Raw genomic sequence first — 112,289 nt, 5'->3', positions numbered from 1 at the left:
TGGCTGAGGGCAAGCAGGTCTATGCCTGTCGTGCCAATACTTTGCGCCGGGTGCTGCAAAACCTTATCGGCAACGCCATCAAATACGCGGGGGGTGCCGAGGTGTCACTGGTGCGCACCGAATCCGAGCTGCTGATCCTGGTCTGCGATCGGGGGCCCGGCATAGCCCCGGGCCAGCTGGAGGAGGTGTTCAAGCCCTTCGTGCGCCTCGATGAGGCCCGCAACACCGAATCTGGCAGCGTGGGGCTGGGGCTCGCCATCGCCCGCACCCTGGTGCACCAGCACGGCGGGGAGCTCAGCCTCCACAATCGCCCCGAGGGGGGCCTGGAGGCGAGGATCAGCCTGCCGTTGTGAGGACGCTCGCATTCATCCATCAGTAACGAGGGCGCCATGTTGGCGCCCTCGTTGTATCCGGTGGTGTTTACAGGGTGCTTGCGGCTGTGGGACGACGGTGAGGTGGGATCTGGGAGGGGATTGAGAGAGGCGAAAGGTAGAGAGGTAAAAAGCAGGCAACAAAAAACCCGCCTAGGCGGGTTTTTTCAATTCTTGCAGAAGGACTTTCCGGTTGACGAAAAGGCTTCCTGGCTTGAATTACAGACCAACTACGTTGGCAGCAGCCGGGCCTTTCTGGCCTTGCTCGATGGTGAACTCAACGCGCTGACCTTCGTCCAGGGTTTTGAAGCTGGTGGACTGGATAGCGGAGAAGTGTACGAACACGTCTTTGCCACCGTCAGCCGGGGAGATGAAGCCAAAACCTTTCTCAGCGTTGAAGAACTTTACGGTACCAGTCATTTTGTTAGACATAATAATTTCCTTGAATAGTGATGTTGAAACGCTACGTTTGTAGCAATCCATGATTTTTCGTCAGCAATACGTATGGGGAGCACTAAAGAAGGAGAATTATTTGGCGAGAATCATCTGGGACAACTCTATGCACAAATCACTGCTTTAAAATGACTGCCTAACATAATCAGGTCTGAACTACCGAACCATCGAAATCGATTAGAACACGCTCACTCCGTCATGGCAATCTTTATCTTGGTATTAATTCCGGCCCGACGAGGAGGCGTTAGCGTTTTATTTTGATAAAATCGTTTTATACCAGAAGGTTATCTATCAATTTCCGGTATGGGAAAGGGCAGTATGCAGGCTCATGTCCGGGTGACAGCACAAGCATCCGGACATGGGAGACGGAAATTATCGCTTGCTGCGGTACTTGTTGCTGACGGAATCCGCCCAGTTGAAGGTTTCAGGCAGCACCTGATTCTTGGCTCGTTCCTTGGCCTTCTCCCGTGCCAGTGCGGAGGCCGCCTTGGCTGCCTTGGCGCGATCCTCTGCGATTTTCAGGCGTCCCTCTTCACGGATCTTGTTGCGTTCCCCGTTGGTCAGGGTGTGATCGGCATTGGCCTGGGCCTTCTGCAGCAACAGGGTGATCTCGGCTTTTTCGGCCTCGGTAAGATCTTTCATTTCCAGCTTTTTCATGGCGCACTCCTGCGGCAGGTGATGGTTCACCCTAACACACTCCGGAAGCCGACTCTTATGTAATCGTCCTCTTGACCCCAAAAGGGCAACTTGAGTGCGTTTTCTTGCCGGTTGTTGCTCAGATACGAGCCGGTTATTGCGGTTTGTCGGAACGTGGATGACGAGGTCCACGCCCTGCGCGACACTGCCGTCCAGTGAGGCTGGATCCCGATGGAGGGTGGGGGTATGCTGGTGCCAGTGCGATCCTCGATCGTCACTGCTAGCGTACTGTGATCTATGATTCGGATGACATGCTGGAATCTCATTCCAACTGTCCTGGTAACATTTTTGGAGTCTGATGATGAGCAACAAAGAACAGCATCACGGCAAAGATGCCAAGAAAAAACCGCAGATGTCACTGAAAGAGAAGCGCGAGGCCAAACGGCAGAAAGCCGACCTGAAAAATGGCGGCGCGATGAAGTAACGCTCCACTACACTGTTGTTCCTCTGGGGCCAGTATCAAGCCAGTCCGTCATGGGCTGGCTTTTATGTTTCTATACGATGACGACGCGCCATAGGCGGCAAAGATCCGTTCATAGCGCCCATCTTCCTTCATCCTGCTCAACTGGCGATCGAACCACCGCTGCGTCGTCGCCTGGCGAAAGGCGAAGTGGTACTGGGTAGGGGGAAAGAGATCATGTTGTCTGACCCGATCGGAGGAGTAGCGTACGCTGCCCTCTGTCTGCCCGAGCAGTTGTGTCATGTAGTAGTAGAATACCCGCTGCTCCAGGATCACGGCATCCGTACGTCCCAGCAGCAGCTTCTGTACCTGTCCCTCCTGCCGTGCCACTTCCTCGTAGTGGGGGTTCTGATCGACCAGCTCGGCAAACTCTTTTCCCAGGATCTGCCGTGCCCGCTGGAAGGCGCTGACGCGCAGCGTCTGCAGATCCCTCATGGTGTGAAATGCCGTCTTGTCGAGGGTAAAGACCCGATTGTGAAAGGTGATCACCGCCTGTGACAGGTGGGCATTGTTAAGCATGCCTGGCTTGACGTTGATGATGGCATCCAGCTTGCCTTCCTCCAGCATCCGGAAGGTCCGCTCGAGAGGCAGATAGGTGAACTCGGGCACATGATCGCTGCCGGCGAATGCCTCGCGCAGGAGATCGAGCTCGATGCCGCGATCTTCGTGAGTGATCACGTAGGGAGGGATGGCGAAGCTCACTCCCACTCGTAGCGGCTCGGCGACCAGAGGGGCAGCAAACACCAGCAAGATGAGGCGCAGCAGGCGACCAGGATAACTCATGCTTATTCTCGGAGGAGTGTTACGTCCCGATGATAGCGACAAGTCGGGGCGAGGAAGAGAGGAGGGGCCGGATCGTCGCAACAACATGATGAGGGTGGGGGGGAATGCGTCAGAAACAGACAAAAAGGCCCTGAGTGATCAGGGCCTTTTTGTAGATCAAAAGGGTAATACATGTAAAAAATCGCTGCTGAGTGAGTGACTGAGTGAGTGGCAATGAATTTTTTACTATATATTTCAATGCATAACACCTTTTCTTACACTTCTGGTTGCTCACCTTAAAATGACACTTTTTAAAGATATGTAAGAAAAGGTATGAAAATGCGTGTTCATACCTGTTTATTCTTACACTTTTTGGTTGTCCTCACCAGAACCCTCACCACATGAGCCTTACCAGCTCAAAAGAGAGAACCACGCACCGAGTTGCTGAGTGACCTTCTCGCAAAGCTGTTCGCACCCGTCCCGGTAAACAGACGAAGCTTTTGCTGAGCTGAGTGAGAGTTGGGCGGGTGACCTAGTGGCATATGGACGCCAGATCCGGGAGCGGGTACAGCAGTGGACAGGGCTGACGGTCGGTGTTGGTATCGGCCCCACTAAAACCCTAGCCAAACTCGCCAACTATGCCGCAAAAAAATGGCCCGCCACCGGAGGGGTGGTCGATCTGCGCGATGAAACACGCCGCGCCAAACTGATGGCGATCACCCCGGTAGACGAGGTCTGGGGAATTGGTCGCAAACTCACCACCAAGCTGTCAGCTCAGGGCATCAACACCGTGGCTGATCTGGTAGCGGCTGATGCTAAGAGTCTTCGGCACCGTTACGGGGTCGTTGTCGAGCGCACGGTGCAGGAGCTGTGCGGGATCCCCTGCGCCGAGCTGGAGCAACTGGCACAGGCCAAGCAACAGATAATTTGCAGCCGATCCTTTGGGGAGCGCATCACCGCCTTCGGCCCCATGCGGGAGGCTCTCGCTGGCTACATGGAGCGGGCAGCTGAGAAACTCAGGACAGAGGGCATGTGCTGCCGCCATGTCACAGTATTCATTCGTTCGAGCCCGTTTGCGGAGCGGGAAACACATTATGCCAACCAGATCTCCATGCTGTTGCCGATACCCACAGCCGACACCCGTGAGTTGCTAGCCCAGATCGAGCCGCTGCTGAGCAGGATCTGGTTGGATGATGTTCGCTATATGAAGGGCGGCGTCATGCTGGCGGACTTCTCCCCGAAAGGCATGCAGCAAGGGGGTCTATTCGGCAGCGAACAGCAGGATCCCCGTAGCGATGCACTCATGCAGGTGATCGATAGGATTAACCAGGGGCGGTTGGGAAAGGTCTACTTTGCATCCCGAGGCCGAGATACCAGCGAATGGATGATGAAACGCGAACAACTCAGCCCCCGCTATACCACCAGTATCAAAGGGATCCCGGTGGTGAAGGCATGAGCACAACCATGAAAGTTAACCTCCTCTCCTAGCTACAAACCACTATCAATGCGTTGCAAACTTCTGGTGGTCAATCCGCAACATGAGCAGGTATCTTACTTAGCGGTATCACCGTTTATTTTCACGTAGCTTAAAGAGAAGATCTAACTTTTCATCCTCATCAAGTTGCTCAAATAGACAAACCAATTCCGCACTAAGATCATCTTCGCAAAAAAAATAACTCAGCGGCTTTCCCAGTACATTGGCAAGTTTTCGCATTGTATCAATGTCTGGAACGTGGCGACCTCTCTCATAGTGATTCATGCGACCACTAGCAGAACTATCATCCATACCGGCCCTTACCCCAAGCTCCTTTTGGGATATACCTGCTTTTTTACGCGCCTGCTTGAGTCTCTCTGGGAATGGGTTTTTGTACAATGTTTGTTCATCACAAAGTTCTCATATGTATAGATTGTCTAAGTTTCACCTGTCTCTGTATACTTAGCAATCCTAAGTGTTGTGGTTGTGGAAATTTTATGCAGAATAAAAATGTTTACAAAATCAGTAACAAGTTTTATCAAGTTTTACTCAAAATGACTGGTCTAAAAATAAGCAGGAAAGAGCTGATACGATTGGCTATGGAGGTCAATGACTTGGCTGTGTATCAGGCATCAGGCTTGGTTGACCGCCATGTATATAGCTTGAAAAAACAGGATGCAGTGAAAGCTAATGGGCCAAAAAATAATCGGCATTATATTTTTTCAGATGATCTTCTGGGCAGTTTACAAGCATCAATCAAAGGCGATAATTATGATCTAGCAAGTGAGTTGAGGTCTCTGGAAGAAGAGCTTCTGTTGACTCGTTATGAGTTACAAGCCTACCGCGAGATACTTGAAAAACTACCTCAAGAGAAGCAAAAAATTACTTGTTTGCATAAAAATGCATCAGAAAAAATCTACCGGTTGAATGGGAAAATTAGAGCGGTAAGTCAATTGGTGATGATGTAATTAAAAGGTATAAATGAAAGAGGCGTTTTATCGAAAAGAAGCATACCTGAGTCGGCCATAGCGCAAGAAGCGATGCCGCCAACGGAAGGCGGTGGCCAATAGATACTGTGTTCCTAGGCGGCTTATTGATTTGAACAAATTATGTGCATTTTGTGCTGAGCTACTAATGAAAATACCTGCTGTTACGGCTCAACGATAAGGATGACCCGATGCAGAATCTTGTATTGAGGAAAGCAACGCATGAAGATATGGACGACATACTGCGTTTGCAAATTCCCGTGTTCAAGGGAGAGCAGGGGATCCCTGACGAATTGATCCCTATTCCAGCTGAAAAATCGCCACAATGGTGGTGTGCAATTATGAACTCCACAATTGTTGGTGCCGTTGCAGCCTGGAAATAATGCGATGAAACTCATTGGGGGCGATTTGCAACAATGCAAAATTTCAGAGGGTATCAAATAGGTTCTAGCTTGGCTCGGTTTTCACTGCACGAACTTTTCGCACAATCTGTAGATGAAATCCATATGGATGCAAGAGATATCATCGTTAAGACCTTAAACCGAATGGGTGGCTTAGTTGTGGGAGACTCAATGCCATTTTATCGAGGGACGGTGACACCCATGATATTAACCAGAAGTGGTTTAATATTTAATAGATAAAATACTGACGATACATGTATATATTTGAAAACACTATCCATAACTATAAATTAGAGTTGACACATAGATAGCATCATTTATTACCATCCTCAATGGGTGTATGCTTTTTTTCATCTAACTGTGCAGAAAATCCAAATATTAATGATTTCAGCCCGAAATGGAAGGCCATTTCAGCAGAGGTTCTCGCCTGAATATTAAATGCCTCTTGTAATAATGGTGGTGCAGCGTCTATCACATGATTATTTTCTATCTGGTTTGTTGCTTGCTCCTCTAATACTGCACCCAACGTAAAATGGCTGATAGATTGCAGAATGAAAAGAGCCTCCTCGACCGAAAACCCTGCATCGCATAGACAGCGTAGTTGCGCCTCTGCTTGTTCAAACTGGGGGGGCGTAGGAGAGGTCCCTATATGCAATCGGGCTCCATCACGATGGACCAGTAATGCTTTACGGAAACTCAGAGCATTTTCCTGGAGAAACTGCTGCCAACTCTCAGTCGGTAACGGTGCTGAACGGGTGTGATGCTTCGCCAGTATTGCCTCTGAAAGCATGTTCATAAGAGTCTGCTTGTTGCGCACGTGCCAATACAGAGTCGGTTGCTCAATTTTTAGGGACTGCGCCAGCTTACGCGTAGTCAAGCCCTCTAGCCCTTCGCTGTCCAGCAGGGTGAGCGCCATTGAAATTACGTCGTCCAAGCTTAGTCGTGCCATCACTATCTCCTTTTGCTGTTGACAATCTATCACTGATAGAGTTATTTTTCAAACCCTATCATCGATAGAGAACGTTAACTATGAACCGCACTGTGATGATGGCACTGGTCATCATTTTTTTAGATGCTATGGGGATTGGCATAATTATGCCTGTCTTGCCGGCGTTATTACGGGAGTTTGTTGGAAAGGCTAATGTTGCAGAGAACTACGGTGTTTTATTGGCGCTGTATGCAATGATGCAAGTGATTTTTGCCCCTCTTCTCGGCCGCTGGTCAGATCGCATAGGTCGTCGCCCTGTATTGTTACTTTCACTTTTAGGTGCAACACTGGACTACGCATTAATGGCAACAGCCAGCGTAGTGTGGGTGTTGTATTTGGGACGCTTAATTGCTGGTATTACCGGTGCGACTGGAGCTGTTGCAGCCTCAACAATTGCCGATGTCACACCTGAGGAATCCAGGACACATTGGTTTGGTATGATGGGTGCCTGTTTTGGTGGCGGTATGATTGCTGGACCAGTCATTGGTGGTTTTGCCGGTCAACTTTCGGTACAGGCACCGTTTATGTTCGCTGCTGCTATTAACGGGCTGGCATTTCTGGTCTCCCTATTCATTTTACATGAGACCCATAATGCTAATCAGGTTAGTGACGAGTTAAAGAATGAAACAATCAATGAAACCACATCCTCCATACGCGAGATGATCTCCCCATTATCGGGATTGTTAGTTGTCTTTTTCATCATTCAATTGATTGGCCAAATCCCCGCAACATTATGGGTTTTATTCGGAGAAGAGCGCTTCGCATGGGATGGCGTAATGGTCGGTGTTTCATTGGCTGTGTTCGGGCTGACACACGCACTGTTTCAAGGACTTGCTGCTGGTTTTATCGCTAAACATTTGGGAGAACGGAAAGCTATAGCGGTTGGCATTTTGGCTGACGGTTGTGGCCTATTTTTATTGGCGGTCATTACACAAAGCTGGATGGTTTGGCCGGTTTTGCTGTTACTAGCTTGTGGTGGCATCACACTTCCCGCCTTGCAGGGAATTATATCTGTTCGTGTCGGTCAGGTAGCACAGGGACAATTACAAGGGGTGCTGACCAGTTTGACCCACCTGACAGGTGTAATCGGTCCACTTGTTTTTGCATTTTTGTATAGTGCAACCCGCGAAACGTGGAATGGATGGGTATGGATAATTGGCTGCGGATTATATGTAGTTGCATTGATTATACTGAGGTTTTTCCATCCAGGTAGGGTAATCCACCCGATAAATAAGAGCGATGTACAGCAGAGAATTTGAGCAACAATGCTGTACAGCACCGTAAATTCTGGCGCCCTACTCGGTGGATAGAGGTGAGCTGGTAGGTGGGTCTGGGATTGCGATCCATTAATCATCCTTTGGCAGCAACCGAGATAGGCCCACTTGAGCCGGTAGTTCCCCGATGACCTCAATCTTCCAACCCGTCATATTGGCCCGACACATGTGATAATGGTGCGCGATGTTGGCCTGCGCTTGCAAGGCGTGACGGGCTTTATCTAGTGCCTCAGTTGCATTGATGCCAATGCGGTTTAGCAGGAGTTCAACGCGGGTCTCCAGTTGCCTGCGTTCATGGGGGGAGAGTACCCCGGCCATTACCTTTGGCGCTACGTAAAGGCGGGCGTCGTCTTGCGAAATAGTCTTCAAGACACCGCGAGCGTACTCATTGGCGAGAGTGACCTCCTGGGCCATGTATTTGTGCATGAGGTGACCCTCTTCGAGGCGCATGATCACCTCGTTGACGTTGTAGTGACTGTGTTCCTCCAGATAGTCACGGACAAGGAGCTTATGGGCCAGCGCGATGACATCAGCCCGCTCGATATCGTTAGTGAGCCGAAGGCGTAATTCGGTTGCGCTGGCTAATTTGCCCATCGCGGCAGAAAGCAGACGACCACGTTGCGCCTGACCGGGGGACTCATCGCGACCGATAACTCCGGTTGGCAGGAATTTATCGGCTATCTCGCGGCTGACGGTGACGCGAATGCGGCTATTTTCCACGGTGAGGGTTTGATGCTTCATGTTACTGCTCCTGAGTCTGTCCGATGCCCGCGCCCACGGGGCCATGCCTATCATAATTGCGAGAGGCCTTTCGTGGGTAATTACACTGACTTGACCACTTACTTTGCACCCAGCCTTTTTAGAGAAGGTTCTTATGGCTGGATTTGCATCAGTGGTTAGGGGTGACGGCCATTGCCGACCTTGGGATAGATGGGCGTAATGATGACCAGCATCCAGGGCCAGGGAAGCAGTTACTCTATTCAAGAGAGGAAAACTTCTTTACGGGTCTGGCGGCGTTTGCTGTTGAACTCGTAATCAGCGAAGGTCAATTGATGACTCACGTTGGAGTTCGTTCTTGGTACAAAAGAGACTCTGGTGGTACTATGTCAAGGCCTTGTAAGGTATTGATTTTTAAGGTTCTAGCCCTTCCGATCGCTCAGCTACGGGCACATCTTGCTACGCAAGAGCACGGAATAAGCCGTGGACAACGCTGCGCGTTGACGCACCGCTTATCTCCGCTTGTACCCGTAGTCGCTCCCCAAGGGAATCAATCTCCTCTCATTTCTTCAACAGATCACGCAGATAGCTGTTCCGGTTATGGGCATTGCTGGGCGCTTTGGTGATGGCTGCAAACTCAGCTGTGCTGCCCACGATATGGACCTCATGCTCGGCCCTGGTTATTGCGGTATAGAGCCAGGCCCTGTCAACGATCCTCCCCTTTTGCAGCGCGATGATGATGCGTGGGAACTGCGAACCCTGAGCTTTATGGAGTGTGATGCAGTAGCCCAGCCTCATACAGTCCAGCAGGGATTGGGTGACATACACGCTCTCGCCTGTGTCCAGTTCAACCACTCCGTAGTCATCTCCAGCCCCGACAGCGCGAGTTAGCGTTCCGAGCGAGCCATTTTGAATGCCTTTCTCGTAATTGTTCTGAGTGAAGAGGATCACATCTCCTTGGCGCAAATCGTTGCGGCGGTAGGTTTCGCCATACATCTCAAATATCATCCGAGCACCATCAGGGTTGACGGCCTCCTGAATAAGATTATTGATCTCCGCCACCATAGCGGTGGTCGCACCTACCACTCGGCTGTTCTCGGGGGATTGCTGATATAACTCGGCACAGACTTGGGCGATCCTCTCTTTGGATGTTTCGTGGAAATAGACGTTACCCATGCTCAAGTGCTCCGGTATGAGACCTTGATTGACCTGCATAGAGTATTCAGGAATGCCTGTGGCTCCCTTCTGGCGTTTAACGATGTCCAGGGTCACGTTCGCAATGGCCTGTGATGCAACGATATCGGCTAGCACCTTGCCACATCCTATCGGAGGTAGCTGGTTTGGGTCACCCGTGAATATGATCCGCACGGTGGGGTGCAGATGGTTGGTGAGCCGATACATGGTGGGCAGGTCGATCATGGATGCTTCATCGATTACCAGCAGATGGCTGGGAAACCCATCAGATGGTTCTATGGGCTCTTGCCGCAACAAGGCGGAAATGGTCATCGTCCTAAAGCCTATCGACTCGTATAGGCGCATTGCTGCGCGTCCAGAAAGGGCGACAGCATGCACCTCAAAGCCCATTTTGCCATAGGCCCGCAGTGCCGTTCTGAGCACTGTGGTTTTGCCAGTTCCTGCGCCCCCCGTGATGCAACTCACCGCATTGTTTAGCGCGGTGAGCACCGCTTCATTTTGCATCGCGGTCAATTCATAGGGCAGCTCATTAACCGCTGCGAGAAACGCAGCATTGGTGGACTCATCGTAACGATTTTGCTGTTTAGCAAGTTTCAACAGCCGCTTGGCAACAACAGTCTCCATCAGCAATTGTGCGGTAGGGTGATAGGTGCCTGCTTCATGGTTCAGCACATACTGGGCTTGGTGGTAACCAGCCTTGAATGCTTGTGCTGCCAACTCGCCGTCACCAAGCAATTTGGTCAGCAGGGGGCGAAGCCTGGCCTGCGTGGTGTAGGTGTGGCCTTTTTCCACTTCCGCGTGGATGGTGAACTCCAGGGCGGCACTCAGCCTCGTCGGATCTTTTAGTTCTACCTCAAACTTCGTTTGAGAAAGCGCATCCACGTCTTCAAACCCCATCCCGAAGCCGACCAGTAGGTAGGGATTCGCTTTGATTGCATCAACGGAGCTTTCGCCATGAAATTTCAAGATCCGCTGCTGAATGGGTGAGGGAATCCGACACTCTGCCATCCAATTGCAGTGGTTCAGATTTTTGTATTTTGCGTAGCCGTTGAACAGGGCATCAATAGATACATCACTCAGAATACCCTTGAGGCGCTCTCTGGACTCTGGTGTGTCGGTGCGCAGGGTGGCGTGAAATTGCTCACCGAGTAGTTGCCATAACGCCCTGGCTTTACCGAGGCCAATTCCCTTGAAATCAGGCTCCTTGGCAATGAACTGGATCAGCTGCTCACCTGTCTCCGGCAGGGTGCATATCACGTGCTCAGGTGATTCATAGGTATGTTGCTGCATCACAACATCACCAATCTCGACCCTCTCAATGAGAGGTTTGCCATGGACTGTCCATTGCTGGCCCTGTGACGGTTGTGCCGGAAGAGTGTCAGGCCGCGCTTTAATGGTCACATAGTATTTGCCATCCTTGATCTGGCTGGTCTCGTCATTAAGTGGTATTCCAGAGAAAATCACGTAGCTGGATGAGCTATATGGGATACTGGTAACACGAAATAGTTCGGAATGGAGAGATTGGTTCATCGTGGCAAGATCCCCATTTCGGCCAATGTCTCAGATAGCTCACCGAAGCGCTCCAGTCTGGCTTTTAGTTCCCTTAGCTGCGCTTTCAGTTCAATATTCTCCTGCTCCAATATTGATACACGTTTGGTATCAAGTAGGCGTCGATGAGTCGTAGGGTCGTATACCTTTGGATGAGCTACACTCGCTATGGCCTGAGCGGTGAGTGGCGGAAGCACCCCGTGTTCCCTAAGCTGGTCTTCCAATTTCTGCAATTGCCTACGAAGCTCAGGGTTCTGCACTAAGGCAGAGCGGCCACAGCCAATAGCTTTCGTGATTTCACTGCGGCTGAGGCTGCCCCTGTAACTTAATTGTCGATACGTCTCATCAGTCTGGGTTGCCATCCATAGTTCAAACGCCTGGACGGTTGCTTTGGCTTTTTCTGTACCACTCGCCATTATTGACCTCCTGTGCGGCGTTTAACTTCTATAAGCGGCTTTCCAAGCATATCCTGTAATTTTTTTAGCTCGGCACTATCTGTTGGAAAATTATCAATTGATGTCATTCTGACACCATGCATGTAAGCATTATATTGCCATACTATGAAACGCTGTTTGTATGCATCATTCAAACTATTTAATCTGGCTAATTCATTCTCTAAAAGAGCAACCTTTTTTATAAGATACTCAAGCGTTACATCACGCTCTTTGGTAGGCTCAGGTTGAGAAAAACGTTCTTTTAAAAATGTCTTTCTTCGCGAGTATGCATCTTGAATATCTTTGTAAGAGGATAATGATTGACGTTGGACGCCACCTTTAACATCAATCATTATGGCAACTTTTTGACAGAGCAAGTCCCAAGTTAACTTTCCTTCCCAAGTATTAATTAGACCTAGTATATTAGGCAGGTTTTTTTCTGTGATAACTATTTTAGGCATAACAAATCACCCATAATATTAAACGCTTTAGAATCGATAGAGTCAGGCGATTGAACTTCAATATTAAGCCCCTTCTCTAAAAGAACAACCTTGGCTGGCGAGGGATCATATACATCAGGAATACGAATGGGGGTGCCATCAAGAACATTTTCATCCTCTAATAGCCGGATCTTTGTTCTAATATGAGCAAGTCGCCAACCGTGTGAGCTAACCCAGCGGTCAGCACCAAAGGCCCCCATTTTATGGCTTTGCTGTGCTTTTTCGAGTTGAGCTGCCACTTGAACTTCTCGTACTTTCAACAGCTCCAATGAGCTACTGAAGCCTTTGATACAGACCAATTCTTTGCAGGTTTCACAGTCACCGTTTCGCTGACATGGAATCATGGCAAAATCATGTTCACACACGCCTAGCTCTGTTACTATCGCTGCACCAGTAAGGTTCTTTCCGATTTCCTCGAAACTAATTGGAAGGTTACATTTTATTTTTTCCAACGTGTTTGCATTTTCAGGGATAGTAATAACTGCAATTGCATTGGACTTTTCTTCTTCTGTGCGATGATCATAGCTGGCATTATCAGCAACTCTTGCTCTCCCTGCCCAGTTTGCAAGCGTCAACTCATCCATCCCACCCCGTTCAGCTTTGGTACTGAGCCAATGCCTAGCTTGATGGGATGTTATATCGGGTTGTGAGCCATCCTCTCGTAATATGTTATGTTTCTTCCAAAGGTGGACTCCTTTTCTGGCCTCAGACCTAGAAATCCTTGCATTAATTATGTTCACCGTAGGTAAAACAAACGAGTGTTGAATAACATCATGTTCCGCATGTAACTCACGGTCTCTATATAGTAACAAAGCCTCTGAGGCCTTAACTTTTTTTGCGTTATCAACAAAAGGCCAGTTAACCAATTTACTGATATACACCATACTCCCATTGTTATCTGGATGCGTTTCTGCATACATCGCAGCCTCCCGTGCAGGCATGCTAATTTTTTTCAATCGTTCGATAGCTTCCAAAGCTACATCTTGCATGACAGTAGGAACCCATTTAATCCCTTCGTTGCCATTTTTGGCAGGCACCCAACGTATTCCAAGTTTAAGTTCTCCGCTGCGATTCTCCTCCCATACAGTACAATCTATAGGCAATGAGAATAACTCAGAGCATCGGGATGGTGCTTGCATGAGCAATGCTATTGCAGAAGTAAAATATTCTGCTTCAATACCTAATGAAGGTGCGTCATGAAATAACTTAGCAAATAACATCATATCCTCTTCTGAGGGCAATTTATTTTTACGATGTTCTTTTCCATTCTCGTCAAGTTGAATAGTTAAATCTTTTACTTTTTGATATGGATTTGACCACCCAGGAAGACTCGGTGTTATAAAGTTGTCACGGCAGAAATTAAGAAGAAGCTCCATTTGATAGCCCGCTTTATTTCGACCTGCCAGATTTGATATGCGTCTATTAAAAATATCGCCTAGCCTTTCTAAAACTAGGCCATCGAGCATCAGAATATCTGCTTTATGTTTTGATAGAATCAATGCTTCTTCAAGTATTCGAATAGCTTCGAAATGTCTGTGAAGAGTTGTTATGGGTTTTAATGCGTAAATGTAGCGAATGTATGCTTTTGCAAAATCAATAAATGGTGCACCTAGGGGAGAGAAACTATAGGAAGTTGATGGCTCTAAATTTGTGGAGAAACGGGCAACAACACGGCGAGTATTGTGAAAAGTGTGCCATAAATTATGATCCCAGCAATCTTCACCGAAAACAGTTAATTTGTTTTTGCTACTTTGAATGAATTTTTCTAGATTTGCTTCTGAATTCAGTTCTATCGCAGGCTTAAAATGGAAAATGTTACTGTCCACTGACTATCCTCATGCTCGTTGTTGTTTCAGTTCAAAGCATTTCTGCACAACCCATTCAACTGCTAAAATTAGCCTATCTTTTGTTGCCGCGTACTCTTCACTTTTTGTCGTTTTCAACCTTACCTCTTTCTCTGCATATAGATGGGATAAGAATTTCTCGTGAGGAGCATCTAATAATGGTCTAAATTTTTCACAAGTGTAACAACTTTCATACCCCTTAACGCAAAAGTCATTGGTGCCGCATGCTCCTACGATATCGTTATCCTTGTTTGGTATGCGAGCAGCAAGGTCATGTCCTCGCTCACCCTGCTCTAAGTCAACGATAATGCGACCTAGGAATGCATTAGCAAAGGGGGCCAGTTGTTTGCCAATGGCCTTGTCAATATAGGTCACGGTATCTGCGGTATTTTCCGTATAGACCTTAACGTTTTGTGTATCGTTGTGATCCAATGCCTCCGCTATGATCAACGGCCCCAAACCTTTTCGACCAAGGTTTGTTCCTCTTGTATGACGAAACCGCCTAGCCGTTATATGAATATAGTCCCCAGTTCTTTCAGAAATAGCTTTTTGTTTTCTTTGGAAATTTTTTAGCAGGTGTTCTCTTAGATCTGTTGATGACATATTTAAAATGTCAGTATCTAATAAATCATCAGTCAAAGATGTTTTTTTAACCGCTAACTCAAAAACCATTGCCCAATCAATAAATAATGGGATTTTTGTTGCTTGAGAAGCAGTCAGTTTTATTGAGAGTTTTGATTCAAACTTCTCTGTTTCATCTCTAATTAAATTACGCAACGTTAGATAGAGCTCTTCCGTAATGGGGAATTTTTTAAAAGAGAAACGAAACCCACCACCACGCTGCTTTGCTCTAGGTATATTGAGGTAAAAATTTGTCACATTCTTACTATGATCATGTTCTTTAAATAAATCAGCAGCCTTTATTTGTCGTAACTGTGTGGGGCGTCTAGCAGTAGCCTGCAATAAACTCACATATGCATAGCATTGAAATGAGATATAGTTATTCCTGAATAAGCGAATAAGTTCATGATTTAATGCAAGTACCTCATTGCTAGTAAAGGCACCTGTTTCAGGGCAACGATTAGCGACAGACACTCCTTTCTTGTTTCCTGATAGAGTTAGTATTTCGAGTGTTTTCACCATCTCTGTTGTTACACCATAATATCCATATTCATTCCAGCTAATAAGAAAACCACGGAGTGCACCTAAGTACCATTCATTGTTTTTATCAAGCATCGCTCGCCAATTGAGCAATACATCCTCATCTAGATTTTTGAATTTAGTGTCTCGCAATAGTCGTTGAAAGCGTAGATACATATTTGATGTATGGTGTGCTGATTGTTCTTCAGCATAGGTTGCTAGTGTTTTTTTAAATCCATCCAGCAGTTTTGGTTCCATAGATAAAACATCCGGCATGAATGCAATGCTGACATCTTTATTCAACATCCAGTATTCTGAGTGAAAGTCAAAGCTGTATCCATCTTTTGATACTAATTTTTTTGAGCTGAATGTTGATGGGAGATCGTCATTTTCTTCCTCAATGTAATCATATTTATTCATTCATATCCTCTATTTTTTTGAGATTCAATAATTAGTCTCTGTAATTCTTCTTGCTCTTCAAGCACTAGCTTGTTTGTCTTATTGCGAATATGGCGTTCAACATATGGTTTGGCAGAGCTCTCTGATGTGTGCCCCATTTGATACATTCGGCTTTTTGCTTCTTCACTAGATGAAATAAAATTACGGTTACTGTTTGGGTCTTTAGATAGATCATTGTTTTTGTCAATTATTTCGGAGAACCACTGGTTCCAGTTATGCCTAAAATAATGTGGGTGGATCGATTTGAACCGCTCATCCACAGATTTCATTGTTGGCACGATGATACTGTCAAATGTGCTGGTCGATATTGGCTGTCCTTGAGTTTTCCCCTTCCTATGTGTAACAAACAAGTATGGATGCTTGTTCGCGTTCGGAGTCTTTGCCCGTATGTTTATGATGTAGTCATCAATGAGTGCCGCAGTTTCATCTCTAATTCGCAACATTCTTTCTTTCGTCTTTGCTACAGGCTGATTTTTGCGAGGATCATATATGTCATCATGGTGGCGTTTTACCCATATGAATTTTTGGGGGCCGTGAAGCATTAGAAAGTTCGATTCAATAGATAGTGAGAGTAACTCACCTCTTCGTATGCCTAGTTCTTTTAAAAGTAAAAACATAAGATGATTTCGCTTTTTTGTCGAAGCGTGTTTGAACGGATTTTTTGGGTGGTCAAATTGTGCCACAGCCATAAATTCCTCAATTAATCCATCTGGCAAGTCTTTACCATCTAGTTTATCTAAAACATTCTTACCTTTGCCTTTAGGGCGAACAGCAAGTATGCGCTTATTCATACTGTTAATTTCTGTGAGCAGTTTAGTGCTATTACAGTTCTGTACAGCTACTCTAGCAATGAAATCTAAATAACTTGCAATAGCTGTCACACGATTGTAAATGTTATTACGTCCCACTGTGGGGGTGACACTGATTAGTCTTGGGGTGTTAAATAAATCAATGACCTTATCTCTGGTTTTTTTGCTTTTAGCTAAGCCTTTGAAATGAGAAATATCATGACTGAGATGTTCTCTGATGTTGTCAATGTCAGTGTCGCTAAGAAACTTACCTTTCTGAAACTCAGAGAACAGGTCTCTGTGTTTATTTTCTTCCCATTGAAGAAACCACTTTAATGCACCTAGGCGATTTGAAATGGTATTCACCGACAAGCTGCTACGAAGTTTTGTTGTCACCCAGAGGGTTGCAAGAAAATGAGGCATACCATCATTGCCCATTAAGACTGGATAACGTTCACCATTTGCAAAAATCAATCTATCTAGCTTGTACACTGTGCATCCTAATCTTACATTTTCCTCATACATAAAGTTATAGTGCTGAAAATCGCGATGGCAAGTGAAATGCAAAAATAAAAAAACCCAGCATTTCTGCTGGGTTGCTTTGCACTCAAGATGGTGAAAGTGATTTATTCTTACACTTTCATCTTTTACAAGATCTAGAATGGGATATCGTCATCGAAATCCATCGGCGGCTCGTTGTAGACCGGCGGTGCAGACTGAGGCTGCTGGGCAGGACGACCATAACCACCCTGCGGCTGCATATTCTGCTGCGGGGCGGCGGCCGGGCGTTGCATCGCTTGCTGGGGGGCGGCCTGTTGTGGCTGACCCCAGTTGCCCTGGGACTGTTGACCACCCATGCCCTGGCCTGCGCCGCCTTGCGGACGGCCGCCCAGCATTTGCATTACGCCGGTGAAGCTGTCAACCAGCACCTCTGTGGTGTAACGCTCCTGGCCACTCTGATCCTGCCACTTGCGGGTCTGCAGCTTGCCTTCGACATAGACCTGGGAACCCTTCTTCAGGTACTCGCCGGCCACTTCGGCCAGCTTGCCCATGAACACCACGCGGTGCCACTCGGTTCGCTCTTTCTGCTCACCGGTCTGCTTGTCGCGCCAGGTGTCGGAGGTGGCCAGGGTGATGTTAGTCACGGCACCGCCGCTCGGCATGTAGCGCACTTCCGGGTCTTGCCCCAGGTTACCGATCAGAATGACTTTGTTGATGCCTCGACTGGCCATAATCTCTCTTCCACCCTTATGTATACCGGCCAGGCCAAATGCCTGGGCCCATTCAATATGTCGTTTGTTTGCAATGAGATGTGCGCCACGGATGGGCCTCATCTTCACGCATGTCACGGCTGTGCCAGATTCAACCGACGCGTTTATCGGCCACCGCCGCAGCGTTTGCCTGCAATAATACCAGTTGGCGAAGATGAGCGCACACCTTCCTGTCCCGGCGAGCACCAAACCCCGCCGCTGGCGTCCGAGTAACTTACCCGAGGTAGGGGCCCACCAGCAAGGGGACGGCGGGGCAGAGTGCTGCAACGACGGCCAAGGCCTGTTATGGTGGTGGTCGGCACTACCTGACCCCCCAAATGGGGGGGGCGTGCTAGTCATTTGTATTGGCTGGAAAATTGCTGAGCTTCAAAGGAATCACAACGGCGTCTAATACTTTTTTAATGCTGCAGCCAGGAGGGGGATTGGTACTCTTCCTTGCCGAAAACCCCGACTCGAATGTGCAAGGAAGTTCTCTTGATGACGCCCGAATATCCCCTAGTGCTGATCACCGAAAATAATGCACAAGCCACCAGTTTCCAGCGTCACCTCAGCGAACAGCTTGGCTTGTCCATCTTGCTGGTCGGGGAGCTGGATGCCTTGCCTGAGCCCTCCGAAACCGGAGCTCAGACGCTGCTGCTGATCGATCTGGACTATCTCAAGTCGGCTCAGCAGGCAGACTGGAGCAAGGCCATCTGCAGCCGTTTCGGCGAGGCCAGTGCCGTGCTGCTCAATGCCCCGACCAGCACGGATCGGGAGCTGCTGCTGATGTGGCCTCATACCAGTGGGCTCTTCTTCCGTCAGGACAACCTGGACAGGCTGGTGATCGGCATCCGCAAGGTGTTGCAGGGGGAGTACTGGATCCCGCGCCATCTGCTGTGCGATCTGGTGGATTACTACCGCAAGGGAAGCGGCCAGCCCCTGCGCAACCAGACGCTGCTGACGGCCCGTGAGCAGGAGATAGTCCGCCATCTGATGACGGGGGCCTCCAACACCGAGATTGCCGACAGCCTGTTCGTGAGCGAACACACCATCAAGTCCCACCTATATAACGTGTTCAAGAAGTTGAACGTCAAGAACCGCCTGCAGGCGGTGAGCTGGGCCAAGGAGTATCTCTGAGCACCGGGATGGGATGATAAAAGGCTGTCTATTCATCCAGTAGTCTCTATGCCATACTGGCCCGCTCTGGTTCCCGTATCGAGCGCGCAACAAGATGGAAAAAATCGTGATCCGGGGTGCCCGCACCCACAACCTCAAAAACATCAATCTGATTCTGCCCCGCGACAAGTTGATCGTGGTCACCGGCCTGTCCGGTTCCGGCAAGTCTTCCCTGGCGTTCGATACCCTCTATGCCGAAGGCCAGCGCCGCTATGTGGAGTCGCTCTCCGCCTATGCCCGCCAGTTCCTCTCCCTGATGGAGAAACCGGACGTGGATCATATCGAGGGGCTCTCGCCGGCCATCTCCATCGAGCAGAAGTCCACCTCCCACAACCCGCGCTCGACCGTCGGCACCATCACCGAGATCTACGACTACCTGCGTCTGCTGTTTGCCCGGGTCGGCGAGCCGCGCTGTCCGACCCACGCCATCCCGCTCGCCGCCCAGACCATCAGCCAGATGGTGGATCAGGTGCTGGCCCAGCCCGAAGGCACCAAGCTGATGTTGCTGGCACCTGTGGTGCGCAATCGCAAGGGGGAGCACACCAAGCTGCTGGAGAACCTGGCGGCCCAGGGCTACATTCGTGCTCGCATCGATGGGGAGGTGTGCGATCTCTCCGATCCTCCCCCGCTGGAGCTGCACAAGAAGCACACCATCGAAGTGGTGGTGGATCGCTTCAAGGTGCGTGATGACCTGGCGCTGCGCCTCGCGGAGTCTTTCGAGACGGCACTGACCCTCTCCGGCGGCATCGTGCTGGTGGCGCCCATGGACGGGGAGGAGGGGATTGCCCCCCTGATCTTCTCCGCCAACTTCGCTTGCCCCGAGTGCGGTTACTCCATGTCGGAGCTGGAGCCACGCATCTTCTCCTTCAACAACCCGGCCGGCGCCTGCCCCACCTGCGACGGCCTCGGGGTGCAGCAGTACTTCGATCCCGCCAAGCTGATCCACGATCCGGGCCAGAGCCTGGCCGGTGGCGCCATCCGCAGTTGGGACAAACGCAGCTTCTATTACTTCCAGATGCTGAAATCCCTCGCCGAGCACTACAAGTTCGATCTGGAGGCACCCTGGGAGGATCTGCCAGCCAAGACCCAGGAGGTGATCCTGCGCGGCTCCGGCCGCACCGAGATCGAGTTCCGCTACATGAACGATCGCGGCGATGTGGTGGTACGCAAGCACCCGTTCGAGGGGATATTGCACAACATGGAGCGCCGCTACCGGGAGACTGAATCCAACTCGGTGCGGGAAGAGCTGGCCAAGTACATCGCCAACAAGTCCTGCACCAGCTGCGGTGGCAGCCGGTTGCGGGAAGAGGCGCGCCATGTCTTCGTGGACAACCGTAATCTGCCGGCCATCGCCGAGCAGTCCATCGGCGATGCGCTCGCCTTCTTCGAGGGGTTGAACCTGAGCGGCCAGCGCGCCCAGATTGCCGAGAAGATCCTCAAGGAGATAGTCGAGCGGCTCGGCTTCCTGGTCAACGTGGGCCTCAATTACCTGAGCCTCTCTCGCAGCGCCGAAACTCTCTCCGGCGGCGAGGCGCAGCGGATCCGGCTGGCGAGCCAGATCGGTGCCGGTCTGGTAGGGGTGATGTACGTACTGGATGAGCCCTCCATCGGCCTGCACCAGCGAGACAACGAGCGGCTGCTCAAGACCCTCACCCATCTGCGCGATCTGGGCAATACCGTCATCGTGGTGGAACACGACGAGGATGCCATCCGCCTCGCCGACCATGTGCTCGATATCGGCCCCGGGGCCGGCGTGCACGGTGGTGCCATCGTCGCCCAGGGGACACCGGAAGAGATCATCGCCAACCCCGAATCGCTGACCGGTGACTACCTCTCCGGTCGCAAGCAGATCGCCATTCCGGATGAGCGCACCCCGCTCACCGGCAAGTGGTTGAAGCTCAAGGGGGCGAGCGGCAACAACCTGCGCAACGTCAACCTGGATCTGCCCATCGGGGTGATGACCTGCGTCACCGGGGTCTCCGGCTCCGGCAAGTCGACCCTGATCAACGACACCTTGTTCCGCATCGCCCACCGGGAGCTCAACAAGGCCACCGAGTCCACGCCGGCCCCCTATCGCGAAGTGGAAGGGCTGGAGCATCTTGACAAGGTGGTGGACATCGATCAGAGCCCGATCGGCCGCACCCCGCGCTCCAATCCGGCCACCTATACCGGTCTGTTCACTCCGATCCGCGAGCTGCTCTCCGGTACTCAGGAGGCGCGCTCCCGCGGCTACCTGCCGGGTCGCTTCTCCTTCAACGTCAAGGGGGGCCGCTGCGAGGCCTGTCAGGGGGATGGCGTCATCAAGGTGGAGATGCACTTCCTGCCGGATGTCTATGTGCCGTGCGACGTCTGCAAGGGCAAGCGCTACAACCGCGAGACCCTGGAGGTGAAGTACAAAGGCAAGAACATCCACGAGATCCTCGAGATGACGGTGGAAGATGCCCGCGTATTCTTCGATCCCGTCCCTGCGGTGGCGCGCAAGCTGCAAACCCTGATGGACGTGGGCCTCTCCTACATCCGCCTCGGCCAGTCCGCCACCACCCTGTCGGGCGGCGAGGCGCAGCGGGTCAAGCTGGCGCGGGAGCTCTCCAAGCGCGACACCGGCCAGACTCTCTACATCCTGGACGAGCCGACCACGGGTCTGCACTTCCACGACATCCAGCAACTGCTCAAGGTGCTGCACCAACTGCGGGATCGGGGCAATACGATCGTCATCATCGAGCACAATCTGGACGTCATCAAAACCGCCGACTGGATCGTCGATCTGGGGCCGGAAGGGGGCGCCGGTGGTGGCCGCATCCTGGTGACCGGCACGCCGGAGGAGATGAGCCGTTGCAAGGAGTCGCACACCGCGCGCTTCCTGGCCCCCTTGCTGAACAAGTAAGGGCACATCAGACAGACAAGGGGCCTTGGCCCCTTTTTTGTGGGCGATCGAGAGGGACGCGAGGGATCTTTCCTCGGGCCGGCGTCAGCGACGGGCGCAGACACTGAGCCTGGGAGTGGCTGAATGTGGCATTGGATCGGGCACGGCAGGACAGTCACCGGGAGTATGAGCGGTGACGGCGGAGTGTCAGTGAGCCAGCATCAGGAAGGCGAGGGCAAACAGAAAGCCGAGCAGGATAAACAGGAAGGAGCCGATGCCCCAGATGGCTGCCAGGATGCCGATGATTTTGTCTTTGCGTGTTTGTGGTTTCATAAAGATTAAATTACAGCATGGCTACATTGCTTTAATAAAATACGCTGACCGGCATAATTAAACAACAGTTAAAAGGCAATGTGAGCGCGTTTAAGGTGTATTTATTTGATATTTTAAGCCTGTTCTCATGGTGTGCTTATATTTCAACATGCTGTATTTAAATGGTTTTTTAGTATTTTGAGTTGATTTCATGATTGTTAGAAGCTGCTGTGTACATCCATCTATTTCTTGATAACTATTGAGCCAAATCAATAACCAGTCATTCACATCCTTTTATAGTTTTCGGGCTTACAACATAGAAAGAAAACAAAAAGGAAATATGTGATGAAAAAAGTCCTTCCTCTCCTGATCGCAGCCGCTTTTGCTTCCCCCGCCGTCCTGGCCCACCAGGCCGGCGACATTCTGGTGCGTGGCGGTCTTGCCTTCGTTTCCCCCCAGACCAGCAGTGACGACGTCCTCGGCACCGGCGAGCTGGATATCGACAGCAACATGCAGCTGGGGCTGACTCTCTCCTACATGCTGACGGACAACTGGGGCGTCGAGCTGCTGGCGGCGACCCCCTTCTCCCACTCGGTGTCGACCCCGGGGCTGGGTGAGGTCGCCAAGGTCAAGCACCTGCCACCGACCCTGATGGCGCAGTACTATTTCGGTGATGCCAACAGCAAGGTGCGTCCTTATGTCGGTGCCGGTATCAACTACACCACCTTCTTCGATGAAGAGGGCCGCGGGGCCCTGGCGGGCACGGATGTGAGCGTCGACTCCTCCTGGGGGTTGGCGGGTCAGGTGGGGCTGGACATGGCGATCAATGACCGCTGGTTCGTCAACGCCTCCGCCTGGCTCATCGACATCGACACCGACGTGCACACCGCAGTGGGCACCATCAACACCTCCATCGATCCGGTTGCCTTCATGTTTGGCGTCGGCTATCGCTTCTGATGATAGGGTTGGCCGCCTCAAGGCCATGACAACCAAGCATGTCTCTTTGGCCCGGCTCTGTTCGGGCCCTTTTCTGTCTGGCTCGGGGCAATAACTGTGATCCGGCCCCTCATAGTGTCACTTATTGCTCTTCCATTGCCTCGGCGTGCCGATAGCCTCTGCGTTAACCCCTTTATTTCCCAACGAGTGAGGATGTCTCCATGGGTTTATCTATCGTGCAGCGGATCATCGCCGGATTTGTGCTGATGTTGCTGCTGCTGGTTCTGCTGGGCTTCATCAGTATTCTGAAGATCCGGGGGATCAATGAGGGACTGTCCCAGGTATCGGATCGTGCCACTCCCCTGGTGATCGCCGTCGCCGGGCTCAAGGGAGCACTGCAGGACAGCAACCGCTGGGTGCTGACCTACAGGACCAGCGAGGATGCCACCCAGTTGCCGCAGCTGGCCAGCCAGTTCAAGGCGCAGCAGGCGCGCTTCGTTGCCCAGAGCAAGGAGATGGTCCGCTTCAACGATGTGGCCGAGGCGGGCGAGCGCTTTCGTCAGGTCGATGGGGCCACCCGGGAGTTCTACGGTCTGGCGGATCAGGTGCTGAGCCAGCATGGTCAGTGGATAGCCGCCCTCGATCGCCGTCATGAGCTGGAGCTGGCCTTTATCAGGCTCGAAGACACCTATCAGTGGGCCGCCGATCTGCTGCTGCAGCAGACCGCCAGCAAGCGTTCCATGCGCAACAAGGCCGAACTCATCACCTCCGGCATCGCCCGGGATCTGAAGAACATCCGTCGGGCCGACGCCAAGACAGATCTGAACGAACTGGAAAAGGTGCTCGCCAAGGATATCGAGATGGCGCGCAAGCGGCTCGAGCGGGTGCTGGTGCCCGATGACGTGAGGCAGCGCTTCGTCGTCAATCTGGACAGGATGCAGGAGCTGGCGCTCGGCCCGCAGGGACTGCTGGCCACCATGCGCAATGGCCAGCAGCTTGCCGCCTCGTTGCAGAGCCTGAATCAGCAGCTCGACACCAGTCTGGTCAACAGCCTGGCGTTGCTGGACGAGATGGGCAAATCGGCGGGCAGCATCGCCAGCCAGAGCCGGATCGGGGCCGATGACGCCGTCAGCAGTGCCAGCTTCTGGATCCTGATCGTTTCCGCCATCTCCGCCGCCGCCGCGCTCATCATCGGTTACACCACGGCCCGCAGCATACAGCGTCCGCTGCAGCTGATCGATCGGGCACTGGATCGCATGGCCACCGGTGACATGACCCGGCGCATCGACTACCAGAGCCGCTGTGAATTCGGCAGCCTGACCCGTTCCATCAACACCCTGGCGGACAAGACGGGGGAGTTGCTCTCCCAGATCAACGCCGGTTCCCGCCATCTGGTGGAGGAGGCGAGCCGCGCCGCCGAGATAAGCGAAAGGGCTATGTCCAGGGTGCAGGATCAGAAGAGCCAGACCGACCAGGTGGCCGCCGCCATCACCGAACTGGAGGTGAGCGCCACCGAGGTGGCCCGCTCCACCGACGGCACCAAGCGCGAGGTGGATCTGGCCGATGAGGAGGCGCGTGCCGGTCGCAAACAGGTGGCGACCACGCGCCGGATCACCGAACAGCTGGCTGGCGCCATGGAGGAGGCGGTCGGCATCACCCACAAGCTGGGGGAATTCAGCAACAACATCGGCAGTATTCTGGACGTGATCCGCAGCATTGCCGAGCAGACCAACCTGCTGGCACTGAATGCGGCCATCGAGGCGGCACGGGCCGGTGATGCCGGCCGCGGCTTTGCGGTGGTGGCGGACGAGGTCAGGGCGCTGGCGAACCGGACCCAGACCTCGACCGAAGAGATCCAGGCCATGATCGAAAACCTGCAGAGCTCCAGCAAGCAGGTGATGGAGGTGATGGGGCGCAGCCAGGAGCAGACCCAGGGTTGCGTGTCACAGACCCGGGCCATGGATCAGGCGTTGCAATCCATCGCCGAGCGGATGAGTGCCATCAAGTCGATGGCGGATCAGGTCGCCCATGCGGCCCAGGAACAGATCTCGGTCAGTCAGGGGGTGGCCCGTCATATCGCCGGCATTGCGGACGTGGCCTACGAGACCGAACGGGAGGCCCGTGAATCGGCAGGCAGCAGTGAAGTGCTGGCGGATCTGGTCGCCAAACAGCAGCAATTGATCGCTCATTTCAAGGTGTAGGAGGACTTATGGCTAACAAGTGGATCGGGGCCCTGAGTCTCCTGTTGTGTGGCCAGCTGATGGCCAGCGAGCTGGTGATCGAAAGCTGGCGGATCGATGACAAGGCCCTGTGGGAGGAGAAGATCATCCCCGCCTTCGAGGCCGCTCATCCGGGCATCCAGGTGAGCTTCAACGGGGTGCAGAACGTCGACTACATGCCGACGCTCTGGGCCAGTTTGAAGGAGGGCAAGGCCGGGGATCTCATCACCTGCCGCCCGTTCGATGACTCCCTGGCCCTGTTCAAGGCGGGTCATCTGGCGGAGCTGAGCGAGATGGCCGGGATGGAGAATTTCCCGAGCTTCGCCCAGTCCCCCTGGCAGACCGACAGCGGGGCCCAGACCTTCTGCGTGCCCATGGCTTCCGTCATTCACGGCTTCTTCTACAACAAGCAGATCTTCAGCGAGCTGGGGCTGGCCGTGCCCCAGACCCGGGACGAGTTTTTCGCCGTGCTCGACAAGGTGAAGGCGGATGGTCGCTATGTGCCGCTGGCCATGAGTGGCTCCGAGAGCTGGGTCGCCTCCGAGCTGGGCTTCCAGAACATTGGCCCCAACTACTGGAAGGGGGAGGATGGCAGGCTGGCGCTGATTGGCGGCCAGGAGCGGCTCGACAACCCGCAATACGTCAAGGTGTTCGAGGAGCTGGCCCGCTGGCGTGCCTATCTCGGCGAGGGGGGGGAGGGTCGTGACTACGCCACTACCAACGAGCTATTCACCTCCGGCAAGGCTGCCTTCTATGCGGCCGGCTCCTGGGAGATAGCCCCCTTCACCGGCAAGGTGGACTTCGGTGTCATGCGCCCCCCTGTGGCAAAGCAGGGTGACGGTTGCTTCTTCACCGATCACACCGACATCGGCATGGGGATGAACCCGGCCAGCAAGAACAAGGAGGCCGCCATGACCTTCCTGCAGTGGCTGACCACCTCCCAGTTTGCCGAGCTCTATACCAATTCGCTGCCGGGGTTCTTCTCCCTCTCCAACCACTTCTTCGAGGCCACCAACCCGGCGGCCAAAGAGATGATGGAGTGGCGAGATCAGTGTGACTCTACCATCCGGGTCGCCACCCAGATCCTCTCTCGCGGCACCCCCAAGCTGGGGGATGAGCTGGCCGAGGTGAGTCAGAGTGTGCTGCTCGGCACCATGGCGCCGCAAGCCGCCGCCGACCGGCTGGAGCAGGGGCTGAAGGGTTGGTATGCCCCGCATCAAGGCCAGCAGGCCAAGGCCGTGGACTGCCAATGCACGGCTCCCGCCGCCGTCTCTGCCGCGCCCGCCACGGTTGAGGCTTCCGTTGCTACGTCATCCGCGGCCATCTCGACCGCGCTGAGCGCGTCCCCCGTGTCTGCGGCTGTGGCTCCCTCGGCGGCTGCCTCGACCGACGTCGAGCAGGCGCTGGCCAGCGAGCTGGAAGCGCCGCAGCCCTGAAGGGCGGCACCATGAAAAAAAACGGGAGGCATCAGCCTCCCGTTTTCATTTGCGCCAGACGGCTATGGCTGGTGAGTCCAGCGGCACAGGCTGCCGATACGTGCCACCGGGACGAAACCCAGGGCGCGGTAGACCCGCTGGGCGTGGTAGTGCTCGTCGGCCACTATGATGAGCTGCCTGGCTCGCTCGAACCCCTGACGGGCGACCTGGCTCAGCAGTTGACGGCAGAGGCCCCGGTTTCGCCAATCCTGATGGGTACGAACCAGCTGGAAGCGCCCCATGGTGCCGGTGAAGAAGAGGCCGCAACTGGCGACCAGGCGACCCTGATGCCAGATCCCCCACCACTGTCCCAGTCCATCGGCGATCATGGCCTGATAGAGGTCGCGCCGTGACTGCAGGTAGGCGAGGTAGCTCTCCTCCTCATGACCTGGGTCCCTGTCATCGAGCTCCAGGGTCAGCCAGTCATCCCAGTCGGCAGGGGTGAAGGGGCGGGCCGGGGCGAGGTCCTGGTCGCTCGGTGTCTGCCAGCTGGCGGCTTCCAGTGCCAGCACCACGCACTCCATGTATTGGTATCCCGCCGCCACGAAGCCGGCGACCCGGCTGTTCTGTCCCTCGGCCAGCGGCCACTGGAAGGTGCGATGGCGGATCCTGGGATCCTGGCCGATCAGCTTGTCGAAGCTGGCTTCGAGCCAACCCTTGTCACGGTCGCTGGGGGGCGTGGGGAGCAGCAGATAGTTGCCGAAGTAGTAATCCGGGGCGGTCGGGGTGCGCACTGTCCAGAACCCTTCATGGTCCGTCACCTCGCCCTGATAGCGATCGAACAGCAAATCGGTGGCAAAACCGGGGTGATCTTCCATGACAAGGCTCCTGCAAATGCTTGAATTGATTATCGGCAGGGAGGGGGAGAAGTTAAAAAAAGGCCGGGAAACCCGGCCAAACAATCACACGCAGATTCAGAACGTCCAGGACGATCCGCCCGCATCATAGCGTGCCTGAGGACATTTTGGGATGGGGCCGCTCGCGACTTGGGTTGAATTGCAAAATAAAAAAATCGCTTATCCCGCCTTCGTGGGTAAATCGAGGTTGACTTTGAGCCGTTTTCTCATAAAGATAGAAAGACGTTTAGACGTCCAAACATCCGTTTTGACGTACAGGAATCGGTTGTAGGACAGGGAGAGAGCAGATGGGATTTCACAGCGCGCGTCAGGTCGAGGCACTCAACCAGAGTCTGGCTGACTTGGGTAACAACATTTCGGTCAGTTTCGAGTTTTTTCCACCCAACAGCGAAGGGATGGAGAACACCCTCTGGCAATCCATCGAACGACTGCAGGTGCTGGAACCCAAGTTTGTCTCCGTGACCTATGGCGCCAACTCGGGCACCCGGGATCGCACCCACAAGGTGATCAAGGACATCAAGGAGCGCACCGGCCTCATCGCCGCGCCGCACCTGACCTGTATCGATGCCAGCCGCGACGAGCTGAGAACCATTGCCCGTGACTACTGGAACAGCGGCATTCGCCACATAGTGGCACTGCGTGGTGACTTGCCCCCCGGACTCGACAAGCCGGACATGTATGCCACCGATCTGGTCGCCCTGCTCAAGTCCGAGGCCGACTTCGACATCTCGGTTGCCGCCTATCCGGAAGGCCACCCCGAAGCCAGGAGCGCGCAGTCCGACCTGCTCAACCTCAAGCGCAAGATAGATGCCGGTGCCAACCGCGCCATTACCCAGTTCTTCTTCGATGTGGAGACCTACCTGCGTTTTCGTGATCGCTGCGCCGCCATCGGCATCGATGCCGAAATCGTGCCCGGGATACTGCCGGTCTCCAATTTCCAGACCCTCAACAAGTTTGCCGGCTTTACCAACGTGAAGATCCCGCGCTGGATGCACCAGCGGTTCGAGGGGCTGGATAACGATCAGATGACCCGCAACATGGTAGGCGCCAGCATCGCCATCGATCAGGTGCGCGTGCTGAGCCAGGAAGGGGTGAAGGATTTCCACTTCTACACCCTGAACCGATCCGAGCTGACCTACGCCATCTGCCATACCCTGGGAGTGAGGCCGAAAGGCCAGGCCTGATCCCCATCAGCCCATATCCGCTTCGGCAGTGGATAGACCTTATTTCAGCCAACCTTGAGCCCCCGATGCACCGCACCGGGGGATCCTATTTCAGAGAGGAAAGGTGGGGCCATATTCAGGATGAGGCAGCAAAAACGAAAAAACCGCCAGCTGGCGGTTTTTTCGTTTCTTCATCCCTTCAGTTGAGGGCGAGCCTGTCGTCTGGCGCCGTCTGGTAGAGTCCCTGCTGGTAGGCCAGGTTGCCCCAGAGCACCAGGCCCAGTGCGGCATCCTTCATGGCATCCGCTTGCGGGGCCGGGGTGAGGGTCTCGCTGGCATCGTCATAGATGAAGCCTTCCGGCGTCCGCTCCGGCTGCAGTATCACCACATCCTTGCCCCGCATCAGGGCGAAGTTCTTGTCGTACTGCATGATGGCGCGCCCCGGCCAGTCTGCTGGCATGCGGGTCAAATCCTTGCCCAGCATGGGGTAGTCGGCACTTATGCCCATCAGGGAGAGCAGGGTGGGCGCCATGTCTATCTGGCTGACGATGCGCGGATCCTGTTTCGGCGCTATGCCCTCTCCCACTATGACCCCCGGGATATGGAAGCGGGGGATGGGTACCAGGCTGGCGCCGCCGACCCGGCTGTCGTGATCGGCGATGACCAGGAACAGGGTGTCCTTCCAGTAGTCCGATGCCTTGGCCTTCCTGAAGAACTCGCCGACGGCGTAATCCGCGTACTTGGCGGCGTTGTTGCGGGTCGCCTTTGGTTGTTCATAGAGGGAGATGCGGTCGTCCGGGAACTCGAAGGGATCGTGGTTGCTGGAGCTGAACACCAGGCTGAAGAAGGGTTTGCCCTGCTTGTGCAGTGCCTCGAAGGTGTCGTTGGCCTTGGCCATGAGATCTTCATCAGAGGCACCCCATGAGCCCTCGAACTCCGGGTTTTTGAAGTCCTTCTGCTCGACTATGGTTGTGAAGCCATTGCCGAGGAAGAAGCTGCGCATGTTGTCGAAATGGCTCTCGCCGCCGTAGATGAAGCTGGTGTCATAGCCCCGCTGCCTGAGCAGATCCGCGATGGTGAAGAAGTTGGTTTGGCTCTTGCCGAGCTTGACCACTGCCTGGGCCGGAGTCGGCGTGAAGCCGGTCAGCACCGCCTCTATGCCGCGCACCGAGCGAGTGCCAGTGGCGTAGAGCTGCTCGAACGCCCAGCCCTCCCGGGACAGCGCATCTATGTTGGGGGTCAGCGGCAGGCCGCCGAGGGAGCCGACAAACTGGGCGCCCAGGCTTTCTTGCAGCAGGATCACTAGGTTCTTCGGCTTGCCGCTATGGCTGGCTGAGTTGAAGGTCTGGCTGGGCAGGGTCTCGGAGCTGAAGTCCTGGTCGGGGCGGCCGCTCTCCTCGCGCACCAGCGCCAGGATCCGCTCCTTGGGCAGTTCCCCGTAGAATTCGCCGGCACTCTCCTCGTTGCTCATCTGCTTGATGGCGAAGAAGAGGGAGTAGGCGGAGTTGACCGTCAGGGCATTGACCAGGGGATCGCTTGCGAATGCCACCATGGCCGGGTTCAGGGCCCGGTGCCCCAGGCTGGAGCGTGCACCGAGGAAGCCGATGGCCAGGATCAGCAGGGCGAAGGCCGGGCGCAGAGTCCAGCGTGGGAAGCTCAGGTGCCGCATCAGGCGCCCGCTCAACCACCAGCCGCCCCCCAGAGTCAGCAGGCTGAACACCAGGGCCAGCAGCAGTTCGCCCTTGCGGCCCGCCCACAGCATGGCGAGCACCTCCTTCGGGTAGATGAGGTATTCGATATAGAGGCGATTGGGGCGTACCCCGTATTCGGTGACGAAGGCGGGGGTGGAGATCTCGAGGAAGAGCATCAGCCAGAGCCCCAGGGTCAGCCAAACCCGGATGAGTTGCATCCAGGCGCGGCCCAGGGCGTGGGGGCCGGCCAGCAGCATAGTGAAGACGGCGGGGACACCCCACAACCAGCAGAGGGTGGCAAGGTCGACCCGGATACCTTGCAGCAGCAGTTGCGACCAACCGGCGACGGCGTCGACCCGCTCTTGTTGCCAGAGCCCCAGGCCTGCCCGGCTGGCGGAGAGGGTGATGAGCGCGATCACTGAAAAAATGGCGATGGGCCAAAATGGACCCAGCCAATGTCTTATTTTTGTCATTGTTTTTCCTGATAAAGCCTGTTCTTTGATGCCCATCCGAGGACAACTTTTTTATATTGCAGGGTTATGACAATGGGGGCGGAGAAAGGTTGCGGCGCAGGGCCCTACTGGACTCTATTGATAACATTGATTTTTAAATGAGGGCTCCTGGGTCGCCAAAAGACAGCATAAATGACTGGGCATTGTGTGATCCTCATTGCAAAGCGGGACGGGAGGCTTGCCTATAATGGCGCCGGATTTTCTCAATCGGAGCCGAAGGGATGCCGGTCTTCATCGATGTGGAGTATGTGCATGACTGGTGCCTGTTCGTGGTGCTCTCGGATGGCACTACCGGGGTGCTGGACCTGACCCCCTGGCGTAGCCAGCCCCTGTTTGCCGCCATTGACACCGAGCGTCGCTTCGCCCGGGTCTTCATCAATCGCCGCCACCAGCTGGAGTGGCCTGGAGGCTTCACCCTGTCGGCCCAGGAGGTCTATCACCTGATCAAGCCCATCGACGAGCGCGACGCCTTCCACGATCGCAACACGCATTGAGCCTTGCCTGCTAACGCGTTGAGTCAGGTAACGTTTTCAGTCACAGATCCGCTTTGGCGAGGCCGCTATCATGGCTCCAGGGTGGCGTATTTTGCGCCAGCACCATCACAGCGGGAAGATAACAATGAAACAAGGAAGGTTGCGCCATGGCGGCCTGATCGGGGCCGCCTTGTTACTGACAGCGTGCGGCAGCGGCGGCGGGGGCTCCAGCAGCGAACCCCAGCCCCCCGTGGTCAATCCGCCCCCCACCTCGGACAGCCGCGCCTGCTACGGCGATGATCAGCCCGCCTGCAACCTGCGCACCTATCAGGTGATGGTGGAGTCCTTCGTCGATGGCGACGGCAGTGCCAACTACGGTGTCGGCTACGGTCCTTCCCGGCACAACGGCGATCTGCAGGGGATCATCGACAGCCTGGACCACATCAAGAGCCTCAACGTCAACGCCATCTGGCTGACCCCTGTGTTCGACTCCTGTGCCGGTCAGGCCGGGGACGATCGGCTGGATGCCACCGGCTACTTCGCCTGCGACTTCTTCAACGTGGACCCGAACTTCGGCAGCAATGCCCAGTTGAAAAAACTGGTCGAGGCGGCCCATCAGCGTGGGCTGCATGTCTTCCTGGACGGCGTGTTCGGCCACGTCAACCGGGTCGGGGTGAGCAAGCCTTCGCCGGAGGGGCGTCTGCCCGCCCTCAAGAGTGGCGGCGCCGGCTACCCTGGCCAGCTGGTGGATTACGATCAGCCCGAGAGCCTTGCCTACTTCAAGGAAGTGGCCCGCTACTGGGTCGAGCAGTACGGCATCGATGGCTGGCGCCTCGATCAGGCCTATCAGCTAGGGCTGGACGAGTGGCGCGCCATTCGCAGCGAGGTGGAGCAGGCCAGTGCGGCGCGCAAGGCTGCCGGCCAGCAGTGGGGCACCCTGGGCTACATGGTGGGGGAGGTGTGGAAGGGGGCCGACGACATCCGTAACGAGGCCTACGGCAGCAGCGACAACCCGGCGCTCTCCTCTGCGTTCGACTTCCCGCTGCGCTACGGCTTGGTGCAGGCGCTGGCGGTGGAGGAGTCCGGCAAGGGTGGCCAGGGGGCCAGCGTGCTTGATGCCAGCTGGAACAAGGTGGAGAACTACCCGGATCACGCCATGCCTAACCTGATGCTGGGCAACCACGATCTGGTGCGCTTCGGGGATCTGCTGGAGCGCGGCAACTTCAATCCGGCGGACTACTGGCAGCGTCACAAGGCGGCCTTCAGCTTCCTGGCGGCACGCTCCGGCCCTATCACCCTCTATTACGGCGAGGAGTTTGGCGACGAGGTGCCGGGCTTTGCGGCCCAGGTGGGTGGCGACTGTGCGGCCCAGGGGCTGTGTGACGATCACGTGGCTCGCAGCGACGGCAAGGTGCCCGGTGTCACCGGCTTTGCACCGAGCAGCGAGCAGGCCGAGCTCAAGCAGTGGCTTGGCCAGCTGTTGGCCCTGCGTGCCGCCCACCCCGCCCTCTATCAGGGGGAAAGGATCAAGCTGGTGGCCGAGGGCAGCGTCTACGGCGACATCAAGCAGACGGCGGCGGAGCAGATAGTCTACCTGCTCAATGTCTCCACCACGCCCCAGAGCTATGCCGTGCCGGTTGGCAAGCTGCGCAGCGGCAGCGCCCTGGTGGATCTGCAGAGCGGCGAGCGCCTGGCCATGGGGGGCAGCAGCCTGACGGTGGACTTGCCCCCCCTCAGTGGTCGCTTCCTGCAGTTGCAATAACGCCTGTCCCATCACAAAGAGGGCCCCAGCACGGGGCCCTCTTTGTTTATGGTCGATCAGGGGCGCTCTGCCCCCGGTTCTCCAGCCGTTGCCGGAAGGCCCTGGCCAGGCGTTCATAGAGATCCCTGGCCTCTCTGTCTTCGATGTCGCCACGGATCCAGGGGTTGTCGATGATTTCCAGCAGCACGCAGCCCTGGCCTTGCTGGCGCAGATCCACCCCGAACAGGCCGTTGCCGAGCTGGTGCACGGCACGGCGGGCGGTCTGCAACACCCGTTCCGGCACCTCGGTGAGCGGCAGCGCCTCGATCCGGCTCATGTCGAGGGGGTGCTTGCGGCGGCGGATACGGTTGCCCGGCTCCGGCCGGTAACGGCGGCAGGCGAACAGCGGCGAGCCGTCGAGAAAGCCGATGCGCCAGTCGAACTCGGCGGGGATCCGGCTTTGCACCAGCAGCAGGGCGGAGCGGCCCAGCCCCTCGTCCAGCAGGCGGGCGAGCTGGGTCTCGTCGCTGGCCATGGCGAGATCACGGCCCTGGGCACCGTCGGGCACCTTCACCATCAGCGGCAGGCCGAGGCGCTGCACCAGCTCGTCCACCTGGTGGCGGCCACGGCGGGTCACCACCATGGTGGGCGGCATGGGCACGCCGCTGCGCACCATCAGCTCGTAGAGGTAGAGCTTGTTGCTGCAGGCGAGGATGGCGCGGGAACTGTCGATCACCGGCATCTTGAGCTGCTCGGCACGGCGGGCGAACTCGAAGGTGTAGTGGCCCACCGCGGTCTCGGCCCGCAGCCAGAGGGTGTCGAACTCCGGCAGCCGCTCGATGGCGGAGGGCGCCAGTATCTCGGCCTGGATCCCCTGGGCGGCGGCGGCCTGGATAAAGCGCTCGATCGCCAGGGCATCGCTGCTGGCCCGGCCATCGTTCTGATCCATCAGGATGGCGAGCTGATAGAGCGGCGCCGTCTGCTCCTCATCCCCGGTACCGACCAGGGCCTGGGCGTGCTGCAGCATCAGCTCCCGCTCTCGCGGGCTCAGCACCAGGGGGGAGAGGCTCTGCTGCTGGCGCACCGACCAGCCGTGACGGCCTCGTTTCAGCGTCAGCTCCTGCAGCGGTAGCTGGTTCAGGCCGTAGTAGTAGCGGGACAGCCCCGCCAGCTCGCTCTGTTCGCACTGACCGAAGATGGCGCGTACCCGGATCCTGTCCTCGCTTTGGCGGGCCAGCCAGCCCTGCAGCTTGCGCCACAGCTTGGCCGGTGGCTGCTGGGGTTGCTGCCGGCTGATGGCCTGCAGTCCCGGCAGGCAGTGGTGGCTGCGGGCCTGGGCCAGCAGGGAACAGTAATAGCCCGCACTCAGGTGCTCCAGGCTGCGGCAGAGATTGATGATGCGGGGACGGCCGCCGGTGGTGGGCACGCCGTGTTGCAGATAGGTGCGGGCGGTCAGCAGATAATCGGCACGGCAGGGCCAGTCGCCCGGCTCGTCGACGATGACATAGGTACTCATATTTTCGGCTCCACAGAAAGGACTGCCTGAAAAGGCAGGATCCCCAGTGGGCTTCGATGCACCGACAAGCACGACAATGGCGCGAGGGGAAACAAGAGGTTACAGTGCCTAATATTCTGCCTTGGTAACTTGTGATACAAGTCGCATTTCTGGTGCTGAGGATAAATAACCGAACAAGGACTCCCCGTGTTGACCGTGCGCGCGGCCCGAACCGATGATTTGGGCGCCATCGTGAAGCTGGAACGCTACTGTTTTCCCCCCGAGGTCGCCTTCGGCCGCAGCCGCTGGCACTACCTGCTCAGCCATGCCAGGGGTCGCACCCTGCTGCTGCTGGATGAGAAGGCGCAACTGATGGGCTACCTCAGCGTGCTGGAGCACAGGGGCTGGAACAGGCTCATCATCCAGACCCTCGCCATTCGCTGGACGGTGCGCCGCCAGGGTTGGGCCCGGCGCCTGCTGGAGCAGGTGATCCGGGAGGGCCGGGAAGCGGGCTGGGGGGCTATCCGGCTCGAGGTCGCCGATGCCAACCCGGAGGCCCAGACCCTCTACCATGGGCTGGGGTTTCGCCCCAGGCTCAGGCTGCCGGACTACTACGGCCCGGGCCAGCATGCGCACCGGCTGGTGCTGGCGCTGCGCCCAGCCGGGCGGGACGCATCGTGAATCGCCCTCTGGCATTGAGGGGCAGTCATGAGCTGGGATGACTGTCTCGCCACCGCGTTCGGGGTCAGCATGAGCCGCGCTGCCTCGACATCGAGGGGCCGCCATGAGCTGCGACAACTGCCTCGCCACCGCCTTCGGGGTCAGCATGAGCCGCGCTGCCGCGACATCGAGGGGGAGCCATGAGCTGTGACGACTGTCTTGCCACCGCCATCAGGGCCAGGCTGGGGCGCTGCCCGATCTGCGCCATCCAGACCTTCGTCATCGGGGCCGTGGGCTGGCTGGTCTGGTGGTGGTGTGGTGCAGACACCTCGGTCAACGCCCTCACCGGCCTGCTGTTTGCCCTGGGGGGCAGCGGCCTGCTGCTGCTGCACCTGTCGGTCTTCCTCTGGCGCAAGGTGACGGGGCGCGAGCTGGATAATGAGTGAATTTTTTTTGTTTCAACCAGATAAATCACAATGGAGGTTCAGATGATCGCAATGGTAACGGGCGCCTCGTCCGGGTTTGGTGAAGCCATCAGCCGTCTGCTGGTGAACGCGGGTTACAGGGTGATCGGCACCGGTCGCCGCGCCGAACGGCTGGCCGCCCTGGCCGACGAGCTGGGCGAGCAGTTCCTGCCGCTGGCGTTCGACGTGCAGGACAAGGCCGCCACCCGCGCCGCCATCGAGGGGCTGCCGGCCGAGTGGTGCGAGGTGGACCTGCTGGTGAACAACGCCGGACTGGCGCTCGGGCTTGAGCCCGCCCACAAGGCGGATCTCGAAGACTGGGAGCAGATGATAGCCACCAACATCAGTGGCCTGACCCTGCTCACCCGCCTGCTGCTGCCAGGCATGGTGGCGCGCAATCGCGGCCACGTGGTCAACATCGGCTCCATCGCTGGCACTTACCCCTACCCGGGCGGCAACGTCTATGGCGCCACCAAGGCGTTCGTGAAGCAGTTCAGCCTGAACCTGCGTGCCGATCTGGCGGGCAGCGCGGTGCGCGTCACCAATGTGGAGCCTGGTCTGTGCGGCGGTACCGAGTTCTCCAACGTGCGCTTCCACGGTGACGACGCCAAGGCGGCCACCGTCTATCAGGGGGTGCAGGCCATCCAGCCGGAGGACATCGCCAATACCGTGCTCTGGGTCAGTCAGCAGCCCGCTCACGTCAACATCAACAGCATAGAGATCATGCCGGTGGCCCAGACCTTCGGCCCGCTGCAGATCAGCCGTCGCTGAACCCCGTCTCGGCGGGATGAGAAGAGGCACCCCTGGGTGCCTCTTCTCGCTCTGTTTTCTATCCCGCCCGCCGCCCCCGTCTGGCGTCATCCACCCTCTATCCCAGATCGCTGCCAGCGAGTGGTCAAGTTGGCCTGCAACTTGCTGAGTCATGGTGATTGGCGGGGAGTGTCTCCCCGGACGCCGGTTTGGCCGGCAGCAGCGTGGAGCCTTCATGGATATCAAACCTTATGGTCAGCAACTCGCCCAGAGTGCGTCCCACAGCCGTGCCCTGGCCACCCTCAGTGGCGATGACAGCCAGCAGGGGAGCTGGGATCAGCAGGTCAGCCTCTCCAGCCAGGTGCTGACCGGCAAGGCGCAGCAGGTACTGACTTACGAGCATCTGGCCAGAAGCGGCAAGAGCGCCTCCCTGGCCGGGAGCGCCAGCAATACGGTGGTGCAGCAGCTGGTGGACAAGGCACTCGGCTTCGATCGCAAAAAATTTGACGATCTCGAGAGCCAGATCAAGGGGGTGGCCGACGACAAGACGCTCGCGGCCGAAGAGCGGGAGACCCAGACCCGGGCCCTGACCGAGCAGTGTGATGCCATGCTCAAGGCGGCCATGGACAGGCTCACCGGCAAGTCGTCGAGCGGACAGAGCGCCCAGGCCTGAGACCAATGACTCGAACGGCAATCTTTGGTGCCAGCCGGGCAAGATGTTGCCCCGGATGCCGGGGAAGGATGAAGCAGGGAGCGCCAGTGCCCTCCCTGCCGTAGAGGGCGTGCCTCAGGGCTTTGGCACTATCCCTATGGCGATTGCCGTGGTCTGGACCGCCTTGATCTGATCCCCCTTGGCGATCAGGGCGAACTGGGCCGGATCCTTCACCTTGAGGGTGAGGGTATTGTCCACACCCTTGACCCTGATGGTCTGCTGCGCCTTGTCGACGTCGATGACGTCGGCATAGATGGTCACCTGCATGCCGGCCCCGGCGCCCGGTTGCTCACCGGCGGCCGCCTTGCTCCCGTCTACTTCCACCACCCGTTTTCTCACCCCGGCGGTGCCCTTGAGCAGCTCGAGATCCAGCAGTTGCAGGTAGCGCAGCGCCACCACATCCCCCACCTTGAGATTCTGGAGGTTGGTCACCTCTTCCCCGGCAACCAGATCGAAGGTCTTGCCTTCGGCGTTTTTCAGGCTGACCTTGCGGGTCGCGAGATCGATGGCGGTAACGGTCGCCTCGGCCTTCACCTCTTCGGCCAGGCTGGCCTGGCCCGGGGTGACGGCCACATTGGTGGTGACCTCGGCGGCCTGTATCAGGGGATTGACACAGAGAGTGAGCACTCCTGCGATCCATGCGTGCTTCAGTTTCATGATTAGACCCTATGACTGGGAAACAGAACCCCGTGAGAGGTGCCATGATGGAGCAGGGGAGTGACCCCTTCTCCAGTGACACCATAGCAAAGTCACACCTGAGTACCATCATGCCAAAGGAGGCGGATCACCATTTTGATGGCTTGCTCCCGTTTTTTGACCCGATGGGTCGGCTGGCGCACAATCCCCCTGCATGCATTCAACCGAGGGCTCTGCCGTGTACAACTTCCAATATGCCAATCCCACTCGCATCTGTTTCGGGGAGGGCCAGATCGCCACATTGCCGGAGCTTGTCCCTGCAGGCAGCCGCCTGCTGGTACTCTACGGCGGCGGCAGCATCAAGCAGAACGGTGTCTATGAGCAGCTGACCCAGGCGCTGGCGGGCAGGGAGTGGCTGGAGTTTCCCGGCATAGGTGCCAACCCTCAGTACGATCAGTTGATGGAGGCGGTGGCTCTGGTCAAGCGCGAGCGCATCGACTTCCTGCTGGCGGTGGGCGGCGGATCCGTGGTGGATGGCACCAAGTTCGTGGCGGCGGCGGCCTGCTTCGAGGGCGAGGATCCCTGGGAGATCCTGCTGGACAAGGCACCGGTCAAGGCGGCCTTGCCGCTCGGCTGCGTGCTGACCCTGCCAGCCACTGGATCCGAGAGCAATCCGGCCGCCGTGGTGAGCCGGGGGGAGGCCAAGCTCTCCTTCTACAACCCGTTGGTGCTGCCCCGGTTTGCGGTGCTGGATCCCACCACCACCTACAGCCTGCCACCGCGCCAGGTGGGCAACGGCGTGGTGGATGCCTTCGTCCACATCCTGGAGCAGTACCTCACCTTCCCGGTGGGGGGCGAGGTGCAGGACAGGTTGGCGGAGGGCTTGCTGCAGGTGCTGGTGGACAACGGCCCACGGGCGCTGACGGAGCCCACCAACTACCAGGTGCGCGCCAACCTGATGTGGGCCGCCAGCTTGGCCCTTAACGGCCTCATCGGGCGCGGTGTGCCCCAGGACTGGTCCACCCATGCCATAGGTCATCAGCTCACCGCCCTGCACGGGCTGGATCATGCCCAGAGCCTGGCGGTGGTGCTGCCTTCATTACTGCGGGAGCAATCGGTCCAGAAGCAGGAGAAGTTGGCCCAGTTCGCCGAACGGGTGTGGCACTCCGGCCGCGAGGACAGGGCGCTGCGCATCGAGGAGGCCATCATTCGCACCGAGCAGTTCTTCCAGCAGATGGGGGTGGGCACTCGCCTCGCCGACTACGGTCTGACAGAGAGCTGCATCCCGGCTATCTGCTCCAACCTCAAACGCTTCGGCCTGACCGCCCTCGGGGAGCAGCAGGATATCGATCCCGACAAGGTAGCCAGGATCCTGTCCCACGCGCTCTAAGCCCGGGCTGTTGGCAGCCAGGGGAGCTCCGGGCAATATGTGGCCAGGATCCTCTCTCACGCCTGCTAGACCAGGGATCTGGCGCCAAGAAGCGATCCTGACAGTTATGCGGCGCGGATCCTTTCCTGCGCGCCCTAAGCCTCGGCACCCGCTCCGCAAAGAAAACGCCCCGATTGTCGGGGCGTTTTGCATTCCGGGGTGGGGCACTGAGGGGAGAGGATCAGGCTCCCAGATCCAGCTCGCGCTCCAGGGCTGCCGCCTTCTGGCGGGCCGGGTGGCTGTTGAGCCGCTCCCAGTAGGCCTCAAGGTGCGGGAACCGGGCCAGCTGGCCGCCCTGGGCCAGCAGATCCACCAGGAAGGAGTTCATGATGTCGGCGCCGGAGAGGCGATCCCCCACCAGATAGCGGCGGTTTGCCAGCACCTCGTTGAGATAGCCCAGCACCTTGGCGCACTCCGCCTTGGCGTAGTCCGGCAGGAAGCGCATCGGGCTGCCATCTTTTCGCACGAACATGTCCAGCAGCAGCGGCAGGATGCCGGAGCTCTCGGCAAAGTGGAGCCACTGCAGGTATTCGGGATAGTCGGGGCTGTCCGTGGCCGGCGCCAGCCGCTCGGCCGCATGGCGGGCGATCAGGTATTCGGTGATGGCACCGGATTCGGCCAGCACGCGGCCGTCGAACTCGATGACGGGTGACTTGCCGAGGGGGTGAATGGCCTTGAGCTCGGGGGGCGCGAGGAAGGTGGTGGCGTCGCGCTGGTAGGCCTTGATCTCGTAGGGCAGGCCCAGCTCCTCGAGCAGCCAGATGATGCGTTGGGAGCGGGATTTGTTCAGGTGGTGCAGGACTATCATGGGAACCTCGATTCGGTGGCGGGATTGTGTGTACGAACGGGCGAGGCAAGTGGTTCACCGGCAGACAAAAAAGAGCGGGCAGATGCCCGCTCTGTGCTGACTCAGGCTTCCAGCGCCTGATCCAGATCCGCCAGTATGTCTTCGATGGCCTCGATCCCCACCGACAGCCGGATCATCTCCGGTTTGACCCCGGCCTTGGCCTGCTCGGCTTCGCTCAACTGGCGATGGGTGGTGGAGGCGGGGTGGCAGGCCAGCGACTTGGCATCGCCGATGTTGACCAGCCGCTTGAAGATCTTCAGCGCATCGTAGAAGCGTACCCCCGCCTCATACCCTTCCTTCAGACCGAAGGAGAGGATGGCCGAGGGACGGCCGCCCATGTACTTCTCCGCCAGCGGATAGTGGGGGTGACCCGGCAGACCGGCATAGCTGACCCAGGCCACCTTGGGGTGATGCTTGAGGTGGTGGGCGACCCGCAGGGCGTTGTCCACGTGGCGCTCCATGCGCAGGCTCAGGGTCTCCAGCCCCTGCAGCAGCAGGAAGGCGTTCATGGGGGCCAGCGCCGCGCCGGTGTTGCGCAGGGGCACGGTGCGCACCCGGCCGATGAAGGCGGCCGGGCCAAAGGCGTCCGTATAGACCACCCCGTGATAGGAGGGCTCAGGCTGGGTGAGCTGGGGGAAGCGCTCGGCGTGATCCGCCCAGGGGAACTTGCCCGAGTCGACGATGACGCCCCCCAGGGAGTTGCCATGGCCGCCCACGTACTTGGTGAGGCTGTGTACCACTATGTCGGCGCCGTGCTCTATGGGTTTGCACAGCACAGGGGTGGCGACCGTGTTGTCGACGATGAGCGGCACGCCACGGGCGTGGGCCACCTTGGCGAAAGCCGCCAGATCGACGATGTTGCCCGCCGGGTTGCCTATGCTCTCGCAATAGACCGCCTTGGTCCTGTCGTCGATGAGGGCGGCGATGGCCTCGGCGCTGTCATCTTTAGCAAAGCGCACCTCGACCCCGAAACTCGGCAGCATGTGGGCGAACAGGGTGTAGGTGCCGCCATAGAGCTGGGGGGTGGAGACGATGTTGTCGCCGGCGGCGGTCAACGCCTGAATGGCGTAGGTGATGGCGGCGGAACCCGCCGAGACCACCAGCCCGGCTATGCCTCCCTCCAGGGCGGCCATCCGTTGCTCCAGCACATCGTTGGTGGGGTTCATGATGCGGGTGTAGATGTTGCCTGGCACCGCCAGGTTGAACAGATCCGCCCCGTGCTGGGCGCTGTCGAACTCGTAGGCCACCGTCTGGTAGATGGGCACGGCCACCGCCTTGGTGGTGGGATCGTGGGAAAAGCCGTGGTGCAGGGCCAGGGTCGCATCTTTCATCACACACTCCTTGTTGGATGTTGCTGGGTAGCAGTTATAGATGGATAGACGTCCAATCTAGCAGGCCCTGCGCCGATGTAAACCACCCAATCCGGCAAAGCAATGCCAGTGGGGTTGTGATCCTGCTGCGCCCTTTCCCGTCCTGAGTCCTGGCCCATTCAGAGGCGGCGACGATATTCCCTGTCGTCTATCTGGTGCATGTCCCACTGCATCAGGCGGTTGAGCTGATGCATGGGATCCTCGATCAGGGTCAGTGGGCGAGGCAGGATCCGGCGGAAGTAGCGGCGCAGGATCTGCTGGATCCGGTTCGGTGCATGGGGGTTGGTCTGGCTCATGATGGTGCTCCTGTGCTGTGGTGTTCACGTTCGCCAACAGTATTGAGCTAAAATGAGGAAGTAAAAACTGACAAACTTCATCAACAGGATTTCCTCTTTTATGCCCAGCAGCCGCCTCTACCAGCAATTTCAACGGCTCGCCCAGCAGCTTGGCTGCGATGAGCAGGAGATCAGCCTCGCCGAGGTGGCGGATCTGCTCTGTTGCACCCCGCGCAACGCCCGCCTGCTGCTGCGTCGCATGCAGGATCAGGGCTGGCTCAGCTGGTCGGCCGAGGCGGGCAGAGGACGACGTTCCCGGCTCATCCTGCTGGACAATCAGGAGAGCCTGACTCGCCGCCGGCTGCGGGATCTGCTGAGCCAGGGGCAGCTCACCCAGGCGGTGCGGCTGGCGGAAGGGCGGCTGGACTTGCTCACCCCGCTGCTCATCGAGCAGCTCGGCCAGGCCACCCGGGAGGGGCGCCAGATCCTGCGGGTGCCCTACTATCGTCCGCTGCCCCAGCTGTTGCCCACGGATCCCCTGCGCCGCTCCGAAATTCACCTGAGTCGGCAGATCTTCAATGGCCTGACCCGGCGAAATGAGGAAAATGGGGAAATCGAGGGGGATCTGGCTCACCACTGGGAGTGCCTCGGCCCCTGTCACTGGCGCTTCTATCTGAGGCCGGCGGTGCGTTTTCACCATGGCCGCGAGCTGGGGGTGGAAGATGTAATGGAGAGCCTGCATGCCTTGCGCGAGCGCCCGCTGTTCGCCCATCTCGCACGGCTGGAGAGCCCCTGGCCGCGCACCCTGGATATGTATCTCGACAGTCCGGATCCCCTGCTGCCCCATCTGCTGGCGGAGCCGGTGGCGGCGATCCTGCCGCGCGAGCTCAAGGAAGAGGCGGGTTTTGCCCTGCAGCCGGTCGGCACCGGCCCCTACAAGGTGGTTGCCAACGATCCCCTGCAGCTGTGCCTCGAGGCCTTCGACGACTACTTTGGCCTGCGGGCTCTGCTCGACGAGATCGACATCTGGATGCTGCCGGAGCTGGCGGAGCGGCTGGAGAGCCACCTGCAGCTGGGGCGCGACAGCCCCGAGCTCGGCACCATGCGCGGTGAGTCGGAGCTGGAATCCGGCTGCTACTTCCTGCTGCAGGACGACAGATCCCCCCCGCTGCAGGATCCCGCCCTGCGCCAGTGGCTGACCCGGCTGCTGAACCCCATCGCCCTGATGGGGCGGGTCGCCCCCGAGCTGCAACGGGGCTGGACCAGTGCCCTCGGCTTGCTGCCCCACTGGCGCGAGACACTGCTCGCCGAGGAGCCGAGGCCTGCACGGTTGCCGACCCGGCTGGTGCTGGCCTGCTTCAACCAGCACCTGGAGTTTGAGGAGTGTGCCGGCGCCATGGCCAGCCTGCTCGGGGAGCAGGGGATCCGGCTCGAGGTGCGCACCCTGGATTACGGCCGCTGGGTGAGCGGGACGGACGAGGACGTGGATCTCTGGCTCGGTACCTTGAACCTGGAGCACGAACATGCCTTCGCCCCCTACGCCTGGCTCCAGGGCACCCCCTTGCTGCGCAAGGTGTGGGGCGGCCAGCAGCGTTTGTGGCAGGGATTGACGCAGTGGCGTGCCAGCGGCGCCGAGCCCGGCCCGCGGCCCTTGCTGGCCGAGGTGCAGCGCCAGGGCTGGTTCGTGCCGTTGTTTCACCACTGGCTGGAGCTGGAGAGCCGGGTCGGCGTGCACGGGGTGCGCATGACGGCCCTCGGCTGGTTCGATTTTCGCAGCGCCTGGCTCAGACCCGAACAGGGGATGGCGGCAGCGGAAACCGGAGACGGCTCCCACCCGGATGCCGGGACGCTTGAGTCATGAGGGTTGGCGCGCTAGCCTGTGCGCGGTCCCACGACAAGGAGTCGATATCCATGCTGGAAATGCAGATCCAACCCCGTTTTCAAGAGACGGACGCCCTCGGCCATATCAACAACACGGTACCGGCGGTCTGGTTTGAATCGGCCCGTGATCCCCTGTTTCGCCTCTTCTCTCCCGAGCTGGATGTGCACAACTGGCATCTGATCATCGCGGGTTATGCGGTGCAGTTCAAACGGGAACTGTTCTATGGCCAGCAGGTATTGATCAAGACGGGGGTACGGCGCATCGGCACCAGCTCCTTCACGCTCTGGCAGGAAGCCTGGCAGGGCGGCGAGCTGGCGGTGACCGCCGAGACGACCCTGATCCATTTTGACTACCAGACTCGTCAATCCCGTCCCCTGAGCGACGCTCACCGGGAGGGACTGAGGACCTGGCTGGTAGAGAGTTAACCCGGCCTTCGGGCCCATCACAGGACACTTATGCGCAATACCCTGATCGCTCTGACCCTGGGACTCTGTTCCCTGCCTTCGCTCGCCACCACCCTGGCCGAGCAGTTCGCCCTGATGGATAAGGGGGCACAGAGTGCCCTCGATACCCGCCAGTTCAGTCATGACGGTGTAGATATCAAGGCCTGGATCGACGGCGCCCCCGTCATCATCGCCGTGCCCATCCTGAACGAGCAGGGCAAGCAGGAGGGGGAGAGCCGTTACTACTTCAAGGGAGGCAAGCTGTTCGGGGTGAAGGAGCCGGCCGCCCAGTTCGCCTTCGATGACCAGGGCAAGCTGACCCGCTGGCTCGATGACAAGGGCCAGCCGGCGGAGTTCGTCAGCAAGATGAGTATGCAGCAGCGCGAAGCCTGGCTCACCCGGCGGGCAGCTGAACTGAGCGCGCTGTTCGTGCCGAGCCAGGCGGAGCAGAAGGCCAGCGAAGGAGGCGCCAAACCGAAGGGGGCGGATCTGGCCCGGTGGCTCTGCAATGACAAGCTGATGGCGCTCGCCAAGGGCGACAAGGTGATCGCCGAGCAGGCGAAACTCAAGACGAGCGAACAGGGCATGAAGGGAGAGGTCTCTCTGCGCCAGGAGAAGGGGTGGCAGGATCTTTGCCTCACCTGCGAGGTGCGGGGTACCCAGGTGACTCGCCTCACCTGGCAGCCGCTGCCGGGCGCCAACAAGCCGCAATAACAGAACCAGCAAGAGGGGCCCATTACGGGCCCCTTCTCATTCGGATGCTGGCTCCCCCAGCCTTATCCGGGTGAGAGCCTCTACCCGCCGCCACTGTCCGGGATCGAACCAGCGCGCCAGGATCGTCCGTTGCTGTTCGGCACGATCCCGGGGGCGCAGTGGCTCGAGTTCCGCCAGATAACCTGCCAACTGCTGCTCGAACCCTTGCTGGCTCTGCGCCAGCTGGCGCAGCCGATCCACCGCCTCCGGTCCCAGTTGCTCCAGCAGCACGGCGTCCCGCTCGGCGGGGGAGATCTGCTCCAGGCGCTGCAGATCGCCGAGCAGGCGGCCATTGGCCTCGGCCTCCCGAAACCACTGGGGCTGCTCCGCCAGCCAGAGAGCGAGCTCCTCACCGAGTGCCTCCCTGTCGGCGTCGTCGGCCTCCGCCAGTGCCTTGCGCCTCAGGGTCCACTGCTCCATCAGCCGATCTTCGGCAAACAGCTGCCCCTGCTCGGCAGGGGTGAAGCGCTGCTGGCGCAACTGCTCGCGCTCGTCGAACAGCAACTGCAGGCTGGCTAGGCCGGGATCCGTCGGCACCGTCAGGCTGGACTCCGCCGCCAGGAAGCCTTGATAGCGACTCAGCAGCGGGTCCTCTTCGTCTGTCTCGCCTCGCTCCAGGCGCTGGGCCAGCTGGTGGCGCAGGGCTCCCTGCTCGGGGGCGGCATCCAAGGGTGGTTCTGCACTCGGGCAGAGCGCCAGCACTCCAAGCAGCAGGGTCGGGCACAGCAGTGCCAGTATCAGCACGCCCCTGTTCATAGCCCCAATCCCTGCAGGCGGTTGGCGTGCTGGCGGTACAGGGTCACGGGGTCGGTGTCGAACAGGTGATGGATGCCAAACGACTGATTCACTTCGTCTAGGTGGTTCATCCGGTAGCCGGTGCCGATCACCTTGCCGAGGTGGCTGCTGCAGACCCCGACCAGGCCGTCATTGGGCTCGCGGAAGAAGGTGCCGGTCAGGGCCAGCGCCGGATCCACCGGATCCAGGATGTTGGTCATGTTGCCGCGCCCGCTCCAGGAGAAGTAGTAGACGCCGTTGGCGGCGCGCAGCGGCCCCTCACCACAATGCTGGCTGGGAAGCCCTTCCGGATAGCGCTGGTTGAAACGCTGGGCACCCGAGCTGGTCAGGGCATCAAGGGAGGCGAGGGGATCCTGGGGCAGGTCGCTGCCGCCGGAGAGCAGCGAGATGATCCCGGAGAGCGCCGAGGCGGCGGCCACCGCCAGTTGCTCGGCTGGCGATCCCGGTTCCACCCTGGCGCGTACCAGATCGGCAATTTCCGAACCCTGGTTGACGCCCCCCACACTGGTGGCGGAAGCGACCAGCTCGGGGGCGACCGAGGCCACATAGCGAATGGTGGGGCCACCGTGGGAGTGACCGATGAGGTTCACCTTCTCCGCCCCTGTGATGGCGAGCACCTGCTGCACCTGCTTGAGCAACTGTTCGCCGCGCAGCTCCGAACTCTGGGTGGCGGAGACCTGCGCCACATAGACGCGGGCGCCATCCCGGGTCAGTGCCTGGGGGATACCGTAGAAGTAATCGACTCCGAGCAGCTTGTCGAAGCCGAACAACCCGTGCACCAGCACTATGGGATAGCGGGTCTGGGTATAACCGGCCCCCTGGCCCAGCATGGGCAGGGCGCACAACAGCACCAATAGCCATCTTTTCATCTTCACCATCCTTGTGAAAACCGGCTGCGCTCCGGCAGCCTCCGGCCTCATGCCAGTAGCAGCAGCATGGTAGCTGAACTCATATGTATCTGTGGAGGGGATCACTAAACCGGGGATTGCAGAAAAACCCTACCCATATGGGCAAAAATGCCGCGCCAACTATTCCTTGTGTCCGCCCATCAAATAAGTTAAATAATAATTATTATCATTTAAGTGGCTGAGTCATGACGGTAACCTGGATGAAGGGATGGGTCGGCGCCACCGACGCGGACAACAGCATGGCGCACTGGAAGGTGCAGACCCTGAGTGGCAATCGCCACTTCGATGCGGGGGAGCACGCCAGGGCGCTCGACCATTATCAGCAGGCCCTGTGGTTGGCCCGTCAGCAGTTCGCCTGCTGGCCGGATGCGAACGAAGCCGTGGCCGCCCTGGTGGTGGCCCACCACAACCTGGCGGATCTGCTGGTGGCCATGACGCTGCCGGACAGGGCTGCCTACATGTTGTGCCATGTCCACGACTGCCTGCTCGCCACCAGTCAGTCTCCCGCAAGCCCGGACCCCCTGCGGGCGGCGGCCCTGCGCCATAGCCGCGGCACCCGTACCGAGTTGCTCGCCTTCGTGCAAAAACACGGTCATCACGACGGCATTTTGCGCTGCCTCGGTCAATGTCAGTGCCAGACCGAGCCCGCCCATCGATTGCATTGAGCCCAACAAGAGAGAGAACGAACATGAGCCATACCCTGCCTGCCCTCGCCTACGCCTATGACGCGCTGGAGCCTCACATAGACGCGCTGACCATGGAGATCCACCATAGCCGTCACCACCAGACCTATATCACCAACCTCAATGCCGCCCTGGTCGAGCTCCCCGAGCTGGCTGCCCTGCCGGTGGACGAACTGCTCGCCCGTTTCGACAGCCTGCCGGTGAGCGTGCAGGGGGCGGTGCGCAATCATGGTGGCGGTCATGCCAACCACAGCCTGTTCTGGCAGGTGATGAGCCCGCAAGGGGGCGGTGAGCCGGGCGGTGAGCTGGCCGAGGCGATTGAGCGGGACCTGGGCGGGCTGGAGGCCTTCAAGCAAGCCTTCACCCAGGCGGCTCTGAGTCGCTTCGGCAGCGGCTGGGCCTGGCTGGTGGTCGATCAGAGCGGCAAGCTGCAGGTAGTGAGCAGCGCCAACCAGGACAGCCCCCTGATGGAGGGGCTGGTGCCCATTCTGGGGCTGGACGTGTGGGAGCACGCCTACTACCTCAAGTACCAGAACAAGCGTCCCGACTACATAGGCGCGTTTTACAACGTGATCGACTGGAGCGAGGTGGCGCGGCGTTACGTGGCGGCGCTGGCCTGATCGCCGGAAATACCGAGCCCAATGAAAGAGACCCGCCTGTTGGCGGGTCTCTGCTATTGAGGGGTCAGCGCGCTGCTGGTTGCCGAGGCACCGCTGGTTGGTGTTGCCGCACTGGCGGCAGCCGGGTTATCCACGGGCCTTGCCTCGCTCGGCACGGCGGCGCTGGTGGCCAAGGCACTGCTGGTTGCAGCCGCCGCACTGGTGGCGGTTGCAGCGCTCACTGCCGCTGCCGGCTTGGCCTTCGGCTTATGAGGGGGCGGTGCAATGGGCAGGCAGGGCTGGCTCGTCCCCAGGGTGCTCAGGGGCTGGCAGGGGACGGGGTCACCGATGATGATGGGTTCGCCGAGGAACTTGGGCCCCTTGTCCAGCACGTAGAGATCGAGCAGCCCCATCAGGCGGGCGAACACCTCGCGCACCCGGGTCTTGATGCCCTGATAGGCGCTGGGATCCAGGGCGTTGAAGCCGACCGCCTCGATGCCGAAGTGGCGGGCGATGAAGATGGCGCGCTCGTTGTGGAAGGCCTGGGAGACCACGGTGAAGCGGGCCTGACCGAACACCTCCTTGGCGCGCACTATGGAGTCCAGGGTGCGGAAGCCCGCGTAGTCGCTGTAGATGGCGCTGGCGGGAATGCCCGCCTGGATCAGGGCGCGCCGCATCTGGCGTGGTTCGTTGTACTGGACGGTGGCGTTGTCGCCGGAAACCAGGATGTAGTCCACCTTGCCGTTGTTGTAGAGCTCGGCAGCGGCCTTGATGCGGTATTTGAAGTAGTGGTTCGGGCTGCCCCCGATCAGATACTTGGAGGTGCCGAGCACCAGGGCGACCCGATTGTAGGGCACCGCATCGACGTCGTCGTAGGTGTAGTGACGGGCGTCCGACACGGTCCACTCGCTGTAGCCCAGCAGTGCGGCAACGGAGGCCAGCAACAGGCAGAGGCAGGCGAGCAGGATCTTGGCAAACTTCTTCATGCGCGGTGCGGTTCGGATCTGAAGTAAGAGATGACAGGTGGCCATTCTATTACAAGTTGCCGTGGCGCGTCAGGTTTGATGCGCCCCCATGGCGTCACTCGGGCACAGGCTGTCGCAGAGCCCGGCGCGATCTTGAGTCCATCAAGGGGCGCCATAAACAAGGGCGGCCATGGCCGCCCTTCCTCATTCATGGCTCACCCTCAATGGGCCGAGTCGTTCGCCTTGCACTCCTCAGACTCCTTGTTGGCTTCCCACCAGGGCAGCAGCTCATGGCCGAGCCACTGCTGGTAGGCCTCGCTGTCATTGGCGATAAGCGCATCCAGCTCGGCTTCGAAGGCGCTCATCGCCTGCTGCTGATCCGGGTTGCGCAGAGCCCGGGCCATGGCCAGCCAGCTGGCGCCGCGACCGGTCTCGCTGAGGAAGCGGTGCACCGTGTAGGACCAGGAGTAGACCATCTCACCGCCCTTGTCGTAATCCAGGTGCAGGATGTCGGCCAGGGCCGGACGATCGCTGGCCGGACGACCGGCGACGTTGTCCAGGCCGCGGGCGAAGCACTGGCCGTGGGCGATGAACTCCGCCAGCCCTTCCGACCACCAGGTGGTGCGGTTGAGCGGGTAGTGGCCAAAGCTGCCGTACTGGTTGAAGCGACCGTCCAGGTAGTGCACGTACTCGTGGCGCAGGTTCCACACCTGGAAGGCGGGGCGTTTCCACTCTGCCTCGTAGGCGAAGAAGCGGGCCTGGTTGCCGGGACGGGCCGGATCCCCCTCGATGTAGATGCCGCCGTTGTCGGTGGCGACGCCGCCAAACAGGGCGCTGCCGTAGCGTTGCCAGTCGGCGGAGGAGTCGAAGATCACCAGCTCCAGCGCTTCGTTGAGATCGTCCGCCACCGGCTGCCAGCCGGTTTCCATCTGCTGGTGGAACTGCTGCTCTTCGGCACCCAGTTCACGGCAGATCCCCTCGGCCTGATCCATGGTCAGATCCTGGGCCCGCAGGCGCAGGGTCGGCGAGCAGGTGTGCTCGAACGGCAGCACGTCCTCCACCCGGATAGGGGTGCAGAGCCCGGCGAAGTCACCGCTGATGCAGGCTTCGCTGGTGCGGTCCGTGTAGGTCAGGTAGTAGGTGGAGAGGGTCAGTGACATGTCGTCCAGCAGGTGCTGGCTCTGCTGACCGCCGGGGATCAGATCGTGATGACGAACGAGGGCGATGACGGAGTCATCCAGCAGTTTGCGATAGCCGTCGAGCTCGTCCGGGCGGGTATAGCGGGCGACCCGGTAGAGGCGGGTGTAGGCATCCAGCACGTTGTTGAGCAGGAACAGATCGGCGCCATCCCGTCCCTTCCACAACGCGAGCTCGCTCATGCCGAGGGCGTGCAGTTGCTTGCGCAGCTCGCCATCCTGCTGGCGGAAGTCGTTGGCGAAGGGGTCGCTGTAGTCGCTGGCGAAGTCGAGGAAGTTGAGCAGATCGAACAGGCCGGTCGCCCAGGCGTGCTGACCGTTGATCTCGCTGGCATGCAGGGTGGCGTAGGCCAGCATCTGGTTGAACTCGCTGAGCAGGGTGCCAAAGCGGCTCTGCACTGCCGGGCTCTTGAACTGGCCGTGCAGGGCGATGCTCCAGGCCCCCATGACGGTACCTACCTCGTCGCTGGCCTGCTCCGGGAAGAGCAGCGGATGGGCGCCCAGCGCCGTCAACGCCTCGGCCAGCGCCTCGGCGGCGGCCGGGCCGTCTTCCTTGTGCTTGCCGTAGTTGTGGTAGTTGTGGGCACGCACGTATTCCAGCAGCAGCTTCATGGCCGGATGGGCAGGCTGATTGGCCGCCAGCAGGCGCTGGATGCCGCGCGACACGGCCAGCAGCTTGCGGTCATCGTGACCATAGTTCTCCTGCCAGACCGGCGCGGGTTGACCACTGGCGTCCTGCACGATTTTGGCGGCTTCGGCATCCAGCAGATCCGTATCAGGCAGGTCCGGCTCGGAGCAGGCGCGGCCGTCGGCGCGGCGGCAGTCGAGCTGCTCTTCCTTGCTGGCCAGTACGATGGGGCGATTGAGTACCCGGCTCTCCTGCCACTCGGTTGTTTCCGGCAGGGTCTGCCATTCGCTGCCCCCCACCGGGTATTGATAGCCGGTGTCTTTGAGCACCACCTGCACCTCGCTGCCGGCGGGCAGGGTCTGGCGGCATACCCGGTAGCTGATGGTCTTGTCGCCCTCCTGCCGGTTCTGGGGTTCATCGCACTCCTGCTGTGCCTTGGTCTCGTCCAGTTGCCAGCTGTACTGGCGCCAGACGTGCAGCTCGCTCACCTGACGGGCGGCCTGGCTGCCTGCGATGGGTTGCAGGCGGAAGAAGATCTGCTCGAGCCTGCCATCCCGTTCGTTGGGGGTCTCTTCCAGCACCTTCAACTGCTGCCAGTCTCGGGGCTGGTACTGCCATGCCTGCTCGGCACAGCGCCCCTCGGCGTTGAGCTCGCAGCGATCCAACTCCTGCTCGCTGTGACCCAGGATGACCCGCTCCGCCAGCGGCAGACGATCCTGACGCGGCGCGGTCGGGGTGCCTGCCAGTGGCTCCCAGCGGCCCTGCTTCATGCCGTAGCCAAAGTCATAGCTGCTGGCCGGGACGGCCTTGCCGGCCGGCACCACTTCTTCACAGCTGAGGTAGCGGATCTGCCAGCCCTGCTCGATCTTGAGTTGCGGCTCGCCGCACAGCCGCTCTGCCAGGGCCGCCAGGTTGGCGTCGCGCCAGTCGAAGCGGCGATACACCCTCAGCTGCTGATAGGGGGCGCTCCCGTTGCGAGCGCTCAGCTCATAGGTCACTTCGGTGAGACGATCCCCCAGCTGACGGCTGGCTTCGCCCATGAGTTGATACTGTTGCCAGTCGGGGGAGTAGCTGGCCAGCGCCGAGGTGGCGAGCAGGCCGGGGGCTGCCAGGAGCAGCAGCCGGGTAGAGAGGTGATTCATCATGATCCCTTTGGTGGATGGAGTGACGTGGGGACCAGACAGGGTATTGGGCTCCAAAAGAATATCAATGCGCCAGATGGCGCCGAGGAACCATGCATTCGGGAGCAAACAACATAAAAACAGCCCCAAAAGGGACTGTATTGATAGCAAGGACTCAGCCCCATATGGGGGGCTACGTCACTCCTCTTGCCGCAAGGTATGGGCGAGCAGGGTGCGGGAGGGTTTCAGGCTGCCAGCCAGATCAGGCCAGGGCAGCCAGCGGTCCGGCACCATAAAGCCAGGCAAGGAGTGTCTGATCCAGGTCGCCAGTTCGTCGTGGGGCACGGGCTCTGCCAGCCAGTCGATAAAGGCGGCGGGGCGCTGCCCCCACTGTGCGCTGGGGATGGGGACCACCAGGGCCTGGGCCACGGCGGGGTGATCCACAAGGCGCTGCTCTATGGTCTCGGGCTGGATGTTCTCCCCTCCCGAGATGAAGAGGTTGTCGAGCCGCCCCTCCACCACCAGCTCGCCGCCCGGGGCGAAGTGGCCCTTGTCCCGGGTGTGGAACCAGCCCTCCTCATCCAGCGGCAGCACCAGCGCTCCGGCCTGGAAATAGCCGGCAAACAGGGTATCGCCGCGCACGCAGATCTCCCCCTGGCGGATGCAGACCTCCCGCCCGGGCAGGGGCCTGCCCACTACCCCGGCGCCGGCAGGTTGGCCGGTGCAGACCTGGCTACCCATCTCGGAGAGGCCATAACTCGACTTGGGGGTGAACCCCAGGGCCTTGAGCTGGTTGACCAGGGGCTCAGGGATGGCGGCCCCCCCGAGCAGCAGCTCGCACAAGCGGGTGCGGGCGGGATCGAACCCCTCCGCCAGCAGGCGCCAGAGCTGGGTCGGCACCAGCGAGAGGTGGGTGATGGGCTGGCGCTCGAGCCGCTCCTTGAGGGGCTGGGTGCGATCGTCCAGCACCAGGCTGGCCCCCGCCAGGAAGACCCGGAACAGGATGGCGTAGCCACCCACGTGGAACAGCGGCAGGGAGAGCAGCCAGCCGCAGTCGCCATCGAGAGGGATCAGGCTGGCCGAGCCCCGGGCCGAGGCGAGGTGGTTGGCGAGGCGGTGCACCACGGCCTTGGGGCTGCCGCTGGATCCCGAGGTGAGGATCATGTTGCTCGGCCGGTTGGGATCCAGCCACAGAGGCTCGGGGGGGGGCTCCCCCTCGGCCTCGAACTCCAGTTGCAGCCGCCGCCAAGGGCCGGGTGGCATCTCTCCCGCCGACCAGCAGGCGACCACCTCGAGTTGTCGCGCCAGCTCGGCCTGTCTGACGAGGGGGAAGGCGGGATTGAGCGGGCAGAAGACGAGGCCGCTGCGCACGCAGGCCCAGGCCAGCAGCACATCCTCCAGGGCGCCGCGCACCACGGCGGTGAGGCGATCACCCGGCTTCAATCCTGCCTGTGCCAGCTGTTGGCACAGGCCGTTTAGCCGAGTATCCAGCTGCCGATAGGTGAGAGAGATGTGGCCGTGGATGGCGATGCGCTCGGGGGCCGCCTGTGCCCAGTGGCGCACCGGGCAGGCTGCCAGTGAGGCATCAGCTGCACGGGCGGGCGGCATGGGGGCTCCTTCAGTCACGGTGAAACAGAGGTTCCATCAGACTTGGGTCGGGTTGACCCTGTTTGTCCAGCAGATCCCTTGCCAGCCAGCGTCGGGTGTCCAGCCCGGGGGCCTGATCCGGCGCCCACTCCCCCGCGAGGCGGGCGAGCTGACCGAGGCCGATACCGGACTCGAAACAGGAGGAGACGATCACCTTCAGCTTAAGCTCGCGGGCACGGGCCACCAGGGCCTCGTTGTTGGCCAGGGAACCGAGCAGGGTCGGCTTGAGCACCAGGGCTTTCAGCTGGGGTATGGGTTCCCAGGACTTGCCCTGGGCCAGCAATTCGTCGAGGGCAACCGGCATACCGGTACGACTGGCGACGAAGGCGATGTCGGCGAAGTCGGCGCACAGATCTTCCAGGTATTCGATCCGGTTCGGATCCAGGTGACCGCAGAAGGCCCAGGCCTCCTCGCGGGTCCAGCCCTGGTTCGCATCCAGCACCAGCTTGAGATTGGGGCGCCTGTCGAGCAGCAGGCGGATCAGCGCCAGCTCGTCCCGCATGGGGTAGCGAGCCACCTTCAGCTTGGCCTTGAGGGGTGTCTCGTGCAGCCACTGCTTCCAGTTCTTGAGCAGCTCCTGGGGGGAGCCCTGAATGAGGGGATAGGGGTCGGGCAGTGCCGCCGTTTGTTCCGGCCAGACCCGCCGCGCACAGTCCAGACCAAATTGCACCGAGGGCAGCCGGGGGGCCATGGTCTGCCCCCGGGCCAGTTGCGCCAGGCAGGCGAGGCTCTCGGTTTGCGCCTCGGCCAGGCTCTCTCTGGAGAAGCCGGGCAGGGGGGCTATCTCCCCCCAGCCGTCGCCAATGCGCACCAACAGGCCCTCTCGCGCCACCTCCACCTTGCCGTGAAAGGTCAGGGGCTGGGTAAAGGGCAGTTGGTAGCGATAGAGGGCGAGTGTCATCAGGGATTCCGTTTGTATTTGGAGAAGTCGGGACGGCGCTTCTCGTTGAACGCGTTACGCCCTTCCTGACCCTCTTCGGTCATGTAGAACAGCATGGTGGCATTGCCCGCCAGCTCCTGCAAGCCGGCCTGGCCGTCGCAGTCGGCGTTGAGGGCAGCCTTCAGACAACGCAGCGCCATGGGGCTGTTTTGCAGCATCTCACGGCACCAGCGCACGGTTTCCCGCTCAAGCTCGGCCAGGGGGACGACGGTGTTGACCAGCCCCATATCGAGCGCTTGTTGGGCATCGTACATGCGGCACAGGAACCAGATCTCGCGTGCCTTCTTCTGACCGACGATGCGGGCCATGTAGGAGGCGCCCCAGCCGCCGTCGAAGGAGCCGACTTTCGGACCGGTCTGGCCGAACTGGGCGTTGTCGGCGGCGATGGTCAGGTCGCACATCATGTGCAGCACGTGGCCGCCCCCGACTGCATACCCGGCCACCATGGCGACCACGGGTTTCGGGCAGGTGCGGATGTCGCGCTGGAAGTCGAGCACGTTGAGGTGGTGAGTGCCCTCGTCGTCACGGTATCCACCGTAGTCGCCGCGGATCTTCTGGTCGCCACCGGCGCAGAAGGCCTTCTCGCCAAAACCGGTGAGGATGATGGTACCGATATGATCGTCATAACGGGCATCGGCCAGGGCCTGCAGCATCTCTTTCACGGTGCGGGGGCGGAAGGCGTTGCGCACCTGGGGACGGTTGATGGTGATCTTGGCAATGCCATCCAGGGACTTGTGATAGAGGATGTCCTCGTAACCGGCGGAGCAATCCTGCCACTCAATGGGAGCGTACAGTTCCGCTTCCGTCATTGCCTCAATCATGGTGTTTTCCTTCTGGTGTGGTAGCAGTCAGCCGGGCAATCCTGTCAGGGGCGACGGTTGCATGGGGTTGCGCTTCCGTCATTGCGTCAGTCATGACTCTTCTCTTCTGGTTGGTTGACCCACTCCCGCAGGAGCCGGGCAAAGGTGTCGGGCTGGCTGGCGTGCAGGTTGTGCCCGCCATCCAAAGCCAAGTGATTGATATTGCAGCCTTGCTTGACCAGCTGGCAAGCCAGGCGATGGAATTTGTGATCCCTGCTGCCGGAGATCCAGCGCACCGGCAATCGGGTATGGCTCAGCCAGGGGACGAGATCCGGCTGTTTGGCCAGCGATGTGGCGCGCAGCATGGTCGCGATGGCAGGGCCCTCGTTGCCCAGACGGCGGGCTGCCTGGCGGGCACGGGCGGTCTCGTCGAGATCGGCGAACACCCCCTGCCGGTACCAGTCCGCCAGTACCAGGGGCAGGGGTTCCTGCTCGAAGCGCCGGGCCCAGCCCTCATCGTGGGCGAGCCGGGCGGCGCGCTCGGCCACCGGCAGGCCCGGATGGCAGTTCTCCAGCAAGATCGCCTGCAACCCGGCGGGGGACTGGCTGGCATGATAGAGGGCGAGCCGCCCCCCCAGGGAATAGCCTGCCAGCCGGTAGTGCTCGATATCCCGTGCGGCTAGCTCCTCACAGAGCCACTCATGGGCCTGCTCGAAGCCGGTCACCCGCCGCGCCTTGCTGCGGCCGTGGCCAGGCAGATCCAGCGCGTGGCATTCGATCTCCGGCAGGGCTGCGATCACCGGCCGCCAGTCGTCGGCATCGCCGAGCAGGCCGTGCAGCAGCACCAGCGTCGGCTGGTCGGCACTAGCTGCCACGGATTACGCTTCCCAGTGCCTTGAGATCCTCGGCTACCTCGTTGCTCGGCACCTTGATTTCAATCAGGGTTGCCCCGGTTTTCAGCGCGGTGGCGTAGTCCCGTTCAAATTCGTCGAGGGTGGTCGGTGCCCGATAGTTCAGGCCGAACATGGCGGCGGCGTGCTCGAAATGCAGGCCGTGGGGCAGGCAGTAGTAGGTCTCCAGCAGCGAGTCCCTGGTCGGTACCGGCAGCATGCGGAAGATGCTGCCGCCGTCGTTGTTGAGCAGGATCACCACCAGGGGCCGGCTCCCCTTGCCAAGCAGGGCCAGGCTGTTGAGATCGTGCAGAGCGCTGAGATCGCCGAGCAGCAGGGTGGTCGGCTCATCCCTCGACAGGGAGAAACCGAAGGCTGTGGCGATCAGGCCATCGATGCCGGAGGCGCCGCGGTTGGTCATCACCCTGCTGGGGCCCGTACCGGTTTCGCCAAGCATGTCCATCAGCCGGGCCGGCATGCTGTTGCCGACAAACAGCTGGCCCTGGATGAGCCGGTTCAGCCGATGGCAGACACCGAGTTCGGAGAAGCGATCGCAGGCGCTGCGCACCTGCTGGCTGATGCCCTGCTGGCGTTCCGCCAGTCGGTGCCAGGGCAGATGGCGATGGTTCACCTGGTGAGCCGTGGCAAAGGCTCTGGGTGTACACACCAGCCGGCGACGCAGCCGGTAGTCCGGATCCAGCCTGGCCGGTTGCGGGTCTACCAGCCAGTAATCCTGCCAGGGGTGCTGCTTGATGAACTGCCCGAGCCGCTTGGAGATGAGGCGGGCACCGAACTGCAACAACACCTCGGCCCGGGCCAGCTCGGTCACGAAGCCGCTGTTTTGCAGGGCGAGATCCATGTGGATGAGATTGCGGCTGTCGAAGCGGATCTGGCTCTGCAAGTCCGCCAGCAACGGCCAGCCGAGGCGCTCGGCCAGCTGGACCACCCTCTGCGCCTCGACCGGATCCTGAATGCGGCCGGCGATGATGACGCCGCGTTTGCCCTGCAGCTCGTCCCAGTCGGGCTGGTGTGGGCAGTGTTGTTCGCCCTGCAGCCAGGGGCTCCAGGGCTCGCATGAATGCAGCCAGTCACCGAGCGGTGCCAGGTAGTCGGAAAAGTCCAGGTACGCCTCGCCGGGATAGAGGGGCTCGGGATACATGCAGTTGAAGTGCACCGGCCCGGGGGTCAGTGCCTGCTTGGCCAGCGCCTGATCCACCGAGCTCAGCACGAAGGCGGCCGGAATACTGGGGGTGGGGCTCGGCAGATTCTGCTGATGGACGGGGTAGCGCCCGAAGATCCCCTGCTGATCGATGGCCTGGTTGGCGCCGTTGTCGATGAGTTCGGGGGGCCTGTCGGCGGAGAGGATGATGAGCGGCACACCGGTCAGCTGTGCTTCGGCCACGGCTGGCCAGAGGTTCGCCACCGCGGTGCCCGAGGTCATGATCACCGCCACCGGTCGACAGCTTCCCTTGGCCAGCCCCAGCGCCATGAAGCCGAGGCCGCGCTCGTCGAAATGGAGATGACGGCGAAAGCCGGGGTGGGCGGCGGCAGCCATGGTGAGCGGGGCCGAGCGGGAGCCGGAGGCCAGCGCTATGTCGCGCACGCCGAGGCGATGGAGCTCTTCCAGCAGGAGGGAAGACCAGACGTGATTGAAGGTGGCATGCTGGCTGGCAAACGCTCGGTGCTCAGGCAATTGGCTGGCGGGCATAAGGCTCTCGCGGTGAGGGGTCGATGAAAAACGCTATCCCAGCAGGGAGAGCACGTTGGCGATCTTGTTGTCGAGTTCGGCCCATTCGGCGGCGGGCTCCGAGCCTGCCACTATGCCGGCGCCGGCAAACAGGCTGATGCCCTGCGCCGTGATGCGGGCGCTGCGGATGGCGACCGAGAACTCCGAGGTCTCCCGGCTCAGCATGCCGCAGGCGCCAGCGTACCAGCCGCGATCATAGGGTTCGCTCTCGCGGATAAAGGCGAGCGCCGCCTCGCGGGGGGCACCGCCCACCGCCGGGGTCGGGTGCAGGGCGGCCAGCAGTTGCCAGTCGCACACGCCGGGTTTGAGCTCGGCCTCGATGTCGCACTTGAGGTGCTGCAGCAGCCGCAGTTTCAGGATGCGCGGCTCGGTCAGGGTGGCGTCAGTGGTGAGCGGCGCCAGTCGGCTGAGGATGTCGGCGTGTACCAGCCGGTTTTCCAGCCGGTTTTTGCTGTCTGCCAGCAGCTCGGCGGCCAGGGCCGCGTCGGTCGCCTCGTCCCCGGAACGGCGAATGGTGCCCGCCAGTGCCTCGGTGAAGAGGTGGCACTGCTCCCGGCGATAGAGGCGCTCGGGGGAGCAGGCGATGAAGCTCTGCTCGGGGGAGAACTGGAAGCCGAAGTGGAAGCACTCCTGGGCGTGACGGGCCCACTGGGTCAGCAGGGACCAGGGGCAGAGGGGGGGAATACTCTCCTCGCTTTCGAGCAGGCTCTCCCGCGACAGCACCACCTTGGGGGTGTGGGCCTGAAAGGCGGGGTCCGTCACCCGCTCTACCAGGCGTTGCCACTGGGCCGGGCCCGGGACATCCCGGCGCTGCCACGACCGTTTTTGCAGTGAGGGCAGGGGCGCTTCCGGTTGCAGGGCGTCGAGGGCAGCCTCGGCCGCCTGCAGCTCGGCATCGAACTCGTGCACCTTATCCTGGGCGGGCAACCAGAGATTGAGGCAGAGACTGATGCACTCTCCACGGCGTACCAGCTCGATACGGGGCAGCACGAAGCGGCAGGGACCGAACCCCTGCCAGCCGGGCTGTGCCGGATCGAACGCCAGGCCGCCGTAGTAGCGGGGGCTGTCTTCACTGCTCGTATTGGCGAGATCGCAGACTCGCTGGATATCCTCTGGCCGGGTCAGCTCGTGGATGGCGCCGAGCGCCACATACTCCGGGCTCTTGGGGCCGCGGGCCTGCCAATAGATGCGGGGGTAGAGGGTCTGCGCCGCCAGCCAGCCCGGGAAGAGGTCGACGTTGGCCGCCACGCGCAGCCGCACGAAACCGCTGACAGTGCTGTGACGCAGGGCGTCCAGTTGTTGCTTGAGATGGGTCTGAGCCAACATGGATGTCTTGTCTGAGCCGGATAGTCGCAATCGCTCTGGGGGAGGATGGCGCAGGTTGATGCCAAAGGGCGATGATTTCCTATATATTATCTGCCCATTCTTCCATGTAAATCGCCCGGGGAGCTACCTCCCTAGGGGCCAAGTATACCGAAATCCGGTTCGATAACCCTTAACACGATCAATATCTGATTGTTTGGCCATCACAATATGACAAATACCTTCTCTGTTTGGTTGCTGGCGGCGCGTTTGCGAACACTGCCTCTGGCGTGCTCCTCCATTTTGCTGGGCTCGGGGCTCGCAGCCAGCCGGGGGGCCTTCGACGGCGCCATCATGGGTCTCTCCCTGTTGACCGCCATCCTGCTGCAGATCCTCTCCAACCTGGCCAATGACTATGGTGATGCGGTCTCCGGTGCCGACAACGGGGAGCGGATCGGGCCCCAGCGCGCCGTGGTCTCCGGCCTCATCACCCGTCACCAGATGTGCGTGGCCATGGGATTGACCGCGCTGGCGGCCGTGGTGAGCGGGCTCTCCCTGCTGGTCTGCGCCTTCGGGGAGGCCTGGCAGCAGATCCTGACGTTCATCCTGCTGGGGGGGGCGGCCATCGTCGCGGCCATCACCTACACGGTGGGCAAGACTCCTTATGGCTATCGGGGGTTCGGGGACATCTCGGTATTCCTGTTCTTCGGCCTGCTGGGGGTGCTCGGCTCCTACTACCTGTTCACCCATAGCCTGGAGTGGGACCTGTTGCTGCCTGCCACCGCCTGCGGCCTGCTGGCGACCGCCGTGCTCAACATCAACAACGTGCGGGACATCGAGACGGACGCAGCCAGCGGCAAGATCACCCTGGCGGTGCGGCTTGGCCGCCACCGCGCCATCGCCTATCACTGGGGGCTGCTGGGGGCGGCGCTGCTGGCCACCATCGCCTTCCTGCTGACTCAGCCCGCGAGCGTCTGGCCCTGGATCTTCCTGCCCGCCATGAAGCCGCTCACCGATGCCGCCCGTACCCTGCGGGAGAGCCTCGATGGCGAGGTGTTGACCGGCGCCCTCAAGAAGACCGCCATCAGTGCCTTCCTGTTCAGCCTGCTGCTCTCAGCGGGGCTGGCCCTCTCCTGACCCAGTGGCATGCTATCGGTCATGCAAAGGGCTCCCGAATGGGAGCCCTTTTTGCAGGCTGAGGTATGCTGTCCGCCATTTCACTCATCAGGCAGGAACGTCACCATGCGCGACTCGCTCAAACAGAAAATCATCCAGGTCTGCCACCAGAAAATTGCCCGGAAGGGGGAGGGGGTGGGTGTCTCCTTCTATGCCTTTTTCGCCAACAGGAGCGACGACCCCGAGCTGCTGATGGAGGCGGCAACCTGGTGGATCCAGACCCACAGACTCGACCACTTCGAGAAGGCACGGAAGATCATCGCACTGGTCGAGGCGATGAGATAGGGCGGGGAAGAAACCAGAAGGGCTCCTGATGAGGAGCCCTTCTGGTTGTTTGCCGCCATCGCAGGGGAATGATCTCAGTTGGCGGGTGCCACGGCCGTGCGGCGAGCGAAGAAGAGGCAGTCCAGCAACCAGATGACCAGCATGGAGGCGCCCACCAGCGGGAAGCAGATCCCGAGCAGCACCAGCACGGCGATGGCACCGCGCATGGGAGGCAGCTTGGCAGGCAGCGGCGGGGCGGCGAGCCTGCCCCGGGGACGGCGGCTCCACCAGATCCAGAGCCCGCTCACCGAGCTGGCCAGCACCATCAGGCAGATGAGCAGCATGACGAGCTGGTGGGGCCAGCCGTAGAGCTTGCCGGTGTGCAGCATGACGCCGGTTTCCACCGTCTTGGCGACCGCGCCATAATCCTGCCAGCGCACGTCGGCCAGCACCTTGCCGCTGTATTGATCGATGTGCAGGGTGGCGTCGTTGCGCGGATCGTCGGCGAACAGGGCTATGGTGTAGACGCCGGTGTCACCGGCCGGCGGCGTGATGCTGTAACCCGGATGAACCCGACGTTCGGTGGCGATCTCCACCACCCGTTGCAGGGGGATGCGGTGGCTGGCCATGACCATGCCGTCGTGCTCTCCGCCATGGTTCATGGCGCTGTGATCATGATTTTCCGGAACCGGCTGCGAGCTCGGCATGGGAGTGCTCTCGACGGCCCAGGGCACCGTCTGTTCATGGGCATGGTTGAGGGTGCGGGCGAGAGGAGCTGATTTCGGTACCTCGTTCCACATGGCGGCCGGGAAGCGGTTCCAGACGGCGGCAAACTGATCGCCCCAGAAACCGGTCCAGGTCATGCCGCTCAGCAGCAGCAACAGCAGGAAACCCGCGCCCCAGAAGCCGACCACGGCGTGCAGATCCCGCCACCAGAGGCGGCCGCGCTGGTGCATTCTGGGCCAGAGGATGCCACCCACACCGGGCCCCCTGCGGGGCCACCACAGGTAGAGTCCGCTGACGAGCAGCACGATTCCCCAACCGGCGGCCAGCTCGATCAGGCGATCCCCCGTGGTGCCGAGCAGCAGTTCCGCATGCAGGGCACGGGCCACCGCCTGCAGGTTCCACTTGTTGTCCATGGTGCCTAGCAGGGCGCCGCTGGCGGGATCCATGAACAGGGTCAGCTCGCGATCCCCCTGGTTGACGACGAGCTGGGCGCTCGTGTCAGTGGCCGCGGGGGGCAGGTATTTGCGCAGGCTGGCATCGGGCATGGCGATCGTCGCCCTGGCCAGCAGTTGATCGGCGCTCAGGGTCTGGGTGGCGGGGGTTACCTTCATCAGCTCGGGGTACAGCAGGTTGTCGAGCTGGGGTTTGTACAGATACAGGATGCCGGTGAGAGAGAGCAGGATCAGAAAGGGAGCGACGAAGAGACCGGCATAGAAATGCCAGCGCCAGATCCGCTGGTAGTGACTCGAGTCCCGGTTTTTCATCTCTGATCCTTGTGTCAATGACCAACGTTTCAGTTGGTGGAATGTTGGTGGCGGCGCGGATGATAGCAGCAACGTTTTATTAACTGCAACAGAACATGGCGGGAGGGGAGACCAATCCATACTGGCGTGGTCGCCAGGCCAGTCATGGGCGATCCGGTGGTGGAACAAGGGCTGGCCATGCGGGGTGGCATGGACTTTCTGTAGATAAATCCTTACCTTGTTGCAACATCAGGCGGCGCCGGCGCGGCGAAAAACGCATGGGAGGAGGGGGCGTGCACTTGCAACCACACGGTCATTTCGAGATGCAGCGACAGGGGCAGGTGCTGATTTGCCGCCCGAGCGGCCCTTTCAATCTGGCGGGCGCCATGGCCTATGAGGCGGCGTTCAGCCAGCAGATCGCAGGATTGCGCGATGCGCCCTGGGGTATTGTCGAGGTGGCGACCGAGTTCGAAGCCGCCGGTCCCGAGGTGCTGGCGCGGTTTCGTCGTCAGTTTGGCTGGTGCACCGCCAATGGCTGCGCCTTTCTGGCGGTGGTGGCGGTGGGTGGGTTCAAACGCTATCTGGCGGATCAGGTCTTCAGCGATCTGCCGTTCAGGGCGGTGCGTTACTTCGAGCAGGAGGCTGCGGCCATCTACTGGTTGGGGGAGCGGCTCGGCGGCGACGTCACACCGGTGAGCTGACCCGACAGCCCGGTGCTGTTCTGTCTGCCAGTCTCATTCCAGCTTGATAAACCACTTGTCCCGTTCGTCGACGCAGTCGGGCTCGCCCATCTCGAATTCACGGCAGATCAGCGGTCGTACCTCATAGATGCGGCACATCATGGTGTTGCGGTCGAGCGCCGCACACCAGCCATCTTCCAGCCGGCGCATCACGGGGATCTCCCCTTCCCGATCGAGCACATAGCGATCCGGCACGCCGGTGTCGGTAAAGAGCATCACTTCGAGACGGCAGCAGCAGGCTTCACAGTTCTGGCAGCTCACATCGGTTTGGATTGCTTGGGTCATGGTGCCTGTCTTGCCGCATGGCGGCATCCAAATATATGAAACAGGCGCCTGTCAGGCGCCTGTGGTCTGGCCAATGGCTTGTAAAGAACCTTAGCCCAGTTTGCGGGCACGGTAGCTGCGCCCCTTGATCTTGCCTTCCTGCAGTCGCTTGAGGGCGGCGCTCGCTACCTGACGCTTGACTGCCACGTAGGAGTACTGCTCGGAGATCTGGATCTTGCCCACGTCGGCACCGGCAATGCCGCCTTCGCCGGTCAGCGCACCCAGGATATCACCGGCCCGCACCTTGGTCTTGCGGCCAGCATCGATGGAGAGAGTCACCATCTGCGGTGCAATCGGCTTGATCTCGCGACCTATGCTGTCGAGATCACCCAGCGGCATCGGGGCCTGCTGGTACTCCTCGATCAGGTTGACGCGTTGCGCTTCGCTGGGCTGATACAGGCTCAGGGCCAGGCCCTGCTGGCCGGCACGACCGGTACGGCCGATGCGGTGCACGTGCACCTCGGGGTCATAGGTCAGCTCGTAGTTGATGACGGCGCCCAGCTCCTTGATGTCGAGGCCACGGGCTGCCACGTCGGTCGCGACCAGGATGGTGGCGCTGCCGTTGGCGAAGCGTACCAGCACCTGATCCCGTTCCCGTTGTTCCAGATCGCCGTTCAGCGCCAGGGCCGAGAAGCCCTTGGCGGCCAGGTGATCGGCCACGTCGTTGCAGGCGCGCTTGGTGTTGCAGAACACCACGCAGGAGCCCGGCTGATAGTGGCTCAGCAGCCAGGTGAGGGCGTCGAGGCGCTGACCGGCCGGCACTTCATACAGCTTCTGTTCGATGGCGCTGCCCTCGTGCAGGGACTCCACGCTTACCTCGACCGGGTTGCGCTGCACGCCGCGGCTCATCTGGGCGATCCCCTCCGGATAGGTGGCGGAGAACAGCAGGGTCTGACGGCGCTCGGGTGCATAGCTGATGACCCTGTTGATGTCTTCGCCAAAGCCCATGTCCAGCATGCGATCCGCTTCGTCCAGCACCAGGGTCTCCAGGCTGGAGAGTTCCAGGGTGCCCTGCTCCAGGTGCTTGAGAATGCGGCCCGGAGTGCCAACGGCGATGTGGGCACCGAAGCCCAAGGTGGCAGATTGCGGTGCGGTCGGGGTGCCGCCACACAGGGTCACCAGCTTGACGTTCGGCAGGGCGCGGGCCAGACGACGGATCTCCTGGGCCACCTGATCCGCCAGCTCGCGGGTCGGACAGAGCACCAGGGCCTGTACGTCGACACGGTTGATGTCGAGGCGGGAGAGCAGGCCGAGGGCGAAGGCGGCGGTCTTGCCACTGCCGGTTTTTGCCTTGGCAATCAGGTCTTTGCCTTCGAGTACCAGAGGCAGGCTCTGAGCCTGGATCGGGGTCATCTGCAGATAGCCCAGGCTGGTGAGGTTCTCTTGCAGGGCGGGGGAGAGATTGAGGCTGCTAAATTCGCTGTTGTTCACAAAAGGACTCTATTTCGGAGAAAACGGGGATGCGCGAACGCTAAGGCCGCGCATCATACCAGAATGTGACACCGGATGTGGCGGATTTTTGAACGGTTGACCCAGCGCAACCTCAACGTGGGCTCATCCGTCGCCATGGCGACAGAGAGGTGCCACGGGGATGGCTCGAGGTGAATGTTTACGGTATCCAGGTAATTATTTATCAAGGGTAAACGTTTTCTGTTCTGGTTGATTAAATATCATGGCTGAAACATGAGTAATATTTGAATACGAATGTTGCGGGAGTGATAATGAAATATTGATCGGCACTACCGCCGCAACCGAAATAAACATAAGTTAATGTTTTTTAAAGTTATTTGTATTTTCGTTGCGCGATTAATAACCCGTTTCCGCTTAATTAATTTAAAAACGTTTGTATTATCTCGCATACATATTATTGAGTCGGATTGTGATGGCTATCTGATTTTTAAATATACGATTCTTTATGATGGCGCCGGTCAAAAATAACAATTCACTGGGTGCTACTGGTATGGAATACGTTCACTTTGTGCTTGGACTCGTGATGGTCCTCGCGCTGGCGTTGCTGGCAAACCGCCACAACTGGAAACAGATTAAACTGCGCTATATCGGCCAACTGCTGGTGGTCGAACTGGCGTTGGCCTGGTTCATGCTGAACTCCGAAGTGGGTCTGGCTGTGGTGGGTGGCTTCGCCGCCGGCTTCACCAAGTTGATGGAGTTTGCCAAACAGGGTACCGACTTCGTGTTCGGTGGCCTGGTCAACGAAGGGGCCTTCTCCTTCTTCCTGATGGTGCTGATGCCCATCGTCTTCATCTCGGTGCTGATCGGCATCCTGCAGTACATTCGTCTGCTGCCCATCGTCATTCGTGGCATCGGTACCGTGCTGGCGAAGATCAACGGCATGGGCAAGCTGGAGTCCTTCAATGCCATCAGTTCGATGATCGTCGGCCAGTCCGAGAACTTCATCGCGCTCAAGAACACACTGCCGCACCTGAACGAGAAGCAGATGTACACCCTGGCGGCGACGGCCATGTCCACCGTCTCCATGTCCATCGTCGGTGCCTACATGCAGCTGATCGAGCCCCGTTACGTGGTGGCCGCGCTGGTGCTCAACATGTTCAGCACCTTTATCGTGCTGTCCCTGATCAACCCGTACGAGCCGGACAATACAGTGACCGACGCCAAGGCGCTGGCCGAGGGTGACGAGCACCACACTCCGAAGAAAGAGAACTTCTTCGAGATGCTGGGGGAGTACATCATGGCCGGTTTCTCCGTGGCCGTGATAGTGGCTGCCATGCTGGTGGGGTTCATCGCCCTGATCGCCCTGGTCAACTACCTGTTCGAGCTGGCGTTTGGCGTCAACTTCCAGTACGTCATGGGTTACCTCTTCTATCCGATCGCCTGGATCCTGGGTATTCCGAGCGGTGAAGCGCTGCAAGCCGGCTCCATCATGGCGACCAAGCTGGTGACCAACGAGTTCGTGGCCATGATGGATCTGGGCAAGATTGCTGCCGGGCTCTCCCCGCGCACCGTCGGCATCCTCTCCATCTTCATGGTGTCGTTCGCCAACTTCAGCTCCATCGGCATCATCGCCGGTGCAGTGAAGGCACTGAACGAAGAGAAGGGCAACATGGTCTCCCGCTTCGGTCTGAAGCTGGTGTACGGCTCCACCTTGGTGAGTCTGCTTTCCGCCGTGATCGCCGGTGTGATGATCTGATCGCGCCTCGCCATCACCACGACAAACCCCTGCCTCGGCAGGGGTTTGTTTTTGGGACGACCCGGCCGCCGGTCGCGGTGTTTGAGGGGCCAGAACAACCGTAGGCTGGGGAAAGTGGGCCTGTCTCCCGACCGGTGGCTGAGGTAGCCAATAATGAGTGCATCCTTGCCCCCGGTTTGCAGCGGGGCGCGGGGCGGCGTTGTGGGTATGGGTTGTCACGGGCTGGCGTCGGCCAGGGCCGGCGCCAGCAGGAATGTGTGGGGGATCAGGGGCTGGTGACGGGAAACCGCAGGTACCTTGGGGCTGTCGTGATGGTCAGCACGGGGGCATGGCGGCGCATCTTTCCTGTGTCGCGGGCCATTGCAGCAAAAAACCGGGGCCGGGGGCGGCCCGGTCATTAACTGCGCGGATCTTCCACCTTGGCATCGGCGGGTACCCGTTTTTTGCCCAGTACCATGGCGCGCACCAGGTCGCTGCGGGTGAGACGATCGGTCAGGATCACCACAGCCGCATGGACGCCGACGGCGGCCATCAGGGTGTTGGCAATGGTTCCGTGCAACTCCTCCAGCCAATCCTCACCCCAGAAGGCATCCCAGGTGGTGAGCCAGCCTGTGACGACGGTACCGACCAGCGACAGCAGCAGCAGCCAGATCATCAGAGCCCCGACCGGGTTGTGGCCCAGGTAATAGGGGTGGCGACCTTGTGCCAGCTGGCGCAGGTAATAACGAATGCGGGCTGGGGTCGGCCACCACTGGCCGAAGCGGGCGTAATGGGGGCCGACTATGCCCCACAGCAGGCGGATGATGAGCAGGATGCCCACCGCGTAGCCGGCATATTTGTGGGGCTTGCTGCCCTCTTCCAGGATGAAGAAGTTGAGCAGGCAGAGGGTGACGGTGGCCCAGTGAAACACCCGGATAAGGGGATCCCAGACTTTCACTTCAGACGGGGTTGTCATGGCAAGGTTCCATCAAAGGGGTCGGAGACAGACGAGCCCATGGCAGGGTTATTCGTCAATCTCTTCTTTCACTTTCTTCAGATCGGTCGGGTCGAAGTAGATCTCGACCTTGCGTTTGTCCTTGTCCCAGCCGTAGATCTCGTAGCAACTGGTCTTGGTCACCTTGAACTTCTTGATGTCGTAGCCCATCGCCTTGATCTGCTGTTGGGCATCTGCTTCGCTCAGCCACTTGCTCTTGTCGGTCTGGGTACACTGGGGGTCGGCCAGAGCGGCGCCGCTCAGCAGGGGGATCAGTAACAACAGAGGGGTCAGTTTCATGTGTGCTCCTTGGGGTGGTTGGGTCAACAGCCACAAGGTTAGTCCACAAGCCTTAAGAAAAAATTAAGCGAAAAGGGAAATGAATGAGCCTCCCCTGCGGCAAGCCGGGGAGAGGCATCAGCTGAGCTTGCCCTTGAGCAGCCATTTGTCGAGGGCATTGGCGAAGCGCTGTTTGTCGGCGGCATTGAAGGGGGCCGGGCCGCCGGTCTGCACCCCGGCCGAGCGCAGCTCTTCCATGAAGTTGCGCATGCCGAGCCGGGCCTGGATGGTCTCTCGGGTGTAGATCTCGCCACGGGGATTGAGCGCCTCGCCGCCGGCATCGATGACCCAGGAGGCAAGCGGAATGTCGCCGGTGATCACCAGATCGCCGGGCTGCACCTGCTGGGCAATGACATGATCCGCCACATCGAATCCCTTCTCCACCTGCTGGGTCTTGATGAAGGGGGAGGGGGGAACCCGCAGCCCCTGATTGGCCACCAGGGTGGTGACGACCTGGGCGCGGTGGGCGGCGCGGTAGAGGATCTCCTTGACCGGAATGGGGCAGGCATCGGCATCGACCCAGATGGGCATGGCATGGTTTCCTGTAGTTGAAACGGGCATAAAACGAGAGCTGCGATGGTAGCACAGACGTACCCTTCCCGGTGCGGAGCTGAGTCGGCCCCCGCTTTCGTGTAAGCTGGGGCCTGAGCATGAAACGAGAAGGAAACGAGATGGATCGGGTGCCCAGTGACGTAATTTATGGCCTGACCCTGGATGGCAAGGGGGGGATGACCCCACTGGCCGCAGGCAGCGAGATCCCGGCGGCGCAGCCCAGCTGGGTGCATCTGGATTACGGCAATCCAGAGTCGGCGCGCTGGCTGTTGCAGACGCCCTTGCTCAATGACGCCGCGCGTGAATCCCTGCTCGGCCAGAGCAACAGACCCAAACTGGTGCGGATGGGGGAGACTGTGCTGCTGATCCTGCGTGGCATCAATCACAACAAGGATCACAGGCCCGAAGAGATGGTGGCGCTGCGCATCTACATTACCCCGGATTTCATTCTCAGCAGTCGTCGTCGTTCCCTGTTGTCGGAAAAAGATGTCTTCCAGCAGTTGGTGCTGGGGGGCGGCGCCATCTCTAGCGCCGACTGGCTGGTGGAGATCTGTGATGCCCTGACCGACAGGGCGGGGGAGTTTGTCGAGGAGCTGCACGATCAGATCCTGGAACTGGAAGAGATAGTGCTGATGCGTGAACTGCCCGCCAATGGCCGACTGGCACGGATCCGCAAGCAACTCATCATGATCCGTCGTTACCTCTCTCCTCAGCGGGATCTGGTGGCGCGCCTCGCCAACGAGAAGCTCAGCTGGCTGGATGAGGATGACCGCCGTCGTCTGCTCGACATCGCCGACCGGTTGCGTCGCTGGCTGGACGATCTGGATGCCGGGGTGGCTCGCTCCGCCGTGCTGGCGGACGAGATCAACAACCTGACGGCAGAGGCCACCAACCGCCGTGCCTACCAGATGTCGGTGATGGCGCTGATGTTCCTGCCGGCCAGCTTCCTGACCGGTCTGTTTGGCATCAACCTGGGTGGCATTCCCGGGGCCGAGAGCCCGACGGCCTTCTGGGTCTTCTGCGGCTCCCTGCTGGCGCTGGCGACCGGGCTGGCGGTCTGGCTCAAATATCGACGCTGGTGGTAAGGAACGCACATGACGACATGGGAATCCTTTGGCGTGACCCTGCTGCTGTTGCTGGGACACACCCTGATCCGCGGCCTCATTCACAAGAGCCTGATGGCGCTCGGCCAGAGCCGGCAGGTGAGCGAAAACCGGGTGCTCTACGTGGAGCATGTGTTCCACTTCCTGCTCGGCTGCGCAACCCTGCTGATCCTGGCGGGGGTGTGGGGGCTCGACTTCTCCCGGCTGGTGGTGCTCGCGTCTTCCTTCTTCGCCGTGCTGGGTGTCGCCATGGTGGCCCAGTGGTCGATCCTCTCCAACATCACCGCCAGCATCACCATCTTCTTCGCCTTCCCCTACAAGATAGGCGACCGGATCCGCATCCTCGACAAGGATGACTCAGTCACCGGCGTCATCACCGAGATAGGCCTGTTCTACCTGAGGGTGCGGGATGACAACGGCGATCTGGTGACTTACCCGGCCAATCTGATCCTGCAAAAGCCGGTCAGGCGGCTGGAGAGCAAGGACGCCGAGCCACTGCAGCCGGAATGAGAAAAGGCTCCCTCGGGAGCCTTTTTGCTGGCATCTGTCTCAACGCTCGAAGAAGCGATAGAGGTGCTCTACCTGGATGGGGCAATCGGCCACGAGGTGGATATGGTCGCGGGCCTCCTCGGTTGAGGAGAAACTCATCGGGCAACCCAGAGTGTCCGTCATCATGTAGAGATGGCCGTCCTGACCCCGAAACTCCACTACCCAGCCGGGGGAGATGATGTCATGCATGATCTCCGCCTCCTTGAACCTGTGCTGCTGATGAAACGCACGCAATTCGCTGACTGTCATGACACCCTCCTGTGACTCATGGCGCCACCCTCAAGTCTAGTCGCCCGCAGTGGTTGCAGGTGCCGAAAGCCGGCTCGCCGGATGGCGCATCAAGCCGCCTGGGGCTCCCGTGGCGGCTGCATGGCGATCAGCAGTTCCCCTGCCAGGGGGACAACGGGACCGGTGACGACCCTGGGCTTGCCCCTGGCATCGACGATGAACAGGGGAATGGCGCCGGGATTGGCGTCCTGATACTGGCTCCAGTCAAAGGCGTCGCTCAGCCGGGTCGCCCTGATCTGGCCACCCCGGCTCAGCAGGCCGCTCAGGCGGGCGAAATTCATCTCTGGCCCGAACAGATCCTGGCGTGCGCGGAAGGTGGCGCTCTCCCGGTTCGCCTTGCCGTGCTGCTCGCTGGAGCGCAGGGAGTGGACCTTATCCTCCCCGTACAAGTGGGCAAAGTGCAGCACCCCGAGGGCGTTGTTGTGTCGGTTGGGTGAAAGCGCCAGCACCGTATGTATGCTGGTGAGGGGCAGGTGCAGCTCGGCGTGTTCCGATTGCGGATTGCCAAAGTAGCAGGGCAGGCCGCTCATGCGGGCCAGCTTGCAATGTTCCCAGGCCGGATCGGAGAGATGGACCGGGATGCCCTGATCCGCCAGCGCCCGGCCTATGGCACGAGCCACCGAATTGGCGCCGATCAGCAGCCAGGTGTCGGGAGCGCTCTGGCGCATGCCGAGCAGTCTAGCCAATGGGGTCGCCGTCAGGCTCTGCAACACCACGGTGAAGATGATGACGGCAAACACCAGGGGCACCAGCTTGTCGGCATCTTCAATGCCGGCCTCGTGCATGCTGATGGCGAAGGAGGCGCTGACCGCCGCCGCCACTATGCCCCGGGGAGCTATCCAGCCGAGCAGGGCCCGGGCGCGCCAGGGGAGATCCGATCCCAGGGTCGAGACCAGGATGCAGAGCGGGCGGGCCACGAACTGCACCACGCAGAGCAGCACCAGCACCATGGGGCCGAGTTGCCAGAGCTGCGCCAGATCGAGTCGGGCCGCCAGCAGGATGAACAGGGAAGAGATGAGAATGACGGCGAGATCCTCCTTGAAGGCCAGCACCTCCTCCAGATCCAGTCCCTCCTGGTTGGCGAGCCAGATGCCGAACACGGTGACCGCCAGCAGGCCGGATTCGTGGCTGAGCCAGTCCGACAGGGTGAAGGTGACCAGCACCAGCGCCAGCACCCCGAACTTGTGCAGGCTGACCGGCAGCCAGTCCTTGCGCATGATCAGGGTGGTGATCCAGCCGGCTGCCACCCCGATGAGGGAGCCGACCCCCACCGTCTTGGCCAGGGCCAGCAGGGTGTGATCGATGAGATCCCCCTGGCTGCCGAGGCGAACCGCCTCGAACACCAATACCGCAAACAGGGCACCGATGGGATCGATGACGATCCCCTCCCAGCGCAGGATCTTGTCCACCTCCCGCACCGGCCTGATCACGTTGAGCATGGGGGCGACTACGGTCGGGCCGGTCACCACCAGCACGGCGCCGAGCACCATGGCGACCCGCCAGTCCAGGCCCAGCAGCCAGTAACTGGCGGCGCCGATGACGGCGAAGCTGACCAGCATGCCGGTGGAGCAAAGGTTGCGCACCACCTTGCCTATCCCCTTGAGTTCGGTCAGGTGCAGGGTCAGCGCCCCTTCGAACAAGATGATGGCGACCGAGAGCGACACCAGCGGAAACAGCAGCTCTCCGAGCAGGGCGTCGGGGTCTAGCATGCCCGTCATCGGGCCGAGCAAGAGGCCGCTCAGCAGCAGGAACAGGATGGCGGGGACGCGCAGTGACCAGGCGAGCCACTGTGCCAGCAGCGAGATCAGGGCGATCCCGGCCAGGGAGAGTGCAATCATGCCAACCTCGAGTGGGTGATGGGGTTGGACCTAGTGTAGCGGGGAAGGAGAGCAAATTGACACCCGGTAGAGGTGGCCTCGGGGAGGCCGGGATCTCGGATGCCTGGTCAGATCCTTAGCGGACTGGCCTGATCAGATGGGGCTCTCTTTGTGGAGTTCGGTGACGCAGTCGGTCACCGCCAGCACCAGTGCGGAGCGCACCATCTGATCGAGCCGGTTGAGCTGCATTTGATAGAGGGGCCAGTCCTCCTCATTGGCCGGGGGATCCTGCGGCATCATGCTGGTCTGATGGATGGCATGCAGGCGGCCTAGCAGGTCGCGGATCGGCTTGTCGCTGAAACGGTAATCCTTGGGGTCGCGTACCAGAAAATCGCGGATCTTCAGGTAGGCTTCGAGATCCTGATAGCGCTCGAGGGAGATGAGGCCGAGGGCGAAGATGAGCTTGAGGCGCACCTCCAGCTGACCGAGGGGGCCGCTCTGGTTGAGCAGGGGCTCGATGGCGTATTTGACGGCATACTCCTCCTGGCGGAACGCGCGCCGCATCAGGGAGTCGACCGCCTCTTCCAGGATGGTCACGACCTCGAGAAAGAAGCCGCGGGGGCCATCCTGCTCGTTCAGTCGCTCCAGTACATCATCTTCCTGGTGTGTGGTCATAGGTGTTCAGGGTCCGGCTGACTGGGAGAGAGCCAGGCTCTCTCCCGGTTTTTATCATATGGGGCATAGTGACCATTTCGCCGTGTGATGGCGGTTGGCCCTTAGGCCCCATGGGGTCACTTCAAATTGTCATAACGGGCGACGATGGCGCGCACGATCTCGCTCTCTTCCTCCAGCCCGGTCACCCGGGCCAGGGTCCTGGCAGGGCCCAGCTCTGCCAGCAGGGCCTGCAATTCCACCGCCTGGGGATCATCGTCGTTGCGATAGAGCAGCGCCGCGGCTATGCCCTCCTGCAGGTGATCGCTGGGCAGGCCGTACTCCAGGGTGCCGAGCAGCGGCTTCACCAGTCTGTCCCCCGCCGCCAGCTTGCGCAGTGGCTGACGGCCGACCCGGTCGATTTCATCCACCAGATAGGGGTTGGCGAAGCGGGACAGGATCTTCTCGATGTAGGCGGCGTGTAGGCGCGGATCGAAGCCGTAGCGTTTCACCAGCACGGCTCCGCTTTCCTCCATGGCGCGGCGCACCTTGCTGCGGATCACCGGATCCTCGATCGCCTCGCGCACGGTGCGGTAACCCCTCAGCTTGCCGAGGTAGGCGGTGACGATGTGCCCGGTGTTGAGGGTGAACAGCTTGCGCTCGACGAAGGCCATCAGGTTGTCGGTGGGCTCCATGCCCGCCACCTGGGGCAGCTCGCCCTTGAACTGGGTCTGGTCGACGATCCACTCGCTGAAGCTCTCCACCGTCACCTCCAGCGGATCATCGTTGGCCGCGGCAGGGGGAACGATGCGATCCACCGCCGAGTCGACGAAGCCGACGCAGTTGTCGAGGGTGGCATGATACGCGACCGGCAGGTACTTGAGTACCTCCTGCTTGAGGTGGCTGGTGCCGCGCACCATGTTCTCGCAGGCGATGACGTTGAGGGGGGTCAGGTTGCCAGCATCGAAACGGGCCTGCAGCCCCTTGGCCAGGGTGCTGGCAATCTTGTCCAGGATGTTGGGCCCGACCGCAGTGGTGACCAGATCGGCGGTGATGATGCGAGCGATCACCTCGTGTCCGGCGGAGCTGACCGCGGCCACGTTGCGTACCACATCCAGCTTCTGATCCGTGCCTACCACGTGCACCTTGTACTCCTGGCGGTGGTTGAGCTGGTCGATCAGGGTTTCGTTGACGTCGGCGAAGGTGACCTGATGGCTGGCGTCCGCCAGCAGTTTTCCGATGAAGCCACGACCGATATTGCCGGCACCAAAATGCAATGTTTTCATGATTTTAACCTCTACAACCAAAGACGATGAAGGATGATTACGCGGCCTGTTCGGCGCCCAGCAGATCCAGGAACTCCTGGGGATCCTGGGTACTGGCCAGCCGGTCGATGAGACCGGGTTCATCCAGTGCATTGGTCAGACGGGTTATGACCTGCATGTGTTCGTCATTGCGGGCGGCGATGCCGATCACCAGGCGTGCCACTTCATCGGCGTCCTCGCCAAAGGCGACCCCGGCCGGGTACTGGCAGATGACGATGCCGGTACGCTTCACGTGTTCCTTGGCGGCTATGGTGCCGTGGGGGACGGCGATGGACTCGCCGAGGTAGGTGGAGACCAGTTGCTCGCGCTCCAGCATGGCGTTGACGTAATCCGGCGCCACGTAGCCCCGCTCCGCCAGCAGCTTGCCGGCAGCCCGGATGGCGGCCTCCTTGTTGTCGGCCTTGAGGCCCAGGTGCACGTCCTGCAGGCTCAGGGTGAAGACCTCGGCCGCCTGCGGCTCGTAGCTGTCGTCGTTGGCCGCCACCAGCAGTTGCGGGTTGGCCACGTCGTCGTTGGCCGCGTTGGCCAGGCTGAGGTTTTGCACCAGCTCCTGATAGAGGGCGTTGTCGAGGAAATTGGAGAGGGAGATGTGCTGCGCATGCGGTGCATGACGGCGAGCACGGTCAGTGAGATCCTTGTGGGTGATGACCAGATCCACCTGATCGTCCAGGTTGTTGATGGCACGGTTGGTGACGCTGATGTCGAGACCGGCAGCCTGCACCCGCTTGCGCAGCATGCCGGCGCCCATGGCGCTGGAACCCATGCCCGCATCACAGGCGACCACGATGTTGCGCACTGCGGTCAGCTCGGCACCCGGCTTCTTGGCCGCTGTGGTCTCGGGCTTGGCGCCCTTCATGGCCTTCATCTTGCGAGTGGCTTCACCCAGGGCGTCGGCCTCGTCGGCTTCCGGCTGCTGGGCACGCACGAACACGGCGGCGACCAGGAAGGAGACGGTGGCCGAAGCGATGATGGAGAGCAGCACCCCGATGAGGGAGGCTTTCGGTGTCATCAGCAGCACGGCGAAGATGGAGCCCGGGGAGGCGGGGGAGACCAGACCTGCGTTGAACAGGGTCAGGGTGAAGACCCCGGTCATGCCACCGGCAATCACCGCCAGGATGAGGCGCGGGTTCATCAGCACGTAGGGGAAGTAGATCTCGTGGATGCCACCGAAGAAGTGAATGATGGAGGCACCAGCGGCGGACTGCTTGGCGGCGCCACGACCGAACACCATGTAGGCCAGCAGCACGCCCAGACCCGGACCCGGGTTCGCTTCGATCAGGAAGAAGATGGAACGACCCTGTTCGGTGGCTTGCTGGATCCCCAGCGGCGAGAAGATGCCGTGGTTGATGGCGTTGTTGAGGAAGAGGATCTTGGCCGGTTCGACAAAGATGGAGGTCAGCGGCAGCAGGCTGTGGGCGACCAGGAAGTCGACACCGCCGGCCAGGGCGCCGGAGAGCACCTTGACGAAGGGACCGATGACGAAGAAGGCGAGGATGGCGCACAACATGCCGATGATACCGGCGGAGAAGTTGTTGACCAGCATTTCGAAGCCGCTCTTGACCCGGCCCTCCATCGCCTTGTCGAAGCGCTTGATGGCCCAGCCACCGAGCGGGCCGACCATCATGGCGCCCATGAACATGGGGATGTCGGTCCCCACGATGACGCCCATGGTGGTGATGGCACCGACCACGGCACCCCGCTCACCCCCGATCAGCTTGCCGCCGGTGTAGCCAATCAGCAGCGGCAGCAGGTAGGTGATCATGGGACCGACCAGCTTGGCCAAGGTTTCGTTTGGCAGCCAGCCGGTGGGGATGAAGAGGGCGGTAATGAAGCCCCAGGCGATGAAGGCGCCTATGTTGGGCATGACCATATTGGACAGGAAGCGTCCAAAATTCTGTATCTTGACTTTGGTATCCGGTGATAACATGTCGGGACCCCGTTTTAAGCCTGTGTGATTAAAAGTGGTAGTCGGGATGACTGGTTTTGCCGAACCCCCATCCCTGTCGTCTAAGCAACTTCAATCTACCAGCTTGTGATCAAATTAGGCTGAAAACGGGGCATCTTGTGATGCACCTCTCGTTTACCCCCATCCCCCCCCTTCAACAACAGAGATCCCGATCACATTCGGACGCTGTGCTTCGGCTACATTTCGATCTTCTTGGTCAAAACACCGTTATTTTTGTGATGAATATCACCATTTGGTGTTTGCGCAAATGCCGTGTCAATGTGATTTCAATCACAAATATTAATTTTGCATTCAAATGAGTCATGTGGTGACGAGGGAAATCCCAGGGTCCTGACGATGGATCTTGCCCATATTGATGGTCATGAGCGATGAATGTTCTATTTTGTAACCCACTTTCAGGCTTTCGCCACATGAGGTGGCGCATCAGCCTCTCATGCGGGCGTGGAGCGCCATCGAGCTGGAATGGCAAGCCGACGACGGTCGTAACCAGCAGCGTGTCAGGGTGCCCTGCCAGGGGAAGCTAACTACAAGGAGCAGGTGTGTGAAAAAAAGCCCGCAAGATGCGGGCTTTTTGGTGGTCAGCGGCTGGCGGGCAGGCTTATTCGCTCTTGGGGTCAGCCTCGGTCGATGCCTCTTCCACGGCCGGGGCGACCGGTGCAGGGCCAGGCACCAGAGCCACCGCCGGTTTGGCGATGAGGGAGCGGGTCTCTTCCACCGCCTCGCTCAGCTTCACCTCGATGATCTGACCAAGCTCATAGACCACTTCGGTCTTGTCCAAGTAGACACGACCGTTGTCCCAGTTGCACTCCAGCCTGTCCTTGTTGTCCAGGATATGGCGAGCGGGCATGAAGACCACGGCGCCGTTCTCCTGAAGGCGCAGCTTGAGGCCAGCCCGCATCACGTCGATGATCTCGGCGTTGAACACCTGATCGGTGCCAGCGGCAGCCTGGAGGTAACGGACATAGAGCCAGTCGCCGATGTCACGCTCCACCCTGCGGTGCAGGCGGCGACACTCAGTCAGGTGCTCGGTCAGCTCGGTGCTAGGACGCTCACCCGGGGTCTTGCCGGCGATGACGGCCTTGAGCAGACGATGGTTGACCATGTCGCCGTATTTGCGGATAGGCGAGGTCCAGGTCGCGTAGGCATCCAGCCCCAGGCCGTAGTGGGCACCCGGCTCGGCGGACATCAGGGCATAGCTCTGGAAGCGGCGGATCTTGCCGTCCAGCCAGCGGGTGTCCAGGCTGTCGATCCAGCGGCGCAGGGCACAGAAGCCGGACAGGCTGGCGATATCTTCCTTCTCGAACGGCGCCTCGGCGCTCTTGAGCAGGTCGATGGCGCCGTCGAGCGACTCCTCGTCAAAACCGGTGTGGACGTTGAAGATGCCGTAGCCGACGCTCTTGCCCAATACGCGACCGGCGCAGATGTTGGCGGCGATCATCGACTCTTCGATCATCCGGTTGGCGATGCGACGGGGCTCCACGTGGATGGCCAGCACGGCGCCGTTCTCACCCAGCTCGAAGTCGTAGTCGGGGCGGTCCGGGAACACCAGGGCGTGCTCGGTACGCCACTTGATACGCGCTTCTGTCATGGCCTTCATCAGGGGCAGCTGGGCCATGACGCCTGCGTCTATGTCCAGCGCCTTGCCGTGCTCTGCCCAGTCGGAGACCTCGTCATAGTTCAGACGAGCGTGGGAGACGATGCGGGCGGCGAAGAATTCGGTCTCTTCCAGCAGCAGGCCGTCCTCGGCGATCAGCAGGCGGGCGCACAGGGTGTTGCGCTCCTCCCCCTCTTTCAGGGAGCAGAGCTCGTCGGAGAGGGTGCGGGGGATCATGGGCACGTTGCGGCCCGGCATGTAGACGGTGAAGGCGCGCTTGGCGGCTTCCTGGTCCAGCTCGCTGCCTTCGGCCACATAGGCGGTCGGGTCGGCGATGGCGACCAGCAGCTCCCAGCCGTTGTCCAGCTTGGTGATGGCCAGGGCATCATCCATGTCCTTGGTCTTGGCGCCGTCGACGGTGAAGAAGGGCACCTGGGTCAGATCGCGACGGGGCAGCTCTTCCTCTTCGATCACCTTCCACTCCGGCAGGTCAGCCGGTTCTATTTGAGCCAAGCTGTGCCGTGCCAGCACCACCCACCAGGGCACGTTGTGATCATCCTTGTCGGCGATGAGCTGGGTGATCTCGGCGGAGAAATTGCCATCCACCAGGGCGTGGCGCTTGAGGGTCGCCACCACCCAGTCCCCTTCCTTGAAGGACTTTTCGTCCAGACCCTTCTTGGCGCGGGCCTTGATGGCGTCCTTGATGAGGGGGTGATCAGGCACCACGTTGAGGCGGTCGCGGAACATCTTGACGCGGCCGACGAAGCGGACCACGGCCTGCTCCAGCAGAGCATCCGGCTCGGCCACTTCCTTCTCTTTCTCGGTACGGATCAGGGCGCTCACCCGGTCACCGTGCATCACCTTCTTCATGTAGGGAGGCGGCACGAAATAGCTGGTCTTCTCATCGACCTCCAGGAAGCCGAAGCCCCGATCGGAGGCGCGAATCACACCCTCTTTCTTGGGGATGTTTTCGCGGATTTGTTGCTTGAGCTGGGCCAGCAGCGGATTGTCTTGGAACATAAGTGAGGAACCTGAGTGGAGACCTGATGAAGAATCGCCCAGCACTATACGTTTTTACCCCTCCAAAGCCAAGGTGAATGGCCTGCTCAGCGGGGTTGCAGTGCCCGGCGACCCTGCTCGATCAGGCGTTGGGAGATCTGCTTGTGCAGCCCCCGCTCCAGCACCCAGCGGTGCCAGTAGAGGCGCTCGATGAGGTGATTGTCCGGGCTGAGATCGAGCAGCAGCCCCTGTGCCAGCTGCTGGCGGATCTGCAACTCGGGGATGAGACAGCAGGCGAGCCCCTGCTCGGCCATGGCGACGAAGGCTTCCGACGAGCGCACCGTGTGGCAGGGGTAACCGCCGGGGGCCAGGGCGAAGTGACGGGCCATGAAGCTGACGTGCATGTCGTCGCGCTGATCAAACGCCACTGCCGGTGCCTTGGCCAGCGCCGCCGGGGTGAGCCCGCGGGGAAAGTGGCGGGCGACGAAGGCGGGGCTGGCGGTCAGCAGGTAGCGCATCTCGCCGAGCTCGTCGACGCAGCAGCCTGCCAGCGGCTGGGGTTGCAGGCTGACGGCGCCGAATGCCTGGCCCTCACGCACCCGGTCTAGGGTGCGGCTCTCGTCATCCACCAGCAGGTTCAGCTCTATGGGGTGCTGCTCCAGCAGCGGCGCCAGGGCGGGCAGAAACCAGGTGGCCAGGCTGTCGGCGTTGACGGCTATGCTGATCCGGATCGGCGCCTGGGGTTCGCTGGGGGAGAGTTCCCCCGCCAGCTCCAGCTCCAGCTGGCGTACCTGGCGGTAGTGGGCCAGCAACTTCTGTCCGAGGGCCGTGGCCTGCAAGGGCTGGCTGCGGATGATCAGCGGCTCTGCAAACTGCTGTTCCAGCTGCTTGATGCGCTGGGAGATGGCGGACTGGGTGATGTGCAGACGCTGGGCGGCGCGCTCGAAGTTCTGCTCCTGCATCACGGCATCCAGCGCCAGCAGCAGCTTGTAGTCCAGCGTCTTCATCAGCATTCCTTATCAGAGAAGGGGATTGAACAAGGATGCTACTGGAGTGATGGCGGCAGGACAACCTGGCCGACACTGGCGGGTGCCCCGTGCAGGGTATCCCGGGCCTGTCACTGTGAGATGTGACAGTAGCGACAGAATGAGATTCATAAGATACTCATTTGGTCCGTTTTTGCATGGGGTGGAAGCGGGCCATAGCGAGAGTTTTGGTCCCGGGTGTCAGCCCGGGACTTTTTTATGGGGTCAGCTCATGCCGAGCAGCTCTCCTGCCGGTACGTACTCCCCCCGCAGTGGGCGGTTGACGGCGCGTTCGAAGCGCTCGTCCAGATGGAAGCGGATCCCGACCCCGCGTACCGCCCCCAGATCCACCGCCTGACGGTGACCGAGCCGCTCGATGGGCAGGCCGAGGCGGCGGAAGATGCGCTCCACCGGCAGGCTGACCACGGCGACCAGCTCCCGGATCCCTTGCTCCCTGGCGAAGGCATGGACCTCCCGAAAGATGACGCAGGTCAGTTCGCTGATGCCGTTGTCGAGCATGGGCGCACGGCCGGCATCGATGGCGAGGCGGGTCAGCTCCCAGACATCGGCGCCGCAAGGGGCCCGTTCGCCGGCGAGGGCACCGGGAAAGATGCTGGGCAGCATGTAATCCTGGGCACAGCTGAGCAGCCTGATGCAGCCGCACAGACCCTGCTCATCGTCAATCAGCACCCAGTGGGTATCGGGTTTGTCGAAGCTGTCCCGCTCCAGACCCCGGTGGGACTCCACGTCCCAGCCGAGCCGATCGGAGAAGACTCGCTTGCGAAAGCGATAAAGCTCGTTTTCGACCTCCCATCTGGGGTGTTCTCTCAATTTTCCTTTGAAAACAAGCATTCATGTCTCTCCATTTCATGGTTAGGCGCTATAATCCAAGGCCTTGGCCAGGGGAGGCTAGCCTATGACACGCGACCAACTGCTTGAGTATCTGGAACATTTCACGCTGGTAACGGATGGAAACCGGCTGGCCGAGCTGATCGGCCGCTTCACCCTGGGAATGGGCTACGACTACTATCGCTTTGCGCTCATCCTGCCCATGTCGATGCAAAGGCCCAAGGTGGTGTTGTTCAACCAGTGCCCGGACTCCTGGGTGCAGGCCTACACGGTGAACAACATGCTGGCCTGCGATCCCATCATCCAGCTCGCCCGCACACAGACCCTTCCCATCTACTGGAACCGGCTGGACGAGAAGGCGCGCTTCCTGCAAGAGGGGAGCATGGATGTGATGGGGCTGGCGGCGGAGTTCGGGCTGCGCAACGGCATTTCGTTTCCGCTGCACGGGGCGGCGGGGGAGAACGGCATACTGTCGTTCATCACCCGGGAGCGGGCGTCCAGCGACCTGCTGCTCGAGTCCTCGCCCATTCTCTCCTGGATGTCCAACTACATCTTCGAGGCGGCGATCCGGATAGTGCGCCAAAGCATGAGGGAGGATGATCCCCAGGAGGCCCTGACGGAAAGGGAGACCGAGTGCCTGTTCTGGGCCAGCGACGGGAAGACATCGGGGGAGATCGCCTGCATCCTCGGGATCACCGAGCGCACCGTGAACTATCACCTCAACCAGGTCACCCGCAAGACGGGGTCGATGAATCGCTACCAGGCCATCGCCAAGGGGGTCAGCAGTGGCATCCTGCTGCCGAATCTGGAGCAGGTCGTGGTCACCAACTTCCCCAGACTGTTGCAGTGAATACAGGCCCGGCGGCACCGGCTCGTCGCCTGACATCCCCTCTGTCGCCATCACCGCTGTCCTGCGCCGCCCCATCCTGCCGCCGATTCTCGGGGCGGGCCCCCGGGGCCACAATTGTCAGATCCTGCAATTGACAGTCTGCCAGGCATCGTTTTTCGCCCCGTGTTATCAGTTTTTTGAATGCATCAGAAAATGAATGAATTTCTCTGATTTCATGCCTCCCCTTATAGTGCGGCCAGATCTCCCACTCAAAGGTTTGTCCATGTTCGCGACCACACTGCAAGGCTTTACCCTCGGCCTTGCCATGATCATCCCCATTGGCGCCCAGAACGCCTTCGTGCTGAGCCGGGGCATTCACCGCAACCACCATCTGCTGGCGGCGACCCTCTGCTGCCTGTGCGATCTCGTGCTGATCGGCATAGGAGTGTTTGGCGGTGCCAACCTGCTGGCGGCCAGCCCCATCGGGCTGGCGCTGCTGACCTGGGGCGGCGTGCTGTTTCTCGGCTGGTTCGGGGTGCGATCCCTTGGCAGTGCCTGGCGCGGGCAGGGTGCAGCCCTGGCGGACTCTCCCCAGCTGATGGGGGTCAAGAGCGTGCTGGCCATGACGCTGGGGGTGACCCTGCTCAACCCCCACGTCTATCTGGATACCCTGATGCTGCTCGGCTCCTTCGGCAGCCAGTTTGCCGAGGATCTGCGGCCCGCCTTCGCGGCCGGAGCCATGCTGGCCTCCCTGGTCTGGTTTTACGGGCTGGCGGTCGGGGCGGCGGCGCTTTCCCCCTGGCTTGCCCGAGGCCGGGTACAGCAAGCCATTGATCTTGTTGTCGGTCTCATCATGCTGGTGCTGGCGGTCAAGCTGGCCAGCGGGGCATGGATGGCCTCATAAGGCTATTTTTGTGCCGTGCTTCATAAAAATGAGTCCCGGCTTCATCTGCTGACATATTCGTCTGTTAAATTCCCGCCGCTGGTAAAGCGTTACTCATAATAAAAGGGAAAATACAGTGAATAACTCCATGAAGCTGGGGGCCATCGCCGCCATCGTGCTGCTAACTGCCTGCAGCAATGAAAACGACAGCAAGGCGCAGCCGGGGACCGTCTCTCTGCGCCTGATCCAGACCTCCGACATCCACTCCAACGTGCTGGGGTATGACTACTACCAGAATAAGGAAGACCGCAAGTTCGGCCTCTCCCGTACCGCCCTGCTGATCCGCGCCGCGCGCGCCGAAAATCCCAACAACCTGCTGCTCGACAACGGTGACCTGATCCAGGGTACGCCGCTGGCGGACTACATCTTCGAGCAGTCCGGTGCCGGCTACCTCGAGAAGCAGGCCCACCCGGTGTTCAAGGTCATGAACGAGCTCGACTATGACGCGGGCAACCTCGGCAACCACGAGTTCAACTACGGGCTGGATTACCTCGGCAAAGTGCTGTCGGGGGCCGAATTCCCCTATGTGAACGCCAACGTGTTCGAGGCTGGCGCCTTCAAGCGCGACGCCAAGGGACAGATTGACTGGAGTGGCAACAAGTTCACCCCCTACCTGCTGCTGGAGCGCCAGGTCACCGATGACAAGGGCCAGCTGCAGACCGTCAAGGTGGGCATCCTGGGTCTGACGCCGACACAGGTGTTGCAGTGGGACAAACGTCATCTGGAAGGCAAGGTGGTGGTGGCCGACATGGTCGAGACCGCCAACCACTATGTGCCCGAGCTGCGTGCCAAGGGGGCCGATCTGGTGGTAGTGGTTGCCCACACCGGCATCAACGCCAACAGCTATGAGGCCATGATGGAGAACTCCGCCTGGCATCTGGCCAAGGTAAAGGGGATAGATGCCCTGATGCTGGGTCACGCTCACAAGAACTTCCCGGGTGATTTCCCTGACTTGCCAGAGGTGGACAATCAGGCCGGTACCCTGAGCGGTATCCCGACTGTGATGCCCGGCTACTGGGGCAACCACCTCGGCATCATCGATCTCAAGCTGGAGCAGGTGGACGGCAAGTGGCAGGTGAAGCAGAGCCAGGCCAGCCTGCGCAAGATCGACTCCAGTGAGGGCAGTGCCGTGGATCAGCGGGTGGTGGATCTGGTGCAGGCGGATCACGACGCCACCAACCAGTGGCTGGACGAGCCGCTTGGCAAGATCACCTCTCCCATCCACAGCTTCTTCGCCCTGGTGCAGGACGACCCTTCGGTGCAACTGGTGAGCGATGCCCAGCGCCGCTACGCCGAGCAACTGCAACAAGACGGTCTGCTCAAGGAGCCCTACCCCATCCTGTCGGTGGCGGCCCCCTTCCGCGGTGGTCGCAACGGCATCAATGACTTCACCTATGTGGCTCAGGGGGACATCTCCCTGCGCAACGTCTCCGACCTCTACATCTACCCGAACACCCTGCAGGTGGTCGAGGTGAACGGGGCCACGGTCAAGGAGTGGCTGGAGATGAGCGCCGGCCAGTTCAACCGGATCGACGCCAGCAAGACAGAGGTGCAGTGGCTGGTGAACGAAAGCTTCCCCACCTACAACTTCGATGTGATCGACGGGGTGAGCTACGAGGTGGACATCACCCAGCCGGCCCGTTACAGCAAAGAAGGGCTCAAGGTCAGTGACGGTCAGCGCATCAGCGGGCTCACCTTCAATGGCCAGCCCATGGATCCGGCCCAGAAGTTCTACGTGGTGACCAACAACTATCGCGCCAGCGGCGGCGGTCATTTCCCGGGCATCGACGGCAGCAACATAGTGCACGAAGATCCCTCCGAAACACGAGAGATCATCGCCCAGTACCTGAAGGCCCAGTCTGCGGAGAACCCGGCTGGCTTCAGCCCGGCGGCCAACAACAACTGGCACATGAAGGCGCTGCCCGCAGGCGTTGACGTGCGTCTCTACTCTTCCCCGGGTGAGGAGGCCAAGGCTCTGGCCGGTGCGGATCTGGCGTACCAGTCCACCCTGCCGATGGATGACGCCAAGCATCCCGGTTACGCCATCTACCGCTTGGTCCGCCAGTAATTCGGTGGTGAAAAGCAGATAACAAAAGCCCTCGCACTGCGAGGGCTTTTTCATTCCTGACCGAAGGGGGTTATCTCAGTAGTCACCGGGATCCTCTGGGTCGGAGCGGGTCTTGAGGGAGCAATGCATGCCTCTCAGTAGTAACCTGCGTCTTCAGGGTTGGGGCGGGTCTTGAAGCGGCGATGCAGCCACATGTACTGCTCGGGGGCCTTGCGCACGGCGGCTTCAATCTCTCGGTTGGCGCGGGCGGCATCGGCCAGGTCGTCGCCGCTCGGGTAGTCTTCCAGCGGCGCCCCTATGTGCAGGGTGTAGCCGTCCTGGGTGCGGATGTTGTAGCAGGGCAGGGTGACGGTGTTCTTGACCCGGGCCAGGGTGGCGGTACCGGTGATGGTGGCCGCCTGCTCCACCGCGAAGTAGGGCACGAAGACGCTGGCGTGGCTGCCGTAGTCGTGATCCGGCGCGTACCAGAGGGCGTCGCCGTTGCGCAGCGCCTTGATCATCCCCTTCACGTCCATGCGATCCACCAGGTACTTGTTGGAGGCGCAGCGACCGTGGTACTGGGCATACTCCAGCACCGGATTGGTGTTGGGGCGATAGACGCCGACCCCGGGGCGTACCAAACCGAAGCAGCGGGCGTTGAGCTCAAGAGTGAGGAAGTGGCAGGAGAGCAGCAGCATGCCCTGACCCTTTTCGATGGCGTCGATGACATGCTCTTCCCCCTCCACCTTCATCAGGCGGCGCATCCGCCAATCCGGCCAGAACCAGGCCATGCCCACCTCGAAGATGGCGCAGCCCACGCTCTCGAAGTTCTGTTTGAGCAGGGTTTCCCGCTGATCCCGGCTGAGCTCGGGCATCGCCAGCTCCAGGTTGCGACGGGCAATCTTGACGCGGGATTTCAGTACCTTGCGGGCCAGGGTGCCGAGCTGACGACCCAGCCACATCTGGCTGCGCCAGGGCAGCAGCACCAGCAGCCACAGCAGGCACAGACCGAACCAGCTGCCCCAGTAACGGGGATGGAACAGACGGGGTTCGAGGCGGGGAGCATGTTCTTGGGCCATGAAGAGTCTCTTGTTCACAAAGGCAAGGAAGGGAGCCCAGCCGACACGGGGCTATCGGTGCCCGTGGATAGGCTGTCACTCGCAATCTGGGGATTCTATCCGAAAAACGGGGGCGGGTGCGAATCGCCATCACCTGGTCAGAGGGGTCAGGCGGGGAGCACCATGGCGGGCATGGCAGTGCTTTTTTCACGTCCCGGAAAAGAGTGTGATAAAATCGCCCGCTGAAATTTTCAGGTTTTGAGAGCCGATACAGATGAAAATCACCCTGCCCGAGTTTGAGAAAGCCCGCGTTCTGGTCGTTGGCGATGTCATGTTGGATCGCTATTGGCATGGCCCCACCGGCCGGATCTCCCCCGAGGCGCCGGTGCCCGTGGTCAAGGTCGAGCACATCGAGGAGCGCCCGGGTGGCGCCGCCAACGTGGCCCTGAACTCCGCCGCCCTGGGTGCCCAGGCCGTGTTGCTCGGGCTGACCGGCCAGGATGAGGCCGCCGATGCTCTGGCTGGCCAGATGGCAGGGGTCAAGGTCGCCTGTGATTTCGTTCGTCTGACCGACTACCCGACCATCACCAAGCTGCGGGTGCTGTCCCGCAACCAGCAACTGCTGCGCCTCGATTTCGAAGAGGCCTTCCACGACGTGGATGCTAGCCTGCTGATGGGCAAGGTGGAGCAGGCGCTGCCAGGGGCCGACGTGATGATCCTCTCCGACTACGGCAAGGGCGCCTTGAACGACGTGCCTGGCATGATTGCCCGCGCCCGCGCCGCTGGTATCCCGGTGCTGGTGGATCCCAAGGGGACGGATTTCGAGAAGTATCGCGGCGCCACCCTGCTGACCCCCAACATGTCCGAATTCGAGGCCGTGGTGGGCAAGGTGAAGAGCGAAGAGGAGCTGGTCGCCAAGGGGCTGGAGCTGGTCAAGCGCTTCGAGCTGGACGCCCTGCTGGTGACCCGTTCCGAGAATGGCATGACCCTGATCCGCGAAGGGCAGCCCGAGCTGCACCTGCCGGCCCAGGCTCACGAAGTCTATGACGTCACCGGTGCCGGTGATACCGTCATCTCCACCCTGGCGACCTCCCTGGCCGCCGGCATGAGCCTGGACGAGGCCTGCGCCTTGGCCAATACCGCCGCCGGCATCGTCGTTGGCAAGCTGGGTACCTCCACAGTGAGCCCGGTGGAGCTGGCCAACGCCCTCTACACCGAGCAGGAGACCGGCTTTGGCGTCATGTCCGAGGCCCAGCTCAAGGTGGCCGTGCAGGCCGCCCGCCTGCGCGGCGAGAAGGTGGTGATGACCAACGGCTGCTTCGACATCCTGCATGCGGGCCACGTCTCCTACCTGGCCAATGCGGGCAAGCTGGGGGATCGCCTGATCGTTGCGGTCAACACCGATGAGTCCGTGCGTCGTCTCAAGGGGCCGGGCCGTCCGGTCAACCCTACCGAACGCCGTATGACTGTGCTGGCGGCGCTGGGTGCCGTGGACTGGGTGGTGCCCTTCGCTGAGGACACGCCCCAGCGACTGATCGCCGAAATCCTGCCAGACCTCTTGGTCAAGGGGGGCGACTACAAGCCCGAAGAGATCGCCGGCTATGCCGAAGTGACCGCCAACGGCGGCGAGGTGCGGGTGCTGAACTTCGAGGACGGCTGCTCCACCAGCGACATCATCAAGACCATTCGCGAGCGCGGCTGAGGCGAACTAACGTGACCATTGTCGGCGCCCTCGGGAGCCGGTAATCAGGCAGCAAAAAGGCGACCCGGGGGTCGCCTTTTTTCATGCCGTGAATCCGGCTCAGGACTTCTTGGTGACCTGGGCGGCGGGCATCAGGCCCTGGTTCACGTCTTCCAGATCCTTCTGCTCCAGTATGCCGGCGGCCTGCTTGAGGGAGAGGATGCTGAGGATGTAGTTGTAGCGGGCCTCGGAGAGCTTCTGCTTGGCCTGGTACAGCTTGCGGGTAGCGTCCAGCACGTCGACTATGGTGCGGGTACCCACTTCATAACCGGCTTCGGTTGCCTTGAGGGCGCTGTCGGCGGAGATGACGGACTGGCCGTAGGCACGCACCGAGCCGATGCTGGCGTTCACGTTGTTATAAGAAGAACGCACCGTGCTCTGCACCGAACGGAAGCTGCGCTCCAGCTGCTCGCTGGCGGCCACGTAGTTGAACTGGGCCTGCTTGACCTGGGAGGTGGTAGCACCCCCGGTGTAGAGCGGCAGGTTGAAGTTCAGGCCGATATTGCCCTGATTGCTGTTGCTCTCGGGGTTGCGGATCTCGTCCTTGTAGTCGTTGTAACCGGCGGAGAGGCCGGCGCCCAGATCCAGGGTCGGCTCGTGACCCGTCTTGGCCAGGTCGATCTGCTCCTTGGCGATGTCCTTGCCGATGCGGGCGTTGTGCAGCTCAAGGTTCTTGTCCAGTGCCAGCTCCAACCACTTGTCAGAGTTGAACGGCGTCTTCTGCGGGGCGAAACGCTCGGTGTTGAGCACGTCCAGTTGGCGATGATCGATGCCGGTCAGCTCGCGCAGGCTCTCATAGCTGTTGTCCAGGGTGTTCTCGGCATTGATCTCGTCTGCCAGCGCCTGATCGCGCTCGGCCTCGGCCTCATGCACGTCGGTGATGGCGGTCAGGCCCACTTCGAAGCGCTGCTGAGTCTGTTCCAGTTGACGCTCAACCGCGACCTTGTTGGCGCGAACAAATTCCAGGGTGTCCATCGCCTTGAGCACATTGAAGTAGGCCTGGGCGGTACGCAGCATCAGATTCTGGTACTCGAGGTTGTAGCTCACGTCGGACTGGGTGGCACTCTTCTCGGTCAGGTCCAGGTTGACCCAGTTGCTGCGACGGTAGATGGACTGATCCAGTGTCACTGAGCCGGTGGCGCCGCTGTTGGTCTGGGTATCGTCCTTGTTCTGCAGATAGTTCAGGCCGGCACCCAGATTGATCTGTGGCAACAGGGCTGCGCGGGATTCGTTGATCTTCTCGAAAGCCTGGTCTCGCTTGGCCTTGGATTCCAGCAGTTGGGTATCCTTGACTTGGGCTTGTTGGTAGATTTCGAGCAGGTTTTCGGCATGAGCGGCACTGCTCACACCCAGCATCACCATGACTGACAAGAGTGTTCTTTTCATATGATAGTTTTAACCTTATATATCAACCCAAAGCTGTCCGCTGGATGAGGGGGGATTGTCATCGACCAAGCTTGATTTCAGCTTAACCACTCTACTATAAGCAGATTTCATTGCGAACTGTCTCTTTTCCAGCGACAGAAACGTCAAGAGTCAGGGCGAGTTTTCTCGGCAACGCGCCTAGCCAAATGTCCTGTGGCTGCTAAAATCCATCCCTCATCGTCGGCGAGAGCGAGTGAATGAATGTTCATTCATGCCCCCGAATATTATGGTCAAACCAAGCCAAGTCAAGCTGGTAGGAGTCTCGTATGTCACAGCAAGCCTTGCCTCAAACCAGTCACTATTCCGGTGATGATGTGAAAATCATCGATAAATCATCGGGATACAACGGCTTTTTCAAAGTGAACGTCTATCGACTGCAACACAGGTTATTTGCCGGCGGCTGGAATGAGCCCATCGTCCGCGAGCTGTTTGAGCGAGGCCACGCCGCCGCGCTGCTGCCCTACGACCCCGTGCGCGACCAGATAGTGCTGGTGGAGCAGTTCCGCATCGGTGCCATCGAGACCAGCCCGACTCCCTGGTTGCTGGAGCTGGTGGCCGGCATCATAGATGAAGGGGAGACCGCCGAGGCCGTGGTGCGCCGCGAGGCGGTGGAAGAGGCGGGCATCGAGGTGGGTCGCTGCGAGCATGCCATCAGCTACCTGGTGAGCCCGGGTGGTAGCACAGAGCGGATCGAGGTCTATGTGGGGGAGGTGGATGCCAGCCAGGCGGCGGGGATCCACGGTCTGGCGGAAGAGGGTGAAGACATCCGGGTCCATGTGGTGAGCCGCGAGCAGGCTTACGCCTGGCTCAAAGAGGGCCGCATCGACAATGCTGCCTCCGTCATCGCCCTGCAATGGCTGGCCCTCAATCATGGCGAGCTGCAGGCCCGCTGGCTGGCGGGGCGCTAAGGTGTTGTTCGTTCAATATTGCCTGCGGGTTGTGACTGATGGAGCTGCGATATGCCATTAGTCCAGAGCCCGATGAAGCGCTATGTGCCTGATTTGATGTCCTTGCAGCGTACCTGCGAGGTCAATTACATGGCCCTGATGAAGCTGTTGCCTCCCGGTGGTTCCGTGGGGGCCGAACGCCGTTATCAGGTAGGCAACGGCCTGCAGTTCCAGCTCACCGTCAGCGAGGAGAGCCGCTTCACCAGCCAGGTGATCCTGGCCCAGCACAATCCCGAGTTGCCGAGCTACTTGCAGGCTCGCATTGAGATTCGTTTGTACCACGACGTGCGGATGGCGGAAGTGTGTGCGGCGCAACAGATTTCAATGTTGCAACCACGTTATGATTATCCCAATAAAAAAATGCATCACAGGGATGAAAAAGAGCAGGTAAATCTATTCCTGGCCGATTGGCTAAGATTTTGTCTCAAACATGGCACCAGCCCGATCAACATCCTCTAGTCGAACCCAATAAAAAAGAAGCGTGATTTTGGAAACAGAGCTACCTCAGGCGCCGGACGGCAGTGTGCGCCTGTTACAGATTACCGATACCCATCTCTTCGCCAGTGCCGAGGGACGACTGCTGGCCGTGCGAACCGCAGAGAGCCTGGCTGCAGTGCTGGAGCAGGTGCAGGCCAACGCGCATCCGTTCGATCTGATCCTCGCCACCGGGGATCTCTCCCAGGATCACAGCCCGGAGTCTTATCAGCGGTTTGCTTCCATGATGGCGCCGCTGGCGCGCCCCATCTACTGGTTGCCCGGCAACCACGACGACGGCCCCCTGATGACAGAGTACCTCCACGCCGCCGGGATCAGTGAAGCCAAGCAACTGGTGGGGGACCACTGGCAGGTGATCCTGCTCGATACCCAGGTGCGCGGCAAACCCCATGGTGTGCTCGGCGATCACCAGCTGGCGGCCCTGGATCAGGCGCTGCGCCAGCATCCCGAACGTCACGCCCTCATCGCTCTGCACCATCAGGCGGTGCCGGTGGGCTGTGCCTGGCTGGATCAGCACAATCTCAAGAATGCCGACGATCTCTTCGCCGTGCTGGCCCGCCACCCTCAGCAGAAAACCATTTTGTTCGGCCATGTGCATCAGGAGTTTGACGAGGTGCACCAGGGGGTGAGGCTGATCGCCAGCCCCTCCACCTGCATCCAGTTCAAGCCGCTCTCCGACGGCTTCGCCCTGGACGAGTCCGGCCCGGGCTGGCGTTATCTCACCCTGCATCCGGATGGTCGCATTGCCAGCCAGGTGTGGCGTCTGCCGGTGGGACAGTTCGTGCCCGACCCCGATGCCACCGGGTATTGAGGAGTCCGCCACCATGACCCCGGTTCTCCTTTATCTGCATGGTTTCAATTCCTCGCCGGGCTCCGCCAAGGCGCAGCAGATGGCTGCCTGGGTCGCCGAACACAGGCCCGACATCGAAGTGCTCATTCCGGCCCAGCCCAATACGCCGGCGGCGGCCTGGGAAGCCATAGAGCGTGTCATTGCCGAGGCCAGGGCTCGCCATGATGGCCGGCTCAGGCTCGGTGCCGTGGGCAGCTCCCTCGGTGGCTTCATGGCAACGAGAGTCAGTGAGTTGTATGGCTGCCGCGCGGCCCTGATCAACCCGGCGGTGCGCCCCCATGAACTGCTCTGCGACTACCTCGGCCCCCAGGTCAATCCCTACACCGACGAACGCTATGAGTTGCTGCCAACCCACATGGACGAGCTGCGGGCGCTGGCGGTGCCGGTAACCGCCCCCGAACGGCTCTGGATCCTGCAACAGCAGGAAGATGAGGTGCTCGACTATCGCAAGGCATTGAAGGAATACGAGTTTGCCCGCCTGTCGCTGGAGTGCGGTGGCAACCACGCCTTCGTCGGCTTCGAGCGCTATCCGGCCCAGATCATTCACTTCCTCGGGCTCTAGCCGTGCAACCGCCGCTGGCCACCTTTCTGGAACAGGTGCTGGCCACGGCCCAGGCCGGACTCACCTACTCCAACGATCCCTTCGATATCGCCCGCTTCGAGGCGCTGAGAGCGGCAACGGTCACCCTCATTGCCAGTCAGAGTGATTTGAAACCGGACGCCATCGCCCAGTGGATTGCCCTGGATAGTGGCTATCCCACCCCTAAGCTGGATGTGCGAGCCTTTATTCAAAACGATGACGGTCATCTCCTGCTGGTGCAGGAGCGCAGCGACGGGCTCTGGACCCTGCCGGGGGGCTGGTGCGACATCGGCGACTCGCCGGCGGGCGCCGTGGTACGCGAGGTGGTGGAGGAGACAGGTCTGGAGTGCCGGGCCGTGCAGCTGCTGGCCCTGTTCGACAAGCTCAAGCACCCTCATCCCCCGCAACTGCCCCATGCCCACAAGGCCTTCTTCCTGTGCGAGGTGACGGGCGGATCGTTGCTTACCGAGACTGACGAGACCCAAAGTGCGGCTTATTTCCCCATCGATGCCCTGCCCGAGCTCTCCCGCCACCGGGTGGTCGAGTCCCAGCTGCGCAGCCTGCACGACCATGTGCGGCAGGGGCGGCGCCACACCCTGTTTGACTGACACACCCGGGACGCTGAGCCCGGTGGCAAGGAGGCCATATGATCAAGCGCATCGGCAACACCCTCATCCAGGAGAAACACAGGGCCAGCTGTCATTGCGGCGCCGTGGTGCTGGAGCTCAGCCTGCCACATGGGGTGGTGGATCCCCGCCGCTGTGACTGCTCGCTCTGTCGGCGGCGGGGGGCCATCGTCGCCTCGGTGCCGCTCTCGGGCATCCGCATCCTGCAGGGAGAGGCCGAGCTTCGCTGTTACCAGTTCAACACCCATACCGCCAGGCACTACTTCTGCGGCGTCTGCGGCATCTACACCCACCATCAGCGCCGCTCCAATCCGGCCGAGTATGGTTACAACCTCGCCTGCCTGGAGGGGGTCAATCCGTTCGCGCTCGGCGAGGTGCCGGTACTGGACGGGGTCAATCATCCCGCCGATCGTTAAAGCAACGCCGGCCCCGGCCCGGCCCTTTCCCGAAAAATGGCAGGGTACCTGTCCAGATCAAGCTTTCTGTGCTGGGAGTTTGTTCTGCCTCCGCCGAGCAGTTAAGATTCCCTCCAAACGTCAATTCGCAAGGCCCCCCATGTCCACTCAATACAATGCGGATGCCATTGAGGTCCTCAATGGCCTCGAACCGGTGCGTCGTCGCCCCGGCATGTACACCGACACCACCAGGCCCAATCACCTCGGCCAGGAGGTCATCGACAACAGCGTCGACGAGGCGCTGGCGGGCCATGCCCGTACCCTGGAGGTGATCCTGCACGAGGATCAGTCCCTCGAGGTGATCGATGACGGCCGCGGCATGCCGGTCGACATCCACCCGGAGGAAGGGGTCTCGGGCGTGGAGCTGATCCTCTGCAAGCTGCACGCGGGGGGCAAGTTCTCCAACAAGAACTACCAGTTCTCCGGCGGCCTGCACGGGGTGGGCATCTCGGTGGTGAACGCCCTCTCCGATCGGGTCGAGGTGACGGTGCGCCGGGACGGTCAGGTCTATGACATCGCCTTCGAGCGTGGCGACAAGGTACAGGAGCTGACCATCACCGGCACCTGCGGGCGCCGCAATACCGGCACCCGGGTGCGCTTCTGGCCACAGGCGAGCTACTTCGACTCGCCCAAGTTCTCGGTCTCCAAGCTCGAGCACCTGCTGAAAGCGAAAGCCGTGCTCTGCCCCGGCCTCACCATCAAGTTCCTCGACAAGAACACCGGCATCAAGCTTGAGTGGTGCTACGAGGATGGCCTCAAGGATTACCTCATCGATGCGGTCAAGCAGTTCACCTGCTTGCCGGAGCAGCCCTTCGTCGGCGCCTTCAGCACCGAACAGTCAGCCGTGGACTGGGCCCTGTGCTGGCTGCCGGAGGGGGGCGAGTGCCTTGCCGAATCCTATGTGAACCTGATCCCCACTGCGCTGGGCGGCACCCATGTCAACGGCCTGCGCCAGGGTCTGCTGGACGCCATGCGCGAGTTCTGCGAGTTCCGCAACCTGTTGCCGCGCGGGGTCAAGCTGACCCCGGAAGACATCTGGGATCGCTGCGCCTACATCCTCTCGGTCAAGATGCAGGATCCCCAGTTCGCCGGTCAGACCAAGGAGCGACTGTCGTCGCGCCAGAGCTCGGCCTTCGTCTCCGGGGTGGTGAAGGATGCCTTCAGCCTCTACCTGAACAGCAACACCGAGCTGGCGGAGCAGTTAGCCGAACTCTGTATCAGCAGCGCCCAGCGCCGGATGCGCGCCGCCAAGACGGTGGTGCGCAAGAAGATAACCCAAGGTCCGGCCCTGCCCGGCAAGCTCACCGACTGCAACTGCGCCGACCCAATGCAGGGGGAATTGTTCCTGGTGGAGGGTGACTCCGCGGGCGGCAGTGCCAAGCAGGCGCGGGACCGTGAATTCCAGGCCATCATGCCCCTGCGCGGCAAGATCCTGAACACCTGGGAAGTGGAGGCCGGTCAGGTGCTCGCGTCCCAGGAAGTGCACGACATCTCGGTGGCCATCGGCCTGGATCCCGACTCCGAGGATCTCAGCGGCCTGCGCTACGGCAAGGTGTGCATACTCGCGGATGCGGACTCGGACGGTCTGCACATCGCCACCCTGCTCTGCGCGCTCTTCGTGAAGCACTTCCGCACCCTGGTCAACAAGGGCCACGTCTACGTCGCCATGCCGCCGCTGTACCGGATCGACATCGGCAAGGAGGTCTTCTATGCCCTCGACGAGGACGAGAAGAACGGCGTGCTGCAGCGGGTCGAGGCGGAGAAGAAGAAGGGCAAGGTGATGGTGACCCGATTCAAGGGGCTGGGCGAGATGAACCCGAAACAGCTGCGGGAAACCACCATGGACCCCAACACCCGCCGCCTGGTGCAGCTCACCATGGACGAGCAGGGGGAAGATACCCTGCAGCTGATGGACATGCTGCTGGCCAAGAAGCGCGCCCCGGATCGCCGTGAATGGTTGGAAGAGAAGGGCAACCTGGCCATCATCTAAGCCATCGACTGGCCCGCGCGGGTCAGCAAGTATCAGCCGGAGTCGCCCAGGGGCGGCTCCCGAACCGAAAGAGATAATCACATGAGTGATGCTATCGAGCTCAGTCTGTGGATGAAGTAGAGCGCCAACCGACTCTATAACCGAAAGAGAACAAATCTATGAGCGATCTAGAGCTCAGTCTGGACGGGGTAGAGCGCCAGCCCATGCGCGCCTTCACCGAGCAGGCTTACTTGAACTACTCCATGTACGTCATCATGGACCGGGCCCTGCCGCACATCGGCGACGGCCTCAAGCCCGTGCAGCGGCGCATCATCTACGCCATGAGCGAGCTGGGGTTGTCGGCGCTGTCCAAGCACAAGAAGTCCGCCCGTACCGTGGGTGACGTGCTGGGTAAATACCACCCCCACGGCGACAGCGCCTGTTACAAAGCCATGGTGCTGATGGCCCAGCCCTTCTCCTACCGCTACCCGCTGGTGGACGGTCAGGGCAACTGGGGGGCGCCGGACGATCCCAAATCCTTCGCCGCCATGCGTTATACCGAGGCGCGGCTGTCCCGCTTCTCCGAGCTGCTGCTCTCCGAGCTCGGCCAGGGCACGGTGGAGTGGACGCCGAACTTCGACGGCACCATGAAGGAACCCGTGGTGCTGCCCGCCCGCCTGCCCCACATCCTGCTCAACGGGGTGACCGGTATCGCGGTAGGGATGGCGACCGATATCCCGCCCCACAACGCGCGGGAAGTGGCTTATGCCTGCGCCGAGCTGCTGGACAACCCCCATGCAGGGCTCGATGCCTTGATGGCGCACATTCAGGGGCCGGACTACCCAACTAACGCCGAGATCATCACGCCGCGCGATGACATTCGCAAAATCTACGAGACCGGCAAGGGCTCCATCAAGCAGCGGGCGGTCTGGAGCGAGGAGGATGGCGACATCGTCATCACGGCGCTGCCCCATCAGGCCTCAGGTGCCAAGATCATGGAGCAGATCGCCGCCCAGATGGTGGCGAAAAAGCTGCCCATGGTCACCGACCTGCGGGACGAATCTGACCACGAGAACCCGACCCGTCTGGTGATCATTCCCCGCTCCAACCGGGTGGATGTGGAGGGGCTGATGGCCCACCTGTTCGCCACCACTGACTTGGAGAAGAACTACAGGGTCAACCTCAACATCCTGGGGCTGGACAACAGACCCCAGGTGAAGACCCTCAAGATGATCCTCTCCGAATGGATCGTCTTTCGCCGCGAGACGGTGCGTCGCCGTCTGCAATATCGTCTCGACAAGGTGCTGGCTCGCCTGCACATCCTCGAAGGCTTGCTGGTCGCCTACCTCAACATCGACGAGGTGATCGAGATCATCCGCACCGAGGATGAGCCGGGCAAGGTGATGGTGGAGCGCTTCAACATCAGTGAGACCCAGGCCGAGGCCATCCTCGAGCTCAAACTGCGCCATCTGGCCAAGCTCGAAGAGTTCAAGCTGCGTGCCGAGCAGGAAGAACTGGCCGAGGAGCGGGACAAACTCGAACTCATTCTGGGCTCCGAGCGTCGCCTCAACACCCTGCTCAAGAAAGAGCTGCTGGCGGATGCCGAGAAGTATGGCGACGATCGCCGCACCCCGCTGGTGGAGCGGGCCACCGCCGTGGCCCTGACCGAAAAGGAGCTGACCCCGAGCGAGCCGGTGACCGTCATCCTCTCCGACAAGGGCTGGGTGCGCGCCGCCAAGGGCCACGATGTGGACGTTATGGGGCTCTCCTACAAGGCGGGGGACGGTTATCTCGCCCACGCCTGCGGGCGCAGCAACCAGCAGGCGGTGTTCCTCTCCAGCCTGGGCCGTACCTATTCCCTGGAGACGCATACTCTGCCTTCCGCCCGCAGTCAGGGGGAGCCGCTCACCGGCCGCTTCGCCCTGGGGGCGGGGGAAGAGGTGCGCCATCTGGTGATGGGTAACGAGGGCGAGCCGTATCTGATCGCGAGCGACGCCGGTTACGGCTTCGTCTGCAAATATGACGATCTGATTGGCAAGAACAAGAACGGCAAGGCGCTGCTGACGGTGCCGGAAGGGGGCCAGGTGATGGCACCCCAGAAGATTGGCTCGCCAGAGACCGATCTCTGCATGGCCATCTCCAACGAGGGGCGCATGCTGCTGTTCCCGCTCAGCACCCTGCCGGTGCTCGGCAAGGGCAAGGGCAACAAGCTCATCAGCATCCCCTCGGCTTGCGTCAAGGCGCGGGAGGAGTTTATGGTGATGGCCGCCATTATCCCGCAGGGGCAATATGTCACCCTGTTTGCCGGCAAGCGCAAGCTGACTCTGAAACCCTCGGATCTCGACTACTACCGCGGCGAGCGCGGCCGCCGCGGCGCCAAGCTGCCCCGCGGCTTGCAGCGCGTCGATCGCATCGAGATTGAGCCCGTGGCCGGTGAGACGGTTGCTGGGGAAAATCAGGAAGGGTAATTAATAAGAAGGGCGCGAAAGCGCCCTTCTTATTAAATCTTAAGTTAAAAGTCATCTTTTTATATATGTGGTTGCTGGCTAATATTTAACGTCTTCATTGCAATGGTTGCAGATTATAAAACAAGCTTTATTACGGAAGTCGTCTGTATTTCCACATTTCTCACAGCGAAGCTTTTCAAATTTTTTTGTTGTTGATATTTCACTGTAGAGCTTTTCCGATAAGCCTTTCCTAGGTTTCATTTGATTGCTTTTGGTGGGGCTTGATTTTGCATTGTAAATGCTATAAAAATCATTTCTTTTCACTTCCTTTTTAGACACTTCACGTTTTTGGGTTTCAAGAAACAGTTTCTCTTTAGCTTTTTCTTCCTTTATGGTTTGGGCTTGATTTTGTGCATTCTTTTCTGATAAATCTGAATCAAAAAAATAGAGTTTTCCAGTATCCTTGTCATATGTTAAATCATCCAGTGATACCAGCCTATCAACAGCTCGCACTGAAACTGTTGCTGTGTCTTGTAATTCCTCTGCATAATATTCGTGGTAATAGCATTTTAATAAGAGTTTCTCTGCAACTGAGCTGGCAGCTTTGGCTTCATCATCAAATATGAAAGCATTGGATTTATTTGCATAAAAAATATCCAGCTCAGTGAATTTCTTTTTCTCAAAATTCAAGAAAATCCATAAAATAAAGGCTGCACTGTTTTTATAAAACTCTTCGCGAGCAATTATGATATCGATAAATGTTGTGGAAACTTGCAGTTCAAAAGCAACTCTTACGCCAAGCTTGGTATTGATTGCAGAAACATCAGGTCTACGCCATTTTTTTGCAATTCCAGTGATATTTTCCTCTCGAAAGGTTTTTTCTACTTCTACGCAACTAAAAGTGGGGTCACTCTCTAGTAATTTGGCAATTAACAGCTTGTTGACTCTATGCAATGGGCCTTCTTTTTGCCCATTGTATTTCATTGCATTTATTTCATCGAAAGTAAGGTGGGACGTCGTCTTGATTGGACAGTCATCAGAGTCCTTAATATGCCTAAAGTAGAAACTTTGATCTGAACGGCCCGCCAATATTACAGGCTGGTAGCATGTTGAACATAACATGGTGAGTTCATTAACACTCGGCCTCAGTTTTCGCCTCATCTCAAAGAGTTCTTTTTGGGAACGCTCTAAAATATCTCTTACGAAATATGTTTTTCCATCTGAAGGAGAAAAAACTTCTTTAAGAGTGCCCTGTTTCATCAGTGTTCCTCCATAAACTTCTGAAAAATAGTCAAGATGAGCAAGGTTGAATTTTGAGCAGTGTACCTCGTAAAGGGCGTTGTATGAAGCTCTCCGCTTCTTGTGTAGGGCCGTAGGTCTGATTAGCGAAGCGTAATAAGACGATCGCGAAAGTCGGTTGCCGCTGTCCTACGAACAACCCCTCTTTTCCCCTTTCCAATCGCACGGTGCCAATGGCGTGGACAATTACGCTTCGCTAATCGACCCTACTCGCCCCCCGCTCGCTAAGCTTGAAAGGAACAGCACAGTGCCAGGAGGCCAAACATGGAAACGGAGAAAGCCATCGGACTGATCGAGGCCCACGGGGTCTTTCACGGGGATCACTACAGCTTCAACAGCGACGAGTTCGTGCAGTGGTGTCAGCAGGATGCCCACCAGACCCTCAGCCTGGAGCAGGCTAATCACGAGCTTGCCCCCTTCTGCATCCGGGTCGGCTACGCCGAGCCGATCAGGTCGTGGCGTTACTATCTCACCTGACGCGGGCAAAGGGGTTACAACCGCCTCGCCTGCCATCTGCGGGGAGCATTGAAAAAGGAGCCGGCAAGGCTCCTTTCTTGTGATGATGCCAGGCGAGATCGCGAACCCCTCAGTTATTGAAATTCCAGGCGATGGGCAACTCGATATCGAACGTCAGCTGATCCCCTTCGAGGCAAAAGGGCAGGTCGATCTGGTGCTGATCATATTTGTCGACGATAAGGCAACCCTCGAAGAAGTTGGACTCGTAGCCGAGGTGGGCCCGCCCCTGGATACCACTCTGGTCAAGTTCGATGCCGAGCACCCGAGGCGGGTGCTCCTGGCTCAGGTGGACACCGGGGTTCCCCTCATCCACCAGCCGCTCCAGCAGGGGGAAGAAGTCCCGCTTGTGGGCCTCTATGGCCAGGGCGATGGCCTGTGCCAGCTCGGCCTGGTTGGCGAAGGGGCCACCGAGTCGGTATTGGGTCTGGATCCTTTCCTGAGTCATGGTCTGCTCCTTGGCCCCTTCGTCGGAGGGCCGTCTATGGGTGATCAAGGCGTATGCGAAATCAGGCGGGGATGCGGCCGTTGCGCACCAGGGCCCGGCGGATGTTCTTGCACATCTTGCCGAAGCGCTGGATCTCGTCGAAGCTGGGCGGGATGCCGCGATCGATCTGGTATTGCCAGTAGGAGAGGTCGGTGTCCACCAGCTCCATCAGCTTTTTGGGGCAGCCGATGCAGGTGTTGTCTGGTCCACATTTGAAGGTATCCGGCTGATAGAGCGGGAATTCTTGCTTCACGGCGTCGATGATCTGCTGCATCGCGGTGATCCTGTCCGGCTTTCTGCTCATGGCTCTTCCCCTGCGGTCGTATAGGGGAGTCATTATATCCCTGACAAAATGTGGGCCAATGACGCTTAGGAGGTAGTCCTGTTGCGCCTACTGCCTGGCAGATGGCACAACGCCCGGCAAGCCGGGCGTTGTGGGACTATGGTGTGGGCGGTGAAAATGCGCCCTAGAAGTCGTGGTAGAGCGGCCAGCCGAGCAATGTGTTCGAGTACGGCGGGAGCCAGGAGTTAGTCATTGGCATTGATAATGGTCATAGGCTTCGCGCGTGTTGATTTTGTTTGGCGATAAACGAGATCACAAACGAAGTGTTTCTATATTTATTTCAATTGGTTGAATCTGAAGCTCCTGTATATGACGCACTCATTTCGGCGCGTCTTCCAAGAGGTGATCGTCGACGCTCTTCATGGACAGGGCTTCAATAAGAACCTTCTCCAGGATGACAAAAAAACATTTGATGTGAGCCTGTTTCAATACCTGCGGCCGGGTCACCAGATAGACCTCCATATCTGGAAGCTGGAGTTCCGGGAACAATTCGATCAGATCCTTCGCCAGAATACGGGGCAGCACCGCCACCCCCATACCTCGCCTCACCGATTCGAGTTGAACCGAAAACGAGTTCACGCTGATCGGCGTGTGGTCCAGACCTGCGGCCTTTGCCGCACGCATTTGAGGCAACATGTCCAGCGGAGGAAGCAGGCCAATATTGACCGCAGTGGCTGGAGTCAGCCCCGGAAACCGCTTCAGATAAGCCGCATCGGCGAAGACGCCGTAAACGAGCCTGTCTATGAAGCGATAAATAAGCGAAGGTTCGCCCAGATGAGTCGTGCGTACAGCAATGTCTGCGGCGCCGCGGACGATCTTGTGAAAATCGGCTGTGACCAGCAACTCCACCGAGCATCGCGGATGCAGAGTGGTGAAGCGATTCGCGGCCTCCAGCACGCAAGACGAGAATCCCTCTCCTGCACTGACCACGATATTGCCAGATAGCTCTGTGTGCGGTTCGGACATGCCCGTCACGGTTTGACGTCTCAAGCCTGCTTCTGCGGCCAGGGCAACGTCCACGAGGGATTGGCCTCGTGGGGTCAACCTGCATCCTTCAACTCCCCGCTCGACGAGTGGCTCGCCCAGTGCGCCTTCAAGCTGAGTCAGCCGTCGCGCCACAGTAGAGGCTGCGATCCCCAGCAATTGGCCAGCCTGAAGAAAGCTGCCACGTCGCGAGACTGCCAACAACAGGCGAAGATCGTCCCAGTTTGCTTGCAAAGCCATGCTCCATATCTTGCCTGATCTGCAAATTTGCAAAGCTATTATGCAGTAGCCGCTGTTTTTAGATAGCGGCGTCAACGGTATATCTACACTCCCTCGAAAAGAATGGAATGGACTGTATGACAACTGGTTCCAATGGCTATGCGGCACGCGCCGCCAGCGCCTTTAATCGCCGAGACCTGGAGGCGATGCTTGCACTGGTTTCCGAAGACGTTGGCTACTTCGATGGCATAGGGATACAAACAGGTCGTGAGGCCATGCACAAGCGAGAGCTCGCGCTACTCGAAGCATTCCCCGATGCCAAAGTGATCTTGAGCCCATTTGTTGTCACTGACGATCGTTTGGCACTGATCGTCTTCCTGACCGGCACCTTCACGGCACCATTAGTGCTGTCAGACCGGGTGATTCCACCTCATGGGCGCCACATTACCTTGTATTACGCCGCACACCTCACCTTCAGAGACGGCTTGGTCATACGTGAAGAAGTTTTCTTCGACCGTGTGGTATTGATGCCGTTAGCCGATCAGAGTGAGGGGTGATGCATGCATAACACATTTGTCACTGGCGCGACCGGCTTGCTGGGCAACAACCTGGTGCGTGAACTGGTCGCTCGTGGTCACGCAGTCAAAGCCCTGGTTCGTTCAAGAGCCAAAGGTGAACAACAGTTCAAGGATCTGCCGGGTGTGGAACTGGTGGTGGGCGACATGGCTGATGTCGATGCGTTCGCTGCGTCGCTACAAGGCTGTGATACGGTGTTCCACACTGCAGCGTACTTTCGCGACAGCTACAAGGGCGGCAGTCACTGGGAGGAGCTCGACAAGATTAATGTGTCCGGTACACGAAACCTGCTTGGCCAGGCCTATAGCGCTGGCATAAGACGGTTTATCCATACGTCTTCCATTGCCGTGCTCGACGGCGCACCCGGCACGTCAATTGATGAAAACTGTCTGCGGGCCGACGCTGACGCGGATGACTATTACCGCAGCAAGATCCTCGCCGACCGTGTCGTCCTGTCGTTCCTGGAAACCCATCCCGAGATGCATGCCTGCATGGTCCTGCCTGGCTGGATGTGGGGTCCTGCCGACATTGGCCCGACCTCCTCGGGACAGTTGGTCAACGATGTCGTACGCGGTAAATTGCCCGGACTTATCCCCGGTAGCTTCTCCGTTGTCGATGCTCGCGATGTGGCATTGGCGCTGATCGCTGCAGCCAGGTATGGGCGCCGGGGTGAGCGCTATCTCGCGGCTGGCCGGCATATGACAATGCGTGAGCTGATACCTGTTCTTGGGCGTATCGCTGGCGTCAAGACACCCGTTCGACAACTGCCGCTGCCCTTTTTATACGCCTTGGCGGCGGTGCAGGAGGTCTACGCGCGTATTACTGGCAAGCCCATTCTGCTGAGCATGGCTACATTGCGCCTGTTGATACGAGAAAAGGACCGCACCTGTTTCAATCACGGCAAGAGTGAGCGAGAGCTTGATCTGCGTTTCCGGGCGTTGGAGCAAACCATCACCGACACAGTGGTGTGGTACCGTGATCATGGTTGGTTTGGAACACATCAGGACAAGGGCGTAAACGGACAGTGAGACGGTGAGCAGAAAAATAATCCTGATGCGTCACGGCCAGCCCAAGCTGGCCGCAACCGACAAAATGTCAGCGCTCGAGATGAAAGATTGGATCGAGCAGTACGACAGCTCCGACATTACCAAGCACCCCGTCCCGGAAGCCAGCAAGCGACTCGCCGCTACCGCCAAGGTGATAGTCTCGAGCAACCTGCCTCGTGCGCTGACCTCAGTCCAGGCGCTCGGCCTGAAGCCCACCCTCGTCGACGGGCTATTTCGTGAAGCGCCACTGCCTTATGGCCACTGGAGACTGCCACGGCTATCGCCGTTTGCCTGGGCGTTTATCCTGCGAATCTTATGGTTGTGGGGTTACTCACACGGAGTCGAATCTGTCGGCACTGCGAAGAGGCGCGCCAGCACGGCAGCTCAACGACTTCAATCCCTTGCCAGCGAAGGACCGGTGCTGCTGCTCGGTCATGGCTTTATGAATCGAATGATTGCCAGATAACTGGAGGCAGATGGATGGACTCACCAAGCAGGTAACGGCAGCCAATATTGGAGTGCGACTGTGTATCAAAATGACAGTATTTAAGAGGTGAGCGCTTCTGTTATGCAGAGATCGGCGACCCCCTTCGAAACTGACTGGGCCGATACGGGTATGGTTGCAATGACCTGCGAGCGTTCCCGAGAGGAGCGCTCGACGCCTCACAATTGGGTTGGTTGTACGTTAGTGCTTATATAGGGGCGTGTTCTATTGGCAGTGCTTGTTCGGCGGCGCCTACTGCCAGGCAGATGACACAACGCCCGGCAAGCCGGGCGTTGTGGGACTATGGTGTGGGTGGTGAAAATGCGCCCTAGAAGTCGTGGTAGAGGGGCCAGCCGAGCAGGGGGTGACGGAGCCCGGCGCGCATCTCCATGTTGTCGAGCTTCTCCGGCGAGGCGTTGTCCCGTTGCAGTTGCTGATACTGGCGCACAAACCCCAGGGTGTGCAGCAGGTTCGGCACGAAGCCCGGGCTCAGCTCCTGGCGCAGGGCGGCGGCCATGTCGGCGGGCAGTTCGGCGAGCATCAGGGCAAGCTGGGCGGCGAGATAGTTGGTATCGTACCAGGCCTCGTCGAGTTCAATCTCCCGCGCCAGTTTGCGCTTGAGATCCTGCTTCACCTTCAAGGGCGCGGCGCCGCTACCCTTGCCGCAGAGGATGCGGTAAAGCAGGGCCTCGGCCAGCTTGTCCTCCATGGTGGGGTGGTCGCTCTCGCTGGCGAAGAAGTGCTGATCGATGAGCCCCATCAGGCGGCTCTTGTTGTGCTCGGCCAGCGCCTTCTCGTACTCCTGCCACCCTTGCCACTCCTCGATGTCGGGGGGGCTCGAGATCTTGTCCAGCAGCCTGGCATCCACGTCGCCATATAGGCTGTTGCCCGTCTGTTTGGGGCTGACGGAGATCAGCATGGACCAGCCCTTCTGGAACGGCTTGATGGGCCCCTCCGGCGCCTGCAGCAGGGCCAGCGCCCGGGCATTGTCGCGCCCGGAGAGCTCCTGCAACCCCAGGCTCACCACGCCGATGACGTCGTGGGCGGCCTGCTCCAGCAGGTGCATCTTGTACTTGTTGTAGTACTTGTCGGCGAACTTCAGGCTCATCAGCACCGCCTTGCCCTTGATGGCGGCAAGCTGCTGGTCGCTCAGGCGTTCGTTGTCGCGGCCAAAACGCAGTACCTGGGTGAGGAAGGGGCCTTCGTTGGCCTCGCGGATGACTAGCTGCATAGGGCTCTCCTCAATCCAGGAAGCTGAACATGTCGTCCACTTCGTCGTACTCGTCGCTGACCTGGTTCTTCTCCTTGGCCTGCATTACCAGCTCGTTGGCGAACTTGTTGATGATGCCGTCCCAGGTGGCGTTCTCGCTGCGCAGCAGCGACTTGATCGCTTTCTCCACCTCGGGAGCCTGCTCGCGAATGAGCATCAAGAGGCTTCTCGGGTCATCCAGCGGGTAGTCGTGGGCATCTTCGCTCTGCTGGCGCTCGCTGTAGGTGAGGGACTCCTCGAGATCTTCCTCTTCGGCGTGCAGGGCGTCGCGATAGCCCTCTTCATCCTCGTAGCGATCGCCGCGATAGAACTCGATGAAGGGGATGGCGAGGTAGAAGAGCCCGGCGGGATCGTCGGCGATGCACTCCAGGATCTCGGTCTGCTTGGCCTCGCTGTCCTGGGTGCGGATCAGGTAGTTGAGGAAGTCGAAGGTGTGCTGCTGCAGCTCTTCGGCATTGTTCTTGATGGCCTCTTCCCAGTAGAGCGGTTGCTGGCAGACGATGTCGCGGATCCGCTCCGGGGTCATCAGCTCGGAGATGATGGACGGGAAGGAGATGTCGTGCTGGCCGTTGATCTGGGTCAGGGTGACGATATCAATGTTTTCAATCACTTCGGCCAACTGCTCGTCGGACATGGTCTTGGCGATCAGCTCGAACTTCTCGCTCGCCTGTTTCGGTTCGACCACGGCCAGCTCTTTGATCTCGATGGCGGTAATTTCTATCAGACTATTGCTCATGCCTTGCCCCAATTAGAAACGTACTTCGTCGTACATGTCCTGATCGTCTTCCTCACCCTCGCCGCCATGATAGTCGGCGTCGGCATCTTCCCCATCTTCCTCTTCTTCGTCCCGCAACTCGTAGTCGTCATCGGCACGGCGGCCACCGCGGGGCAGGGGATTGTCCAGCAGATAGAGCACGGCGCAGGCTTCGATCAACTGATCTTCGCTCTGGGCCCGCACCGCCTTGACCAGCGGCAGATCGGCGTTGTTGAACGCTACCGATACCTTGAACGCGTCCCATGAGGGTTGTACGCCGTCGGCGAGCCACCTGGCCCACTCCGGTTTCGCCTTGGGCGGGAACTGTACCCGGCCATAGAGGGCGAGCGGCAGGTATTCGGGCATGAACTCCAGCATGCTGATATCGGCCAGCAGCAGGGCCTTCATCTTGCCGGTGAACTGCTCGAGCGCCTTGGGCTGATCCTGATCCCGGTAGGATTCGATGTTCTCGCCCGCGTCACTCATCAGCGCTTTGATGCGCGCCTGGTCCCATTTTTTTTGCATAGCGCCCTCAGGGGTAGAATTGGTCCCACATCTCCTGCATGGCAGCAGCGGGATCGGTCACGATGACGTTGTTGAAATCTTTGATGAAAGCGGCTCTCGCCTTGGGATCGGAAAGTACCTCGTAGGCCTTCTTCACCTGATGCAGCTTGATGGCTGCCTGCTCTTTCTCTTCTTCGCTCGCCCCGTGCAACTTGTCGGGGTGGTACTGGTTCGAGAGCCGTCTATAGGCTTTCTTGATGTCGTTTTCGTTGGCGTTGGACTTGACGCCCAGCACCCGAAAGTAGTTGTTCATGGCAGATCCTGCATCACTGGCATCATCAGAGTCACAATGCTGGCGCCTGATGGGGCTTGGGGGAACCAGGCACGGTAAAAACCCGTCATTTTAACGGAAACTACCGGCCACCGCCATGAATAGGACACGAGATGACGGCAGCCCGGGACGGGCACGGATCCCGCTCGTCACGGAGCGGCTTGTCAGCCCTGCAGACACGGAGGGCCCGGCATGGGGACTACACTGACAGAGGGTATCCGTGACGGGCGACAGTGTACTCATGCTGGAACCACATCGTCGGGCGTGCATGTGACAAGGATCCTGCCCTGGGGATAGGCATCAGGACCCGGCAAGGCCGGGGCCATCACAAGGAATAGACATCATGTTCAAACGTTATCTTCTGCCTCTGGTACTGCTGGGCGGTGTCGCCATCGCCGCCGATGAGAGTCTCGATGAGCCGCTGGTGATGCTCAAGGGGGATATCACCAAGGCCCAGTTCATGGAAAGAGCCGAGCAGCGCTTCGCCCGGCAAGACAGCAACGGTGATGGCACCCTGTCGGTTGCCGAGAAAGAGGCCGCCATGGCCAAGATGCAAGAGGCGATGAAGCAATCGGGCAAGGCCATGCCGGGCAAGATGGGCAACATGAGGCCGATGCAGGATACGACCAAGGCGCAGTTCATGGAACGCCATGAGACCCTCTTCACCCGTCTGGACAAGAACGGTGACGGCGTGATCGACGAGGCCGAACGGGCAAACGTCAAGGCCCGGCTCGGCCAGGGGATGATGTCCCCGGCGCAATAGGTCTGAGCCTGAAGTGAAGGGAACCACCTTCAAGATGAAAAAAGAGCCCGGTAGTCATACCGGGCTCTGCTCATTGTGATGGGGCTCAAGCCAGCCAGCTGGCCCACAGCAGCCGTAGCTGCAAGCCCCAGCGACTGCTCCAGCCCGTGGTGCTGCTCACCACCTTGCCGTCCTTGAGGATGAGGAAGCTGGGGGTGACGTTTACCTGCCAGCGGGCGGCGAGCGTCCCCTGCTCATCGTTGTGAGTCGGGAAGCTGAGCCCCTTTCTGGCCATGCCCTGTTGCAGTCTGGTGTTGTCACCGGAGCGCAGTGCCACCGTCAGCACGTTCTCGCCGTCTTGCCAGAGCTGCTCCACTGCCGGGGTCGTGAAGCGGCAGACGGCGCACCAGCTGGCCCAGTAGTAGATCAGCAGCGGCCGCTCCCGGCTCATGGCCTGCAGGTCGGCCCGGGTGCCATCTTGCAGAGTCAGCACTGGCAGCGGGCTGCCCTCCGGCAGCGCCGGGCTGCGCCACAGATCCAGCACGGTCGAGAGGATCAGGGCAAACAGCAGCAGCCAGAGCGCCTCCTTGCCCCAGCGTCGCCAGCGGGGTCTGGGGGTTGCCGTCTCGGTCATTCGTTACCCCAGTTTCGCCAGTTCAGTTTTCACGAGCTGTTCGAGCTGCTCGTAGGGGAGGGCGCCCGGCACCAGCTGATTGCCGATCAGGGTCGCCGGTGTGCCCTGCACCCCCAAGAGGGTGCCGATACGCAGACTATTGCGCAGCTCCTCGGTGGCCTTGCCCTCGGGTTTGAGCGCCACATTGCCGGTGGCTGCCAGCGCCTTGTTGATGTCCGCCTCGGTCAGCATGCCTTGCTTGCTCATCAGCTTGTCGTGCAGAGCGAGGAAGCGGGCCGGATCCTGCTGCCACAGGGTCAGGCTGTACTGGGCCGCCTTGGCGGAGGTCTGCCCCTTGAACGGCAGCAGCTTGATCACCAGCCCCAGATCGTTCGGATAGGCCTTGAGCAGCTTGGCCACCGCAGGGTCGAACTGCTTGCAGTAGGGGCAGTTGTAGTCGGTGAAGAGCACCAGGGTCAGCTTGGGGTTCTTGGCCCCCAGGCGCGGGCTGGTGGCACTGTTGAACAGCACGTCCTGGTTGCCCTTGATGAAGTCGCCGAGCTGGGCCGCCTGATCCGCGGCGTTCTGTTTCTCCCAGGATTCGGCCGCTTCATCGAGGATCTTCGGATTCTGGACCAGGGTCTCGCGGATGAGCTCCTTGATGCGGGCCTCCTGCTCCGGGGTGAAGGGGGCGGCGTGCAGAGCCGGGGTCAACAAGGTGCCCAGCAGGGTCAGGGCGAGCAGGGTCGGTTTCATTTGGTTTCTCCTTGAGAGGGGGCAATACCGGCTTGCGACAGGGTGGCAAGCAGGGTCGATCGGTCCAGCAGGGGGGAGAGGATCTCGCCATCCGTCAGGCCGGGCCCGTAGATCTGGTTGAAGGGAATGGCCACGCTGCCGCGCTGGCGCAGAAAGTTGGCGATGGTGTCGGAGGGACGGCTCCAGTCCCCGCGCAGGGCCACCACATCGGGGGCGCTCAGGGCCTGTTGCACATCATCTCGCAGCAGTACGTTGAATTTGTTGGCTTTGCAGGTGATGCACCAGTCTGCGGTCACATCGACGAAGACTCGTTTGTTCTGGGCCAGTGCCAGCGTGATGGCCTGCTCCGAGAGCGGCTGCCAGTCGACCCTGTCCTGCTGGGGCTTGCCGTCCAGGGTGAAGGCGCCGCCGAACAGCAGGGCCCCACCCAGCAGGCAACTCAGTGCCAGCCCCAAAGTCAGCGTGCGTATGCCATGGCGCCACACCACGGCCAGCAGCAGGGCGACCAGCATCAGCGCCATCAGGATCAGTATCCAGAAGGGGCCGACGTGGTTGCCGAGCAGGCTGAGCAGCCAGAGGCTGGAGCCCAGCATCATCAGGCCCAGCAGGGTGCGCAGGCGTCCCATCCAGCGGCCCGGCTTCGGCAGCCAGAGTGCGAGACGGGGGAAGGCGGCGATCAGCAGCCAGGGCAGGCTCATGCCCACACCGAGGGCAGTAAAGATGAGCCAGAGCTGGCCGAGCGGCGCCCCGAGCGCAAAGGCGACCGCAGTGCCGAGGAAGGGCGCGGAGCAGGGGGTGGCCAGCAGGGTGGCAAAGCAGCCCTGCAGGAAGTGACCCCCCAGCCCCTGGCCGCCGCTGGTGGCCAGGCGGGTATTGAGGTTGCTCGGCAACCGCAGCTCGAACAGCCCCAGCAGGTTGGCGCAAAACAGCGCCGTCACCACCACCATGAAGCCGATAAACCAGACGCTCTGGAACTGTATGCCCCAGCCGACCGCTCCCTGGGTGGCGCGCAGCAGGGTGCTCATCAGCGCCAGCGCCCAGAAGGAGACCAGAATGCCTGCACTGGCCGCCAGGAATTGCAGGCGCACCGGGCGGCGCTCCCGGCTCTCGAGTTGCAGCACGGATCCCAGCTTGAGGGCCAGCACCGGCAGCACGCAGGGCATCAGGTTGAGGATGAGGCCCCCCAGCAGCGCGGCTCCCAGCAACCAGAGCAGCGACTGGCCGCCGCTCGGCAGGGTCAGGGGGTCACCTATGCTGACCTCGCTCTGCCAGGCCTGCTCGCCACTTGCCAGCACCAACCCGAGCCGCTGATGACGGATATCGGGGGCATCCCCCTGCCAGCCATCGCTGACCGGAATGCGTGCGATCAGGGTGTTGCCCTGGACCTCCAGCCTGGGCTCGCCAAATTCGGCTCCCTCCAGGCGTTGGAGGAAGACCTGGGGATCCTGCCAGCCCTGGGGGTTGTCGGCGGTCAGTTGCAGCTGGTTCTGCCGGTAGCCCGCCTCGAGGGTGACCGTGCCCGGCATGGCCTGTGGCAGGGTGCTCATGGCCTTCGCATAGGCAAGGTCGAACCCGTCAGGGGCAGCGCCGTCCAGCGCCAGGGTGAAGGGGTAGTCGGTCAGGATGCAGACGTTGCTGCAAGTCGAGAGGCGCAGGGTACCCGTCAGCGCCTCGCTGCCGCTGCGGGTGAGGCTGATGGGAAGGCTGACGTCCCCCTGGTAGCCCTGGGTCGAGATGCCGCTGACGTCGAACCGCCTGGGCACTGGCCAGTGCCACTGCGCCGTCGGCTCGGGCTTATCCCAGAGGATCTCGGGGGCTATGCCGCCTTCTCCCGGGTTCTGCCAATAGGTTTTCCATCCGGATTCAAGCTGCAGGCTGAGCAGCATCCGGGGGGCGGCGGGATCCCGTGTGTCAGCTTGCAGCCGCACCTTGGCGTGATCGTTCTGGGGGCTGGTGAGCCAGCCGGTGTCGCTGGCCAACCCAAAGGATTGCCACAGCAGACCGCTCAGCAACAGGGCGGTCTTGATGATGTTTGACATGTGTTTGTCTCTTGAAAATGAAAGTCAGGGTGGAGAAAACCGCCGCAGACTCATTCCCGCCAGACGCAGAGGGTGAGGTGCAGTCGCCGTTCGGGGGGCGAGATATTGATGGGAGGGGGAAGCGCAGGGGCGCAGCGCGACAGGGGCGCCAGCAGGGCAATCACGAAGGCGATGGCAAAGAAGATCTGCTCGGCGCAGAGCAGGTTGGCGGCACTGAGCCACTTGCCGTTGAGCTGGCAACTGCTGGGCTGGGGCGTCGCGGTTTGCCACTCGTCGGCATCGGCGCTGGGCGAGGGGAGGGGAAGAGCCTGGCAACTCAGGGCCTGGTCAAGCTGTGCCAATCTGGCCAGCGGCTGGGCCGCACAGTTGAGCACCAGAATGCAGACCAGCAGCAGGAGTCTTGTCGCCACGCGTTGTCGCAAAATCATGCTCGTCCTACCCTGTTGAATGGGGCATATCCTATCGATCAATGGTGGCGTGAGCAAGCCAGCGGGATTCGATGAGAGCACGTGCTCCATCTGGGGTGGTCGGTTCTGTCTGGCGAACGCTTGTTCGCTAAAAGGGGGACCAGTATACTGCGCCGAGTCAAATTCCGAGGTGTTCGATGCTCAAAATTGCCCGTGTGCTGCTGCTTACCCTGCTGCTCATCTTCTGGTTCGTGTTTGGTTTGTTGCTCTGTCTGGTGCGTCCGCGCCACCCCAACAACGTCTATGTTTTCGCCCGCATGTACCATGCCGTCTGCCCGCTCATCGGGCTCAAGGTCCGGGTCACCATTCCGGACGAGGTCAAGTCGGTGGGGCCTGCCGTCTATGTCTGCAATCACCAGAGCAATTTCGACATCTTCACCGTGACCGGTGCCGTGCGCCCCGGCGTGGTGGCGGTGGGCAAGAAGAGCCTGCTGTGGCTGCCCTTCTTCGGCCTCATCTTCTGGCTCTCCGGCAACGTGTTGATCGACAGATCCAACCGCTCCCGCGCCATCGGCACCATAGGCCAGGTGGTGGATCGCATCAAACACCACGGCACTTCCATCTGGATGTTCCCGGAAGGGACCCGCTCCCAGGGCCGCGGTCTGCTGCCGTTCAAGGCCGGCGCCTTCCACACCGCCGTCCAGGCCGAAGTGCCCGTGGTGCCCATCGTCTGCTCCAGCTACTTCGGTCAGGTTGACCTGAACCGCTGGGACAACGGCGAGGTGCTGCTGGAGATGCTGCCTCCCCTGTGCAGCAAGGAGCACGGCGCTGCCGGCATCCGCGATCTGTCTGATACCTGCCGGGCCAGGATGGAAGCCAAGCTGGCGGAGCTGGATGGCAAGCTGGGCCATCGCCCGGCCGCCTGAGGTTGAACCCAACTGCATGAAGGGAGCTGCTGGCTCCCTTTTTTATTGGCTAAAATCACCACGCTGTTGGCAATTCTCACCAACTCATGGCCTTGAGATGGCAATGCCAAGTCTCCATCTATCTGTAAAGCAACAATAAATTATCTTGGCACGGCTCTTGTAATGCCATGGGAAGAGAGTGACATCCCCATGAACAAGGAGCCAGACCATGAGCGTATTCAGCCGCCTGACCGACGTGATCAATGCCAACCTGCACAGCCTGCTCGACAAGAGTGAAGAGCCGGAGAAGATGCTGCGTCTGATGATCGAAGAGATGGAGCAGGTGCAGATCGAGATGAGAACCCAGGCCGCCCGCGTCATCGCCGAACAGAAACAGCTGGAGCGCCATCAGCAGGCGCTGCGCCACCAGATCCAGGAGTGGTCTGCCAAGGCCGAGCTCGCCATCCAGAAGGGACGTGAGGATCTGGCCCGTGCCGCCCTCACGGAGAAGCTGGCCGAGGTCAAGAAGTGCGATCAACTGGAGCAGGACAAGGCCCGGGTGGCCGAGGTGCTGGCCCAGCTCACCGCCGACAGCGAGCGGCTGGCGACCAAGCTGACCGAGGCTCGCGAGAAGCAGAAGATGCTGACCCTGCGCGAACAGACAGCCCACAGCCGGATCCGTGCCCGCGCCCAGGTGGACAACCAGCGCATGCATGAGTTGATGGCCCGCTTCGACGGCTTTCAGGGCCGGGTCGATCAGCTGGAAGCCCAGCTGGAGGCGGCCACCCTGGGGCAGAATCCCTCCCTGGAGGCCCAGTTCCGCGAGCTGGAGTTGAACGACGAGATTGAGCGCGAGCTGGCTCGCCTGAAAAGCCGGAAGGCGGAGGCATAACCATGAACCCCTGGCCCAAAGATCTGGCCCATCGCAAGCTGACCGGGGTCTGCGCCGGTCTGGCCAGAGGGCTTGGGATCTCGAGGGTGACGGTGCGGGTGCTGGCCTTGCTGGCGCTTATCCTGATGCCGCCCCTGGCCCTGGCTCTCTATCTGCTGGCGGTGCTGGTGATGCCGCCCCGTCGTGAATTGAAACGCTGGCTGGATTGATCCCCGGATCAGACCCGCTGGCCACTGCAAGCCTGTGAGGAGCACAACATGCTGGAATTTATCGTCTTGATGCTGGTACTGGTGACCATGGCGCTGACCGGTTTTACCGTGCTGGCCATGCTGCTGGTGAGCGGGGTCTTCGTGCTGTTTGGCGCCCTAGCCGGCATGTTTGCCCTCATCATCAAGCTGGCGCCCTGGCTGCTGCTGGTGCTGGCGGTGTGCTGGTTGCTCAGCAACAGAC

Annotated in this window: 110 protein-coding genes and 2 pseudogenes (2 of these 112 running past the window's edge); 52 read left to right on the top strand and 60 right to left on the bottom strand. The window is 60.1% G+C overall.

What is annotated here, in order from left to right; all coding sequences use genetic code 11:
• A protein-coding gene (locus PG898_RS08050) for an ATP-binding protein (RefSeq protein WP_270823572.1) crosses the window boundary here: on the top strand, window positions 1-353 show its end. The gene continues 1,033 nt to the left of window position 1, outside the view; 353 of the gene's 1,386 nt are visible here — the last part of the coding sequence; its start codon lies beyond the left edge, outside the window; it ends in the stop codon at window positions 351-353.
• 237 nt (window positions 354-590) lie between these two features.
• Here the strand turns inward: PG898_RS08050 and cspE are convergent, their stop codons facing one another.
• Both cspE and yjbD read right to left on the bottom strand, forming a co-directional pair.
• Window positions 591-803: a transcription antiterminator/RNA stability regulator CspE gene (gene cspE, locus PG898_RS08045; RefSeq protein ID WP_025328559.1), complete on the bottom strand. Its 213-nt coding sequence runs from the start codon at window positions 801-803 to the stop codon at window positions 591-593.
• A 393-nt stretch (window positions 804-1,196) separates the two neighbouring features.
• Window positions 1,197-1,481 (bottom strand): DUF3811 domain-containing protein, encoded by a 285-nt coding sequence (yjbD, locus tag PG898_RS08040; RefSeq protein WP_025328558.1) that lies wholly within the window; start codon window positions 1,479-1,481, stop codon window positions 1,197-1,199.
• A 340-nt stretch (window positions 1,482-1,821) separates the two neighbouring features.
• Here yjbD and PG898_RS08035 point away from each other — a divergent pair, with 340 nt between their 5' ends.
• Window positions 1,822-1,944 carry a hypothetical protein gene (locus tag PG898_RS08035; protein WP_080675244.1) on the top strand — a complete coding sequence of 41 codons (123 nt, stop codon included), beginning with the start codon at window positions 1,822-1,824 and terminating at the stop codon, window positions 1,942-1,944.
• A gap of 48 nt (window positions 1,945-1,992) precedes the next feature.
• On the opposite strand, the gene PG898_RS08030 is transcribed toward PG898_RS08035, so the two are convergent.
• Window positions 1,993-2,763: a substrate-binding periplasmic protein gene (locus PG898_RS08030; RefSeq protein ID WP_270823573.1), complete on the bottom strand. Its 771-nt coding sequence runs from the start codon at window positions 2,761-2,763 to the stop codon at window positions 1,993-1,995.
• 481 nt (window positions 2,764-3,244) lie between these two features.
• On the opposite strand from PG898_RS08030, the pseudogene PG898_RS08025 reads away from it, so the two are divergent.
• Window positions 3,245-3,367 (top strand): annotated as a pseudogene (locus PG898_RS08025) (Y-family DNA polymerase); the annotation flags it as partial.
• 84 nt (window positions 3,368-3,451) lie between these two features.
• Complete coding sequence (locus PG898_RS08020) at window positions 3,452-4,198, top strand: DinB/UmuC family translesion DNA polymerase (RefSeq protein WP_113725460.1); 747 nt, start codon at window positions 3,452-3,454, stop codon at window positions 4,196-4,198.
• Window positions 4,199-4,306: 108 nt separating this feature from the next.
• Here PG898_RS08020 and PG898_RS08015 read toward each other — a convergent pair whose 3' ends face one another.
• On the bottom strand, window positions 4,307-4,615 hold the full coding sequence (locus tag PG898_RS08015; RefSeq protein ID WP_047440196.1) for a helix-turn-helix domain-containing protein: 309 nt from the start codon (window positions 4,613-4,615) through the stop codon (window positions 4,307-4,309).
• Between the two features lie 98 nt (window positions 4,616-4,713).
• Between PG898_RS08015 and PG898_RS08010 the strand changes: the two genes are divergently transcribed.
• Complete coding sequence (locus PG898_RS08010) at window positions 4,714-5,184, top strand: hypothetical protein (RefSeq protein ID WP_017780886.1); 471 nt, start codon at window positions 4,714-4,716, stop codon at window positions 5,182-5,184.
• Window positions 5,185-5,393: 209 nt separating this feature from the next.
• On the top strand, window positions 5,394-5,585 hold the full coding sequence (locus PG898_RS08005; protein WP_017780887.1) for a hypothetical protein: 192 nt from the start codon (window positions 5,394-5,396) through the stop codon (window positions 5,583-5,585).
• A 331-nt stretch (window positions 5,586-5,916) separates the two neighbouring features.
• On the opposite strand, the gene tetR is transcribed toward PG898_RS08005, so the two are convergent.
• The gene (tetR, locus tag PG898_RS08000; protein WP_017780888.1) at window positions 5,917-6,552 is read right to left on the bottom strand and encodes a tetracycline resistance transcriptional repressor TetR; all 636 of its coding nucleotides are present in this window, start codon (window positions 6,550-6,552) and stop codon (window positions 5,917-5,919) included.
• A gap of 80 nt (window positions 6,553-6,632) precedes the next feature.
• Between tetR and tet(E) the strand changes: the two genes are divergently transcribed.
• Entirely contained in the window at window positions 6,633-7,850 is a 1,218-nt protein-coding gene (gene tet(E), locus PG898_RS07995) for a tetracycline efflux MFS transporter Tet(E) (RefSeq protein ID WP_017780889.1), read from the top strand.
• Window positions 7,851-7,937: 87 nt separating this feature from the next.
• On the opposite strand, the gene PG898_RS07990 is transcribed toward tet(E), so the two are convergent.
• The 9 genes and pseudogenes from PG898_RS07990 to PG898_RS07950 form a co-directional block, all read right to left on the bottom strand.
• Entirely contained in the window at window positions 7,938-8,606 is a 669-nt protein-coding gene (locus PG898_RS07990; RefSeq protein WP_017780890.1) for a hypothetical protein, read from the bottom strand.
• Between the two features lie 158 nt (window positions 8,607-8,764).
• Window positions 8,765-8,926: pseudogene (locus PG898_RS07985) on the bottom strand (IS5/IS1182 family transposase); the annotation flags it as partial.
• Window positions 8,927-9,143: 217 nt separating this feature from the next.
• Window positions 9,144-11,306, bottom strand: coding sequence for an AAA family ATPase (locus tag PG898_RS07980; protein WP_025202554.1), 2,163 nt, complete (start codon window positions 11,304-11,306; stop codon window positions 9,144-9,146).
• Window positions 11,303-11,740: a VPA1267 family protein gene (locus PG898_RS07975; protein WP_025202555.1), complete on the bottom strand. Its 438-nt coding sequence runs from the start codon at window positions 11,738-11,740 to the stop codon at window positions 11,303-11,305. The genes PG898_RS07980 and PG898_RS07975 overlap by 4 nt, the downstream gene beginning before the upstream one ends.
• Entirely contained in the window at window positions 11,740-12,219 is a 480-nt protein-coding gene (locus PG898_RS07970; protein WP_049866848.1) for a hypothetical protein, read from the bottom strand. The genes PG898_RS07975 and PG898_RS07970 overlap by 1 nt, the downstream gene beginning before the upstream one ends.
• On the bottom strand, window positions 12,207-14,084 hold the full coding sequence (locus tag PG898_RS07965; protein WP_041207315.1) for an integrase: 1,878 nt from the start codon (window positions 14,082-14,084) through the stop codon (window positions 12,207-12,209). The genes PG898_RS07970 and PG898_RS07965 overlap by 13 nt, the downstream gene beginning before the upstream one ends.
• Window positions 14,085-14,093: 9 nt before the next feature.
• Entirely contained in the window at window positions 14,094-15,662 is a 1,569-nt protein-coding gene (locus PG898_RS07960) for a site-specific integrase (protein ID WP_171269322.1), read from the bottom strand.
• Window positions 15,659-16,981 (bottom strand): site-specific integrase, encoded by a 1,323-nt coding sequence (locus tag PG898_RS07955; RefSeq protein ID WP_041207317.1) that lies wholly within the window; start codon window positions 16,979-16,981, stop codon window positions 15,659-15,661. Before PG898_RS07955 ends, PG898_RS07960 begins: the two co-directional genes overlap by 4 nt.
• Before the next feature lie 164 nt (window positions 16,982-17,145).
• Complete coding sequence (locus tag PG898_RS07950; protein ID WP_005328769.1) at window positions 17,146-17,721, bottom strand: single-stranded DNA-binding protein; 576 nt, start codon at window positions 17,719-17,721, stop codon at window positions 17,146-17,148.
• A gap of 516 nt (window positions 17,722-18,237) precedes the next feature.
• On the opposite strand from PG898_RS07950, the gene PG898_RS07945 reads away from it, so the two are divergent.
• Together PG898_RS07945 and uvrA are read left to right on the top strand one after the other, a co-directional pair.
• Complete coding sequence (locus PG898_RS07945; RefSeq protein WP_139750669.1) at window positions 18,238-18,876, top strand: LuxR C-terminal-related transcriptional regulator; 639 nt, start codon at window positions 18,238-18,240, stop codon at window positions 18,874-18,876.
• A 94-nt stretch (window positions 18,877-18,970) separates the two neighbouring features.
• The gene (uvrA, locus tag PG898_RS07940; RefSeq protein WP_270823574.1) at window positions 18,971-21,799 is read left to right on the top strand and encodes an excinuclease ABC subunit UvrA; all 2,829 of its coding nucleotides are present in this window, start codon (window positions 18,971-18,973) and stop codon (window positions 21,797-21,799) included.
• A gap of 186 nt (window positions 21,800-21,985) precedes the next feature.
• Here uvrA and PG898_RS07935 read toward each other — a convergent pair whose 3' ends face one another.
• A complete protein-coding gene (locus PG898_RS07935) occupies window positions 21,986-22,111 on the bottom strand; it encodes a hypothetical protein (RefSeq protein WP_005328766.1) in 126 nt (41 codons plus the stop codon).
• A 324-nt stretch (window positions 22,112-22,435) separates the two neighbouring features.
• On the opposite strand from PG898_RS07935, the gene PG898_RS07930 reads away from it, so the two are divergent.
• The 3 genes from PG898_RS07930 to PG898_RS07920 all read left to right on the top strand — a co-directional run bounded on the left by PG898_RS07930 (window position 22,436) and on the right by PG898_RS07920 (window position 26,681).
• Complete coding sequence (locus PG898_RS07930) at window positions 22,436-23,047, top strand: OmpW family outer membrane protein (protein ID WP_041206519.1); 612 nt, start codon at window positions 22,436-22,438, stop codon at window positions 23,045-23,047.
• Window positions 23,048-23,247: 200 nt separating this feature from the next.
• Window positions 23,248-25,227: a methyl-accepting chemotaxis protein gene (locus PG898_RS07925; RefSeq protein ID WP_161506833.1), complete on the top strand. Its 1,980-nt coding sequence runs from the start codon at window positions 23,248-23,250 to the stop codon at window positions 25,225-25,227.
• An 8-nt stretch (window positions 25,228-25,235) separates the two neighbouring features.
• Window positions 25,236-26,681, top strand: a complete 1,446-nt coding sequence (locus PG898_RS07920; RefSeq protein WP_182786781.1) for an ABC transporter substrate-binding protein — start codon at window positions 25,236-25,238, stop codon at window positions 26,679-26,681.
• 62 nt (window positions 26,682-26,743) lie between these two features.
• On the opposite strand, the gene PG898_RS07915 is transcribed toward PG898_RS07920, so the two are convergent.
• A complete protein-coding gene (locus tag PG898_RS07915) occupies window positions 26,744-27,538 on the bottom strand; it encodes a GNAT family N-acetyltransferase (RefSeq protein WP_270823575.1) in 795 nt (264 codons plus the stop codon).
• A gap of 326 nt (window positions 27,539-27,864) precedes the next feature.
• Here PG898_RS07915 and metF point away from each other — a divergent pair, with 326 nt between their 5' ends.
• Window positions 27,865-28,761, top strand: a complete 897-nt coding sequence (gene metF, locus PG898_RS07910) for a methylenetetrahydrofolate reductase (RefSeq protein WP_025328549.1) — start codon at window positions 27,865-27,867, stop codon at window positions 28,759-28,761.
• A gap of 178 nt (window positions 28,762-28,939) precedes the next feature.
• Here metF and PG898_RS07905 read toward each other — a convergent pair whose 3' ends face one another.
• Entirely contained in the window at window positions 28,940-30,904 is a 1,965-nt protein-coding gene (locus tag PG898_RS07905; RefSeq protein WP_270823576.1) for an LTA synthase family protein, read from the bottom strand.
• Between the two features lie 260 nt (window positions 30,905-31,164).
• Here PG898_RS07905 and PG898_RS07900 point away from each other — a divergent pair, with 260 nt between their 5' ends.
• Both PG898_RS07900 and PG898_RS07895 read left to right on the top strand, forming a co-directional pair.
• A complete protein-coding gene (locus PG898_RS07900; RefSeq protein ID WP_005328751.1) occupies window positions 31,165-31,437 on the top strand; it encodes a DUF2442 domain-containing protein in 273 nt (90 codons plus the stop codon).
• Window positions 31,438-31,561: 124 nt separating this feature from the next.
• Window positions 31,562-33,178 (top strand): alpha-amylase family protein, encoded by a 1,617-nt coding sequence (locus tag PG898_RS07895; protein ID WP_180344964.1) that lies wholly within the window; start codon window positions 31,562-31,564, stop codon window positions 33,176-33,178.
• Window positions 33,179-33,224: 46 nt separating this feature from the next.
• Here the strand turns inward: PG898_RS07895 and PG898_RS07890 are convergent, their stop codons facing one another.
• The gene (locus PG898_RS07890; RefSeq protein ID WP_268433669.1) at window positions 33,225-34,673 is read right to left on the bottom strand and encodes a RimK family protein; all 1,449 of its coding nucleotides are present in this window, start codon (window positions 34,671-34,673) and stop codon (window positions 33,225-33,227) included.
• Between the two features lie 186 nt (window positions 34,674-34,859).
• Between PG898_RS07890 and PG898_RS07885 the strand changes: the two genes are divergently transcribed.
• The 4 genes from PG898_RS07885 (at window position 34,860) to PG898_RS07870 (ending at window position 37,199) form a co-directional block, all read left to right on the top strand.
• A complete protein-coding gene (locus tag PG898_RS07885; protein WP_139751030.1) occupies window positions 34,860-35,333 on the top strand; it encodes a GNAT family N-acetyltransferase in 474 nt (157 codons plus the stop codon).
• A gap of 179 nt (window positions 35,334-35,512) precedes the next feature.
• Window positions 35,513-35,758, top strand: coding sequence for a DUF3624 family protein (locus PG898_RS07880; RefSeq protein WP_025325522.1), 246 nt, complete (start codon window positions 35,513-35,515; stop codon window positions 35,756-35,758).
• Between the two features lie 42 nt (window positions 35,759-35,800).
• Window positions 35,801-36,547, top strand: a complete 747-nt coding sequence (locus PG898_RS07875; protein WP_270823577.1) for an SDR family oxidoreductase — start codon at window positions 35,801-35,803, stop codon at window positions 36,545-36,547.
• Between the two features lie 214 nt (window positions 36,548-36,761).
• Window positions 36,762-37,199: a hypothetical protein gene (locus PG898_RS07870; RefSeq protein ID WP_270823578.1), complete on the top strand. Its 438-nt coding sequence runs from the start codon at window positions 36,762-36,764 to the stop codon at window positions 37,197-37,199.
• 114 nt (window positions 37,200-37,313) lie between these two features.
• Here PG898_RS07870 and PG898_RS07865 read toward each other — a convergent pair whose 3' ends face one another.
• Window positions 37,314-37,895 (bottom strand): hypothetical protein, encoded by a 582-nt coding sequence (locus PG898_RS07865; protein ID WP_041206510.1) that lies wholly within the window; start codon window positions 37,893-37,895, stop codon window positions 37,314-37,316.
• Window positions 37,896-38,088: 193 nt separating this feature from the next.
• On the opposite strand from PG898_RS07865, the gene PG898_RS07860 reads away from it, so the two are divergent.
• A complete protein-coding gene (locus tag PG898_RS07860; RefSeq protein ID WP_182786769.1) occupies window positions 38,089-39,264 on the top strand; it encodes an iron-containing alcohol dehydrogenase in 1,176 nt (391 codons plus the stop codon).
• A gap of 220 nt (window positions 39,265-39,484) precedes the next feature.
• On the opposite strand, the gene PG898_RS07855 is transcribed toward PG898_RS07860, so the two are convergent.
• The 3 genes from PG898_RS07855 to PG898_RS07845 form a co-directional block, all read right to left on the bottom strand.
• Entirely contained in the window at window positions 39,485-40,111 is a 627-nt protein-coding gene (locus tag PG898_RS07855; protein WP_270823579.1) for a glutathione S-transferase family protein, read from the bottom strand.
• Between the two features lie 101 nt (window positions 40,112-40,212).
• Window positions 40,213-41,481, bottom strand: a complete 1,269-nt coding sequence (locus PG898_RS07850) for an O-acetylhomoserine aminocarboxypropyltransferase/cysteine synthase family protein (protein ID WP_043128897.1) — start codon at window positions 41,479-41,481, stop codon at window positions 40,213-40,215.
• A gap of 158 nt (window positions 41,482-41,639) precedes the next feature.
• Window positions 41,640-41,816 carry a hypothetical protein gene (locus tag PG898_RS07845; RefSeq protein WP_081934379.1) on the bottom strand — a complete coding sequence of 59 codons (177 nt, stop codon included), beginning with the start codon at window positions 41,814-41,816 and terminating at the stop codon, window positions 41,640-41,642.
• A 100-nt stretch (window positions 41,817-41,916) separates the two neighbouring features.
• Here PG898_RS07845 and sgrR point away from each other — a divergent pair, with 100 nt between their 5' ends.
• From sgrR to PG898_RS07830, 3 genes are read left to right on the top strand one after another with little or no spacing between them, the layout of a single operon-like run.
• A complete protein-coding gene (gene sgrR / locus PG898_RS07840; RefSeq protein ID WP_182786763.1) occupies window positions 41,917-43,656 on the top strand; it encodes an HTH-type transcriptional regulator SgrR in 1,740 nt (579 codons plus the stop codon).
• A gap of 50 nt (window positions 43,657-43,706) precedes the next feature.
• Window positions 43,707-44,102: an acyl-CoA thioesterase gene (locus tag PG898_RS07835; protein ID WP_005329373.1), complete on the top strand. Its 396-nt coding sequence runs from the start codon at window positions 43,707-43,709 to the stop codon at window positions 44,100-44,102.
• 30 nt (window positions 44,103-44,132) lie between these two features.
• Window positions 44,133-44,834: a hypothetical protein gene (locus PG898_RS07830; protein WP_182786761.1), complete on the top strand. Its 702-nt coding sequence runs from the start codon at window positions 44,133-44,135 to the stop codon at window positions 44,832-44,834.
• A gap of 36 nt (window positions 44,835-44,870) precedes the next feature.
• Here PG898_RS07830 and PG898_RS07825 read toward each other — a convergent pair whose 3' ends face one another.
• Both PG898_RS07825 and PG898_RS07820 read right to left on the bottom strand, forming a co-directional pair.
• A complete protein-coding gene (locus PG898_RS07825; RefSeq protein ID WP_182786759.1) occupies window positions 44,871-45,629 on the bottom strand; it encodes a lipase secretion chaperone in 759 nt (252 codons plus the stop codon).
• A complete protein-coding gene (locus PG898_RS07820; protein WP_043128902.1) occupies window positions 45,626-46,537 on the bottom strand; it encodes a lipase family alpha/beta hydrolase in 912 nt (303 codons plus the stop codon). The genes PG898_RS07825 and PG898_RS07820 overlap by 4 nt, the downstream gene beginning before the upstream one ends.
• A gap of 278 nt (window positions 46,538-46,815) precedes the next feature.
• Between PG898_RS07820 and PG898_RS07815 the strand changes: the two genes are divergently transcribed.
• Window positions 46,816-47,241 carry a hypothetical protein gene (locus tag PG898_RS07815; protein ID WP_270823680.1) on the top strand — a complete coding sequence of 142 codons (426 nt, stop codon included), beginning with the start codon at window positions 46,816-46,818 and terminating at the stop codon, window positions 47,239-47,241.
• Window positions 47,242-47,264: 23 nt separating this feature from the next.
• Window positions 47,265-47,879 carry a superoxide dismutase gene (locus PG898_RS07810; protein WP_182786757.1) on the top strand — a complete coding sequence of 205 codons (615 nt, stop codon included), beginning with the start codon at window positions 47,265-47,267 and terminating at the stop codon, window positions 47,877-47,879.
• Window positions 47,880-47,932: 53 nt separating this feature from the next.
• On the opposite strand, the gene PG898_RS07805 is transcribed toward PG898_RS07810, so the two are convergent.
• From PG898_RS07805 to PG898_RS07770, 8 genes are all read right to left on the bottom strand, one after another.
• A complete protein-coding gene (locus PG898_RS07805; protein ID WP_182786755.1) occupies window positions 47,933-48,889 on the bottom strand; it encodes a SanA/YdcF family protein in 957 nt (318 codons plus the stop codon).
• 155 nt (window positions 48,890-49,044) lie between these two features.
• Complete coding sequence (locus PG898_RS07800) at window positions 49,045-51,789, bottom strand: collagenase (protein WP_182786753.1); 2,745 nt, start codon at window positions 51,787-51,789, stop codon at window positions 49,045-49,047.
• A 177-nt stretch (window positions 51,790-51,966) separates the two neighbouring features.
• Window positions 51,967-53,376: an AMP-binding protein gene (locus PG898_RS07795; protein ID WP_182786751.1), complete on the bottom strand. Its 1,410-nt coding sequence runs from the start codon at window positions 53,374-53,376 to the stop codon at window positions 51,967-51,969.
• A 10-nt stretch (window positions 53,377-53,386) separates the two neighbouring features.
• Window positions 53,387-54,316, bottom strand: a complete 930-nt coding sequence (gene menC, locus PG898_RS07790) for an o-succinylbenzoate synthase (RefSeq protein WP_182786749.1) — start codon at window positions 54,314-54,316, stop codon at window positions 53,387-53,389.
• A complete protein-coding gene (gene menB, locus PG898_RS07785; RefSeq protein ID WP_005329409.1) occupies window positions 54,316-55,176 on the bottom strand; it encodes a 1,4-dihydroxy-2-naphthoyl-CoA synthase in 861 nt (286 codons plus the stop codon). Before menB ends, menC begins: the two co-directional genes overlap by 1 nt.
• A gap of 86 nt (window positions 55,177-55,262) precedes the next feature.
• Window positions 55,263-56,030: a 2-succinyl-6-hydroxy-2,4-cyclohexadiene-1-carboxylate synthase gene (menH, locus tag PG898_RS07780; protein ID WP_182786747.1), complete on the bottom strand. Its 768-nt coding sequence runs from the start codon at window positions 56,028-56,030 to the stop codon at window positions 55,263-55,265.
• A complete protein-coding gene (gene menD, locus PG898_RS07775) occupies window positions 56,020-57,753 on the bottom strand; it encodes a 2-succinyl-5-enolpyruvyl-6-hydroxy-3-cyclohexene-1-carboxylic-acid synthase (protein WP_182786745.1) in 1,734 nt (577 codons plus the stop codon). Before menD ends, menH begins: the two co-directional genes overlap by 11 nt.
• Before the next feature lie 33 nt (window positions 57,754-57,786).
• A complete protein-coding gene (locus PG898_RS07770) occupies window positions 57,787-59,118 on the bottom strand; it encodes an isochorismate synthase (protein ID WP_182786743.1) in 1,332 nt (443 codons plus the stop codon).
• 207 nt (window positions 59,119-59,325) lie between these two features.
• Between PG898_RS07770 and PG898_RS07765 the strand changes: the two genes are divergently transcribed.
• Together PG898_RS07765 and PG898_RS07760 are read left to right on the top strand one after the other, a co-directional pair.
• On the top strand, window positions 59,326-60,231 hold the full coding sequence (locus tag PG898_RS07765) for a 1,4-dihydroxy-2-naphthoate polyprenyltransferase (protein ID WP_041207095.1): 906 nt from the start codon (window positions 59,326-59,328) through the stop codon (window positions 60,229-60,231).
• Between the two features lie 105 nt (window positions 60,232-60,336).
• Window positions 60,337-60,555 carry a DUF6500 family protein gene (locus PG898_RS07760; protein WP_270823582.1) on the top strand — a complete coding sequence of 73 codons (219 nt, stop codon included), beginning with the start codon at window positions 60,337-60,339 and terminating at the stop codon, window positions 60,553-60,555.
• Between the two features lie 74 nt (window positions 60,556-60,629).
• Here PG898_RS07760 and PG898_RS07755 read toward each other — a convergent pair whose 3' ends face one another.
• Window positions 60,630-62,024 (bottom strand): PepSY-associated TM helix domain-containing protein, encoded by a 1,395-nt coding sequence (locus PG898_RS07755; RefSeq protein ID WP_270823583.1) that lies wholly within the window; start codon window positions 62,022-62,024, stop codon window positions 60,630-60,632.
• Between the two features lie 272 nt (window positions 62,025-62,296).
• On the opposite strand from PG898_RS07755, the gene PG898_RS07750 reads away from it, so the two are divergent.
• The gene (locus PG898_RS07750; protein WP_270823584.1) at window positions 62,297-62,704 is read left to right on the top strand and encodes a hypothetical protein; all 408 of its coding nucleotides are present in this window, start codon (window positions 62,297-62,299) and stop codon (window positions 62,702-62,704) included.
• Window positions 62,705-62,737: 33 nt separating this feature from the next.
• On the opposite strand, the gene PG898_RS07745 is transcribed toward PG898_RS07750, so the two are convergent.
• Window positions 62,738-63,028: a YkgJ family cysteine cluster protein gene (locus PG898_RS07745; RefSeq protein ID WP_041206500.1), complete on the bottom strand. Its 291-nt coding sequence runs from the start codon at window positions 63,026-63,028 to the stop codon at window positions 62,738-62,740.
• Window positions 63,029-63,118: 90 nt separating this feature from the next.
• Window positions 63,119-64,498, bottom strand: coding sequence for an ATP-dependent RNA helicase DbpA (dbpA, locus tag PG898_RS07740; RefSeq protein ID WP_270823585.1), 1,380 nt, complete (start codon window positions 64,496-64,498; stop codon window positions 63,119-63,121).
• Between the two features lie 529 nt (window positions 64,499-65,027).
• Between dbpA and PG898_RS07735 the strand changes: the two genes are divergently transcribed.
• Window positions 65,028-66,233, top strand: a complete 1,206-nt coding sequence (locus PG898_RS07735; RefSeq protein ID WP_043132584.1) for a NupC/NupG family nucleoside CNT transporter — start codon at window positions 65,028-65,030, stop codon at window positions 66,231-66,233.
• 397 nt (window positions 66,234-66,630) lie between these two features.
• On the opposite strand, the gene PG898_RS07730 is transcribed toward PG898_RS07735, so the two are convergent.
• The 3 genes from PG898_RS07730 to PG898_RS07720 all read right to left on the bottom strand — a co-directional run bounded on the left by PG898_RS07730 (window position 66,631) and on the right by PG898_RS07720 (window position 68,076).
• Window positions 66,631-67,188, bottom strand: coding sequence for a cytochrome b/b6 domain-containing protein (locus PG898_RS07730; protein ID WP_270823586.1), 558 nt, complete (start codon window positions 67,186-67,188; stop codon window positions 66,631-66,633).
• A gap of 48 nt (window positions 67,189-67,236) precedes the next feature.
• Window positions 67,237-67,506 carry a PepSY domain-containing protein gene (locus PG898_RS07725; RefSeq protein WP_005332935.1) on the bottom strand — a complete coding sequence of 90 codons (270 nt, stop codon included), beginning with the start codon at window positions 67,504-67,506 and terminating at the stop codon, window positions 67,237-67,239.
• A 117-nt stretch (window positions 67,507-67,623) separates the two neighbouring features.
• Window positions 67,624-68,076: a YaiI/YqxD family protein gene (locus PG898_RS07720; protein WP_005332933.1), complete on the bottom strand. Its 453-nt coding sequence runs from the start codon at window positions 68,074-68,076 to the stop codon at window positions 67,624-67,626.
• A gap of 140 nt (window positions 68,077-68,216) precedes the next feature.
• Between PG898_RS07720 and zntB the strand changes: the two genes are divergently transcribed.
• On the top strand, window positions 68,217-69,182 hold the full coding sequence (zntB, locus tag PG898_RS07715; protein WP_042649396.1) for a zinc transporter ZntB: 966 nt from the start codon (window positions 68,217-68,219) through the stop codon (window positions 69,180-69,182).
• Window positions 69,183-69,191: 9 nt separating this feature from the next.
• Complete coding sequence (locus tag PG898_RS07710; protein WP_043132579.1) at window positions 69,192-69,710, top strand: mechanosensitive ion channel domain-containing protein; 519 nt, start codon at window positions 69,192-69,194, stop codon at window positions 69,708-69,710.
• A gap of 39 nt (window positions 69,711-69,749) precedes the next feature.
• On the opposite strand, the gene PG898_RS07705 is transcribed toward PG898_RS07710, so the two are convergent.
• The 8 genes from PG898_RS07705 to PG898_RS07670 form a co-directional block, all read right to left on the bottom strand.
• A complete protein-coding gene (locus PG898_RS07705) occupies window positions 69,750-69,998 on the bottom strand; it encodes a hypothetical protein (protein ID WP_005332929.1) in 249 nt (82 codons plus the stop codon).
• An 89-nt stretch (window positions 69,999-70,087) separates the two neighbouring features.
• Complete coding sequence (locus PG898_RS07700) at window positions 70,088-71,875, bottom strand: cation:proton antiporter (RefSeq protein WP_270823587.1); 1,788 nt, start codon at window positions 71,873-71,875, stop codon at window positions 70,088-70,090.
• 132 nt (window positions 71,876-72,007) lie between these two features.
• Window positions 72,008-72,529 (bottom strand): MltR family transcriptional regulator, encoded by a 522-nt coding sequence (locus tag PG898_RS07695; protein ID WP_005332927.1) that lies wholly within the window; start codon window positions 72,527-72,529, stop codon window positions 72,008-72,010.
• Between the two features lie 116 nt (window positions 72,530-72,645).
• Window positions 72,646-73,791 (bottom strand): mannitol-1-phosphate 5-dehydrogenase, encoded by a 1,146-nt coding sequence (locus tag PG898_RS07690; RefSeq protein WP_042649400.1) that lies wholly within the window; start codon window positions 73,789-73,791, stop codon window positions 72,646-72,648.
• Between the two features lie 37 nt (window positions 73,792-73,828).
• Entirely contained in the window at window positions 73,829-75,757 is a 1,929-nt protein-coding gene (locus tag PG898_RS07685; protein ID WP_041206491.1) for a PTS mannitol transporter subunit IICBA, read from the bottom strand.
• Window positions 75,758-76,394: 637 nt separating this feature from the next.
• The gene (locus PG898_RS07680) at window positions 76,395-78,410 is read right to left on the bottom strand and encodes an exoribonuclease II (RefSeq protein WP_270823588.1); all 2,016 of its coding nucleotides are present in this window, start codon (window positions 78,408-78,410) and stop codon (window positions 76,395-76,397) included.
• Window positions 78,411-78,496: 86 nt separating this feature from the next.
• The gene (locus PG898_RS07675) at window positions 78,497-79,396 is read right to left on the bottom strand and encodes a LysR family transcriptional regulator ArgP (protein WP_139751749.1); all 900 of its coding nucleotides are present in this window, start codon (window positions 79,394-79,396) and stop codon (window positions 78,497-78,499) included.
• Between the two features lie 243 nt (window positions 79,397-79,639).
• Entirely contained in the window at window positions 79,640-80,266 is a 627-nt protein-coding gene (locus PG898_RS07670) for an acyl-homoserine-lactone synthase (protein ID WP_041206489.1), read from the bottom strand.
• A 64-nt stretch (window positions 80,267-80,330) separates the two neighbouring features.
• Between PG898_RS07670 and PG898_RS07665 the strand changes: the two genes are divergently transcribed.
• The 3 genes from PG898_RS07665 (at window position 80,331) to PG898_RS07655 (ending at window position 84,103) form a co-directional block, all read left to right on the top strand.
• Window positions 80,331-81,113: a LuxR family transcriptional regulator gene (locus PG898_RS07665; RefSeq protein WP_005324972.1), complete on the top strand. Its 783-nt coding sequence runs from the start codon at window positions 80,331-80,333 to the stop codon at window positions 81,111-81,113.
• Between the two features lie 262 nt (window positions 81,114-81,375).
• Entirely contained in the window at window positions 81,376-81,996 is a 621-nt protein-coding gene (gene lysE / locus PG898_RS07660; RefSeq protein WP_005324974.1) for an L-lysine exporter, read from the top strand.
• 127 nt (window positions 81,997-82,123) lie between these two features.
• A complete protein-coding gene (locus PG898_RS07655) occupies window positions 82,124-84,103 on the top strand; it encodes a bifunctional 2',3'-cyclic-nucleotide 2'-phosphodiesterase/3'-nucleotidase (protein WP_270823681.1) in 1,980 nt (659 codons plus the stop codon).
• Between the two features lie 134 nt (window positions 84,104-84,237).
• Here PG898_RS07655 and lpxL read toward each other — a convergent pair whose 3' ends face one another.
• Entirely contained in the window at window positions 84,238-85,161 is a 924-nt protein-coding gene (gene lpxL / locus PG898_RS07650; RefSeq protein ID WP_041206487.1) for an LpxL/LpxP family Kdo(2)-lipid IV(A) lauroyl/palmitoleoyl acyltransferase, read from the bottom strand.
• Window positions 85,162-85,414: 253 nt separating this feature from the next.
• On the opposite strand from lpxL, the gene hldE reads away from it, so the two are divergent.
• Window positions 85,415-86,842, top strand: coding sequence for a bifunctional D-glycero-beta-D-manno-heptose-7-phosphate kinase/D-glycero-beta-D-manno-heptose 1-phosphate adenylyltransferase HldE (gene hldE / locus PG898_RS07645; RefSeq protein ID WP_139751753.1), 1,428 nt, complete (start codon window positions 85,415-85,417; stop codon window positions 86,840-86,842).
• Between the two features lie 99 nt (window positions 86,843-86,941).
• Here the strand turns inward: hldE and tolC are convergent, their stop codons facing one another.
• Window positions 86,942-88,267, bottom strand: a complete 1,326-nt coding sequence (tolC, locus tag PG898_RS07640) for an outer membrane channel protein TolC (RefSeq protein WP_042649405.1) — start codon at window positions 88,265-88,267, stop codon at window positions 86,942-86,944.
• 305 nt (window positions 88,268-88,572) lie between these two features.
• Here tolC and nudF point away from each other — a divergent pair, with 305 nt between their 5' ends.
• The 8 genes from nudF (at window position 88,573) to parC (ending at window position 96,696) form a co-directional block, all read left to right on the top strand.
• The gene (nudF, locus tag PG898_RS07635) at window positions 88,573-89,214 is read left to right on the top strand and encodes an ADP-ribose diphosphatase (protein ID WP_025325572.1); all 642 of its coding nucleotides are present in this window, start codon (window positions 88,573-88,575) and stop codon (window positions 89,212-89,214) included.
• A 51-nt stretch (window positions 89,215-89,265) separates the two neighbouring features.
• Complete coding sequence (locus tag PG898_RS07630; RefSeq protein ID WP_270823592.1) at window positions 89,266-89,712, top strand: DUF1249 domain-containing protein; 447 nt, start codon at window positions 89,266-89,268, stop codon at window positions 89,710-89,712.
• Between the two features lie 28 nt (window positions 89,713-89,740).
• On the top strand, window positions 89,741-90,559 hold the full coding sequence (gene cpdA, locus PG898_RS07625; protein ID WP_042649406.1) for a 3',5'-cyclic-AMP phosphodiesterase: 819 nt from the start codon (window positions 89,741-89,743) through the stop codon (window positions 90,557-90,559).
• Window positions 90,560-90,572: 13 nt separating this feature from the next.
• Window positions 90,573-91,160, top strand: coding sequence for a YqiA/YcfP family alpha/beta fold hydrolase (locus tag PG898_RS07620; protein ID WP_270823594.1), 588 nt, complete (start codon window positions 90,573-90,575; stop codon window positions 91,158-91,160).
• 2 nt (window positions 91,161-91,162) lie between these two features.
• Window positions 91,163-91,786, top strand: a complete 624-nt coding sequence (locus tag PG898_RS07615) for an NUDIX hydrolase (protein WP_270823595.1) — start codon at window positions 91,163-91,165, stop codon at window positions 91,784-91,786.
• Between the two features lie 38 nt (window positions 91,787-91,824).
• On the top strand, window positions 91,825-92,220 hold the full coding sequence (locus PG898_RS07610; RefSeq protein WP_270823596.1) for a GFA family protein: 396 nt from the start codon (window positions 91,825-91,827) through the stop codon (window positions 92,218-92,220).
• A 139-nt stretch (window positions 92,221-92,359) separates the two neighbouring features.
• A complete protein-coding gene (parE, locus tag PG898_RS07605) occupies window positions 92,360-94,249 on the top strand; it encodes a DNA topoisomerase IV subunit B (protein ID WP_270823597.1) in 1,890 nt (629 codons plus the stop codon).
• 158 nt (window positions 94,250-94,407) lie between these two features.
• A complete protein-coding gene (gene parC / locus PG898_RS07600; protein ID WP_270823599.1) occupies window positions 94,408-96,696 on the top strand; it encodes a DNA topoisomerase IV subunit A in 2,289 nt (762 codons plus the stop codon).
• Window positions 96,697-96,774: 78 nt separating this feature from the next.
• Here parC and PG898_RS07595 read toward each other — a convergent pair whose 3' ends face one another.
• Window positions 96,775-97,935 (bottom strand): DUF6035 family protein, encoded by a 1,161-nt coding sequence (locus tag PG898_RS07595; RefSeq protein ID WP_270823600.1) that lies wholly within the window; start codon window positions 97,933-97,935, stop codon window positions 96,775-96,777.
• A 303-nt stretch (window positions 97,936-98,238) separates the two neighbouring features.
• Here PG898_RS07595 and PG898_RS07590 point away from each other — a divergent pair, with 303 nt between their 5' ends.
• The gene (locus PG898_RS07590) at window positions 98,239-98,451 is read left to right on the top strand and encodes a hypothetical protein (RefSeq protein WP_182786717.1); all 213 of its coding nucleotides are present in this window, start codon (window positions 98,239-98,241) and stop codon (window positions 98,449-98,451) included.
• A 109-nt stretch (window positions 98,452-98,560) separates the two neighbouring features.
• Here PG898_RS07590 and PG898_RS07585 read toward each other — a convergent pair whose 3' ends face one another.
• The 3 genes from PG898_RS07585 to PG898_RS07575 all read right to left on the bottom strand — a co-directional run bounded on the left by PG898_RS07585 (window position 98,561) and on the right by PG898_RS07575 (window position 100,541).
• Window positions 98,561-98,935 carry a hypothetical protein gene (locus PG898_RS07585; protein WP_043132545.1) on the bottom strand — a complete coding sequence of 125 codons (375 nt, stop codon included), beginning with the start codon at window positions 98,933-98,935 and terminating at the stop codon, window positions 98,561-98,563.
• A gap of 61 nt (window positions 98,936-98,996) precedes the next feature.
• Window positions 98,997-99,248: a hypothetical protein gene (locus tag PG898_RS07580; protein WP_005330471.1), complete on the bottom strand. Its 252-nt coding sequence runs from the start codon at window positions 99,246-99,248 to the stop codon at window positions 98,997-98,999.
• Window positions 99,249-99,635: 387 nt separating this feature from the next.
• On the bottom strand, window positions 99,636-100,541 hold the full coding sequence (locus tag PG898_RS07575; RefSeq protein WP_182786716.1) for a LysR family transcriptional regulator: 906 nt from the start codon (window positions 100,539-100,541) through the stop codon (window positions 99,636-99,638).
• A 116-nt stretch (window positions 100,542-100,657) separates the two neighbouring features.
• Here PG898_RS07575 and PG898_RS07570 point away from each other — a divergent pair, with 116 nt between their 5' ends.
• The 3 genes from PG898_RS07570 to PG898_RS07560 are packed head-to-tail and all read left to right on the top strand — an operon-like array spanning window position 100,658 to window position 102,608.
• A complete protein-coding gene (locus PG898_RS07570; RefSeq protein WP_041206470.1) occupies window positions 100,658-101,077 on the top strand; it encodes an ester cyclase in 420 nt (139 codons plus the stop codon).
• A gap of 3 nt (window positions 101,078-101,080) precedes the next feature.
• Window positions 101,081-102,124, top strand: coding sequence for an SDR family oxidoreductase (locus PG898_RS07565; RefSeq protein ID WP_182786714.1), 1,044 nt, complete (start codon window positions 101,081-101,083; stop codon window positions 102,122-102,124).
• Between the two features lie 4 nt (window positions 102,125-102,128).
• Complete coding sequence (locus PG898_RS07560; RefSeq protein WP_270823603.1) at window positions 102,129-102,608, top strand: histidine phosphatase family protein; 480 nt, start codon at window positions 102,129-102,131, stop codon at window positions 102,606-102,608.
• 346 nt (window positions 102,609-102,954) lie between these two features.
• Here the strand turns inward: PG898_RS07560 and atcC are convergent, their stop codons facing one another.
• From atcC to atcJ, 4 genes are read right to left on the bottom strand one after another with little or no spacing between them, the layout of a single operon-like run.
• Window positions 102,955-103,857 carry a cold adaptation protein AtcC gene (gene atcC, locus PG898_RS07555; protein ID WP_182786712.1) on the bottom strand — a complete coding sequence of 301 codons (903 nt, stop codon included), beginning with the start codon at window positions 103,855-103,857 and terminating at the stop codon, window positions 102,955-102,957.
• 10 nt (window positions 103,858-103,867) lie between these two features.
• Complete coding sequence (gene atcB, locus PG898_RS07550; protein ID WP_182786710.1) at window positions 103,868-104,632, bottom strand: cold adaptation protein AtcB; 765 nt, start codon at window positions 104,630-104,632, stop codon at window positions 103,868-103,870.
• A gap of 12 nt (window positions 104,633-104,644) precedes the next feature.
• The gene (atcA, locus tag PG898_RS07545) at window positions 104,645-105,175 is read right to left on the bottom strand and encodes a cold adaptation protein AtcA (RefSeq protein WP_171272740.1); all 531 of its coding nucleotides are present in this window, start codon (window positions 105,173-105,175) and stop codon (window positions 104,645-104,647) included.
• Window positions 105,176-105,182: 7 nt separating this feature from the next.
• Entirely contained in the window at window positions 105,183-105,467 is a 285-nt protein-coding gene (atcJ, locus tag PG898_RS07540) for a cold adaptation protein ActJcold adaptation protein ActJ (protein WP_182786708.1), read from the bottom strand.
• A gap of 361 nt (window positions 105,468-105,828) precedes the next feature.
• Here atcJ and PG898_RS07535 point away from each other — a divergent pair, with 361 nt between their 5' ends.
• Window positions 105,829-106,248: an EF-hand domain-containing protein gene (locus PG898_RS07535; RefSeq protein ID WP_042649992.1), complete on the top strand. Its 420-nt coding sequence runs from the start codon at window positions 105,829-105,831 to the stop codon at window positions 106,246-106,248.
• Window positions 106,249-106,333: 85 nt separating this feature from the next.
• On the opposite strand, the gene PG898_RS07530 is transcribed toward PG898_RS07535, so the two are convergent.
• The 4 genes from PG898_RS07530 to PG898_RS07515 are packed head-to-tail and all read right to left on the bottom strand — an operon-like array spanning window position 106,334 to window position 110,063.
• Window positions 106,334-106,861, bottom strand: coding sequence for a protein disulfide oxidoreductase (locus PG898_RS07530; protein WP_042649991.1), 528 nt, complete (start codon window positions 106,859-106,861; stop codon window positions 106,334-106,336).
• A gap of 3 nt (window positions 106,862-106,864) precedes the next feature.
• Complete coding sequence (locus PG898_RS07525; protein WP_171272739.1) at window positions 106,865-107,596, bottom strand: DsbA family protein; 732 nt, start codon at window positions 107,594-107,596, stop codon at window positions 106,865-106,867.
• Window positions 107,593-109,635: a protein-disulfide reductase DsbD family protein gene (locus tag PG898_RS07520; protein ID WP_182786706.1), complete on the bottom strand. Its 2,043-nt coding sequence runs from the start codon at window positions 109,633-109,635 to the stop codon at window positions 107,593-107,595. The genes PG898_RS07525 and PG898_RS07520 overlap by 4 nt, the downstream gene beginning before the upstream one ends.
• 50 nt (window positions 109,636-109,685) lie before the next feature.
• The gene (locus PG898_RS07515; protein WP_182786704.1) at window positions 109,686-110,063 is read right to left on the bottom strand and encodes a hypothetical protein; all 378 of its coding nucleotides are present in this window, start codon (window positions 110,061-110,063) and stop codon (window positions 109,686-109,688) included.
• A gap of 176 nt (window positions 110,064-110,239) precedes the next feature.
• Between PG898_RS07515 and PG898_RS07510 the strand changes: the two genes are divergently transcribed.
• The 4 genes from PG898_RS07510 to pspG all read left to right on the top strand — a co-directional run.
• Window positions 110,240-110,968, top strand: coding sequence for a 1-acylglycerol-3-phosphate O-acyltransferase (locus tag PG898_RS07510; protein WP_042649987.1), 729 nt, complete (start codon window positions 110,240-110,242; stop codon window positions 110,966-110,968).
• A 208-nt stretch (window positions 110,969-111,176) separates the two neighbouring features.
• A complete protein-coding gene (gene pspA / locus PG898_RS07505) occupies window positions 111,177-111,839 on the top strand; it encodes a phage shock protein PspA (protein ID WP_042649986.1) in 663 nt (220 codons plus the stop codon).
• A gap of 2 nt (window positions 111,840-111,841) precedes the next feature.
• Complete coding sequence (locus tag PG898_RS07500; protein WP_182786702.1) at window positions 111,842-112,048, top strand: PspC domain-containing protein; 207 nt, start codon at window positions 111,842-111,844, stop codon at window positions 112,046-112,048.
• A gap of 48 nt (window positions 112,049-112,096) precedes the next feature.
• Window positions 112,097-112,289 carry the 5' portion of an envelope stress response protein PspG gene (gene pspG / locus PG898_RS07495; RefSeq protein ID WP_005331057.1) on the top strand. Its footprint extends 26 nt past the window's final position, so the window shows 193 of its 219 coding nt (coding positions 1-193); its start codon is at window positions 112,097-112,099; its stop codon lies beyond the right edge, outside the window.

It is taken from the genome of Aeromonas sp. QDB31 (assembly GCF_027707605.1).
Classification (GTDB): domain Bacteria; phylum Pseudomonadota; class Gammaproteobacteria; order Enterobacterales; family Aeromonadaceae; genus Aeromonas; species Aeromonas media.
This window is presented reverse-complemented; position numbering and strand designations above follow the sequence as displayed.

Coding starts and splice junctions, on each gene's coding strand:
- PG898_RS07680 (WP_270823588.1), bottom strand. CDS start 78,410: ATGTTCCAAGACAATCCGCTGCTGGCCCAGCTCAAGCAACAAATCCGC.
- hldE (WP_139751753.1), top strand. CDS start 85,415: ATGAAAATCACCCTGCCCGAGTTTGAGAAAGCCCGCGTTCTGGTCGTT.
- atcJ (WP_182786708.1), bottom strand. CDS start 105,467: ATGAACAACTACTTTCGGGTGCTGGGCGTCAAGTCCAACGCCAACGAA.
- PG898_RS07810 (WP_182786757.1), top strand. CDS start 47,265: ATGAGCCATACCCTGCCTGCCCTCGCCTACGCCTATGACGCGCTGGAG.
- PG898_RS07675 (WP_139751749.1), bottom strand. CDS start 79,396: ATGAAGACGCTGGACTACAAGCTGCTGCTGGCGCTGGATGCCGTGATG.
- PG898_RS08020 (WP_113725460.1), top strand. CDS start 3,452: ATGGCGATCACCCCGGTAGACGAGGTCTGGGGAATTGGTCGCAAACTC.
- PG898_RS07975 (WP_025202555.1), bottom strand. CDS start 11,740: ATGGCGAGTGGTACAGAAAAAGCCAAAGCAACCGTCCAGGCGTTTGAA.
- PG898_RS07760 (WP_270823582.1), top strand. CDS start 60,337: ATGCGCGACTCGCTCAAACAGAAAATCATCCAGGTCTGCCACCAGAAA.
- PG898_RS07890 (WP_268433669.1), bottom strand. CDS start 34,673: ATGAGTACCTATGTCATCGTCGACGAGCCGGGCGACTGGCCCTGCCGT.
- PG898_RS07770 (WP_182786743.1), bottom strand. CDS start 59,118: ATGTTGGCTCAGACCCATCTCAAGCAACAACTGGACGCCCTGCGTCAC.
- PG898_RS07990 (WP_017780890.1), bottom strand. CDS start 8,606: ATGAAGCATCAAACCCTCACCGTGGAAAATAGCCGCATTCGCGTCACC.
- PG898_RS07730 (WP_270823586.1), bottom strand. CDS start 67,188: ATGACAACCCCGTCTGAAGTGAAAGTCTGGGATCCCCTTATCCGGGTG.
- PG898_RS07935 (WP_005328766.1), bottom strand. CDS start 22,111: ATGAAACCACAAACACGCAAAGACAAAATCATCGGCATCCTGGCAGCC.
- PG898_RS07870 (WP_270823578.1), top strand. CDS start 36,762: ATGGATATCAAACCTTATGGTCAGCAACTCGCCCAGAGTGCGTCCCAC.
- PG898_RS07815 (WP_270823680.1), top strand. CDS start 46,816: ATGGCGCACTGGAAGGTGCAGACCCTGAGTGGCAATCGCCACTTCGAT.
- PG898_RS07700 (WP_270823587.1), bottom strand. CDS start 71,875: ATGATTGCACTCTCCCTGGCCGGGATCGCCCTGATCTCGCTGCTGGCA.
- PG898_RS07515 (WP_182786704.1), bottom strand. CDS start 110,063: ATGATTTTGCGACAACGCGTGGCGACAAGACTCCTGCTGCTGGTCTGC.
- PG898_RS07830 (WP_182786761.1), top strand. CDS start 44,133: ATGCGCAATACCCTGATCGCTCTGACCCTGGGACTCTGTTCCCTGCCT.
- metF (WP_025328549.1), top strand. CDS start 27,865: ATGGGATTTCACAGCGCGCGTCAGGTCGAGGCACTCAACCAGAGTCTG.
- PG898_RS07620 (WP_270823594.1), top strand. CDS start 90,573: ATGACCCCGGTTCTCCTTTATCTGCATGGTTTCAATTCCTCGCCGGGC.
- lpxL (WP_041206487.1), bottom strand. CDS start 85,161: ATGGCCCAAGAACATGCTCCCCGCCTCGAACCCCGTCTGTTCCATCCC.
- PG898_RS07755 (WP_270823583.1), bottom strand. CDS start 62,024: ATGAAAAACCGGGACTCGAGTCACTACCAGCGGATCTGGCGCTGGCAT.
- PG898_RS07855 (WP_270823579.1), bottom strand. CDS start 40,111: ATGATAGTCCTGCACCACCTGAACAAATCCCGCTCCCAACGCATCATC.
- PG898_RS07960 (WP_171269322.1), bottom strand. CDS start 15,662: ATGAATAAATATGATTACATTGAGGAAGAAAATGACGATCTCCCATCA.
- PG898_RS07970 (WP_049866848.1), bottom strand. CDS start 12,219: ATGCCTAAAATAGTTATCACAGAAAAAAACCTGCCTAATATACTAGGT.
- PG898_RS07950 (WP_005328769.1), bottom strand. CDS start 17,721: ATGGCCAGTCGAGGCATCAACAAAGTCATTCTGATCGGTAACCTGGGG.
- PG898_RS07710 (WP_043132579.1), top strand. CDS start 69,192: ATGACGACATGGGAATCCTTTGGCGTGACCCTGCTGCTGTTGCTGGGA.
- PG898_RS07695 (WP_005332927.1), bottom strand. CDS start 72,529: ATGACCACACACCAGGAAGATGATGTACTGGAGCGACTGAACGAGCAG.
- parE (WP_270823597.1), top strand. CDS start 92,360: ATGTCCACTCAATACAATGCGGATGCCATTGAGGTCCTCAATGGCCTC.
- PG898_RS07685 (WP_041206491.1), bottom strand. CDS start 75,757: ATGTTATCACCGGATACCAAAGTCAAGATACAGAATTTTGGACGCTTC.
- PG898_RS07945 (WP_139750669.1), top strand. CDS start 18,238: ATGACGCCCGAATATCCCCTAGTGCTGATCACCGAAAATAATGCACAA.
- tetR (WP_017780888.1), bottom strand. CDS start 6,552: ATGGCACGACTAAGCTTGGACGACGTAATTTCAATGGCGCTCACCCTG.
- PG898_RS07835 (WP_005329373.1), top strand. CDS start 43,707: ATGCTGGAAATGCAGATCCAACCCCGTTTTCAAGAGACGGACGCCCTC.
- PG898_RS07920 (WP_182786781.1), top strand. CDS start 25,236: ATGGCTAACAAGTGGATCGGGGCCCTGAGTCTCCTGTTGTGTGGCCAG.
- zntB (WP_042649396.1), top strand. CDS start 68,217: ATGGATCGGGTGCCCAGTGACGTAATTTATGGCCTGACCCTGGATGGC.
- lysE (WP_005324974.1), top strand. CDS start 81,376: ATGTTCGCGACCACACTGCAAGGCTTTACCCTCGGCCTTGCCATGATC.
- PG898_RS07765 (WP_041207095.1), top strand. CDS start 59,326: ATGACAAATACCTTCTCTGTTTGGTTGCTGGCGGCGCGTTTGCGAACA.
- PG898_RS08035 (WP_080675244.1), top strand. CDS start 1,822: ATGAGCAACAAAGAACAGCATCACGGCAAAGATGCCAAGAAAAAACCG.
- PG898_RS07630 (WP_270823592.1), top strand. CDS start 89,266: ATGCCATTAGTCCAGAGCCCGATGAAGCGCTATGTGCCTGATTTGATG.
- PG898_RS07595 (WP_270823600.1), bottom strand. CDS start 97,935: ATGAAACAGGGCACTCTTAAAGAAGTTTTTTCTCCTTCAGATGGAAAA.
- pspA (WP_042649986.1), top strand. CDS start 111,177: ATGAGCGTATTCAGCCGCCTGACCGACGTGATCAATGCCAACCTGCAC.
- atcB (WP_182786710.1), bottom strand. CDS start 104,632: ATGAGCAATAGTCTGATAGAAATTACCGCCATCGAGATCAAAGAGCTG.
- PG898_RS07510 (WP_042649987.1), top strand. CDS start 110,240: ATGCTCAAAATTGCCCGTGTGCTGCTGCTTACCCTGCTGCTCATCTTC.
- atcC (WP_182786712.1), bottom strand. CDS start 103,857: ATGCAGCTAGTCATCCGCGAGGCCAACGAAGGCCCCTTCCTCACCCAG.
- yjbD (WP_025328558.1), bottom strand. CDS start 1,481: ATGAAAAAGCTGGAAATGAAAGATCTTACCGAGGCCGAAAAAGCCGAG.
- sgrR (WP_182786763.1), top strand. CDS start 41,917: ATGCCCAGCAGCCGCCTCTACCAGCAATTTCAACGGCTCGCCCAGCAG.
- nudF (WP_025325572.1), top strand. CDS start 88,573: ATGTCACAGCAAGCCTTGCCTCAAACCAGTCACTATTCCGGTGATGAT.
- PG898_RS08010 (WP_017780886.1), top strand. CDS start 4,714: ATGCAGAATAAAAATGTTTACAAAATCAGTAACAAGTTTTATCAAGTT.
- PG898_RS07610 (WP_270823596.1), top strand. CDS start 91,825: ATGATCAAGCGCATCGGCAACACCCTCATCCAGGAGAAACACAGGGCC.
- PG898_RS07925 (WP_161506833.1), top strand. CDS start 23,248: ATGGGTTTATCTATCGTGCAGCGGATCATCGCCGGATTTGTGCTGATG.
- PG898_RS07500 (WP_182786702.1), top strand. CDS start 111,842: ATGAACCCCTGGCCCAAAGATCTGGCCCATCGCAAGCTGACCGGGGTC.
- PG898_RS07720 (WP_005332933.1), bottom strand. CDS start 68,076: ATGCCCATCTGGGTCGATGCCGATGCCTGCCCCATTCCGGTCAAGGAG.
- PG898_RS07850 (WP_043128897.1), bottom strand. CDS start 41,481: ATGAAAGATGCGACCCTGGCCCTGCACCACGGCTTTTCCCACGATCCC.
- PG898_RS07895 (WP_180344964.1), top strand. CDS start 31,562: ATGAAACAAGGAAGGTTGCGCCATGGCGGCCTGATCGGGGCCGCCTTG.
- PG898_RS07875 (WP_270823577.1), top strand. CDS start 35,801: ATGATCGCAATGGTAACGGGCGCCTCGTCCGGGTTTGGTGAAGCCATC.
- PG898_RS07865 (WP_041206510.1), bottom strand. CDS start 37,895: ATGAAACTGAAGCACGCATGGATCGCAGGAGTGCTCACTCTCTGTGTC.
- PG898_RS07570 (WP_041206470.1), top strand. CDS start 100,658: ATGACAACTGGTTCCAATGGCTATGCGGCACGCGCCGCCAGCGCCTTT.
- PG898_RS07845 (WP_081934379.1), bottom strand. CDS start 41,816: ATGAGCCAGACCAACCCCCATGCACCGAACCGGATCCAGCAGATCCTG.
- PG898_RS07725 (WP_005332935.1), bottom strand. CDS start 67,506: ATGAAACTGACCCCTCTGTTGTTACTGATCCCCCTGCTGAGCGGCGCC.
- PG898_RS07795 (WP_182786751.1), bottom strand. CDS start 53,376: ATGCCGCCCGCCCGTGCAGCTGATGCCTCACTGGCAGCCTGCCCGGTG.
- PG898_RS07530 (WP_042649991.1), bottom strand. CDS start 106,861: ATGACCGAGACGGCAACCCCCAGACCCCGCTGGCGACGCTGGGGCAAG.
- PG898_RS07520 (WP_182786706.1), bottom strand. CDS start 109,635: ATGTCAAACATCATCAAGACCGCCCTGTTGCTGAGCGGTCTGCTGTGG.
- PG898_RS07805 (WP_182786755.1), bottom strand. CDS start 48,889: ATGGCCACCTGTCATCTCTTACTTCAGATCCGAACCGCACCGCGCATG.
- PG898_RS07665 (WP_005324972.1), top strand. CDS start 80,331: ATGACACGCGACCAACTGCTTGAGTATCTGGAACATTTCACGCTGGTA.
- PG898_RS08005 (WP_017780887.1), top strand. CDS start 5,394: ATGCAGAATCTTGTATTGAGGAAAGCAACGCATGAAGATATGGACGAC.
- parC (WP_270823599.1), top strand. CDS start 94,408: ATGAGCGATCTAGAGCTCAGTCTGGACGGGGTAGAGCGCCAGCCCATG.
- PG898_RS07655 (WP_270823681.1), top strand. CDS start 82,124: ATGAAGCTGGGGGCCATCGCCGCCATCGTGCTGCTAACTGCCTGCAGC.
- PG898_RS07860 (WP_182786769.1), top strand. CDS start 38,089: ATGCATTCAACCGAGGGCTCTGCCGTGTACAACTTCCAATATGCCAAT.
- PG898_RS07930 (WP_041206519.1), top strand. CDS start 22,436: ATGAAAAAAGTCCTTCCTCTCCTGATCGCAGCCGCTTTTGCTTCCCCC.
- PG898_RS08030 (WP_270823573.1), bottom strand. CDS start 2,763: ATGAGTTATCCTGGTCGCCTGCTGCGCCTCATCTTGCTGGTGTTTGCT.
- uvrA (WP_270823574.1), top strand. CDS start 18,971: ATGGAAAAAATCGTGATCCGGGGTGCCCGCACCCACAACCTCAAAAAC.
- PG898_RS07980 (WP_025202554.1), bottom strand. CDS start 11,306: ATGAACCAATCTCTCCATTCCGAACTATTTCGTGTTACCAGTATCCCA.
- PG898_RS07915 (WP_270823575.1), bottom strand. CDS start 27,538: ATGGAAGATCACCCCGGTTTTGCCACCGATTTGCTGTTCGATCGCTAT.
- PG898_RS07745 (WP_041206500.1), bottom strand. CDS start 63,028: ATGACCCAAGCAATCCAAACCGATGTGAGCTGCCAGAACTGTGAAGCC.
- PG898_RS07575 (WP_182786716.1), bottom strand. CDS start 100,541: ATGGCTTTGCAAGCAAACTGGGACGATCTTCGCCTGTTGTTGGCAGTC.
- PG898_RS07590 (WP_182786717.1), top strand. CDS start 98,239: ATGGAAACGGAGAAAGCCATCGGACTGATCGAGGCCCACGGGGTCTTT.
- PG898_RS07900 (WP_005328751.1), top strand. CDS start 31,165: ATGCCGGTCTTCATCGATGTGGAGTATGTGCATGACTGGTGCCTGTTC.
- PG898_RS07565 (WP_182786714.1), top strand. CDS start 101,081: ATGCATAACACATTTGTCACTGGCGCGACCGGCTTGCTGGGCAACAAC.
- PG898_RS07535 (WP_042649992.1), top strand. CDS start 105,829: ATGTTCAAACGTTATCTTCTGCCTCTGGTACTGCTGGGCGGTGTCGCC.
- PG898_RS07825 (WP_182786759.1), bottom strand. CDS start 45,629: ATGAACAGGGGCGTGCTGATACTGGCACTGCTGTGCCCGACCCTGCTG.
- atcA (WP_171272740.1), bottom strand. CDS start 105,175: ATGCAAAAAAAATGGGACCAGGCGCGCATCAAAGCGCTGATGAGTGAC.
- PG898_RS07585 (WP_043132545.1), bottom strand. CDS start 98,935: ATGACTCAGGAAAGGATCCAGACCCAATACCGACTCGGTGGCCCCTTC.
- PG898_RS07690 (WP_042649400.1), bottom strand. CDS start 73,791: ATGAAAACATTGCATTTTGGTGCCGGCAATATCGGTCGTGGCTTCATC.
- menD (WP_182786745.1), bottom strand. CDS start 57,753: ATGCCCGCCAGCCAATTGCCTGAGCACCGAGCGTTTGCCAGCCAGCAT.
- cspE (WP_025328559.1), bottom strand. CDS start 803: ATGTCTAACAAAATGACTGGTACCGTAAAGTTCTTCAACGCTGAGAAA.
- PG898_RS07905 (WP_270823576.1), bottom strand. CDS start 30,904: ATGACAAAAATAAGACATTGGCTGGGTCCATTTTGGCCCATCGCCATT.
- tolC (WP_042649405.1), bottom strand. CDS start 88,267: ATGAAAAGAACACTCTTGTCAGTCATGGTGATGCTGGGTGTGAGCAGT.
- PG898_RS07800 (WP_182786753.1), bottom strand. CDS start 51,789: ATGAATCACCTCTCTACCCGGCTGCTGCTCCTGGCAGCCCCCGGCCTG.
- menB (WP_005329409.1), bottom strand. CDS start 55,176: ATGATTGAGGCAATGACGGAAGCGGAACTGTACGCTCCCATTGAGTGG.
- PG898_RS07880 (WP_025325522.1), top strand. CDS start 35,513: ATGAGCTGTGACGACTGTCTTGCCACCGCCATCAGGGCCAGGCTGGGG.
- PG898_RS07705 (WP_005332929.1), bottom strand. CDS start 69,998: ATGACAGTCAGCGAATTGCGTGCGTTTCATCAGCAGCACAGGTTCAAG.
- menC (WP_182786749.1), bottom strand. CDS start 54,316: ATGACACTCGCCCTCTATCGCTACCAACTGCCCTTTACCCAGCCCCTG.
- PG898_RS07670 (WP_041206489.1), bottom strand. CDS start 80,266: ATGCTTGTTTTCAAAGGAAAATTGAGAGAACACCCCAGATGGGAGGTC.
- PG898_RS07820 (WP_043128902.1), bottom strand. CDS start 46,537: ATGAAAAGATGGCTATTGGTGCTGTTGTGCGCCCTGCCCATGCTGGGC.
- PG898_RS07580 (WP_005330471.1), bottom strand. CDS start 99,248: ATGCAGCAGATCATCGACGCCGTGAAGCAAGAATTCCCGCTCTATCAG.
- PG898_RS07525 (WP_171272739.1), bottom strand. CDS start 107,596: ATGAAACCGACCCTGCTCGCCCTGACCCTGCTGGGCACCTTGTTGACC.
- PG898_RS07735 (WP_043132584.1), top strand. CDS start 65,028: ATGGAATACGTTCACTTTGTGCTTGGACTCGTGATGGTCCTCGCGCTG.